Here is a 103816-nt window from a genome sequence, read left to right as displayed (position 1 = left end):
GTCTAGGGGCAGGCTGCGACGGGCGGCCGCGGCGGAGCGGACGCGCGCGTGGTCGGGCGGAGCTGTCGGGCAGTGCCCATCGAGCCCGTGTTCGCCTCCGGTGGCGATCCTCGACCATGCGGTGGACGGGGGCGCCGGCGGCTCCGAGCGGTGGACGGGTGCGTGTGCAGCGTGCCGGGGACGCAGCCGTCAGTGCGTGGGCACCCGCTCCGGACGGATGCGCTCGGGAACGGGGACGAGCGCGTGGGTGATCGCGCTCGAGAGGGTGAAGGCGCTGGAGTCGAGGTGCGAGGAGTGCCCGAGTCGTGTCGCTTCGGAGGCGCGCTGCTTCGCTCCGGAGGCGGGCCGGATGTCTCCCGAGAGGCTGATCTCGCCGAACGCGGCGATCCCGGGCCGCAGCGGCGTGTAGGCGTGGGCGGAGGCGATGGCGACCGCGATCGCCAGGTCCGCCGCCGGCTCCATGAGCTTCACGCCGCCGACGGTCGACACGTAGACGTCGCAGCGCCGCAGGGGGATGCCCGCCTGCCGCTCGAGGACCGCGAGGATCATCGCGACCCGGGACGCGTCGACTCCGTTCGTGACGCGGCGGGGGTGCTCGCCGTCGTTCGCGATCACGAGCGCCTGGATCTCGACGGGGAGCGCGCGGCGTCCCTCCATCGCGACCGTGACGCAGATGCCCGGGGTGGGGAAGCGGGTGCGGCTGAGGAACAGACCGCTCGGGTCGGGGATCTCGGCGATGCCCTCGGCGGTCATCTCGAAGCAGCCGACCTCGTCCGTCGGGCCGAAGCGGTTCTTGAGCGAGCGGACGAAGCGCAGCGCCGTCTGCCGGTCGCCCTCGAAGTGGCAGACCACGTCGACCAGGTGCTCGAGCAGGCGCGGCCCCGCGATGGAGCCGTCCTTCGTGACGTGTCCGACGAGCACGAGGGGGAGCGCCCGCTCCTTGCAGACGCGGATGAGGGTCGCGGCGACCTCACGGACCTGGCTGGGACCGCCGGGCAGGCCGTCGACGGTGTCGCTCGCGACCGTCTGCACCGAGTCGACGATGAGCAGGTCCGGTCGGACCTCGTCGATCTGGCCGAGCACGGTGGCGAGGTCGGTCTCGGCCGCGAGGAAGAGGCTGTCGTGCATCGCGCCGGTGCGCTCGGCCCGCATGCGCACCTGCGCGGCCGACTCCTCCGCGCTGACGTAGAGGACCCGCTGGCCCTCGGCCGCGGCGCGGCTCGCGACCTCGAGCAGGAGGGTCGACTTGCCCACGCCGGGCTCTCCCGAGAGCAGCACGACCGCACCGGAGACGATCCCGCCGCCGAGCACGCGGTCGAGCTCGCCCACGCCGGTGGGGCGGTGCGCCGCCGACGTGGTCTCGATCTCGGTGATGGGCCGCGCGATGCGGCCGGCGGCCGGAGCCACAGCGGCGACCGCGCGGACGAGGCCGGTTCGCTCGGTGCTCTCGATCACGGAGCCCCACTGCTGGCACTCGCCGCAGCGGCCGACCCACTTCGCGGTCGTCCATCCGCACTCCGAGCAGCGGTACGGGGCGGTGCGCGTCTTCGAGGAGGCCATGAGGTCCTTTCGGGGCGAGGAGGGGGACGAGCGCGACGCTACGGGGGACCCCCGACACCGCCGCTCGTTCGAACGTGTCTTCGACAGTACCGTCGACCACCGACGCCGCGAGCGGGGCGCGCCAGGCCGGGGGAGAGGTCTCGTGGAAGCCGTCTGTGGAGGAGCGTCGTCGCGGAGGAGCGGAGGCGGAGGATCGCGCCTCGGAAGACGACTCCCGAGCGCCGCTCCGTCGGCGTCGGACGTCTGCGGGAGACTGGGGGACATGCCCTCGACAGTGCACGTCCTCAAGTCCGGCCGCCCGCTCGGAGTCAGCTGGTCCGGCCCCGAGGGCGCCGAGCGGGTCGTCGTCCTGGCGCATCCCGCTCCCGGCTCCTCGGACTTCGACCCCGAACCGGAGGTGACCGCGCGCCACGGGGTGCGCCTGCTCTCGTTCGACCGCCCGGGCTACGGCGCCTCCTCCCTCCTGACCGACCTCGACCCCGCCGGAGCGGGCGTCGGCGCCAGCCCCGAGCAGGCCGCCGCCGACATCGCCGAGTACCTCGCGACCGTCGGCATCGCCTCCGTCAGCGCCGCCGGCTGGTCGGCGGGAGGCCGCGTGGCCCTCGCGCTCGCCGCGAACTACCCCGGCCTCGTGGAGCGAGTCGCCGTGATCGGCACGCCCGCTCCCGACGACGCCGTGCCGTGGGTCGGCGACGAGAACCGCGCCGAGCTCGCCCGCCTCGCCACCCTCCCGCTCGACGAGGCCGTCCGCTCGCTCACCCGCACCCTCGAGGGCGCCTTCGGCCCGACCCCCGCTCCGGACGCCCTGCTCGGGATGCTCGGCTCCGGCGACGCCGACACCGCGGTGGTCGAGACCCCCGGCGTCCGCGAGCGCCTCTCGCGCATGCTCGAGCGCGCCGTCGCCCAGGGCGCCCTCGGCATGGCCGCCGACCTCATCGGCTACGGCGTGCAGGAGTGGGGCTTCGCCGTCGAGTCCGCCGAGCCGCCCGCGCTCCTCCTCTACGGTGCCGAGGACGCGGTCGCCGGCCGCCGCCACGCCGAGTGGTACGCCGCACGGCTGCCGGACTCCCGCCTCGAGGTCGTGCCCGGCCGCGGCCACCTGCTCGCGATCCCGGAGTGGGACCGCGTGCTCGGCTTCCTCCTCCCCGCCTGACGGCCGCCCGTCCGCTCGATTGGCGCGACTTCCGGCCGTCGCGTACACTCGACCCCGGTACCGTGTCCGAGCGGCCGAAGGAGCATGTCTCGAAAACATGTGTGGGCTTGCGTCCACCGTGGGTTCAAATCCCACCGGTACCGCCACTGTGAGGCCCCCTACTTCTCCGTTATTCCGGGGAAGTGGGGGGCCTCAGTCGTTTGTGACGATGCCTGTAGGCAACGAGATGGCAACAACTGGTCCTGGCGCGTCAGGCTCGCTGCGCCGCACGGCGGCAGATAGAATTGGCCCAGTTGGGGAGGTGTTTCGATGGTCGTACTGGTGAAAGATGCCGCGCGGGAAGCCGCCGTTTCCACCGTTGCAGCTTTCTGGCGCGGAGGCGTGCCTGTCGACCCTTACGCGGTTGCGAAGAATCTTGGCATCCGCGTCTTCGAGCGGTCGCTTCCCGAGGGGACGTCTGGTTTCATCCGAAAGCTGGTTCACGAGGACGCAGAGGTGTACCTCGAAACAAGCCATTCGAAACTCAGGAAGCGCTTTACTCTCGCGCACGAGATTGGCCACTACATTGAGCGCACGGAGATTCAGGACAAGCCCGATGAAGACTTTGGGTTTGTGGAGAAGCGGGGTGGCCGAACCGACGTCCACGAGTTTTTCGCGAATGAGTTTGCGGCCAACCTGTTGATGCCAGAGGAAGCCATACGTTCTGCGTATAAGCGTGAGCGAAACGCCATCCTGCTTGCCGCCGAGTTTCAGGTTTCGGTGTCTGCGATGCGCCTTCGTCTCGACAAGCTGCGACTCCTCGAATAGTGCCGTCTAAGCAGGCGGACGCCGTTGGAGACGATGACCATCGTCACGGGTGGTCTGGCTTTCCTGGTCCCGAGGGGGACGAGGATGACTTTGACGAAGCGACGCTCGACCAGATCAAGAGCGCGCGGGATGTGTCATCGGCAAGCACCGCAGCGCCATTCAATTACATTGAGCAGCGGCAGCGGCAGAAGATCCGGCGCGCAAAGAACGAGAACCGCATGCGGGTCAAGTTCTTCCGCTGGTCGGCAACGCTGACAAGTTGCATGATCGGCGGTAACTTCCTGCTCTTTGGATACTACCTCTGGTCTGAGTCGACGTCGTCAACCGCGAATATCCCCGAGAGCGTGATGTTGGCCTGGATCGGGGCCACTGTGGTTGAAATCATCGGAGTCGTGACGATCATCGCAACTCACTTGTTCCCGGGGAAAAAGTGGGCGGCGGCGAGGGCGAAGTCTTCATCGAAGTAAGCGCTCGGGCGCGTGCTTCGTCCAAAGCAGTCGCCACGGCATTCAGATCGTCGTCAAACAGGTCCGCATAAGTGTCGAGCGTCATCGCTGCCGATGCGTGACCGAGCATCCGCTGCACCGCCTTCACGTTCGCACCCGCTGAGATTGCGAGCGATGCGGCGGTGTGTCGACAATCGTGAATCGTGATGGTGGGGAAGTGCTCGTCGACGGCGCGCGCTTTCCGAATCGCTGCGACCCACCAGCCGCGGCGACCATCCGGGGTCCGGACGTACTCGCTGCCGTCGCCGAAAAGGATGGCGCTGGGAGCGCGATGCTCGGTGAGCTCGCGCAGCGCCTCGTCGAGGAACGGCGGGAACGGCACCGATCGTGCCTCGTGCGTCTTCGGCGTGCCGACAATGATCTTGCCGCCGACGTTCACGGCGTTCTCCGTAACGTTGAGTCGACGGCGTTGCAGGTCGACCGACCCGACCCGCAGCCCGGTCGCTTCACCCCACCGGAGACCCGTGTACGCGAGGAGCTGCACGAGCGTCTGGTGATTTCGTGCGCCGAGTGCGAGGAGCTGTACCTGCCGGTGAGTGAGGTAGATGCGCGCCTTGCCGGTCTTCCTCGGCAGCGCCACACCTCGGGCGGGGTTCGACGGAATCCGCCTGTCCTTCACGGCGACGTCGAGGACGGCCGCGAGCACGCCGTAGGCCCTGAGCACCGTTGTCGCCGAGCGGTTAACTGAGAGCTTCGTTACCCACGTCTGCACCTCACTGTGCCGAATGCCCGCAAGCGCGCGCTTTCCCCAAGTGGGCTCGACCTGCAACCAGAACGGCGTCTACTACAGCTACGACCCGAGCCGCATGGCAAAGGAGATCGCACGCAAGCAGGTCGCAGCCGCCGCGCTCTACAGCGACTAGCGCCACCCGGCCTCCGAAGTCTGGCCCGAAATGTTCGCGTCGGGTTCGAACTTCGGGGGCGTCTCGCTCCCCACCAGAACGGTAATGGCAGGGTCGCTGCACCTTGCTAGTTTCTCCGCAACCCGCTAGTAGTCTTCGTCAACGGCTTCAAAGCGTCGCAGAAGAAAATCGCGAAACTTTGGGGCCGTATATCGGTACTCACCTTTTCTTGGTCGGTACAAGATGTTCGACTTCACTAGACGACCAAGGAGGACATTGATGTTTTCATTAGATTTCTTGGATTCCTTATTTAGCTCCTTCACCACGAGGGGCGGATAAGTGCACTTAGCCGAGTCCATAAGAAGATCTTGCTCTGCGGGCGTTAGCGATTCAATGCGCGGTTCGTAAAAATCAAGATCGAGACGCTGGGTGATCCGATCTTCGATCAATCGAAGTGTTTCTAGGCTGATGACACTCACACCCGCTGCGACGGTGGCGTCCCAGAGCTCGGCTCCCCAGAGTTGGATAAAGTATGGATACCCATCGACATCGAACACGACCTGGTTCGTCACGTCTGGTGTTGCGGAAACAGACGTATTTTCCAGAGGTTGCAGGAATGCAGCCTTAGCATCCTCGGTCTTGAGTGAGGAGATCTTGAATCCACGGAACATTCGCTCGGTGTAGGTGCGTGCTGATAACAGATTCACCGCCAAAGTTGGCAGTCCGCAAAGAACCAAATTCAATGGCACGCCCTGCTTCTGCAGCGTGGAGACTGATGCGATCAGGCTCGAAAGCGGGTGGTCCCCCGCTGGTGACCGATCGTCCACGAGTACCTGTGCTTCGTCGAATAAGACGACCAGCCCAAGTCGGTCTTGCTTGGTGGCATTAGTAGCTGCTTCCAAGAGGATAGTTGCAATGCTCTTGGTCGTAGAATCTAAGTCCCCTGCAAGTGACCATTTGAAACCTTCGTACTCAACCGTTGCTGCGCGCCGGGCCACCCCGGCAATCGCACCAGCCGCATTACGCACTCGTCCGGCGACAGACAGATCTTGCTCGAGGGCGGCAGCCTTGCCTTCGAGTAACTGACGGAAGTTGTCGTCGCTGCAGTGCCGCGGCTCTAGCTCCACGTTGATCGTCGCCCAGCCCCCCGCCTCGGCCTCCTCCTGAAAACGTTGTAGCAGAACAGTTTTCCCAACGCCGCGCAGTCCCGTGATTCGGCAGTTTCCGGGTATTTCCGGTGATGACGCGAGTGTCTTGATGAAGCCGTCAATGTCGGGCTGTCGCCCAGCGAGAAAAGTTGGGCGAAGTCCTACTCCTGGGCGGTAGGGGTTCCGAGGCGCTTCGGTCATTCGCCAATCATATGACCTAACAGACCAACTGTTAGGTCTTAAGGCGCGCGCTCCACTCGCGATCACGTCGGTGGCAAGCCCTGCTCTGCACGCGTGTCGCACCACCACTGGACCCCGATGAGCATGGTCTCCCGCTCGATCATCCCTGGCGAGTGGAGGAGAGCGGACCGTGTCTGAGCGGCTGGCACGGCGACGTGGCATGGGGGCTGTGCGACACGAGCGGTAACGTCAATCTCGCAGGCATGCTCAGGGCGAGAGCCTGGCGGGGAGGAAGCGTCATGACGAACAAGGGTGAACTGTGGGGCGACGCGCGCGTTGGTTTTCCGGATTGGAGCGGCACAGCGCAACTTGATCAGCGCCGGACGGGGGAACGCGCACGCCTGGAGGACGTCATCGGTCTTGATCACGAGGAGTGGATGATTCTCGGGATCGAACTCGGCGGCGGCGAGGTCGAGCACGGACGTCACGACCTGCATGTCGTTGCCGTCCGGCGAAGTGACCTCCCGGCCACCAAGGTCGACTTCGACTACAACGAGGAGATCCCGGTCACCGATTTCCTGGTGCACAACGTCGACCCCTACGGAATTCTGCGCGCCATCACGCATTCCTTCGAACTCCGGTTTCGTCACCGCGGCTGGGGCGAGCACCCTCTCCGTGTTGTCTCGCTGAGCGACGTTCCGAAGCAGGACGACTGACGGACCGGACGTGTCCGGTCCCGAGGGGCCGGCGGCTACGTCTTTGCCGCCGTCTCGATCGCGGGGACTTCTGCTCGGATATCTTTTGCAAGATCAGGAATCAGTTCGGATAGCGAACGAATTAGGTGAGGCGAGTAGGGGCGATACGGCAGGGTGAGTTCCTTCCCTCCGACCGAGACCCGCACACTGATCGACCGCGGCCAGTCGTCACCCTCCTTCTCGTTGTTGGTGACGCTGTCGACGACCAGGGATGTGATGGCGGTCCTGTTGAACACGGAGCTCACGGCCGATGGGTTCTGCCGGGAAGCGTTGACATCGACCACGACCACTACGGCGTCGGTGATGGCGACGACCTGCCCGATCGGATTGTCGTAGGGGTCGACCGAATGATCGAGGTACAGGATCGGTGACGCTCCCGCAATGAGTGCGATCTGGCTCGCGGATTGACGCACCCAGTAGGGGATTCCGTTCCAGGTGATGTGAACGGTGTTCGAGTCCACGTCGGTGAGCTGCTGCTCGATCTGGTCAACTACAGCTTTCGATGCGGCTGTCATCTCAACTTCCTTGTCGTCGATGGCGTCACCGTCGCGCGGTGATGGCCAGGAGCCTAGCCCGGCACGAACCGCGCAGGGCAACCCGCTCCAACTCGCGCCGCCCGGCCCGTGTCTAGCCGGAGGAATCGTCTCGTTGTTCCCGCCGACCTGACAATTGCGCAATGAGCGACGTGTCGGTCCTGCAGTACTGGGACCCGGAGAGTGGACACCAACGCCTCCTCGCTACTCCTGCCGGAGCGGTCAGGGGGGCGTTTCGTTGTGGAGCAACGACTACAGGCGCCGGAACCCGCGGCGGAGGAACTTCTCCCACCGGCTCCGCTCTGCGTCCGCAACGGCACGATCCTCGTGCGGGCCCTCGTCGAAGATGTCGTCCCACATGAAGCTCGGTTTGGTGCGATCAACCACTCGGTACACGGTCATCCCGTCGACTACTTCTTCCAGCACCTGCACATCAATCTGAGCGTCCATCTTCGGAGGCTACCCACCCACTCCGCGCTCTGTCAGTTGTTGGCAGCAGGATTTCCGCATGTCGCACCACTGGACGCCGCTCTCGATGGTCTCCCGCTCCGTCCGACCCCGCGAGTGGCGCATGGGTGACAAGCGCGAGGATCTCGGCTGGATCAGACTCGTGCAGTACCAGGGCCGTCCGACTTACGTCTGCGTCACGCGCAGCGAGTGGGTCGTCGGCGGCGGGGACACGCTCCGTGAGGCGGCTGAAGCGTTCCTCGCGTGGTCTCGTGCGCGCTGACCCTACTGGCCTCCAGATCGACCTTCGCCGAGGTCGATGTGGCTGGTCGCTCTGTCGCTGAGCAGCCCCAGACCGATCACGAACAGGATGCCGGCGCCGTACCCGTCGACGGGGTGCAGCGTGACGATCGACCGCACCAGGAACACGACGGCGATTGAGACGACGAGGTCGCCGGCCGCGAGGGTCAGCGCCTCCATGTGCCCGGTTCGCTTGCTCACCCGACGATGGTAGTTCGACCATCGCTCCCTGTCGGCGAGCCCCTCAGCGCGTAGCAAGCTGTCCACTTTCCGGCGGTAAGTCTGCTCGGCCGGTCCGCAGCAAGCTGTCGACTTAGGTCCCCTAAGTCCGGATCGTCCGTGCGGAGCAAGCTATAGACATACCCGGGGTAAGTCGGCTTGGTCCCCTCCGACGTCCGTCGTCGGGTTCGGTTGCACCTGGGCTGAGCGATCGTAGGGCGGCGCCGTCGGCGGAGATGCGCTGACGGTCATTGAGGTGGTTCGATTGCGTCATGCTTCCGCAGCAGCGCGCAGGACAACGTTGGGCGTACCGCGAGGCCGCAGGTAGGCCTCTCGCCGAGGTCGAAGTCCTCGCCACTGGCGTCGATCCTCAAAAACCGCGAGTCAAGATCGCGTTCCAAGATGACGCCCACGAGGGGCGCGTCGAATGGGTGCCCGCGGGACGCCTCAAGGTCCGGTGGAGTGATCGGGAGAGGTTCCTCGAAGAGGAGCGCCGGTGGGATGACGTGCAGGCAGACGGTCGCCCAATCTACGAAGAGCGCGAAGCGGCGTGGACCGTCTTCTTCACCATCTGCCCCGACCTGATGGACCTCTACTACAACGGTGCGATGGGAATCGGCGTGATCACCGACGTCGACAGGCTCGCAGCCATAGCCGGCATCGGCGCCGACGAGATCAGGGCCAGCGAGGGCAGCTTCGTCGAAGGTGGGCGCACGCACATCCGATGGTTCCTGACCCGCGACATCGCCCGCCGGCTCGCGCACCGACACCCGACAGCAGTACTCGATCTCGTGCAGCGCGACAACCGGGGCGACGAAGCGAAGTACCTCAAGTGGGCGGAGGACGCTGAGGCGTACTGGCAGCCACTGGAGGAGACAGTCCAGATCTATCGGGACCGCGTTGCTGACCTGAAGAAGGACCGCGAGATCCTGAAGCTCTGGACGGGCGAGAGTGAGAACTACGAGCACCAGGCCCGTGCGCAGCTCGAAGCAGACTTCCTCCACTTGGCCCAGCTCGCACAGCAGGCCGCCACCTCGCTCCGTTACCAGCGCACCAAGAAGGCAGCGAGGCTCGCAGGCGACATCGAACGCGCGATCCGGCGCGAACGGCAACGCTGATCAGTGGCAACAGAGTGGCAACGACTGAGCAAAGCCAAGAGCATCGATCAAGGCCCTAGAAATCGTAGATCGCTGTCATCGTGCGGGATTACGGCCGTCTCCCCGTGCTGGCACGGAGCGCATTCGAGTTCAAATCCCACCGGTACCGCCAACGAGAAGGCCCCCGCTTCCACGGAAGCAGGGGGCCTTCGTCGTTCCCGGCGTCGTGCGGCGGTCGCGACGTGCGGGTCAGCCGGCGTGGAGCAGCCAGGAGCGGCCGGCGCGCAGGGCCCGGTAGAGGCGCCTGACCGCGTGGTCGGCCTCGGCCGAGCCGACGTCCGAGAAGGAGCCCGCCCCGCCCCAGAGCCCGAGCGCGTCGGCGGCCGCCGCCCGGACCTCTCGGCGGGTCGTCGCTCCGGCGAACATCTCGTCGAGCCGGTCCGCGACGCGGGCCCGCGCGCCGTCCTGCTGCGACCGCGCGACGTCGCGCACCTCGGCGACGGCCGCCGTGATCTCGGCGAGCACAGCGGGGATCGTGCGGTCCATCCTCCTGAGCCTAGGAGCGCGAGCGCGAGCGCTGCGAGGCGGCGTGGGTCAGGAGCGTCGCCACGACTCCGACGAGCACGCCCAGCGCGGTCTCGAGCGCCCGGTCGCGCAGCAGCACGAGCTCGTCGACGGGGTGCGCGAGCTCGACCATGAGGATCGCGAGCGGAGTGACGAAGGCGAGGGTCAGGCCGTAGTTGCGGCCGACGACGAGCTCGGCGGTCATCTGGAGGAGCACCACCACCACGATCACGGCGAGCGGGGAGAGCGGCAGGGCCAGGAGCGCGGCCGCGATCAGCACTCCGACGATCGTGCCGAGCATCCGGTGGCCCGCGCGCACGAGCCGGGCGCCCGCGTCCGCTCCCGAGACGGCTGCGACGGCGGAGACCATCGCCCAGTAGGGGTGGCCCAGGCCCGTCGCGGTCGGGATGGTGCCTGCCACCAGGACGACGGCCCCGAAGCGGAGCAGGGCGGCGCGCGTCGCCGGACGGGCCGCCGCCGCGCGGAACGAGGTGCGCCACGGCGTCGGGGCGAGGCGGCGTGCGCGGGGGAGCGCGAGACCGCTCAGGCCGACGACGAGCGAGAAGGCGGCGGAGCCCGCGGCGAGAGCGACGGCGAGCGGGATCCGCGAGGGCTCGGACGGGACGGACGCGCACGCCGTGACGGCGAACACCGGGAACAGCGGGCCGGGCGGGTGCCAGTGCAGGGCGTCGCTGAGGTAGGCCGCCGCGACGGTCACGGCGACCACGACGGGGATGATCAGCCAGTCGCGGTGAGGAGAGAGGGAGACGACGGTGCCGAGGGTCACGGTGGTGACGAGGAACGCGGCTGCCGACAGCTGCATCAGCAGGCGCGGCCGGTGCGTGTGCTGGCGACCGTAGAGGGCCGTGAAGGCGCCGAAGGTCGCGTAGAGGGCGAGATCGGTGCGGCCGAGCGCCCAGAGGACGAGCAGCGGGACGGCGATCGAGACGCCGGCGCGCAGGGCGACGCGATGGGCGCCGGCGTGCGGGCCGAAGGCGAGGAGCTCGCGGGGGTGGGGCAGAACGGGGGTGGCGGCCATCGGGTCCTCTGATCGGGGTCCGAGCGGCGGCGGCCGGAGAAGTGTTTCACGGGTGAAGCAGATATACTTTACGTGTGAATCAGTCTGAAAGCCAGCCGGGCGACGCGGTCGACGAGATCAGGGCGGGCTGGGCGGTGCTGCGGCCCGAGCTCGACACCTCCGCCGTCGACGTCGTCGGGCGGCTGATCCGCGCCTCCGCGCTGATCGTCCGGGCGACGGAGGAGCTGCTCGCCGCCCACGGGCTGACCCGCGGCGAGTTCGACGTGCTCTCCACGCTGCGTCGCGCCGGCGCTCCGCAGTCGCCGACGACCCTCCGGACGATCGCCCTCGCCTCCGCTCCCGCGATCACCAAGCGCGTGCACTCGCTGGAGCGTCGGGGCCTGGTGCGGCGCGCCGCGAACCCGGCGGACGGGCGCGGCTCGCTCATCACGCTGACTCGCGAGGGGGAGGAGCTGGTCGACCGGGCCTTCCCCGAGGTGCTCGACGCCGAGCGGGCGCTGCTCTCGGGGGTGCCCGCCGATCTGCGGGCGGAGGCGTCGCGCTCGCTCCGCGCGGTGCTCGCGAGCGTCGAGGCCGCCGCGAACCGGTGACCCGCGTGGTGACTGCGAGGCGGCGGGCGCTCGCTACCGTGGTCCCATGCGCCTGACCTCGAGCTTCACCGTGCCGACGCGGCCGCCGGTGCTGCAGCTGGTCAAGACGGCGGCGGCCACGGTCGTCACCTGGCTCCTCGCCGGCGTCGTCTTCCCGGGGACGCTGCCCGTCTTCGGCGCGATCGCCGCGCTCCTCGTCGTCGCGCCGAGCATCAACCAGTCGTTCTCCAAGGCCCTCGAGCGCTCGGTCGGCGTCGTCATCGGCGTGATCGTCGGATCAGTGATCGGCACGGTGCTCGGCGGCGAGAGCATCATCGTTCTCCTCGCGATCGTGGCCGCGATCGCCGTCGGGTGGGCCGTGCGCCTGACCCCCGCCTCCGCGGTGCAGATCCCGATCAGCGCGATGCTCGTGCTCTCGGTGGGCGCGGTCACGCCGAACTACGCGCTCGACCGCATCCTCGAGACCCTGCTGGGTGCGGCGGTGGGAGTCGTCATCAACGTGCTCATCGTCCCTCCGGTCGTGCTGGCGCCGGCCGAGCGGGCGATCGGAGACCTCACCGCCCAGCTCGCTGCGGCCCTCGACGATCTCGGAGACGCCCTCCAGACGGTTGTTCCGCGACGCCGGCTCGACGAGCTGCTCATCAACGCCCGGCTGCTGCAGACCATGCAGAGCAAGGCCGAGGAGGCGATCGCGACCGGCGAGGAGTCCCTCCGCCTCAACCCGCGCCGCTCCGCCCACCGCGACCGGCTGCTGGCCCTCGACTCCGTCGTCCCGCGGCTGGGGCGCATCGTGACCCGGGTCCGGGGCATGACGCGGACCGTGCACGACCTCTACGACGACGAGCTCATCGGGGAGCCGACGATCGCCGACATCGCCGTCCAGCTGCACCGGGCCGCCCACGATCTGCGGCTCCTCGTGCAGTCCTCGGTCGACGTTCCCGAGCCGGAGGCGATCACGGACGAGCTGCCCGCTCTCACCGCGCCGCTCTCGATCGCGACTCCGCACCCGCAGCACTGGATCCTGCTGGGGGCGCTCGCCGAGGACCTGCGGCGCATCCGCGAGGAGATCGTCGGCGCGGAGTCCTGACGGGCGGGCGCCGAGTGGGGTCGGCGGGAGGGCTGCTCTTGCTGCGCTCGGCGTCTCACGCCGCGCGACGTGCGGGTCGTGGTGGCCTGTGGTGGTCAGCCGTCCTGCTCGCCGTCCTCCCTCGATCCGCCGCCCTCGACGAGCTCGCCGTCGCCCGGGTCCGGAGCGACCTGGTGCAGTGCCTCCGGATCGCTCGCCTCGGCGTGGAGGGTCTTGCCCTCGGCGATGAGGGAGTCGTCGTCCACGAGGATCCCGGCCAGCTCGGTGATGCGTCCCCGGAGAGCGCCGATCGGGTCCTCGGTGGGCGCGTCCTCCTCGGAGTGGTCGACCTCCGAGTCGGGGTAGCGGCGGAGGGCGGCCTCGTCCCGGTCGGGCTGCGGCGCCCGCGCGTGCTCGACGCAGAGGCGGGCGACCTCCTCCGCGTGCGCGTGCATCACGGAGTGGGAGGCGTCGGGGATCTCCCAGGCCCGCGCGTGCGGCATCGACCGGGCGATCTCCTCCGCCCACTCGCGCGGAACGAGCCGGTCGAACTCGCCGCGGATGACGAGGGCGGACGCGCGGATCCGGGGGACGGTCTCCTCGATCCGGTAGTGCATCATCTCGGGCAGCACACGGGAGAACCAGCGCGGTCCGCAGAGGAGGTATGCGCCCGCGGCGAGGATCGCGACCTTGAGCGGCTCGCGGACGCTCGACTGGGCGAAGCGGAGCGCGGCGGTCGGGAGGCGGCGCTCGTGCCGGTTCATCACGGGTCCGAGCAGGACGATGGTGGTCAGCTCCGGACGGCGCGCGGCGAGCTCGGCCACCACCTGCGTCCCCATCGAGTGGCCGAGGACGACGGGATCGTCGAGGCCGAGCTCGTCGATGACGGCGCCGACCAGCTCGGCGTAGTCCCCGATGTCCATGCGCCGCGCGTCGATCGGGTGCGGCACGCCGCCGAAGCCCGGCAGGTCGAGAGCGTGCACCGGGCCGAACTCGTTGAGCGCGGGCGCGAGGCGCTCGAAGTACGTGGCCGCGACTCCGATCCCCGGCACGAGGACGAACGTGCGCTCGCCGTCGCGCCCCACTGTGCTCACCCGCGCCCAGACGTCGCGGTGGTGCACGCGCTGGACCGAGACGTCGGTGCTGCGGGTGCGGCGGTGCGGATCCCGCCCCCGGGAGCGCGTGGTCGCGAAGACGTCGCGGACTCCGCGCCGGAGGGTCGTGGCGAGGGTGGGGAGGAGGTCGCTCGGGCGGAGCACGGGGCCTCCTTCGATCGGGGGAGTCGGTCGCTGCGAGCCTAGGCGCTCGCCGGCGGGCTCAGATCAGCATGTCGTCCGACCTGTGGAGGATCAGACGGGCCGGCCCGGTGTGGAGGACGCCGTTGGTCAGGGGGGCGGTCCGGACGCCGCCGCGCCTCCGCATAGCCCGGAACGCCCCGGGGCGAGCACGACGTCCATCCAGGCGCAGGGGTTCGCTGGTCGTCCGCCCTGGAACTCGATCCGCTCCCCGCCCTGCTCGATCGCGAACGTGCGGCCGGCGAGCGCATCGACGTCGGCGCCGCGGACGATGATGTTGCGGCGGGTGTCGGCGGGGTCGAAGGGCCCTGCGCCGAGCTCGGCGGCGATGTGCTCGAGGGTCTCGACCGCGAAGAGCGTGATCGCCGCGGGGCGGTGCGCGCGCTGGGCGAAGAAGCGGTCGCCGACGATGCCGAGGCCTGCGCGGATCTCGATCCGCTCGGGCTGCTCGTTGCCCTCGGACGGCACCGGGCCATCGGCGGGGCGGCCCTCGTAGCGGTGCAGCGGAGAGACGACGAAGCCCACGAGCTCGATCGCGGCGGCCTCCATGAGCCCACGGTACGCCGTGAGGGGGAGCAGCGGCGTCCGCCCGTCGGAGGCTCTGCGAGGCGCTCCGGGACACCGCGACGGAGCCTGGGTTCTCGTGGCTGCGGCGGCGTCGCGAGACGGAGCCGTCTGCGCCGCCGCCGCCGATTCGCGGAGGGGGCTCCCGGCATGTATAGTCGTACCTCGTTGCGTGCGCCTCTGGCCCACGCGATGGACTGCGCCCGTAGCTCAACGGATAGAGCATCTGACTACGGATCAGAAGGTTGGGGGTTCGAATCCCTCCGGGCGCACTCTGGTTGAGACAGAGCAGAACGGCCCGCTTCGGCGGGCCGTTCTCGTTTTAACGGTCGCTCGTTCCGGTGGCTGTCGGCGTCGGCCTCCCGGAGAGCGCGGGGCGACGGAACGGCCGGTCCTCCGTCTCGCAGGACGCCTCTTCGCGCCGTCGACGGCGCCGACCGTCTTCCGCTCGCATCCGCGATCAGTCCGCGCCCGTGCTCGCGATCACTCCTCGCAGGCTCTGCGATCACCCGTCGCGAGCACGCCGCTCGGCTCTTCTCGCGCGCCGTTTCCTCCTCCACAGCGCCCATCTCGCGCCGTTCTCCACGGATGCAGCCGTACCGGCCGCGGTGACGTCGAACCGAGCAATACTCTCCTTCCGTGGGGCTGAACGGTCGCCGCCGACGCAGTGCGCTCGGTCGGCAGAGGAGAGGACATCGGATGAGTCGAACGGAACAGTCGGGGCGGGACGAGCGCGGACGACCCCGAGCGCGGACGGCGCGAGCGCTGGTCGGCACGACGGCGGGCTGCGTGCTCGTGAGCGGGCTGCTGGGCGGAGGCCTCGCGCCGCCGCCCGCCCTCGCCGCCGACGGTCCTCACACGACGATCGAGAACACCCTCCTGCAGGGAGGCGCGACGAACGCCGGCGTGACGACCGTCTCGGCCTGGGTCCAGAAGGGCGAGACGCTCCGGGTGGACCTCCACCCGCTCCGGGCGGGCTCGGGGACCGGCGAGGGCGAGACCGGCGGCGGTACCGCCCGGGTGACGGCTCCGGGCGGAGCCGTCCTCGACGAGCAGGACTTCGCGCCCGGAGCGGCGCCCTCGGTGTCCGCCGGCGGCTCGTTCGTGGCGGACGAGACCGGCGTCTTCCAGATCCGGGTGTCCGACGACGACGTGACGGCGCCGGTGAACCTCGTCTGGAGCATCGGCGTCCAGGACGCGCGGGGCGCGGCGGTCGCGGGCCGGGTGTGGTCCGACTCCTATGCGATCCAGTCCGGGGCGAAGGAGTCCTACTCCTCGCCCGAGGAGCGGCGCTCGTCCTTCACGCTCCACGCCGTCACGGAGACGGGCGCCCGCTACGAGCTCGGGCTGCGCGGCTACGACGGGGTCGCCTCGACGGTCCAGGCCACGAACAAGGGCAATGTGAAGGTCGGGTCGTCCGATCCGTCCTACCTCTCGGTCCCCATGCCGCAGTCGAGCGAGGCGGGCGGGATCGGGGCTCAGTACGTGCAGGCGTCCGGACGCTCCGGGATCGACGGCCTGCAGACCTACAAGCTCTTCCTGGACCCGCCGTCGTCCGACCTGCCGGAGTCGATCGCTCCGGCTTACCGCGCGCCGACGATCGAGGGCCTCGCCTTCCGGCGGTCGTCCGCGGGCTCCGACGCGGGCACGCTCACGGGCGTCCTGGGGACGCAGCCGGGCACCGTCGTCGTGGACGTCGATACGGACGGGGACGGCTCCTACGACGGCGAGCGCGACGTGCACCTCACCCGGATCGCGGGGACGACCGGTCCCTTCTCGGTCGACTGGGACGGACGGGACGCGAAGGGCGGGACGGTCGACGTGACCGACCCCGACGTCACCTTCCGCGCCTCCATCGGCCGCACGAACGAGTTCCACTTCACGCGGGTCGACGCCGAGACGTCCGCCGGCGGCGTGTCCGTCGTGAGGTCGACCGGCGGCGGCGACGACCCGTCGATGGTCCACTGGGACGACTCGCTCCTCGCCGGATCGAACTCGGAGCGGTACTCCGGCACCTCCGCGGTGACGTCCGGCGACGGCGGCACCGACTCGTCCGGCGGGGTGCACCGCTGGGAGGGCGACGACTCCGGGCGGGGCCGCGTCCCCAACGCCAACGACTCGGTGCACGGCTCCTACGGCGACCTGCGGGCGATCGACGACTGGGCCTACGGCTCGGACGGTGCGGTCGCGGTCGCACGCCTCGATCCGCTCGCGCCGCACGTGACCATCGCGAAGACCTCGTCGGTCGACTCCGCCACTCCGCTGCTCCGCGGCGCCCGCGTGCCCTACCGGGTGACGCTGACCTCGGACGGGACCGGGGACTACTCCGACGCCGCCGTCATCGACTACCTCGACAAGGGCGTGCTCGACGACGCCGAGCTCGACGCCGACTCCCTCCGCGCCTCGCAGGGCACGGCCACGATCGACGCGGAGACGGGCCGCATCTCCTGGGCGGCCGGCAGCCTGCCGGTCGGGGCGACGGCCGAGCTGACCTTCGACGTGATCGTGACCGGCGAGGGGGACCGTGCGCTGACGAACACGGCCTGCCTCGCCGATGCGCCCTTCGCTCCCGCCTCGTCCGGCACGGGGACCGACGCGAACCCCTGCGCCACCGTCCCGCACGACATCGGCGAGGGGTCGCTCCTGATCCGGAAGACCGCGTCCCAGGCGAGCGCCGAGCACGGCGGCACGGCGGGCTTCGACATCGTCGTGGCGAACACCGGAACGGTCGACGCGACGGACGTGACCGTGACCGACGTCCCGACGCTCGACCACCTGCTCGAGGCGACCATCGAGAACGGCGCCGGAGGAACGCAGCCGGTGACGGAGCCCGTCACGGGTCTCGACATCCCCGCCGGCGGTCAGGTGTCGCTGCACGTCAGTGGCCGGGTCGCCGACGGGTACGACGCCGCGACCCTCCCCAACCGCGTCTCGATCACCCACCAGCCCGAGGGCTTCGACCCGCCGACGGTCGAGAACGCCTGCGCTGACGATGCGACGTCGTCCTGCGCCGAGATCCCGGTGCCGCCCGTCGAGGGCAGGCTCTCCATCGAGAAGACGGCGATCGGGAATCAGGTCGACCACGGCGGGCGTGCCGGGTTCCGGATCGTGGTCGCCAACGAGGGGGCTCGGCCGGCGGACGGGGTGACCCTCACCGACATCCCCGAGCTCGCGCACCTGAGCGACGTCACGATCTCCCGGGACGGCGGCCCGGCGTCGTCCGACCTGACTGTCGAGAACCTGTCTCTGGCAGCGGGAGCGTCGACGACCTTCACCGTGACCGGACGGGTCGCCGACGGCGTGGACGCGTGGACCATCCCCAACCGGGCACGCCTGACCGAGGTCCCGGAGGGCTTCGATCCGACGACCGTCCTGCACCCGTGCGCGGACGACGGTGGAGCCAGCTGCGCCCAGGTGGCGGTGCCTCCGGTCGGACTCGTGCCGACGGTGCTCGCCTCGACGGGAGCGGCGGCCGGGCCCCTCGCGGCCGGATCCGGCGCTCTGCTCCTGGCCGGCGGCGCCCTGACGGCGCTGCGCCGTCGCTCGACCCGCACCTCGTGAACCGGAGCCCGGGCCGCTGCAGCGCGGCCCGGGCTCCCGGACCCTCTCCTCGAAAGGCACTACTGCATGACCGAGCACGGCCTCCCGTACCGCATCACCGAGCGCTTCCCTCTCCCCGATGGACGCGTCGGCGTCAGCACCTGGTGGTCCGCCGATCCGGAGCAGCTGGAGCAGCAGCTCCGCACGCGCTCCGGACATCCGCATCCCGAGAGGGAGCCGGTCCGGAGACTGCACCTCGCGACCGCGACGATCGTGCTGATCGAGGAGCGGACCGCGGGAGGCTTCCGCCCGCTCGACCCCCACCTCCGGGCCCGCACCGATCCGCGCTGGCGCCGGGCTCTCCTGCGGTCGCGCAGGTCGGCCCGGCTCCGACGCGTCATCGGTCCGCGGGACCTGCCGAGGACGGATCCGCCGTCGAGCGTCCACCGATCGGTCAACTGAGACCCATCGGTCGGAGCGCGAGTTGTGGCACTTTCCGAGCGCCCTGCTTGGGACCTAGTGTCGCATTGTGACTGCTCCCGCCGCTTGGTACCCGGATCCGACAGATCCCACCCTTCTTCGATACTGGGATGGTTCCGCTTGGACTGACCACACGCATCCGCTAGCAGCAGTGCAGCAAGAGACTCGGGAGTCGCAGAGTTCGGCGTCGCAGCCCTTGTCCCGTCGCGAGCGGCGGGCCGCGGAATCCCAAGAGCAGGCGGAGCGGGAACAGATTCGCGGAGGCGTTGACCGACAGGAGGAGCAGCGCGGCGAATCCTCCGAGGTGACGAGAGAAGGAGCCGCGCCGGTCCGACCTCCTTCCGGCGGGGATACGAGCGAGGCCCGCTCCGGCGGAGACGTGCCTTTCTTCGGGGCTCGGAAGATCGCCAGAGAACTTCAGGCGCGAGTGGCGGAACTCGAAGCATCGATGGACCGCTACGGTCTGCTGGAGCTCGCGGCACTCGACACGGAGAAGAGACGGCGACGAGAGGAGATCGCAGCGGATCAGCGTGCACACGAGGTCGAAGCGGCGCAGGTCGCCGCCGCGGCGCACCGTCGAGAATCGGAACTCGAAGCTGCGCTGACCGCTCTACAGGCCGAAATCGCCGCGCGGAGGACGGAGTTGGCGGATCTGGATCGCGAGATCATCGGGGTCCGTCACTCGATCGAGGTGCAGGAGCTCGGCCTCTACGACTACGAACACCCCGCCGAGTCGTCCGCCGACCTCGCCACTCGATTGGAAGCGCTGCGCTCCGAGATCAAGAGCGCCGTTCGAGAGAAGCGGGCTGCCCACGCGGCGAGCAATTTCACCTTCAACAACTCGCAGGCGCAGGGGCGCAAGTTCGTCGGTGACATGACCAAGATCCTGCTGCGGGCGTACAACGCGGAGGCGGAGAACTGCGTGAAGTCGGTTCGAGCCGGGAATCTTGCAACGGCTCAAGCCCGCCTGAGCAAGGCTTCGGAGATGATCGAGCGTCAGGGCTCGATGGTGTCGCTCACGATCGATCCGCAATACCACCACATGAGGCTCACTGAGATCCAGCTCGCCAACGACTATCTCCAAGCACTTCAGCGGGAGAAGGAACTGGAGCGGGCGCGACGCGAGGAGCTCCGCGAGCAACGCAAAGCGGAGCAGGAGCTGGCCCGTGAACACGAGCGTCTCGATAAGGAACGCGCGCATTACATCGCGACGCTTTCCGCCCTCGAAGCGAACGGAGACGTAGACGGGGCAGCCAGGCTGCGCGCCCGGATCGAGGACGTGGACAGGGCGCTACACGACGTCGACTACCGCGCGGCCAACATTCGAGCAGGGTACGTGTACGTCATCTCCAACGTCGGCGCATTCGGCGACGAGGTCGTCAAGATCGGTATGACGCGTCGACTCGAGCCGATGGACAGAGTGAACGAACTGGGCGACGCCTCCGTTCCCTTCCGCTTCGACGTACACGCGCTGTTCTTCGCAGACGACGCCGTCGGCATCGAGGCGATGCTGCATCAGACGTTCGCGGACCGACGCGTGAACCGGATCAACCTCCGCCGGGAATTCTTCTACGTCAAGCCGGAGGAGGTACTGGCGCAACTGAAGATGCATTCCGTCGAGATCGTCGAATTCCGGACCGATGTCGCTTCGGAGGAGTATCGGGCGAGCGTCGCGCTTGCCGCGCCTGCTCGCTGACGCGCGCTCCGCTTATCAGGCGGCAGCGGTGAGGTCGAGGTCCGCATCGTCCGCCGAGCGGTCTCCACGAGCGTCGTCCTCGGCCGGGGATGCCGAGGCCGCGATGCGCGAGCGCTCGAGCCCGGCGAGGAGCACGGCGAAGGCCTCCTCGAGCTCGGCGGTGTCGCGGAGCAGGACGCGCTCACCGCTCGTCGGATCGAGGCGGACCGTCCGATAGGCCGGGCGGGGGAGGTCGGAGACCAGGGTGATGATGCCGAGGACGACGCCGCTGCGGCGGGCGCGCGCGGTCCAGCGGTTGGCGTGGGTGCGGAGAAGGATCATGACCGGGGCCGTCCTCGGTGACGTGGTGCAGGAGCGGGGGGAGGGGGGTGTCGCTGGCGGTGCGGGGATCCTCTCGAAGCTTGCTGCACGAAGGGCCACCGCTTCCTGTGCTTGACAGCAGAGCCGAGCAGCGGTCACCGGCGCCGGGCGGCCGCCGCGGCGTGCAGGGCCCGCAGGAACTCGGGGACGACCGGGTTCCCGGTGTCGCGGGCGAGCACACCGATCTCACGGCTCGCGCCCGGATCGTCGATCGGGATCTCGCGGACGTCGTCGTCGACCGAGGACGGGCTCGGCGGCAGGATCGTGAGTCCGAGGCCGGCTGCCGCGAGTCCTCGGGCGGCGCGGTAGTCGCCGACCTCGAACGCCGGCACGGGGTCGCGGCCGTCCACGGCGAGCAGGCGCCGGGCCGACTCGTGGAGGCCGTAGCCGGGCGCCAGCATGATCAGGTCGAGGCCGCGGAGGTCCTCGACCGTGACCGAGCGCCGCGAGGCCAGCGGATGACGGGAGTCCACGACCGCGAGGAGAGGCTCCGAGTAGAGGGTCGTCGTGGTGGTGCCGGGGAGATCGGGCGGATCCGCGACGATCGCCAGCTCGGACTCGCCCTCCGCCACGGCCCGCAGGCAGAGCGCTCGGGAGCCGTGCCGGAGCCCGAAGCCGACCTGCGGCCAGCGGCGGCGGAACCGGCGGATCACATCCGGCACGAAGCTCTCCCCGAGGAGCGTCTGGAAGGCGAGGTCGATCCGGCCGTGCTCCACGTCGCCCGCCTGCCGCACCTCCGCGAGGCCGGCGCGGATCACCGACATGCCGTCCTGAGCGGCCTCGGCGAGCCGGGTCCCCGCCTCCGTCAGCACCACCCCGCGGCCCTCCCGGCGGACCAGGGGAGTGCCGACCAGGGCGGACAGCCGGGCGAGCGACCGGCTCGCGGTCGGCTGCGGGATCCCGAGCTCGGCGGCCGCCGCCGTCACGCTCCCGGTCTGGGCGACCGCGACGAGCAGGGGCAGGAGGCGGAGGGTCGCGGGCCAATCGTCGGACACGCCACCACCCTAGATCCGGACATGACCAGAACGCATGAACAGTACGAGAAAGGACATTAGTCATGCACCCGGAGGCGGTCTACCGTCGGAATCATGAGCACCGCCGCACGCACCCGACCGATGCGCGCAGCGGCGCCCTTCTCGCAGCGGCGGCTGACCATCGCCCTCCTCGCCGCCGGGGTCGCGACCTTCGCCGAGCTCTACGCCGTGCAGAGCGTCCTCCCGCAGCTCGCGCGGGAATGGGCCCTCGCCCCGTCCGACGCCGCGCTCACCGTCTCGGCCGCGACCCTCGGACTGGCGCTCTCGGTGCTGCCGTGGGCCTCGGTGGCCGAGCGCATCGGACGGCTCGAATCCATGCGGATCGCGGTCCTCACGTCCGTGGTCCTGGCGCTGCTCGCCTGCATCGCCCCGACCTTCGAGCTCCTCCTCGTCCTGCGCTTCCTCGGGGGAGCGGCACTGGGTGCCGTCCCGGCCCTCGCCGTCGCGGCGATCCACGACCGGGTCGGAGGCGCCGGAGCGACGGCCGCCGCGACGGCGTACGTCTCCGGGACCACGATCGGCGGTGCCGCCGGACGCCTGCTCGCCGGACCGCTCGCGGCGGCGCTCGGATGGCGCGGCGCACTGCTCGTCGTGACGGCCGTCTGCGCGGCGGCGGCGATCGTCTTCGCCGTGCTCGCGCCCCGGGGCGGCGGCGCGCGCGAGGCGGCTCCCGGCGGCTGGCGAGGGAAGACGGCGCAGGTGCTCCGCGATCCGATGCTCGTCGCGATCGCGCTGCAGACCTTCCTCGCGGTCGGCGTGTTCGTCGCGGTCTACAACTACCTGGCGTTCCGGCTCGAGGCGCCCCCGTTCGCACTCGCGCCCGCGCTCGTCTCCCTCCTCTTCGCCGCCTACCTCGCGGGAACCGTCTCCTCCCGGCTCGCGGGGAGATGGGGGCCGCGGATCGGCCCCCGCCTCGTCATGCGGATCGGCGTCGCCCTGATGATCGTCGGACTGCTGGTGATGCTCGCCGAGAACGTCGCCGTGGTGATCGCGGGACTCCTCGTCTTCACGGCCGGCTTCTTCGCCCTGCACGCGACCGGCGCCGCCTGGACGGGAGCGCGGGCGGTTCCGGCACTCCGAGGGCACGCCGGTGCGGTCTACACGATCGCCTTCTACGCGGGCTCGGCCGCCGGCGGCTGGCTCCTCGGCCTGGCCGTCGGAGCCGGTGGCTGGCCGGCGCTGACGGCGGTGACGATCGGCCTGCTGCTGGTCGGAGCGGGGATCGTCAGCCTCCCGTCGCGCACCACCGCGGCCGGGCGCTGAACCCCCGCCTCCGCCGACCGCACCCCGAGCTCCGCCCGGCACCTCCCCGCAGCGGGCGAGGTGCGACATGATGGCCCGACTGCACGAAGCGGGGGACGGCATGGCGCGGAGCACCGGAGCGGACGGCTCCCCACGCGAGAGCGGCGGGACGGACGAGGGCGGCACCGACCCGCGCTACCACGCGGGCTTCCAGCGCGGCTACGACGGACGCGAGGCCGAGCGGCGCGGCAGCGGCGAGGAGCGCCTCCGCTCCCCGTTCCTGTCGGGCGGCGCCGCGGGCACCGGGCGCTCGGCCGGCCGGAGAGGCGGCGGGTCCGCTCCCGAGCACGAGGACGTGCGATCGGTCGGCGGCCCGACGGGCTCCCGAGCCTCCGGCCGACGGACGGCTCGGGAGCGTGAGAGATCGGCGGTGCGGGCCGTCCCGACACCCGCGGAGCCGACCGCGCCCCGACCCGCGGAGCCGACGGTCCCACTCCCGACCGAGCCGACCGTCCCGCTTCCCGCCGAACCCGACTCCGCTCCTGGCGACGCGGCACCCGACTCCGGTGACCGTCACGACGCGACCGGCGCCGACCCCCGCCCCGCTGTCTCCACTCGCCGCATCGCCGGAGCCGTGGCGGTCGTCGGCGCCGTGAGCGTCCTCGTCGGACTCCTCGCCCTCTGGAACAGCTCCCACAGCTGGTACGACTACTCGCCGTCGCAGAGCGCCTTCGGGCCCGAGCAGTACCTCCGCGTGCTCAGCGACAACGCGATCGGACCGTTCCTCACCGTCGGCCTGATCGCGCTCGGCCTGGCGGTCGTGGTCCCGCTGCTGAGGGCTCCCCGGTGATGACGCGGGTCCGCCTGCTCTGGGCCGCCGCGATCGCGGTCACCGTCGTCCTCTGGGCCGCAGTGCTCGCGCTCCCGGTCGTGGTCCTCCTGCTGCCGAACCAGTACCAGGGCGACTCGATCACGGTCCCGCCGGAGCTCTACGTGCGGCAGGCGCTCGCGATGGTCGCGCCGCCGCTGCAGACCGCCGCCCTGGTGATGCTGGGGGCGCTGATCGTCGTCGCGGTGGCTCGGCGCGCGCCCGCGAAGGCCCGTGCAACGAAGGCGGCGAGCGGCTGGGACGACGCCGTCCTCCTCGACCCGGACGGCCGCGAGCAGCGCGGAACAGGCCCGGCAGGCCGCTGAGCATCCGCTGCTCGATCGGAATCCGCCTCCCGGGAGCACCCGCTGCTCCCCGGTCGGAAGCCGCTCCTCCGGGCGCACACGCCCCTCACGCGGGCAGCAGCTGGAACCGCTCCCGCGCCGCTCCGCCGGCGACGAGGTCCGCGAGCAGCTCGCCCAGGACCGGTCCGAACGTGAAGCCGTGCCCCGAGAACCCGGTCGCAGCAGGACGACGGTCTCGAAGCGGAGTCCCGGCCAGCGCCGCTGCGCCTCGTCCGCCTCGATCCGCACCACGGGGATCCCGTCGCGCAGGAGGACAGCCTCGACGGCGGCAAGGACGGCGGGGTCGCCGTGGTCGATCGCGCCGACCGGGTGCAGCAGGCGGCGGCCGGTCTCGGCCTCCAGCCGTGCCCAGGCGCGCTCGGCCCGTCCGGTGAGGGCGCGGTAGTCGTCCTCGAGGTAGCTGCGGCGGAAGATGCGCGTCGCACCGTGGGACGAGCCGCGGTCATGACCCCGCTCGAACTGCTCGACGAGCACCACGCGATCGCCGCGCTCGGTGAGGGCGCGGGCTGTCGCCGCTCCGCCAGGCCGGCCCCGACGACGACGACCTCACGGGTCACGGGGTCTCCCGGGAGGCCCGGCGCACGCCGAGCAGGACCACCAGGCGGAGGAACCCGACGAGTCCCATACAGATCAGCGCGGCGATCAGCATCAGCACGGCGACACCGGCCACCCAGGTCGTGTCGCCGGTCACCGACTGCGCCGCGAACTCGGTGCAGAACAGCGCCAGCCCGGCGTAGCTCAGGATGAGGACGGTGATCGTCCCGGGACGGCGGAGGCGCTGCGCAGGCGTCCGCCAGAGGGCCGGCGGCTCGAGCCAGCGGCGCAGCAGCCGGATCACGAGGGTGCCGACCAGGCCGAGGAAGCCGGCCGCGATCAGGATGATGCCCGCGCCGCCCAGCCCCGACGCCTCGACGCCGGCCAGCTCGAGGGCGATCCCGATCGCGACGCCGACGGCTCCGGCGCCCCCCGCGATCATCGCCGCCCACACTCCGAAGCCGCCGCGGAGGACGCTCTCGCGCTCGGCTCGGCTCGGGTCGGCGTCCCTCGAGCGCTGCTGGCGCGGCCGGATCGGCGCGGGGGGAGCCGACGCCGGCGCTGCTGCCGGAGCGGCCGCGGCCTCGGACACGCCCCAGATCGGAGCGGCGTCCGGCGTCTGCGACTCGATCACGTTCTCCCGCACCGGCACGTAGCGCAGCGGCGCGTCGATCCGCACCTGCGGCCGCCCGCGCACGACGATCGTCGCCCCCAGGTCGGCCCCGCGCTCCAGCGCGACGGGTCCGAGGAGGAGCCCGACCGCCGGATCGATCCGCCACGCGTCCGACCGGGGAGCCGACCCGTACCACTCCGCCGACACGGCCCCGCCGAGATCGACCGAGATCGGCCGCCCGTCGCTGTAGCTCGTCACCGGCACGAGCGAGCGGCCGGAGTTGCGCACCCGCGCGCCCACCCGCCACCAGTCGTCCCCGGCGTGCGTCAGCCGCACCTCGACGTCGACCAGCGACGCCGGCACCGCCCGCCGCCGTCCGATGACCACCGCGACGACCGCGAGCCCGGCGATGACCAGCCCGCCGAGCAGGCCGACCACTCCGATGAAGATCTCCATGGGAGCAGTCAAGCAGGCGCGGGTCGACGGTGTGGGCGCGACGAGGTGGCCTCCGCGACGCTCGATCCCGGCCGTCGACGCCGTCGCTCCGCGCGGCCGCCACCCCTGTTCCCGACCCTCCGCCCGACCGTCGAGCCCGGAGCGGGTCACTCCGCATACTGAGGAGGCGCGTCGCGTCGACCGCATCGCGGGTCTCGTGGCAGGAGGGGTCGATCATGCGCCACTGGCCTACGTCCCCCGTGCGCCGGCGCCCTCGTCGACGGGCCGGTGCGATCCTCGCTCTGCTGGGGGCTGCGGCGCTCGCCGTCGCAGCCGTCGCACTGTCGGATACGGCGGGAGGAGGCGGACCGGAGGCGGTGTCCTCCTCGGCCGGTGCTTCTGCGGCGTCGAGCAGTCCCGCTGCTCCCGCGCCGAGCAGCCCCTCGGCGGACGTCGAGCCGTCCGCTCCGGAAACGGAGCCGTCAGCTCCACAAACGGAGCCGTCCACTCCGTCCCTCGCGACGCTGGCCGCTCTCCCCACGGTCGAGGACCCCGCCGCCGTCCCCTACGACCGCGACCTCTTCGGGCAGGCGTGGTCGGACGTCGACCGCAACGGCTGCGACACCCGCAACGACGTCCTCGGCCGCGACCTGCTCGCCCCTGTGTTCAAGCCCGGCACCCGCGACTGCAAGGTCCTCACCGGCACCCTGATCGACCCCTACGACGGCACCTCGGTCGCCTTCGTCTCCGGGACCGACACCTCCCGCCTCGTGCAGATCGACCACGTCGTCGCCCTCGGCTGGGCCTGGCACCACGGCGCCTGGTCGTGGACGGACGACCAGCGCCTCGCCTTCGCGAACGACCCCGCGAACCTCGTCGCCGCCTCCGAGCAGACCAACCGCGCGAAGAGCGACGCCGGCCCAGGGGAGTGGCTGCCACCGGCCGCGGAGCTGCGCTGCGGGTACGTGGAGCAGTTCGTTGCCGTGCTCAGCGCGTACGGGCTGGCGGTCGGGGCGCAGGACCGGGAGGCGTCGGAGGCGGTGCTGGCGGGGTGCGGGGAGTGAGGGGGAGAACCTCTTTCCTCTGATGGAGGGTCGTCCCGACGCCGCAACAGCGGCAGACGCGACCGCAGTAGCGTCTTTCAACTACGACAATAGTGAGTAATGGTCTCTTCCGTGACCTCTTTTCTGGGACCCATGCGGCACAAAGTTCAGCACTTCCGCAAAATGAGTAACTCTGTCGCTAACACGAGTGCATCTCGACAGAACGTGCTCCGAGCATTTCTAGTCTCGCGAGATGCCTCCCGTTACTCCCGCCACACTCTCACTTGAACTAGGCGTTTCTCAGCGTCGAATCCGAAGCCTCCTCCGCTCCTCCTACGGAACTCTTCCCGCTGAGGAATCCCGGTGGGATCTGACCGAAGAGCAGGCGGAGGCTGTCCGCTCCCGTCTGCTTCGACGAGACACCACCGAGCGTCGGTTCACCTTGGAAGTGGGTGACCAGGTCCTCCGACGTGATATTCACCGCGCATATGGAGGGCAGCAGCAGCAGGGAATCGTGACGCCGCGAGCGCTCCGTGAAATCTTTATCTTCACCGATCCGGCGAAGGGAGCTCGATACGGCTACGACCGGTTCGAGGGACTTCGCGAGGACGGGTCCTACTCCTACACGGGAGAAGGGCAGGTCGGTGACCAGGTTTTTCTTCGCGGCAACAGGGCTCTCCGGGACGCGGCACAGGATGGGCGGGTGCTTCGACTCTTCACGGTGCAGGGAACGAGCGTGACCTACATCGGTGCCTTCACGACAGGGACTCCGACCTACCGGTGGGAGATCATCCCGGACACCGAAGGGACGCAGCGACGCGGCATCATCTTCACTCTCCTGCCGCTTGCGGCGGACATCACTCGGCTGCCGACCTACGGTGGCACGCAGGAGTCCGCTGCCTCGCTCGGCGACTGGACGCCTCCCGAGCACTCCGACATCGTCATCGCGGGTGCGGATGTCAGCCCTCTCGATGACCGGGTCGTCTCCCGAATCGAGTTCGAGCTGCAGTCCGACTTTGGGCTCTGGCTGACCGAGAACGGCACGCCGCCCAGTCGTCTGACGCTCCCGGTCGGCAGCTCACGGGTCGAGCCGGACCTCTATGTCCGATCGAGCGGCTGGATTGTCGAAGCCAAGAAGTCGACCGCCCGGTCCTTCGTCCGCATGGCCATCGGGCAGGTGCTCGACTATGCCCATCTTGCGCAGCGCGAGGGCTACGCGGCAGTCCCCGTCATCCTGCTTCCCGGTCGCCCGGAAGAGGACATGCTGGATCTCATCCGCAGCCTCTCGATCATCACAGCGTTCAGGTCTGACGAGGGCTTCGACCTCATCGATCCCTAGAGGAAAGAAGCCGAACGGCCGGCAGATCGGGGTGGGCCCACTCCAGTCCGGGAAGTTCGCTCGGAAGGAGCCAGAGGAGTTGGTCGTGGTCGGTGCTCTCCGTGGGGCGTGGGCCACGAACCACGGCTCGGAAGCAGTGCAACCGAATGGTGAGAGCGCCGACCTCCGTTTCGTCTGACGTCAGCTTGGGGCCGACCTCGATCTCCACGCTCAGCTCCTCGCGGATCTCCCTCGCGAGGGCGACTTCAGCCGTTTCGCCAGGTTCTCTCTTGCCGCCGGGAAATTCCCAGAACCCGCCAGCCGCCTTGTCCGCCCGCCGACGGCAGGCAAGAATACGGCCGCGATCGCTGATGACCGCCGCAACGACGTCGAGAGTGTCCACGTGTCCATCATGCCGACACCGGTGCAACGACCGCCCTATACGCGATGGCCGTGCGCACCCCCTCTTTGACGCCCCACCCACCCCCGTGTTAGCGTCGCTCTCGGACATGTGACTGGTCGTGCAGGCAGGATCCGACGAAACGCGTAATGAGCGTCGTCGGGTCCTTTTTTTGTGCCCGGACGCCTCCTGACGCTCCGCCGGAGCACCGATGACGGTGCCGGAGGGGGCGGGGACGGCGACGGACGGCCGGGCAGCACAGCGCAGGGAAGCGCGCGTCCCCACACACCCGGAGGAGTACCGATGAGTACCCAGGAGAGCGCGAAGGCGATCCTCGAGCACGTCGGCGGCGCCGCCAACGTGGCGAAGCTGCAGCACTGCTCGACCCGTCTGCGGTTCGCGCTGGCGGACGACGCGAAGGCCGACGTCGAGGCGCTGAAGGCGGTGCCCGGCGTGATCGGCGTCGTCACCGGCCCGCAGACGCAGGTCATCGTCGGCAGCGGCGTCAGCGAGATGTATGCAGCGGTCGAGAAGCTGCGCGGCGGCACCACCACGTCCACGGCGCGGGCGAAGCAGCCGCGGTCCCTCAAGCGCCTCGGCGCGACGATCATGGACTTCGTGGTCAGCGTGTTCACGCCGATCATCCCGGCCATCGCGGGCGCCGGCATCTTCAAGTCGTTCCTCGTCCTCGCCTCGGCGCTGGGCTGGCTCGACCCGGCCTCCGACAACTTCAAGCTGCTGTCCGCCATCCCGGACGCGGTGTTCGGCTTCCTGCCGCTGCTCGTCGCCTACACGAGCGCGAAGAAGCTGGACGTGAACCGGCCGCTGGCGCTCGGGCTCGTCGGCGTCCTGGTCTTCCCGGCGTTCACGACGCTGCTCAACCAGGAGGGCGGCGTCGCGCTCTTCGGCATCCCGGTGCCGGTCATCGCCTACAACGCGCAGGTGTTCCCGGCCATCCTGGCCGTGCTGCTGCTCTCGGTCGTCGAGCGCTTCTTCACGAAGCACTCGTGGGGTCCGATCCGCACGTTCTACGTGCCGCTGATGTGCCTGGTGATCGTCGCCCCGGCCACGATCTTCCTGCTCGGCCCCCTCGGCTACTGGCTCGGCTCGATGCTCACCGGCGCGATGATCGGCCTCTACGGGGCGCTCGGCTGGGTGGCCGTCGCGCTGCTGGCCGGCGTGCTCCCGCTGATCATCTCGGTCGGCATGCACAAGGCGTTCATCCCGCCGACCATCGCGACGATGGCCAGCGCGGGCAAGGACACCTTCTACCTCGCCTCCTCGCTCGCCCACAACGCGGCGGAGGCGGGCTCCAGCCTCGCGATCGCCCTGCGCACCAAGAGCGCGACCCTCCGCGCCACCGCCTTCTCGGGCGGCCTCTCGGCCCTCTTCGGGATCACCGAGCCGGCGCTCTACGGCGTCACGCTGCAGAACAAGCGCGCCCTCGTCTCCGTCATCACGGGCAGCGTCGTCGGAGGCGCCTACATCGGCGCCACGCAGGTCGCCGCGTTCGCACTGGTCAGCCCCGGCGTCGCGAGCATCTCGATGTTCATCGACGGGCTGAACCCCTGGAACCTGCTCAACGCCGTGATCGGCCTGCTGATCTCTGTCGCCGTCTCGTTCGTCGTCTCCTTCGTCATCTGGCGCGACGACGCCTCCGCCAGCGTCCAGGCGCTCGGCGACGTGGCGGCCGACGCCGGGAGCCCGCTCGCGCTGCAGGCGCCGCTCACCGGCTCCGTCATCCCCCTCTCGGAGGTGCCGGACCCCGTGTTCTCGGCCGGCGTGCTCGGCGAGGGGCTGGCGATCCGCCCCACCGACGGAGCCGTCCGGGCGCCGTTCGCGGGCGAGGTCATCGCGCTGCTGTCCTCCCGCCACGCCGTGGGGCTGCGCCGCGCGGACGGCGTCGAGGTGCTCATCCACGTCGGCATCGACACGGTGCAGCTGGACGGCGCGCCGTTCGAGGCGCACGTCGCGGTCGGCGACCGGGTCGAGGCCGGGCAGCTCCTCCTCACCGCCGACCTGGCCGCGATCACCGCGGCCGGCTACGACACCACGACCCCGGTGCTCGTGACCAACTCCGCCGAGTACACCGTGCTCGTCGAGGCCGCCGAGCGGATCACCGCCGGCGACCGGATCATGACCGTGACGCAGAGAGAGAAGGAGCTCGCCGATGGCGCTTCCTGACGGATTCCGATGGGGCGGCGCCCTCGCCGCCAACCAGGTCGAGGGCGCGTGGCGCGAGGGCGGGCGCGGCCCGGCGGTCAGCGACGTCGCCTCCTACAAGCCGAAGGCGGACCCGAAGGAGTACGCGATCCACCACCGCAACACGGTGGAGAGCATCACGGCGGCGATGTCCGACGACGACACCGAGTACTACCCCAAGCGCCGCGGCATCGACTTCTACCACCGCTACCCCGGCGACCTCGCGCTGTTCGCCGAGATGGGCTTCACCACCCTCCGCGTCTCGATCGCCTGGACCCGCCTCTACCCGACGGGGGAGGAAGCGGAGCCGCTCGAGGAGGGCATCGCCTACTACCTCGCCCTCTTCACCGAGATGCGGCGCCTCGGGATCGAGCCGCTGGTCACGCTCTCGCACTACGACCCGCCGCTCGCGCTCGCGCTGAAGCACAACGGCTGGGTCGACCGCCGCACGATCGGGCTGTTCGAGCGCTTCGCCCGCACCTGCTTCGAGCGCTTCGGCCACCTCGTCGACATGTGGCTGACCTTCAACGAGATCGACGGCATCATCCGCCACCCGTTCACCTCGGGCGGGATCATCGAGGAGACCGTCGAGGGCAGCGTGGAGCAGGCCTGCTACACGGCCCTGCACCACCAGTTCGTCGCCTCCGCCTCGGTCACGAGGACGCTGAAGGAGCTGTGGCCCGAGTCGCGGATGGGCTGCATGCTCACGATGCTGACCACCTACCCCAACACCTGCCACCCCGACGACGTCGCGGCGACGCAGGCGAAGGAGCGGATGCTCTACCTCTGCACCGACGTCCAGGCGGGCGGCGCCTACCCGCGCCTGGCGCTGCGGGCGCTCGAGAGCCGCGGGGTCGAGATCCCGTTCGAGGCGGGCGACGTCGAGCTGCTGCGCGAGCACCCGGTCGACGTCATCTCGTTCAGCTACTACATGTCGATGACGGAGTCCGTCCGCCCCGACGCCGAGCGCACCCCCGGCAACACGGTCCTCGGCGTCAAGAACCCGTTCCTCGAGTCGAGCGAGTGGGGCTGGCAGATCGACCCCGTCGGGCTGCGGATCTCGCTGATCGACCTCTACGACCGCTACGGCAAGCCGCTGTTCATCGTCGAGAACGGGCTCGGGATGCGCGACGAGCTGACCGAGGACGGCCGGGTCCACGACCCGTACCGGATCGACTACTTCCGCGCGCACTTCGAGCAGATGATCCAGGCGGTGGACGAGGGCGTGGAGCTGCTCGGCTACGTGAGCTGGGCACCGATCGACCTGATCAGCGCCTCCAGCTCGCAGATCTCGAAGCGCTACGGGTTCGTCTACGTCGACATGGACGATCTCGGCCACGGCAGCACCGAGCGCTACCGGAAGGACTCGTTCTTCTGGTACCAGAAGGTCATCGCCTCCAACGGCGCGGATCTGGGATGATCCTCCTCTGCCCGGAGGCGCCGTCCGGCTCTCCGGGCAGAGGCCCCGCCACCCCCACCCCAGCCCTGACGCGGCCGTCGACGGAGACACGCATGCAGACCATCAAGAAGGTGCTCAACTCGAGCGTCGTCCTCGTCGTCGACGAGCGCGGCGTCGAGCGCGTGCTCCTGGGCAGGGGGATCGGCTTCGGAGCGAAGGCCGGCGAGGCGATCGAGCCCTCGAGCGTCGACCAGGTGTTCGTGGCGCTGGACGACTCGGATCAGCGCAACCTCGTCGAGCTCCTGGCGCAGATCCCGCCGGAGTTCGTCGAGCTCACCCGCGCGGTCGTCGCCGACGCGGAGGAGCAGGGGCTGAAGCTCGACCCGCACGTGTACCTCGCGCTCACCGACCACCTGCACTTCGCGGTGGAGCGGCAGCGGCGCGGGCTCTCGGTCGCCAACCGGCTGGCCTGGGAGATGCGGACGGTCTACCCCGTGCAGTACGCGGTGGGGGAGCGGGCGGTCGAGCGGATGCGCGAGCGCCTGGACGTGGAGCTGCCCGCCGACGAGGCCGCGAACGTCGCGTTCCACCTCGCCAACGCGGAGCTCGGCAAGGTCGGGATCGACTCGCTCCGGATCGTGCAGCTCATCCGCTCGGTGACCGCGATCATCCAGCACTCCAGCGGAGCCGCGCTCGACCGCGACGACCTCCGCTCCGCCCGCTTCGTGGCGCACCTGCAGTACTTCGCCGAGCGCTTCTTCTCGGGCGGCCTGCTCGAGAGCGAGGACGACTTCCTCTTCACCAGCCTCAGCGCCCGTTACCCGCGCGCGATCGCCTCCGCCGAGCGGGTCCGCTCCTTCGTGGCGGCCGAGTACCAGGCCGCCCTGCCCAACGAGGAGGTCGCCTTCCTGGCCCTCCACATCGCGCGCGCCGCTCCGGAGTAGCGCGCTGACCCCGGAGAACCGCATGCACCGCACCACCCCCGCCCGCCCGACGACGCCCGCGAGCGAGCGCCCGTGAGCGGCACGATCCACCTCGTCCGCCACGCCGAGACCCTCTTCAACGTCGCCGGCCAGCTGCAGGGCTGGTGCGACTCGCCCCTGACCGAGCGCGGCGAGCGCCAGGCGGCGGCCCTCGGCGAGCGGATGCGCGAGGTGCCGCTCGTCGCGGCGTTCACGAGCGACCTCACCCGCACCCGCACCACGGCGGCGGCGGCGCTCGCCGGGCACCCGTCGCTCGAGGCCGAGCCGATGGTCGAGCTCCGCGAGTGGCACTTCGGCGCCTTCGAGGGGCAGCCGAACGCCTCGCTCTGGGAGCCGGTGTTCGCCGATCACGGCTACTCCTACGTGCCCTCCTCCGCCGACTGGCCGCGGATGACCGACGCCGGTCTCGACTCGGTGCTCGACGCGATCCACCGCCACGACCCCTCCGGCCGGGCCGACAGCGGTGCCACCGTGCGCGCCCGCGTGGAGGCCGCGATCGCGCGGTTCGCGCCGGCGGCGGAGCACGGGGACGTGCTGGTCGTGACGCACGGAGCGGTGCTCGGGAGCATCCTCCGCGCGCTCGACCCCGCGCACCGGCCGCAGCGGGGCTACCCGAACTGCGCGGTCGTGTCGGTGACGGACGGCGTCATCGGCGAGGTCGACGGGAGCTGCGCGACGGCCTGACCCCGCCCCGGGCCCGGCCGTCACTTCAGCGGGTCGTTGCCCCAGTTCATCAGGGAGTAGCGCCACTTCGTCTCGGTGACATCGCCCGAGGGACGCTGCTTCGCGTGCCGGTGCACGTAGCCGACGACCTTCGTCATGTGGGCGTAGTCGTCGTCGCTCAGGTCGGCCTGCTTCGTGCCGAGCAGCTCAACGATGCGGCGCCCGCTCTCGTGGCCGACGGACTCGCCGCCGCCCTCCGGCTTCTGGCCGACCTCCTTCGACTCGTCGGTGCCGAGCCACTCCTCGAGCTCCTTCGCGGTCATGTTCACGGCGTCGTGGAACTCGTCGCGGGTCGTCCGCTTCTCGTCGTCGGTGGGCATCGCGGGGCTCCTCGGGTCGGTCGGTCCGGGTCGGTCGGTGACCTCCAGCGGAGCCTGTCGGAGGGGGAGAGGTCAAGCCCCGTGCGCGGTTCCGGGGCGCGCGTAGCGTCGGAGGAGTCCGCACCAGCCGACCACCGCCGGCGTCCGCCGCCAGCAGAGAAGAGGCCCACATGCCCTCCCGCAACACCCTCGTCCGCAGTCTCCACGACCTCGGAGCCGCCGCCTGGTTCGGCGGCTCGCTCATGGGCGCCGTCGGTCTGAACGGCGCCGCGTCCACCTCGTCCGACCCGGCGGAGCGCCTCCGCCTCTCCTCGAACGGCTGGGCCCGCTGGACCCCTGTGCAGCTCGCCGCGATCGCCGCCCACGGCGTCGGCGGCATCGGACTCGTCCTCGCCAACAAGACCCGCCTGGCCAACCAGCAGGAGAGCCGCACGAACACCGTCGTCAAGACCGTCGTGACCGGGCTCGCCGGTGCCGCCTCGGTGATCGCCGCGGTCGCCGGAGCGACGCAGGCCAAGCACGCCGACGAGGGCGCCCCCGGCGTGACCGAGGCGTCGGAGCACAACTCGCAGGAGCTGACCACGGCCCTCCGCGTGCAGAAGGTCACCCAGTGGGCCATCCCCGTGCTGACCGCCGTCATCATCGTCCTCGGCGCCCAGCAGGGCGAGCAGCAGCGCCCCGTGAAGGGCCTCTTCGAGACCACGGCGCGGATGTTCCGCAAGTAGTCCCCGCGCTCGCGCGCAGACCGTCGGCCGAGAGTGCCCGCCGTCCCCCGAGGGTGGAGGGCGGCTGCTCTCGGCCGACGTTCTGCGTGCGGGGTCCGGCTAGCGGCAGTGTCCGCGGCTGCTGCGGGGTCGCCGTGGGGATCGCCGAGGCGGACGCGCCTGTGCTGATCTGCTCGGCGACCACCCCGCCGTGAAGGGTGATGCGGCAGCTGATCCCGCCCTGGTCATCGGAGTATCAAGGCGCCGATCCCGCAGATCAGGGAAGCGGGGGCGGGGCCGACGCCGGTCCTCCTCGGACGGGGGCGGCGCAGTCGTCGAACGTTTGAGGGCCCGACCGAGGCCGAGGAGTGGCGTGGAATCGCCCGGACGCACGGAGGCGGACCGATTGACCCCGCTATCTCTACATAGGTAGCGTCATCCGTGTGCAGCCACTCCCTCGCCTCACGTCCGCCACGGCGGACGTCCTCCGGACCCTCCTCGATGCCGACGGCCCGACCTGGGGCATGGTCGTGATCAAGGCCACCGGGCGACCGGCGGGCAGCGTCTACCCGATCCTGGAGCGGCTCGAGGGAGCGGGATGGGTGGTCTCGGAGTGGGAGGCCGCGAGCGAGCGGAGCGGCCCGCGTCGCCGGCTCTACGAGCTGACCGCGGAAGGCGCCCCGGCAGCCCGGGCCGCCGTCGAGCGGATGCGGTCGATCGCGCGGACGGCGCCGCGAGCGGCGGAGGCGACCGCGTGAGCGCGCTCCTGCGGCTCCTGTCGCTGCTGCTGCCCCCGCTCGCCCGCGAGCGCTACCTCGAGGAGTGGCGGGCCGACCTGGCCGGGGCCGCCGAGCTGGGACTGCCCCGGCGCGGCGTCGTCCTCGGAGCGCTCGCCCTGCTGGTGAGCGTCGACCGCGACCTGCCCGCGCACACCGGCGAGGCGCGGGGCACGCTCCCGCGCCGCCTCGCCCGCCGAGGACTCGCGCTCTTCGCCGCGGCGGCGCTGATGCTGAGCGGCATCGCGCTGACCGGCGGCGGGATCGTCCCCGAGCCGGGTGCCGCCTCCGACACCGCCCTCGCCGCCGTCGGCGCCGTGCAGACCGCGGTGCTCGTCGCCGCCGTCGCGGTCGCGGTCCTCGGCGCGGTCCACCTCCTCGGCGCTGCGGCGTCGGCCCGCACGGTGCTCGCGCGGATCTCCCTGGTCGCCGCCGTCGTCGGCCCGGTGCTCACCGCGGCCGGCCTCCTCCTCCCCGGACCCCTCGCCCTCGTCGGCCTGCCCGTCTCTCTCGCCGGACTCGTCTGCGGGGCGATCGTCCTCGGCGGCTCGCGGACCATCGCCCTCGCACCGCGGACGGCGACCCGCGCTCAGCGCCTCCCCGTCGCCCTCGCGGGCCTCGCGCTCGTGGCGGGCGTCACGGTGGTGGGCGCGGTGGATCTGCTGGTCTGGAATCCGCAGGCGAAGGTCCCCGGCATGGCCCTGGCGGAGATCTACGCGACCATGTCCGAGCGCGACGGCTTCGAGTTCGGCTCCCACGCGATCTGGGTCACCGGGTGGGCCGCGTTCTGGACGGCCGCCGCGATCGTCGTGGCGGTCGGCGCCCTGGTCGGCCGGAGGTCGCCGCTCACTCCGCGGCGGATCGCGGTGCTCATGCTCGCCCTGGTCGCCGGCGCCGTCGTCTTCCGCTTCTTCGCAGGGTTCGGCTTCGGGATGTCGGTCGCCGACACCTTCGTCACCTCCGGCGGCGACGGCTCCCTGGTCTCGGCGATCCTGCCGCCGCTCGGACAGCTCGCGCTCGCCGGCGCCGCGATCGCGGTGGGCTGGGCGCCCCGGGTCGCCCGACCGGCGGCGGCCTCCGCGGCCTGATCGTGCTCGTACCGGCGGAGACTTTCGCCCGGGGGGCCCGGGATCCGCGAGAACGGGACTGCCTGCCGACGTACTTCCCTTCGTGGTGAACACGAACGGCCCGTTCCGGCGCGGCCGATCGCCCGCCGACCTACTCCAACCGGCGCAGGAAGCGGGCCGGCTGGTCGAGGAAGCCGCGCCAGGTCCGCACCAGGTCGAGGTCGTCGTAGCGGCAGGGGCGCAGGCCCGTCTCGTCGAGCTCGTAGAGGTCGGCTCCGGGGAGGGCGGCGAGGATCGGCGAGTGCGTGGAGAGGACGACCTGCGAGCCGCCTGCCACCAGGTCGCGCAGCTGCCCGATCAGGGCGAGGCAGCCCGACACCGAGAGGGCCGACTCCGGCTCGTCGAGGAGCCACAGCCCGCTGATCCGGGAGCGGTTCGCCACGATGTCGAGGAACGACTCGCCGTGGCTCCGCTCGTGGTACCCGCCGTCGATCCCCACCTCCTCCAGGTAGCTGAAGAAGCCGTGCATCGTCTCGGCGCGGAGGAAGAAGCCGCGCTTGGACGCCCCGGCCCCGCGGACCAGCTGGAGGTGCTCGGCCAGGTCCGACTCCGAGGCGCGGGAGGAGTGCATCGCACCCGTGGATCCGCCCTCCGCGTTCAGCCCGTAGGCGAGGGCGACCGCCTCGAGCAGCGTCGACTTGCCCGAGCCGTTCTCGCCGGTGATCACCGTCACCTGGCCGAGATCCCAGCCCTCGGCCAGCACCTGCCGCACGGGCGCGAGCGTCGCGGGCCAGCGCGCGAGGTCGGCGGGGTGCTCGGGTCGGGCCTGCACGCGGCGCACCGGGAGGGTCGAGAACACCCGGTCAGTCAAGCAGGTCGACGCTCCAGCCGGCCTCGGCCAGCGCGCGGGCCGTGTCGGCGCGGGGGGAGTAGGGGAGGTCGTCGGCGCCGACCACGCGGTAGTCGGTGTCGCCGGGGCCGACCCAGAGGACGGAGTCGGACGGGCCGGCCCGGTGCAGCGCGGCGCGGACGGCGTCGGCCGGCTCCGCGATCTCGAGCACCTCGCAGCGCTCGACGCGGCGCGCGCCGTCGACCAGGGCGCGGCGGATCCGCGCGGGGTCCTCGAAGCGCGGGTGGTGGTCGGTGACGATCACCAGGTCGGCGCGCTCGGCGGCGGCCCGGCCCATCGGCGCGCGCTTGCTCGGGTCGCGGTCGCCGTCGGCGCCGAGGAGGACGAGCACGCGGCCGGGCGTCACCTCGCGGAGGGCGTCGACGGTGCGCGCGACCGAGTCGGGGGTGTGCGAGAAGTCGAGGAAGACCCGCGGCCCGTCGGCGCCGGACACGAGCAGCGTCCGCCCGGGCACGGTGACGTCGATCCCGGAGCCGACCGCCGCGGCCACCCGGTCGCGCGCGTGGCCCGCCTCGATCAGCATCACCAGCGCGAGGGCCGCGTTCGAGGCCATGTGGCGGCCGAGGAGCGGGACGGAGGTGGTCGTCGACCAGCCGTCGCGGGCGGTGAGCCGGAAGCGGGTGCGGTCGACCGCGGTCTCGAGCACGTCGATCCGCCAGTCGGCTCCGTCCCCGGCGGAGAGCGTCACGACCGGGACGGAGGCCTCGCGGGCGACCCGGCGCCCCGCCTCGGTGTCGACGACCACGACGCCGCGGCGGCTCCGCTCGGGCGTGAACAGGCGCTGCTTGGCGCGGAGGTACTCGTCCAGGTCGCCGAAGTCGTCGAGGTGGTCGTGGCTGAGGTTGGTGAACCCGGCGACGTCGAGCACGATCCCCTCCATCCGGGAGCGCACGAGCGCCTGAGCGCTGACCTCGATCGCCGCCGCCTCGACGCCGTCCTCCGCCATCCGGGCGAGGAGCGCGTGCAGCTCGGAGGCCTCGGGCGTGGTGAGGCGGCTGGCGACGACGTGGTCGGCGCTGCGGCGCTCGGCGGTGGAGCTCAGCCCCGAGACGACGCCCAGCTGCCGGAGCACCGCGTCGAGGAGGTGCACGGTGCTGGTCTTGCCGTTGGTGCCGGTCACGCCGAGGAGCACCGGTCCGCTCCTCGTGCCGTACACCCGCGCCGCGACCGGGCCGAGGGCGGTGCGGGGGTCGTCGCTGAGGAGGACGGGCAGTCCGGAGGCGCGCGCCTCGTCGAGCCCGCCCGCGTCGGTGAGCACGGCGACCGCTCCCGCTGCCGCCGCGTCGGCCGCGAACCGGGCCCCGTGGCTCCTCCTCCCGGGGAGCGCGGCGAAGAGGGCCCCGGGGCCCGCCTCGGTGTGCGCGACGGTCACCGCGGTGATGCGGACGTCGGAGCCGTCGCCGTGGAGACGGAGTCGATCGCTCGCGAGGTCGGCGAGCGCGACACCGGCGGCGTGGAGCGGTTCGAGGAGCCGGAACACCGGCATGCGGGCCTCCTGCGGGGCGGGCGGGGCGGTGTCGCCGAGGGCCCGCGGGCGCCGCCGGGCGACCGGAGGGGGAGGGCCGGGAGGCCCATGCCTCAGCCTGCGCGCCGCTCCCCCCGATCGGGGAGGCCCTTGCCACCGCCCGGCCGGGCCGCTACCCGCCTCCGCCTACTGCCGCGAGAACGCCTCCTGGTACAGCGCCGCGAGCTCGGGGGAGCTCTCGCCGCTGAGGCCGCAGGTCAGGATCGTGTCGCCGTCGGCCGCGACCAGGTAGTCGACCCCGGTCTCGAAGACGATGGGGGCGCCGTCCACCACCGTCTCCCTGCCCTGGGTGACCGTGACGCCGTCGCCGACCTCGCCCGCGTAGCGCTCGAGCACGTGCAGGGTGACGGTGCTCCCGTCGATCGAGCGGACCTCGGCCCGGAACGCGAGCTGCGCGGGGGCCAGCGCGGCGGCCGTCACCGGCGAGCACGCGGCCAGCGGCCCGCCCGTGCTCGGCAGGATCAGCGTCGAGGTGCTGCCCCCGCCCACGCCGAGCGCGAAGGGCAGCAGGAGGGAGGCGGCGGCCCCGGCGCTCAGCGCGCCGACTCCCACGATCAGCCAGGGGGAGCGGCGGCGGGAGTGCACCGTCCGCGTGCCCTCGCCCGTCGCGGCGGCGATCTGCTCGGCGAGCTCGTCGCGGTCGAGCGCGGGGAGGCTCCGCGCGGGGTCAACCGTGCGGAGGAGGCGGCGGACGTCCTCGTCGTCGGTTCCGGTCATCGGAGTCCCCCTTCGGGCGCGTGCGGGTCGGCGGAGTCGTAGAGCTCGGCGAAGCGGCGCCGCGCGCGATGGAGGCGGATCGAGACGGCGTTCGCCGTGACTCCGAGGACCGCGGCGATCCCACGGACGTCGAGCTCCTCCCACGCCCAGAGGCGCAGCAGCTCGGCGTCCTGCTCGCGCATCCGGGCGAGCACGAGGCGCACGGTCTCCTCCGCGCCCGACGCCTCGCCCTCGTCGATCTGCACCTGGGGCGGATCGACGACCGCGATCCGCTGGGCGAGCATGACCTGGCGGCGCTGCATCCGCCGGGCGTTCTGCAGCTGGAGCCGGGCGACGCCGATCGCCCACGGCACCGGGTCGTCCTCGGGCACGTCGGCGCTGCGGCGCCAGAGCACCGAGAGCGTCGCGGCGAGCACGTCGTCGGCGGTGGCGGAGTCGGTGCGCCGCCAGAGGTAGCGGCGGACGGGATCGGCGACCGCGGCGGCGACCGCGGCGAACCGGTCGGGACCCGCGAGGGGAGCTGGCATGTGCCTCATGCTCCCTCCTGTCCGGGATCGGCGCACATCTTTCACCGGCGCGCCGGGCGGGACTCCGCGCTCTCCCAGCAGCGCGGGAGCGCGGGTCGTGGCTCAACGCCGCGAGGCGCCGACGAACTCCAGCCAGCCGGCCACGAACGGCTCGATGTCGTCCACCTCGTCCAGCGCGAGAGCGTCCAGATCGACTCCGCGGCACTCCAGCGTGAGGACGTGCCCGCGCACCCACGCGGCCGCGCGCACGGCCCCGGCTCCCTCCCACACCTCGAAGGGCTCCGGAGCCCCGTCGACCGGGATCTCCGCGATCCGCGTGGGAGCGGGCAGCGCCTCCGGCTGCACGAACGAGACGGGCGCCTCCTCCCGGCAGCAGAGCAGCGCGACGTCGTGCCGCGGATCGCCGAGGGTCGTGCGGATCTCGACGGAGGGCCCCGGCCCGCCCGGGACCGCGTCGTCGGCGAGGAACGAGAGCCCCCGCGGGCCGCCCGTCAGCGTCCACTCCGCCAGCAGCCGCGGACCGCTCCAGCCCGAGACCGCCCAGAGCGGGAGGTCGCCGAACGACCCGCGGATCCGCGCGACCCGCTCGGCGAGGTGCGCGGAGAACTCCTCCTCGCCGAGCCGCCGCGCTCCATCCATGGCCCGATCGTAGGTCGGGTGCCGCGGCACGGCCAGACCCCTCGCTACTGTGAACGTCGACCCCCGCCTCCCTTCCCCGCCGAGGAGCCCCATGCCCATCTGGACCCTGCACGGAGACGGCCGCACCGTCGAGCCCGGCGCCGTCGTCGCCCCCGGCGAGCGGCTCGCCTGGCCGGCCACGATCGCCATCGGAATCCAGCACGTCGTCGCCATGTTCGGAGCGACGTTCCTCGTGCCCGTGCTCACCGGGTTCCCGGTCGCCACGACCCTGCTCTTCTCCGGAGTCGGGACGCTGCTGTTCCTCCTGATCACGCGCAACCGGCTCCCCAGCTACCTCGGCTCGAGCTTCGCCTTCATCGCGCCCGTCACGGCCGCGACCGCCGTCGGAGGGACGGGGTCGGCGCTCGCCGGAGTCGTCGCCGTGGGCATCCTCCTGGCCGCCGTCGGCGTCCTCGTGCAGGTCGTCGGCCTCGGCTGGATCGACAGGCTGATGCCGCCGGTCGTCGCCGGCGCGATCGTCGCCCTGATCGGGTTCAACCTGGCTCCGACCGCGTACCTCAGCTTCAAGCGGGCGCCGATCACCGGGACGATCACGCTCGCCGCGATCATCCTGTCGAGCGTGTTCCTCCGCGGCTTCCTCGGCCGCGTCTCGATCTTCCTCGGCGTGGTCATCGGCTACGTCGTCGCCCTGCTGCGGAACGAGATCGACTACTCCGCGGTCGGTGCGGCCGACTGGTTCGGGCTGCCGCCGTTCACCTTCCCCGACTTCGCCTCCGGATCCACCTGGTCGGGCATCGCGATGTTCCTGCCGGTCGTGCTCGTCCTCATCGCCGAGAACGTCGGACACGTCCGCGGCGTCGCGACGATGACCGACGCCTCCGCCAACGCCAGCACCGGCCGGGCCCTGATCGCGGACGGTGTGGCGACCACCCTCTCCGGCGCCTTCGGCGGCTCCGGCACCACGACCTACGGCGAGAACATCGGAGTGATGGCGGCCACCCGCGTGTACTCGACGGCCGCCTACTGGGTCGCCGGCGTCACCGCGATCCTGCTCAGCCTCTCGCCCAAGGTCGGCGCCGTCTTCAACTCGATCCCGGCCGGAGTCCTGGGCGGCGCCACCACCGCGCTCTACGGCCTGATCGGCGTGATCGGCATCAAGATCTGGATCGACAACCGCGTCGACTTCTCGCGCCCGGTCAACCAGTACACCGCCGCGGTCTCCCTCGTGATCGCGATCGCCGGCTTCTCGTTCTCCTCCGGCGGCTTCGAGCTCGGCGGCATCGTCCTCGGCGCCGGCGCCGCCCTCGTGATCTACCACCTGGGCAACGCCATCGCCCGCTGGCGCCGCACCGGCGCCGACGACGGCGGCCCCCTCCCCGCCATCGGCCAGCTCGGCGGGGACCCGCAGGACCGCTGACCGCGGCCTGCTCCGAGACACCGCTCCAGCGCCGAGGCACCGGCCACGACGCGGTGTCTCGGTGCTGAGGGCGGTGTCCGGGTGCGGCGAGTCGCTTCGACGGGCCGGCGTCCCTCGATCGCCCGGGTCGTAGGGTTCGAGGGTGCTCGAACCCCTCGTCCCCGTGCTCTCCTTCACCCGCTACGACATGAGCGCCGCAGGATCGGCGGCATCGCTGTTCCTCGACCGCACCACTCTCTGCGGGATCTACGTCCTGGAGTTCGAGAACGGCCAGCGGTACGTCGGTCAGACCACGAACATCGTGAGCCGGTACGCGACGCACAGACGCCACCACGGCGACGTCGTCGCCTTCCGCTTCGCTCCGTGTCGGCGTGACGACCTCGACCGCGCGGAAGTGGCCGAGATCCGGATGCAGGAGGCCGAGCACAGCCTGCGCAACCTCGCGCTCACCGGCTGGCCGGGAGGCGTCGACGACCTCGGTGTCACCCTGGAGGAGGGGCGGAGCGTCCTTCTGCCCTGGAACAGGGCCGACCGTCCGCGTGTGGGCGAGGAGGGCGAGGCGACGATGCCGGGCCGGTTCTGGGAGCTGGTCCGCCGCGAGGACTACCTCGACCTCTCCGCCGCCCTGGGCAGGTACATCGGCGAAACGGTCCCCGATCCGTTCGGAACACAGCAGATCCTGTGGACGGTGTCCGCTCTGCCGTCCACGAGGCGGACGAAGAAGCGGCGCCGCCTCCTCACTCTGAGTTGCGGAGTGCTGGAGACGGTCTTCGTTCAGGAGGACCTGGAGACCGGGGAGATCGTCATCGCTGTCAATGTCGATGCACCGACGTTCGCGGAGCGGCTGGGTCAGCAGGGAGTCAGTGAGCTCCCGCCCGCTTTCGGCATCGAGTACTCGACCAGCTACAAGAGCGCGGAGGTCAGCGCCTGGGAGTTCGAGTCGTGGGAGCAGTTCTGGGAGGCGCTCGACTTCGAGCCGTTCGTCGAGGCCGCATACAAGCTCAATACGACGCTGATGCGGCGAGGCGGCAGCCCCCTCCGCCGTCATCACAACCCGTTCTTCGCCAGCGACCTGCTGTTCTCCGCGGTCAGGTTCGATGCCGAGGGCGATCGACCGATGGAGGAGCCGGCCGGCTGAGCGGCGCTGCCGCTCCCGAGACGCCGCCGTGCCGTCCGGACGCCGCCCTCCCGCGGACGTCCCGGCGCGCGCACCGCAGCTACGCCTCCGCTTACCACGTTCGGGGCAGTCCGCAACCCGGTGCGCTCCCAGGCGGCTCCCGCCTAACGTCGAGCGTGACGACCGCAGCAGCGGAACGCCGCACACCGAGTGAGACAGCAAGGAGCACCACCGTGCCGCAGATCATCGAGACCGTCGACGTCAACGTCCCCGTGTCCGTCGCCTACAACCAGTGGACCCAGTTCGAGGAGTTCCCGCGCTTCCTCGACGAGGTCGAGTCGATCCAGCAGGTCACCGACACCCTCACCGTCTGGAAGGTGAAGGTCGGCCCCGTCGAGCGCGAGTTCGAGGCGAACATCACCGAGCAGCACCCCGACGAGCGCGTCGCGTGGAACAGCACCGGCGGCGAGACCGACCACGCGGGCGTCGTCACCTTCCACAAGCTCTCCGACACCGAGACCCGCGTCACCGTGCAGCTCGACTGGGAGCCCAAGGGCTTCCTCGAGACGCTCGGCTCGCTCGTCGGCGCCGGCAGCCACGCCGTGAAGAAGGACCTGAACAACTTCAAGGAGTACATCGAGAAGCAGGGCACCCCCGACGGTGCCTGGCGCGGCGACGTCGAGGCCTGAGCCGTGACCGACGCAGCCACCTCGTCCGAGGGCGAGAAGAAGGCGAACGGTCTCGGCGACGACGAGACCATCCCGCACTCCGAGGACGGGCTGGCGGTGGGGGTCTCCGGAGACTCGCACTTCAACCCCGAGGAGGACGCTCCCGAGGAGCCCTCCGAGAGCTGACGCTCTCCTCCGGGGAGCCCGACCGCTCTCCTCCGCGAGATGCCACTTGTGCACATGACACGCCGCGAGGCGTGCGCACAGGTGGCATCTCGCGGTTGAAGGCTCAGCGCCAGGCCCGGGTGTACTGCGGGGGCACCGGCAGGTCCGCGCCGAGCTCGTGCGCCATCCGCACCGGAGCGTTCGGGTCGCGCAGCAGCTCGCGGGCGAGCAGCACGACGTCGGCGTCGCCGTTCGCGACCACGCCCTCCGCCTGCTCCGCCGTGGTGATGAGTCCCACGGCGCCGACCAGCGCACCGGTCGCCTTCCGCAGGTCGCGCGCGAACGGCACCTGGTAGAGCGGCGCCACCGGGATGCTGGCGTGCACGAGTCCGCCGGTCGACACGTCGAAGAGGTCCACGCCCTCGGCGCGCGCCCACTCCGAGACGGTGATCGTCTCCTCCAGTGTCCAGCCGCCCTCGGCCCAGTCGGTCGCGGAGAAGCGGACGAGCAGCACGAGCTCCCCGATCTCGGCGCGGACCGCGCGGACGACCTCGAGCAGCAGGCGCGCCCGGTTCTCGAGCGAGCCGCCGTAGGAGTCCTCGCGGGTGTTCGAGAGCGGCGACAGGAACTGATGGAGCAGGTACCCGTGCGCGGCGTGCAGCTCGATCACGTCGAAGCCGGCGTCCGCGGCGCGGCGGGCGGAGGCGCGGAACGCCTCGACGAGGCCCGGCAGCTCCTCCGCGGCCAGCTCGCGCGGCTCCGCGTAGCCCTCGAACGCGACGGCCGAGGGAGCGACGGTCGGCCAGCCGCCGTCCTCCAGCGGCACGGATCCGCGTCCGCTCCACTCGCGGTAGGTCGACGCCTTCCGGCCCGCGTGGGCGAGCTGCACGCCCGCGAGCGCGCCCTGTCCGTGCACGAAATCGACGATCGGAGCCCAGGCGTCGCGCTGCTCGTCGTTCCACAGCCCCGTGTCCCAGGGGCTGATCCGCCCCTCGGGGACGACGGCGGTGGCCTCCGCGATGACGACGCCCGATCCGCCGCGCGCGAGCCCGCCGAGGTGCACGAGGTGCCACGAGGTGGGCACGCCGTCCTGCGCCTCCACCGAGTACTGGCACATCGGTGCCGCCCAGAGGCGGTTGCGCGCGGTCCTCGAGCGGAGCGTCAGCGGCTGGAACAAGGCGGTGTCGGTCATGTCTCTCCTGTCGTGCTTCTCCGCGGAACGCCGCTTCGGTAGGCGATACGCCGGTGAGGGCGCACGCCGGCGGAATCTCGCGGAGGGGGTCACGTGCTCCAACCGGGAGGAGAGCCCGGCTATGCCCGGATCAGCGCGGCCAGGTCGCCCCGGGCGCGTCCTGCCAGACGGTGCTCGGCGGAGCGAGCGACTCCAGCTCCTCGAACAGCGCGTCGGGGATCTCGAGCGTGTCGTCGGCCACGAAGGAGTCGTAGTGCTCGGCGGAGGTGGCGCCGACGACCGTCGTCGTCACGCGGGGGTCGCGCGTCGAGAACTGCAGCGCGGCGGCGGCGAGCGGCACGCCTGCCCGGTCGCAGGCCGCTCCCATCGCCGCGACGGCGTCGACGATCTCGCGCGGCGCCGGCCGGTAGGCGTAGGAGGCGACCGGCTCCGGCCAGCGTGCGAGGGCGCCTCCGCCGTAGACCGCCGCGTTGACCACGATCACGCCGCGGTCGACGGACGCGTCGATCAGCTCCTCGGAGGAGCGGTCGACGAGCGTGAAGCGGTTGTGGGTGATCACGGCGTCGAACAGGCCGGTGTCGACGTAGTGGCGCAGCATCGGCGCGGGTCCGCCCGAGATCCCGATCGAGAGGGCGACGCCCGCCTCCTTCATCGCGACGAGCGCGCGGACCGGGCCGTCCTCGGCGAAGGCCTCGTCGTACGAGATGCGCTCCGGGTCGTGCAGGTAGAGCAGGGGGAGGACGTCCATACCGAGGCGCTCGCGGCTCTCGTCGAGGCTGCGGCGCATCCGCTCGGCCGAGTAGCTGCCGGTGCTCGGGTCGCGGTCGAGCTTGGTGACCACGGTGATCCCCTCGGGGACGCCGCCGCGGGCCTGCAGGGCCTCGCCGATCAGGCGCTCGCTGTGGCCGCCGGCGTACTCGTTGGACGTGTCGACGACGGAGACGGCGCGGGTGGCGGCGTCGGAGTCGAGGACGCGCTCGAGGGCCGGCACCCGGTCGAGGTCGGCGACGCGCTCGGGGCGCCAGGAGGTGCCGAGGGTCAGCCGGGTGACGGTGGCGCCGGACGGGCCGAAGGGCCGGAGGCGGGAGGACTGCGGAGTCATCCGCTCAGCCTGGCAGCGCCGGGGTCCTCCCCGCATCCCGCGGAGGATGAACGGTCAGTGGACGAGAGTGCTCTGCCCGACGACGCCGAAGCCCAGGAGCGTCGTCGCGAGCGTCCCGGCGGAGAGGTGGGCGATCCGGAAGACGGTGTCGGAGCGGCGCGGCCGCCTCCGAGGTCGACGCGGTGTCGTGCTCGACGGGATCCCTCCGCGGGGCCTTCCTCGGGGCGCGATGACCGGCGGCGGACCGGCGCGAGGCCGCCGTGACGGCCGGACGCGGGCCGGTGGTGCGCCCTAGGCTCGGCGCGTGACCGTCGATACCGCCGCCGCCGACTCCTCCGCCCGCTCCGCCGCGCTCGACGCTCTCGCCACTCCGGCGCTGGTGCTCGACGAGGCGGTGCTCGACCGCGACATCGCCGCCGTCGCCGCGGCTGCCCGCGAGCGGGGCCTGGCGCTCCGCCCCCACGCGAAGACGCACAAGTCGCTCGAGATCGCCCGGCGCCAGCTCGCCGCGGGGGCCGTCGGCCTCACCGTCGCGACCGTTTCGGAGGCCGAGGTCTTCGCCGCGGGAGGGATCCGCGACCTCTTCATCGCCTACCCGCTCTGGGTCGACGCCGAGCGCGCCGGGCGGCTCCGCCACGTCCTCGCGAGCGCCCGTGTGCGGGTCGGCGTCGACTCGGCGGAGTCGGCCGAGCGCCTGGCCGCGGCCCTGCCCGAGCGCGAGGGGCTCGAGGTCGTCGTCGAGATCGACTCCGGCCACCACCGCAGCGGCGTGCTCCCCGCCGAAGCCGGCGCGATCGCCGCGGCCGCCGTCTCCGCCGGGCTCGACGTCGCCGGCGTCTTCACCTTCCCCGGCCACAGCTACGCGGCCGGCAACGGAGCGGCGGCCGCCCGCGACGAGGCGCGCGCGCTCGCCGAGTCGGTCGCGTCGCTCGCGGCGTCCGGAGTCGAGGCCCGCGTGGTCAGCGGAGGCTCGACCCCCTCGGCCGCGTTCGCCGACTCCTCGGTGCTCACGGAGCTGCGCCCCGGGGTCTCGGCCCTCGGCGACGCCCAGCAGTGGGAGATCGGCACGATGACGCCCGAGGACATCGCCGTCACCGTCCTCGCCACGATCGTGTCCCGCCGCGGCGACCACCTGATCGCCGACGCGGGCAGCAAGGTGCTCTCCTCCGATCGTGGCGCGGCCTCGAGCGGCTTCGGCCGCCTCCCGGGGCACCCGGAGGCGCGCATCCCGGTGCTCTCGGAGCACCATGCGACGATCACCGGTGTCGACCTGCCCGTGGGGACGCGGGTGCGGATCGCGCCGAACCACGTCTGCGTCGCGGTGAACCTGGCCGACGAGTACCGCGTCCTCCTCCGCGACGGCGGCGGCGCCGTCTGGCCCGTCGACGCCCGCGGGCGGAACAGCTAGGCGATCCGCGAGCGCGGGATCCGCAGGCCGAGCAGCGCGCTCGCCGCCAGCAGCACGAAGGCGGAGGCGAAGGCCGCGGTCGGCGATGCGGCGTCGGCGAGAGCGCCTGCGAGCAGCGGCCCGATCACGCCGCCCAGGTCGGACGCGGCCTGGAACACCGAGACCGGCTTGCCGCCGCGCTCGCCCGCGGCGTCACCGACCAGCGCACCCGGGGCCGTGCCCATGAAGGCGGCCGCCGCTCCGTAGACGCAGAGCAGCACGACGAGCAGCCACAGCTCCGAGACGAACGGCATCGCCAGCATCGCCACCGCCGCGACGGAGAACCCGCCGATGAGCGCCGGGCGCCGGCCGACCGTGTCGACGAAGCGGCCGGCGGGCGCGAGCGCGATCGTCTGCACCACCGCGGCGATCGCGAACGCGATGCCGGTCCAGGCGGGCTGCCCGCCGAGCCCCTCTACGACGAGCACGGGGACGAGCGTCGCGCGGACTCCCATCGCCGACCAGCCGAGGGCGAAGTTCGCCAGCACCGCGCTCTGGTACCGGCGGTCGCGGGCGACCTCGCGCAGGGGCTTCGTCCTCGCCGCGGCGGACGGTGCCGCGTCGCGCTCCGGCCGCTGCAGCAGGATCAGCCCGACGAGCCCCGCGATCGCGAGCGTGCCGGCGTAGAAGAAGAAGGGGGCGGTGAGCGAGATCGCCGTGAGCACGCCGCCCACCGCGGGGCCCGCCATGCCGCCGAGCAGGAAACCGCCCTGGTAGAAGCCGATCGAGCGGCCGCGCCGCTCCGGGCTCGCGGTGCGCAGGAGGAGCGTCATCGCCGCGACGGAGAACATCGCGGAGCCGATGCCGCCGACTCCGCGCAGCAGGAGGAGGTGCGGGTAGTCGGAGGCGAAGCCGACCAGCGCCGAGGAGAGCGCGACGATGCCGATGCCGACGGCGAGCACGACCCGCTCGCCGAACCGGTCGACGAGCGGCCCCACGAACGGATTCGCGACCAGCCGCATCAGCGCGAACGCCGAGACGACCGCGCCGACCGCCGTGTAGTCGACGCCGAAGCTGCGCACGTAGGTCGGCAGCACCGGCACGACGACGCCGAACCCCAGCATCACGAAGAAGGCGACGACCCCCAGCACGAGCACGTCCCGCGGCAGTCGCTCGCTGTCTCGGGAACGCCACGGGAATCGCACCTGTCGACGCTACCCCTTCTCGAGGGCCCGGCCCGCGCCTCGATGTGTCGAGTTCGCGCCGACCGTCCGACACCCTCTCCGCGATGGCTACGGTCCCAGGACCCGATGGATCTGCCGGCGAATGAGGAGACGTCGTGAAGAGTTCTCTGTGGTTCGGGTCCGGTCTCGCTGTCGTCGCGCTGGCGCTGACGTCGGTTCTCGGGGCGCAGGTGGCCTCGGCCGCTCCGATTCAGCCGAACAAGAACTGCGAGGACGAGTTTCAAGGGGGGTGCGTGAAGTGGTACACCGGCGTCTCGACCTGCGATCACATCGTCGAGACCAGTGCCCCGGAATATCGAAAGAAGGCCTGCGCGGTCTGGGTCACGACGGGGACGATGCACATCGAGCGATGAACGATGGTGGACCGCACGACCGCCTCATCGGCGGTACTCGTATCCGTGCTGCTCCTCGTGGGCTGCACCGAGCCGGGAGGCGATCAGGAGGCCGCTCCCTGCGTCCCGCTCGAGCGCGCGTGGAACGACTACGCGCCGGAACTCGATCCCGTTCTGCGTCCACCGTTTCGCGAAGCCCTCGAGGGCTTCGACGAGAGCTCCTCGAACTCGATCGCGTCCGACGCTGCTCGTCTCGCCACGAGCAATCTGCTCTCCGCGATCTCCGGGGATCGACGAGCGAGCGAGTACTTCTGGAACGCCATGGACCTGATCGGCCGTGAGTGCGCCGAGGCGGGAGTCCCGCTGTCGTTCGACCACCACGGCGAGCAGCCGACGACGGGGAGCAGCGCCGACCTTGGGCGCCCGCCCTGGGCTCTCGATCCGCCGCCTCAGCCGGAGAGCGGCACGATCGAGCCGACGATCCCGGAGTAGCTCACGTAGTAGAGGACGCCGTCGCGGTGGAGGACGCCGCGGCCGGGGTAGCTCTCGTCCGGTCCGTCGGGCCCGTCGAGGAAGCCCGGAGCCGCGGTGTCGTCGGCGGTGAACCCGTCGGCGAGGAGCACGGCGCTCCGGTCAGGCCACTCCGCGTCCGGGACCGCCAGCTGCCCGACCACGACCGACACGTCGCCCTGGCCGCTCCACCGGCAGAGCACCCCGTCCTCGGCGATCTCCTGCACGACGGGGTAGTCGACGTCGTAGACCGTCGCCTCGGGTGAGAGGGCGAGACCGTCCTCGGCGAGCGACCCCTCCTCGTCGGCGGTGAGCAGGTCCTCGCAGGGGAGCAGGGCGGTGGCCGGGGTCGCGGTGGGCAGCGGAGTCGTGCTGCCGGCGCTCGCGGTCGGCACGGCACCGCTCGGCGTCGGAGCGCTCGAGATCAGCGGTGGAGCGGTCGTCGGGGCCGTCCCCTCGTCGGCGCTTCCCGTGCAGCCGCTCAGCGCGAGCAGCCCCGCCCCGCAGGCGAGCAGCGCACCGGCGCCCCTCGCGGTCGTCGTCCGGATCATCGCGAGCCCCCTCGTCCGCGGCGGCCGCGTCGCCGCCCCCTCGATCCTCTCCTCCGCTCTCGCCGGCTGTCCACCGCCCCCGGCCGGCGCCGAGGCGACTACCGCTTCGGCCCCGCGCCGATCGCCCAGACCCGCGGCGGCACGGTGCCGTTGACCGCGTGATCGCCGACGATCCGCGCCTTGAACACCCACGGATTGTGGCTCGCGGCCGTGCGCGCATTGCGCCAGTGCCGGTCGAGGTTCTTGCGGGTGCTCACCCCGGAGGCGCCCAGCGCGTCGAAGAGGTCGGAGGTCGCCCGGGTGGCCAGTTGCGTCAGGACGATCTGGGCCTGCGCCGTCTCGAGCTCGGCGAGGTCGTTCTGCCGCTCGTCCTCGAGCGGGTCGCCGTCGAGGGCCGCGTCGTGCGCCCGCTGCAGCGCGACCGCCGCGCGCTCCACGATCGCCGCTCCCGCATAGGCGGCGGCCGAGACCTGTCCCACCACCTGCAGGATCTGCGGATCCGCCGCGAACGACTCGGCGTTCCCGTGCGAGAAGATCCGGGTCCGCGCCCGCACCTCGGCTGCGATCTCGCGCTCGGCCCCCGCGATCGAGCCCGCCAGCACGGCCAGCAGCACCGCCTGGTAGAACGCGGTCTGGTAGCGGAACCGGGTCTCGAAGTCGATCACGTCCTCGGCCGCGACCACCGCCTCCGTGAAGGTGCTCGTCCCCGAGCCTGTGGTGCGCTGGCCGAAGCCGTCCCAGTCGTCGGCGTGCTCGACGCCCGCCTGGCGAGCGTCGACGATCGCGATCACCTTCTGCCCGGTGTCGGTGCGCTGGGCGAAGGTGTCGATCCAGTCGGCGAAGACGCTGCCGGTGGAGTAGTACTTCGTGCCGGTCACCGTGAACCGCGTCGGGTCGCCCTCGACCGGAGCGACCTTCGTCTGCACGTCGCCGATCGCGACCGCGCCGACCTCGGTCCAGGCGTTGCCGCCGAGCTCGCCGTCGGCGAAGCGCCGGAGCCAGCGCTCGCGGGTCCCGTCGGTCGCGAGCAGCCGGTCCTCGACCAGGGCGAAGTGGCCGCGGAGCGCCTGGGGCAGGTTGGAGTCGGCGGCGGCCAGCTCCGTCAGCAGGCGGAACAGCTGGGGGAGGCTCGCGCCGGCCCCGCCGGACTCCAGCGGCACGCGCACCGCGCCGAACCCGGCGTCCGCCAGCGCTCGGATCTGCGCGACCGGCAGCTCGCCTGCGCTCTCCCGCGCCGCCGCTCCCGCCGCGATCTCGGCGAACAGCGGCCGGAACCGCCCCGCCAGCTCCTCGTAGTCCACCTCGGGCACGGCCCGCAGATCGGTCGCGGTCATCGTCGGCTCCTGTTCCGTTGCGCCCACCCCGGGCGGCTCGTGCTCGACGGTAGGGGAGGAGCCCGGTCCGCGGTCCGCCCGTGACGCCCGGTGTCCCTCCGTGACCTCCGGTGTCCCTCCGTGACGCCCGGATCGGGGAATGCCTCGCCCCCGGGGCTGTTGGCCCAGGGGATGTCCTCCACCACTCCCGTCCCCCCGTCCGACCCCCGCACCGCCCTCGTCGTCGGTGCGACCGGCATCGGCGGCTCCGCCCTCGTCGACCTGCTCACCGAGCAGGGCTGGCCGGTGACCGCCCTCTCGCGCCGCCCGATCGACGCGCGCCCCGGCGTCACTCCGCTCGCCGCCGACCTGCGCTCCGCCGAGGACCTGGCCCGCGTGCTCGCCGACCAGCGCCCCACGCACGTCTTCTTCACCGCCTGGTCGCGCCAGGCGACGGAGGAGGAGAACATCGCGGTCAACGGCGGCATGGTCCGCGACCTCCTCGCCGCGCTCGCGCACGCTCCCGTCGAGCACGTCGCGCTGGTGACCGGCCTCAAGCACTACCTGGGCCCGTTCGAGGCGTACGGGCAGGGCGCGATGCCCGACACCCCGTTCCACGAGGAGGAGGAGCGCCTCGACGCCCCGAACTTCTACTACGCGCAGGAGGACGAGCTCTTCGCCGCGGCCGGGCGCGCCGGGTTCACCTGGTCGGTGCACCGCTCGCACACGGTCATCGGGCACGCCGTCGGCAACGCGATGAACATGGGGCTGACCCTCGCGGTCGCGGCGTCGATCCACCGTGCCGAGGGCACCCCGTTCGTGTTCCCCGGCTCGCTCACGCAGTGGAACGGACTCACCGACATGACCGACGCGACGATCCTCGCCGAGCAGATGCTCTGGGCGTCGACGTCGGAGGCGGGCCGCGACCAGGCCTTCAACGTGGTCAACGGCGACGTCTTCCGCTGGCGCTGGATGTGGACCCGGATCGCGGAGCACTTCGGCGTCGAGCCGGTCGGCCCGGGGGAGGAGCCGCAGCCGCTCGAGCAGCAGATGGCCGATGCCGAGCCCGTCTGGCGGCGCCTCGTCGACGAGCACGGGCTGATCGAGCCCGACCTCTCCCGCGTCGCCTCCTGGTGGCACACCGACGCCGACCTCGGCCGGAGCCTCGAGGTCGTCACCGACATCGGCAAGTCCCGCCTCGCCGGCTTCACGGCGTTCCACCGGACGGTCGACTCGTTCACGGCGCTCTTCGACCGCTACCGCGCGGAGCGCCTGATCCCCTAGCCCGTCGGCCCTCATCCGTCGCCGCTCCGTCGTCCGCCGGACACCCCGTCGACACCACTCGTCTCCCCGCCGTGCCTAGCGTCACGGCATGGCGGCGAGCGGATGATCGAGCGGGTGGACCCGTTCCTGGGCACGGAGGCGACCGCGCTCGCGGAGCCGACGGGGCTCGCAGCGACGTGGTGGTCGCCGAAGCCGCAGATCGGGAACACGCACCCCGGAGCCACCTACCCCCTCGGCATGGTGTCCGCGTGCTCCTACTCCGGCGCTTATCCGACGGGCTACGGCCGCTACGACCTCGCGCTCGAGGGGGTCCCGCCGACGCTCCACGACGGCCTCGAGGCGAGCGGATTCACCCACTTCCAGCAGTCGGGCACCGGCGCGATCCGCAAGTACTACAACTACCTGCGGGTCACGCCGATGCTCGAGCCGCTCGACGAGCTCGGGTGCAGCTGGGCCCTCGAGGACGAGGTGGCGGAGCCCGGCTACTACGCGGCGACCCTCTCCTCCGGCGTACGGGCCGAGCTCACCGTCGGGCCCGCCTCCGTGGTGCACCGCTACACCTTCCCCGAGCACCGCAGCGCCCGCGTGGTGGTCGACCTCTCCCTCGGGGGTCTGGCGATCCCGAGCGGAGCGACGGTGCCGCTGCGCGCGCAGCTGCACTCGATCTCGCCCGGCGTCGCGGCCGGCGAGGTCGTGATGGAGGGGGCGCCGCTCGCGGTGCACCTGGAGTGCGACGCCCTGCAGTGGCGGCAGATGCTCTGGTACGACCGCCGGCTGATGCCCGGCGGGACCCGGCTCGACTTCGACCACATCCGTCCCACCACGCTGCGCCCCTTCGGGCTGATGTGGGCGGGACCCAGCACGGCCGGGCAGACCGTCGAGCTCCGGATGGGCTTCTCGCTGCGGGGCACCGACCGTGCCCGCGAGAACCTGAATCGCGACGTCCCTCCTGCGGGCACCGGGTTCGACCAGCGCCGTGATCGCACCCGCAAGACGTGGCGGAAGCGCCTGCGCACGATCGCCGTCGACACCCCGTCCGCCGAGCGCGAGACGGTCTTCTCGACCGCGCTCTACCACTCGCTGATCAAGCCGTGCCTCGCCCCCTCCGAGAGCCCGTTCTGGCCGACGGACGGACCCTTCGTCTTCGACATCAGCACGATGTGGGACATCTACCGCACTCAGCTCCCGCTGCTCACGATGCTGCTGCCCGAGCGGGCGGTCGAGATCGCGGCTGCGCTCCTGACCATCTGCGAGGAGGAGGGCAACTTCCCGATCGGCTACCGGATGGCCAAGGGCAGCGACCGGTTCTCGCGCCAGGGCAGTGCCCTCGCGCACACCTTCCTCGCCGACCTCTGCCGACTGGGGCTGCCCGGCATCGACTGGGACGCCGCTCTCGTCCACATGAGCGAGGACCTCAAGCGGATGTACGGCGAGGAGTTCCTCGCCGCGGGGGAGGCTCACCCGATCAGCCACACGCTCGACCTGGCGCACGGCTACTGGTGCACGGCCGTCGTGGCCCGCCACGTCGGCGATCTCGAGCTCGCCGAGCAGCTCGAGGAGCGCGCCGCGCAGTGGGTGAACGCGTTCGACCTCCGCTCCGGCCTGCTCAAGGACTCGACGTACTACGAGGGCACCCGCCACAACTACTCCTTCCGCCTGCTGCACGACATGGCCGGGCGCATCGCCCTCAGCGGAGGGGACGAGGGCTTCGTCGCCCAGCTGGACGAGTTCTTCGGCTACGGAGCCGAGCCGGTCGTCCAGCCCGGGCTGCGCCCCGAGCGGAGCGAGATGCTCGCGGGAGCCGAGCTCGGACGCTTCGAGGGGCTCAACAACGAGCCCGACATGGACTCGCCGTGGGCGTACCACTACGCGGGACGGCCCGACCGGACCGCCGAGATCGTGCACGGCGTGCTGCACCAGCGGTTCGGAGCGGGCCGGGGCGGCCTGCCGGGGAACGACGACTCCGGCGGCCTCAGCTCCTGGTACGTGTGGGCGAGCCTCGGGCTGTTCCCCGTCGCCGGGCAGGGCCTGGTGCTGGTCAACGCGCCGAGCTTCGCGCGCGCGTCGGTGGCGATCGGAGGGGCCGACCTCGAGATCCGGACCACCGGCTTCGTCGAGCCCGAGGCGGGTGGGCCGGTCCAGTACGTGGAGTCGGCCGAGTTCGACGGCGCGCCCCTCCTGACGAGCGTCCTGACCGCGGCCGCCCTCCATCGCGGCGGCGAGCTGCTCCTGCACCTCGGTCCGGAGCCCTCCGACTGGGGGACCCTGCCCGAGCACCGGCCGCCCTCGTGGCCGGCGCGCCGGCACTGACCCCCGCTCGCCGTCACCCCCGCCACCACCGACCCCGCGCGTCCGGCCTCCGCCGCCGCACCCGACCGACGACCCCTGAAGGAGACCCATGGACCAGAGCACGCACGCGAACACCGTGCAGAACAGACTCGTCATCGTCGTCCGCGCCGATCCGGTGATCTGCGGGCACTCCGTCGAAGCGCGCAATCTCGCCGAGACCGCCCGGGAGCGCGGATTCGACGAGGTCCGGATCGTCACCTGGCCGATCGACCGGCTCGAGGCCGCGGGCCTCCCGCTCAAGCCGCTCGACGCCGTGCTGCCCTACAGCGACGGCATCGTCGTGGAGCGGCCGGGACCCGTGGGCGACTACAAGGTCCCGGACGGCCGCTGGCTGGCCGGGATGACCGGACGCCTGATCGAGCTGTTCACCGACGGCGTCCCGACCGTCTGCCTCTCGCTCTACCTGAGCCCGCACACGCTCGTCGTGGCCGACGCCCTCCGCGCCGCCTGGAGCACCGGACTCCCCGTCGAGGTGACCACGATCGCCGAGGCCGTCGGCTCCGACGTCACCAACGTGGTCCGCCGGGCGGTGGAGGAGGGCCGGCTGGGCGCTGCCGCGCACATCCTCTCCTCCTACCTCTCGCAGGATCACTGCGTCGCGGTGTCGGAGTACACGCGCGACCTGATCATCGAGGAGGCGGAGCGCGTCGACGCCGCGCACGGGACGCGCTTCGCTCCGCAGTGCCGGGAGCGCATCGCCGTGTCCTACCCGGCGATCGACGCGGACGCGTACCTCGACCTCGACCCCGGCGTCGTCGAGGAGGTCGTGCGGGCCCGCGGACTCCGGACCGACGGCTACGTCCTCTTCCTCTCGCGCCTGACCGAGGCGAAGGGCGTGGAGGATCTCATCACCGGCTACGAGCGCAGTGCCGTCCACGAGCGCCACGAGCTCGTCATCGCGGGTCGCGGTCCGCAGGAGGCGGAGCTGCGCCGGATCGCGGCGGCGTCGCCGCTGGCGCACCGCATCCGCTTCCTCGACGACGTCGGCGACGCGGAGAAGCCCTTCCTGATGGCGGGCTGCGCGGCGTTCGTGCTCCCGAGCAAGCCGCGGCCCGAGTTCGTCGAGACCTTCGGCATCGCGCTGGCCGAGAAGATGCTCGCCGGGGGCGGCCCGATCATCACCACGCTGACCGGCGGCATCGGCGAGGCGATCGGCGAGCACGCCTTCGTGACCCCGGTCGACAGCCCGGACACGATCGCCGCGCTCCTCGACCACGCCGTCCTCGAGCTCAGCGCCGACGATCGCGCACGCCGAGCGGCGGCCGCCCGGGAGTACGCCCTGCAGTTCGATCGGCGGGTCGTGTTCGACCGCCTCTTCGCCCGCCTGGCGCGTCCCGCCGTGGCGACGGCGTCGCTCTAACGGCGGGAGTCCGGAGAGGCCGTCGCTGCGGCGCCCCTCGCGATGAGCACGTCCGGCGAGAGCTGGTGGCGCACGAAGCGGAGGGTGAAGCTGCGGCGGTCTCCTCCGGAGACCCGCTCGGCGAGGACGCGGATGCCGAGGACGGCGACGACGCGCCACTGCTCGGTCTCGTGGGCGACGACGGCGCAGAAGAGGTCGCCCGGGCGCACCTCGTCGACGGTGGTGGTGAGGCTGTTCGTTCCGTGGGTCATCTGGCCGCTCCTGGTTCCGGCGGACCTCGCGGACGGCGCTTCGGGTGCGCCGCGCAGCCGTCCGCCGGTCGCTCGAGAGGGGGGCCCGAGCGGCCGGCGGCCGGTCATGCGTGCGACAGCAGGGACGAGCCCGCCGGAACGACCCCGTGCCGCACGAGCAGTGTAGGACTGCGACCCTGACCGTGGCGCGGAATGTCAACCACTTGCGAGCGCGCTCCCGGGGTTCTCACGCCCGGAGACGACGGAACCCGCCTCCCGGGCGGGAAGGCGGGTCGTGTCGGTGTGCGGCGGCGGAGCCTGATCGGGAGCGGCTCCGGCGCGGAGGGTCAGGCGGCGGGCTCGGCGCGGCGCAGCGGAACGGCGGCGTTGCTCGTCGGCTCGGGCACGATGCGGAGGCCGGCGCCGCTGTTGGCGCGCTCCATGAGGGCCTCGACCCACTCCGGGTTGATCGTGGGCTGGCGGCTGCCCTTGAACTCGAACTGGATCGGGATGGTCGGGTGCATCCACACGCCGCGGCGGCCGGTGCCGGCCTGGGGGCTCGCGTCGAGGGTGAGCAGGAAGCGCTCGTCGCGGCGGAACTTGTTGATGATGACGATCTGGAGGTGGGCGAGGGCGCGGTCCTCGACCTCGATGGCGGCGGGGGGAGTGCCGTACAGGATGTTGCCCATGGTGTGCTCCGATCTGACGTGCGAGTGGCTGACGTCCGTCACTCTATATCGCTAGAAAGACTTCCTACTAGTTGAGCTAGCTACTTACGTCGCGGAGTGCGTTTTCTGTCCATCGCCGCCGGACGCCTCGATTCTCCGACGGATCCGGGGCGCGGCAGAAGACCCCCGGAGTGAACTCCCGGGGACGAGCGGTCGCGGCCGTGGCGACGCCGGTCAGGCGCGGCGCTGCTCCAGCACGCCGTCGGCGTACTCGCCGATCGGCTCGCCCGCGAGCTCCTGGGCGGCGTCGACCGTCTCGGAGTCGGCCGGGCGCTCGACGATGTCGCGCATCGTCTGCAGGAAGCGGATGACGGTCCCGGCCTCGGAGGGGTTGAGCGTCTCGGCCGCCTCGAGCATGCGGCGGTGCATCTCGTCGAGCGTCTCGCGCACCTCGCGGTGGGAGGTGGGGGTGGCGACGATGCGGATGGCCCGGCGGTCGCTCGGGTGCGGCTCCCGGACCACGTGCCCGCTCTTGACCAGCCGGTCGATCAGCACGGTCGTGGAGGCGGAGGAGATGCCGAGGTAGGAGGCCAGGTCCTTCGGGCTGACGTGCACGCCCTTCTGCTGGCGGCGCATGAGGAACTGCACGGCCAGCAGGTCGTTCTCGCCCATGCCCATGGATCCGCGGGTCCGGCGGCGCATCGCGGCCTCCGCCGTGCGGAAGGCGCGCATCGCGGCGAGGACCTCCACCGCTCCGGGCTCGGTCGCCTCACCCGAGAACCAGAAGGCCCCGGGTCGCTTCAGCGTGACCTCATCCATGCCGAACAGTCTAGACAGTCTCGTAGCAAGAACATCTAGATAAGCCAACCTCCCCCGAGGTGCTTGCCCGAAAGGGCGGCGACCACTACGAAGGGACTACTAGTTAGACGAGCTAGTGACTCATTCGCGAAGGGAGCTGCCCGTGCTGGACGAACTCGACCGCCTGCAGCCGCTCCCCGCCGACGTCGTGGACCCGCTCGTCGGCTCCACCCTGGCCGGTCGCTACCTCGTGCTCGAGCGGGTGGGGGAGGGTGGCAGCGCCGTCGTCTACCGCGCCCGCGACCTCCGCCTCGCCCGCCAGGTCGCGGTCAAGGTCCACCGCGACGTCCCGGACACCCCCAACGAGCGGGCGCGTCGCGAGCGCGAGATCCGCTTCCTGATCGACTCGCGTCACGCCTCCGTGGTGGACGTCCTCGACCAGGGCGAGATCCCCGGCGAGGAGGGCGACCTCGCGTTCCTCGTCCTCGAGTACTTCGACCGCAGCGACCCGGCGGCCGACTGGTTCGGCTCCGGCGACCAGCGGCTCATCGCGGAGGTCGGGGCTCAGGTGGCCGATGCTCTCGCGCACCTGCACGCGCAGGGCGTCCTCCACCGCGACGTGAAGCCCGAGAACGTCCTCGTCCGCTCGCGCGCCACCGCATCCGGCTTCTCCGCGCACGAGGCCAAGCTCAGCGACTTCGGGATCGCCCGCTCGGTCGACGACGCCCGGCTCACCCGCTCCGACGTGCTGGTGGGCACCGCCGCGTACCTCAGCCCCGAGAGCCTCGGCTCCGGCCCGGTCGGACCGGCGTCCGACGTCTACTCGCTCGGGCTGGTCCTGCTCGAGGCCGTCTCGGGCCGCAGGGCCTACACCGGCACGACGCTCGAGATCTCGATCCAGCGCCTCCACCACGCGCCCGTCGTCCCGGAGACGGTCCCGGCGGAGTGGTGCGAGCTGCTGACCGCGATGACCGCTCTCGATCCGGCCGACCGCCCCTCCGCCGAGGAGGTGGCACGCCGGCTCTGGGCGCGCCTGGCCGGCGGCCCCGCCGCAGCCCCCTCCCGCAGCGGAGTCACGGGCACGGTCGCCCTCGTCGCCGCGGGCCTGGTCGGCGCGGTGACGGCCCTCTCGCTCACCGGCTGGCTGGGCTGAGCACCCCGAGCGGTCCCCGTCCGCTCAGGTTCCTCGCGAGCGTGCTCCCGTAGGCTCCGGGCGACCCTCGACCGACCCCGAGCCGCGTCGCCGCGGACCGAACGGAGCCGATCCCATGAGCCCCCGCCGCCTCTTCCGCCTGCTGTCGATCGTCGAGGCGGTGACCTGGACTCTCCTGATCGTGGGGATGCTGCTGAAGTACGCGGCCGGAGCCGGCGACTGGCCGGTGAGCGTCGCCGGGCCGATCCACGGGTTCGCGTTCCTCGCCTACGGAGCCGCGGCCCTGGTGCTCGCGGTGAACCAGCGGTGGTCGGCGGGCGCGACGGCGCTCGCGGTCGTCAGCGCGGTCGTGCCCTACGCGACGGTCCCGCTGGAGCGCGGCTTCGAGCGCCGCGGCCTGCTGGAGGGCCCGTGGCGGACGCACGCGACGGACGACCCGCGCGACCGGCGCGTGACGAGCCGGCTCCTCCGCTGGGCGCTCGCGCGGCCCGTGCTCGCCGGGGCGCTGGTCCTGGCTCTGGTCGCCGTGGTCTTCGCGGCGCTGCTCGTGGTCGGCCCGCCCGGGGGCGGCGAGGCCTGATCCCGCGCGCGGCGCGCCTCAGACGGGGCGCGTCTCCGCGTCGATGAGGATCTCGGCGGCGCGGCGTGCGTGCAGGGCGGCCTCCGGGGTTCCGGCGATGGCCGCGGTGGTCTGGGCGCCCTCGGCGAGGATCGCGAGCTGCGCGGCGAGCTCGGCGCCGCCTCCCGCCTCCTCGGCGAGGGTCGCGAGGAAGCGCTGGAACGTCTCCTTGTGGTCGCGCGCCATCTCGGCGACCATCGGGTTCGACGAGCCGAGCTCCCCGAAGGCGTTGATGAAGCCGCAGCCGCGGAACGAGTCCTCGGAGAACCAGTCGAAGAGGAAGTCGTAGATCGCGAGCAGCTTGCCGCGAGGTCCGTCCGCCGCGGCGACCCGGGTGGTCACGCCGAGGGTCCACTGCTCGTGCCGGCCGTGCAGGACGGCGACCACCACCGACTCCTTGCTCGGGAACTCCGAGTAGAGGCGCTTCAGCGAGACGCCCGAGGCCGTGCGGAGCTCGTCCATCCCGACGGACTGGATGCCGCGCTCGTAGTAGAGCCGGTCGGCGGCCGCGAGGATCGCCTCGCGGGGAGGGCGCTCGTCGAGGATCGGGGACATCCCTCCATGGTAGGCGGTACCAGAACGGGCGTTCTCGGTCGGCTGCCGCGCTCGCCGCAGGGGGTCCGGGGGTCGGACGCTGCTGCTAGCGTCGCGCTCGGGTGCGCAGGCGCCCGGGGACGGGAGGCGGACGCATGGTCGTCGCGATGCAGGCCGAGGGATTCGACGGGCCGGAGGCGCTGCGCGCCGTCGAGGTCGATCCGGGGGAGCCGACGCCCGGCAGGGTGCGGATCGCGGTGCGCGCCGCGGGCGTGAACCCGGCCGACGCGAAGCTCCTGCGCGGGATGTTCGGGCGCGGACGGGTGCCGGTCCGGCCGGGCAGCGAGGTCTCCGGAGTCGTGACCGCGGTCGGCGAGGGGGCCGAGGGGCCGCTCGGCCCGATCCGGGTGGGCGACGAGGTCGTGGCGTTCCGGGTCTCCGGCGGCTACTCCGCCGAGCTGGTCGCGCCCGCGAGCGCGGTCCTGCCCAAGCCCGCCGGGCTCGGCTGGGCGGCGGCCGCGGGCCTGCTGCTGGCCGGGACGACCGCCGAGCACCTCGTCGAGGCCACCCGCGTCTCCTCCGGGGTCACCGTCCTGGTGCACGGGGCGAGCGGAGCCGTCGGCTCGCTCGCTGTGCAGCTCGCGGTCGCCCGCGGAGCACGGGTGCTGGGCACCACGAGCGAGCGCGGCGAGGAGGTCGTCCGCCGCTTCGGCGCGGAGCCGGTCCGCTACGGCGCCGGGCTGGAGGAGCGCGTGCGCGTCCTGGCCCCCGGCGGCGTCGACGTCGCGCTGGACACGGCGGGCACCGACGAGGCGCTGGACGCCTCGGTGGCTCTGGTCGCCGACCGCTCGCGCATCGCCACCGTCGCCGGCTTCGAGCACGCCGCCCGCCTCGGCGGGATCCTGATGCTCGGCGGCGGACCGGGAGCCGATCCCGGCACCGCGCTCCGCGACGCCGCCCGGCCGGGCCTGCTCGACCGCGCCGGTCGCGGGGAGCTCGAGGTCGTGCTCGGGCCCTCCTTCCCGCTGACCGAGGCGGCCGCCGCGCTCGCCCTCGTCGAGTCGGGCCGCGCGCGCGGCAAGACGGTCCTGCTCCCCTGAACGAGACGTCCTCCCTCGACCTGCCGGCCCTCGGGCCCTTCGACTCCGCCGGCGCCGCGAGCCTCCTCCGCAACCACGCCCTCCCCGGAGTGGAGCGGGTTTCGGCCGACGGCCGGCGCCTGGAGCGCCTGCTCACCCTCGACGGAGCGCCGCGGCCGATTGTGCTCGAGGTGACGGAGACCGGGCTGCGGGTGGAGGCGGAGCCGGACGTGCTGACGCCGGCGGCCGCGGTCGTCCGTGCCTGGTTCGACCTCGACTCCGACGTCGTGGCGATCGGCGCCGAGCTCTCGCGGGACCCGCTGCTCGCCCGCTCCGTCGCGGCCCGACCGGGGCTGCGCGCGACGCAGTACCCGGAGGCGTTCGAGGCGGCGGTGATGGCGGTCCTCGGCCAGCAGGTGTCCGTCGCCGCGGCCCGGACCTTCGGCGGACGGACCGCCGCGGCCTTCGGCGCCCCGGGGGAGCGCGGTCTGCTGGCGTTCCCGGCACCCGCCGCCCTGCTCGCGCCGGAGTTCGAGGCGCTGCGCTCGGCGATCGGGATCACCAACGCCCGGGCGCGGACGGTCCGTGCCGTCGCCGAGGCCTTCGCCGCCGGACCCGTGCTCGACCGCGCGGGCGACCTGCCGGAGCAGCGGCGCGCGCTCCTCGCGATCCCGGGCATCGGGCCGTGGACGGCCGACTACCTCGCGCTCCGGTTCCTCGGCGATCCGGACGCCTTCCCCGCCGGCGACCTGGTGCTGCGGAAGGCGCTCGGCCGGGTGAGCACGGCGGAGGCGGAGGCGGCGTCGCAGGCGTGGCGGCCGCACCGGGCGCACGCGGCGTTCCACCTGTGGGCGAGCACCGGAGCGGTCTGAGCGGGCGGACGACCCGAGTCGAGAGCCGCGCCCGGACCGGCGGCCGGGACCGGCCGCCGACGGATCAGGTCAGGTACTCGACGTCGTCGTACAGGATCGGCGCGTCCTCGGCGTCCGGATCCTCGACCGGGACGTCCTCGTGCTCGAGGATGACCGCGACGCCCGGGGAGACCAGCACGCAGACCTCGCGCTCGCCGGCGACCGTGAAGCTCACCATGTCGCCGCGGTTGCGCACGGCCTCGACCAGGCGCTTCTCGAGCTCCTCGGTGTCGAGGGAGACGGCGAGGAGGAAGCGACGGCCGTCGATGCTGAGCGTGGTGCGCCGCATCGTCGCCTCGGGCTCGGGAGGCGTGCCGCGTCCACCGCGGCCGGGCGTGACCGCCTTGACCCGCAGCGACGAGGCGTGCATCCGGATGACGGCGTTCACGAGCCCGCCTCCGGGCGCGACTCGTGGTGGCGGCGGCCGCCGGAGCGGCGGTCCTCCTTCATCTCGGACTCGAACAGGTGGCGGCGTCCGCCGGCGAGCTCGTCGCGCGCGGCGCGCTCCTGCTCCCGGAACGCGGCGTAGTAGGTGTCGTCGTAGTCCTCGACGATCTGGAAGGTCCAGCGCCCCTCGATGACGTTGCGGCCGACGAGCTCGGCCTCGATCCGCTCGGCGGTCGCGGCGTGGCCGGCCTCGCGCAGCGCGTCGACGGCCTCGCCCAGAGCGAGGTCGGCCGCGCCGGTGAGCCGGTGGAAGCCGTAGAGCAGACCGCGGGCGTGCTCGACCGTCTCGAGCGCCTCCGAGAGCTTCCCGAGCGCCGCCACGGTGGCGTCGTCGAGACCCTCCGGGCGCAGGTGCGCGGAGTCGGGGTGGTCGTGTGAGCTGCTCATCCAGGTGAGCTTAGGCCGACCTAAATGCTCTGTGACCCCCTTGCGCCGCCGCCGGGAATGGTTCGTGCCCGGAGCGGCAGGGCGGTCAGGTGCACGTCGCGGAGCACTCCGTCGTCGGCGACGGCGGTCAGGAAGGTGCAGGCCGGCTGGCGCCTCCGATCCGTCGGGGAGCCCGGATTGAGCAGGCGGAGACCCGCCGGGGAGACGGTGTCCCAGGGGATGTGGCTGTGCCCGAAGACGAGCACGTCGGCACCCGGATGAGCGGCGTCGGCGCGGGTCTCGCGGCCGGTCGCCGCTCCGGTCTCGTGCACCACGCGGACGTCGAGGCCGGCGACGCGGGCGCGCGCGACCTCGGGCAGGCGGGCGCGCAGCGGCTCCGGATCGTTGTTGCCCCACACGGCCAGCAGGAGCGCCGCCCGCTCCTCCAGCGCGTCCAGCGTCGCCTCGTCGACCCAGTCGCCCGCGTGCACGACCAGGTCTGCCTCGTCGACCGCGCGCCACACCTCGTCCGGGAGGGCCTTCGCCCGCTTCGGGAGGTGCGTGTCGGCGAGCAGGAGGAGGCGGACCGGACCGTCGACCTCGGGTGGAGAGCCGTCGGGGCCGGGCTGGAGCAGGGGCATCAGCGGGCGGGGCCGGGCGTCGGCTCCACTCCGCCGTCGGCACCGGGCTCGTTCGCGGTCCCGGAGCTGCGGAGGCGGGCGTCGAGCGCCTCGAGGTCGGCGGCGAACCAGAGGTGGTCGCCGCGGTTCGACTCGACGACGAAGGCCTGCAGCGCGCTCGACTCCGCCACCGGCCCGCTGACGTCGCCGAGGATCACCAGCCGCTTGCCGTACGAGACGAACTTCTGCACGAACTCGCCGGCGATGCCGGAGCGCAGACGGAGGAACTCGGGGTCGAGCCGGCCGACGGGCACCACGATCGTCTCGACGTCGCCGCCGTAGGTCTCGCCGATCAGCGCGATCGCGTCGTCCGGGGTCGAGAGCGCGCCTCCGTCGTCGTCGACGAGCAGGAGGGGGACGCCCTGACGGGTCTCGGTTCTCATCGGGCCAGCCAATCACGTCGGCCGGGGAGAGGCGAGCAGTGCCGTTCGGGCCTCCGCTCGGATCGTCCATTCCTGGGCCGGCCGTGCTCGCGGGGACAGCCGATCGGGCGTCCGGACGGGCGGCCCGCACCGCCGCTACGAGCCCGGCAGCTCGACGCGGCGCTTGAAGCCCACGTGCGAGTCGACGAAGCCCAGGCGCAGGTAGAAGCGGTGGGCGTCGGTGCGGGCGGCGTCCGAGGTCAGCTGGACGAGCGGCGTGCGGAGCTCGATCGCAGCGACGTCCAGCACCCAGCGCATCAGGGCCGTGCCGATCCCGGCCGACCGCTCGGCGCTCGCCACCCGGACCGCTTCGACGAGCAGGCGGGAGCTGCCGCGGCGCGCCATCCCGGGGATCACGGTCAGCTGCAGCGTGCCGACCACGGCCCCGGCGCCGTCCACCGCGACCACGAGATCGTTGCCCGGGTCCTGCGCGATGCTCCGGAAGGCGGCCTCGTAGGCGGCCCCGTCCTCCTCGGCGGCGACGTCTCCGCGCCCGGCGCTGATCGGGTCGTCGGAGAGGAGCCGGACGAGCGCGGGGAGGTCGTGGAGCACCGCGCGGCGGAGGAGGAGGCTCCTCTCCCCGGGGCCGGCGTCGCGGGGGAGGGTCAGGTCGGCGATCATGCCCTCATCCTCCCTCTGCTCCACGGCGGGAGCGGTCGTCGGAGGCGGGCAGGACGCGGCTGAGAGCGGCAGGGGGATCCTGGTGCCCGGTCCGCACGTCCACGCGCCGCGTCCCGCAGCCGGCGCAGCGGACGTACACGACGACGCCCTCGCTGGTCCGGTGGGCCGACTCGGTCGTCCAGCCGTGCTCGTGCGGATCGACGGCGGGGGCGAGCGGCTCGGAGGGGTGCGGGGAGGGTGTGGAGGTGCGCATGGGAGCCACTGTGCTGTCATGGTCTTATGCAGCTCAACCCTTACGGCGAGTACGCGGTCCTGCTCGCCGCCTCCCTCGCGAACGACTGGCCGTCCGACCGCGAGGGCATCGAGGCGCGCACGCGCGAGTTCGGCATGACGATGGCCTTCGAGTCCGGCCCGGACGACCACGCCAGGACACGCGACGTGATCGACGAGTGGCTCGAGGTGGTCGACGCGCCGACTCCGAGCGACCGCGCGACGTCGCTGAACCGCCAGATGGCCGCGATCGCCGCGTATCCGCGCCTGACCGACCACGACGACGAGGGCTGGCACCTGCACTACCGCGACCAGGACCAGTCCCTGGCGCACGTCCTCCACGCCGTCATCGCGGTCGGCACGGCGCTGCACCTGACGACCCGGGGGATGAGCCGCCTCCTGCGGTGCGAGGCCGGTCGGGCGCCGGGCGACCACTGCAGGAACGTCGTCGTCGACGTGACGCGGAACGGCCGGCAGCGGTACTGCTCCGTCCGCTGCGCGAACCGGGCCGCGGTCCGGCGGCACCGCCTGCGGCACGCGGAGTGAGTCCGCGCCGCCCCGTCACTCCGCCGCGTCGCCGCCCGGCTTCATCCAGAACGGGGAGTAGTGGTAGCCGTCGAGGTCGTCGAACTGGCGCTGGTACATGAAGGGGTAGTCGTCGGTGTCGCCGATCCGGCCTCCCGCGGCGGCGGCCCGCTCGACGAGCTCGTCGACGGCCGCGCGGCTGTCGAGGTCGAACGAGACGGTCACCTTCGAGGGGGTGCCGGGGGCGCCGATCAGCTCCTCGGTGGCGCCGACGCTCTCGTACATGGCGCGGCTCGCCAGCATGACGGACGTGCCGGGACCGATCGCGAAGCAGGAGACGTCCTCGCGGGACATCTCGGTGTTCAGGGTCCAGCCGAGCGCGGTGTAGAAGGCGGTGGCACGCTCGACGTCGTCGACCGGGCAGGTGATGAAGAGGCTCATGCGCTCACCCTCGCCATCCGCGGGCGGGCCGTCAAGAGCTCCGCGAGGGAACTCCGGACGGCCCGCCGGGACTCAGCGGAACGACCGCAGCCGCAGGCTGTTCAGCACGACGAAGACGCTCGAGAACGCCATCGCGGCGCCGGCCACGAGCGGCCCCAGGAGTCCGGCCATCGCGAGCGGGATCGCGGCCACGTTGTAGGCGAAGGCCCAGAAGAGGTTGCCCCGGATGACCGCGAGGGTGCGGCGCCCGAGGCGCAGGGCGTCGGGCACCCGGCCGAGGTCGTCGCCGACGAGGGTGATGTCGCTCGCCTCGATCGCCGCGTCCGATCCGGCGCCCATCGCGATCCCCACGTCCGCGGCGGCCAGCGCGGCGGCGTCGTTCACACCGTCGCCGACGAAGGCGACGTGGCGGCCCTCCGCACGGAGGCGCTCGATCACCGCGAGCTTCTCCTCCGGCAGCACGTCGGCGACGACCTCGTCGATGCCGACGGCCGAGGCGACGGCCTGCGCCGCCCGCGGGTTGTCGCCGGTCAGCACCATCACCCGCAGGCCCCGCTCGCGCAGGGCGCGGACGGTGCGGGACGCCTCCGGCCTCGGCTCGTCGCGGAGGACCGCGAAGCCGCGCAGCGCCCCCTCCCAGCCGACGCCGACGACGGTGCCGCCCTCGGCGGTCGCTCGCTCGGCGCGCTCGGCGAGACCGCCCGGCGCGAAGCCCCACTGCTCCTCCAGCCAGCGCAGCCGGCCGGCGACGACCAGGCGGCCCTCGACCCGGGCGCGCACGCCGAACCCGGTGCTGGAGCGGAATCCGGTCGCCTCGGGGACGTCGAGGTGCGCGGCCCCGGCCACGATCGCCGCGGCGAGCGGATGCTCCGATCCGCGCTCGACGGCGGCGAGCAACCGCAGGCTCTCGTCGTCGCTGGACTCGACGACCTGGAAGGCGCCGGTGGTGAGCGTGCCGGTCTTGTCGAGCACGACCGTGTCGATCCGGCGCCCGGCCTCGAGCACCTCCGGCCCGCGGAGGAGGATCCCGAGCTGGGAGCCGCGGCCGGTGCCGACGAGGACGGCGGTCGGGGTGGCCAGGCCCAGCGCGCACGGGCACGCGACGACGAGGACGGCGACGGCGGGAGAGACGGCGGCGGCGAGGTCGGCGCCGGCGATCAGCCAGCCGGCGAGAGTTGCCAGGGCGAGAACCACCACGACCGGCACGAAGACGGAGGAGACGCGGTCGGCGAGCCGCTGGACGCGCGCCTTGCCGGCCTGCGCCTCCGAGACGAGGCGGCCCATCCGCGCGAGCGTGGTCTCGGAGCCGACGCGGTCGACGCGGACGGTGAGCAGGCCGTGCGCGTTGAGCACTCCGCCGGTCACGGTCGAGCCGGGGCCGACCTCGACCGGCACGCTCTCGCCGGTGAGCATGCTCGCGTCGATCGCGCTCGAGCCCTCGAGCACGGTGCCGTCGGCGGCGACGGTCTCGCCGGGGCGCACGCGGAGGAGGTCGCCGACGGCGAGCGAGGACGCGGGCACGCGCTCCTCCTGCCCGTCGGCGGCGATGCGCACGGCGTCCTTCGCGCCGAGGCGGAGGAGCGCCCGGAGCGCCGCACCGGCGTCGCGCTTCGACCGCGCCTCCAGGTAGCGGCCGGCCAGCACGAGGACGGGGACGGCGGCGGCGACCTCGAGGTAGATCTCGTCGTGGCCGGAGCGGCTGCCCAGCAGCTCGAACGGCATGCTCATGCCCGGCCGCCCGGCGTCGCCGAGGAACAGAGCCCAGACCGACCAGGCGAAGGAGGCGCTGACACCGAGGCTGATCAGGGTGTCCATGGTGGTGGAGCCGTGCCGCAGCGCCCGCCAGGCGTTGCGGTGGAAGGGCAGCGCGCCCCAGACCGCGACCGGCGAGGCGAGGGCGAGGCACAGCCACTGCCAGTTCGCGAACTGCAGCGGCGGGATCATCGAGAGCAGGACCACCGGCACGGCGAGCAGGGCGGAGACGCGGAGCCGGGTGCGCAGGGCGCGCCGCTCGCGGTCGTCGTCGCTCTGCTCCTCCTGCTCCTCCGCGGGAGCCGCCTCGCCGATGGAGGGGACCGACGCGCTGTAGCCCGCGGCCTCGACGGCGGCGATCGCGTCGGCCGGAGTCGTGCCGGGCGGGAGGGTCAGCGTCGCGCGCTCGAGGGCGAGGTTGACGGTCGCGTGGACGCCGGGGAGCGCGTCGAGGCGCTTCTCGACCCGCGCGACGCAGGAGGCGCAGGTCATCCCTCCGATGGCGAGCTCGAGCGGGGTGCCGGTGGTCTCGGCCACGTCAGCTCAGGGGAGCGAGGCGGTAGCCCGCGTCGGCGACGGCGGCGGCGATCTCCTCGCGGCCGAGCGGCCGGGAGGAGCCGACCGTGACGGTCGAGACCCCGTCGGGGGCGAGGGACACGTCGACAGCCGAGACCTCGGGGTAGGCGGCGAGCTCCTCGGTGACGCTGCGGACGCAATGCTCGCAGGTCATGCCCGCGACGCCGAAGCTCTGCACGGACGCGGCGGACAGGGAGCCCTGCGCCGCGTGGCCGGCGTCGGAGCGGCCGGCGCCGCCGTGGTCGCCGCACGCGCAGGCGCCGCCTCCGCCGCAGCCGCAGCCTCCCGTCGATCCGCTCGCGGTCAGGCCGAGGTCGATCCTGGTGCTCATGGGTCCTCCTGTGTCGTGCGTCCGGTCCGATCCGGTCGATCGGCCCGGTGGGCGTCCGGTCGGCACGCCGGTCGCGGCATACCCCCGGGGGGTACTCCATGGTAAGCCCGCCGAGCCCTCTCGGCAAGGCGGGAGGGCGGAGGAGGGATGATCTCAGGGGCGGCTCGGAGCCGCGCGAGGAGGGAGGGGCGCATGGATCCCGCATCGACGCCGCACTGGGGCGAGCCCCCGCCGCGCACGCCGCCGGCGGTCCCGCTGCCCCCGCGCACGCGGTTCGAGCCGACCGCGCTGCTCGCCGCGCCCCTGCCCGCCCCGGCCGCCGTCCGGGCCCGGGTCCGTCAGGCCGCCCCGGAGCGGCAGCGCCGGCTGGCGGCGCTCGCCGCCGTCACCGAGGGGTTCGCCGTCCTGCGCACTCCCGAGCTCGCCCGGGCGCTGCGCCGGATCGCGGCACCCGCCTCCGCCGCTCCGGCCGCCGCCGCCGCGGTGCTGGCCGTCGGCCGCGACGGACTCGAGCTCGCCGCCGAGCGCGCAGACGCCCTGCGCATCGCCGAGTGGGATCGGATCGTGTCGGTGGGCGTCGGCACCTCGCCCTCGGGTGCCCACCGGGTCCGCGCGCTGGTCCTGGCGGTCCTCGCCCCGCCGCCCGCCTCCGCCGTCCTGCGTGCGGCGAGGCGGCGCCCGCGCACCGTCCTCGTGCCCCTGGTCGTCGCCGCCCCGGCCGCCCTCGGCTGGCGCGTGGCCGACGACCGCACGTTCCTCCTCGCTCTCGACCGCCTCCAGCGCGCCCTCGAGGAGCGTGACCGGTGAAGGCGCGGCTCCGCTTCGCCCTCGCGGCCGTCGCCGTGCTCGGCCTGGGCCTGGCGCTGCGGTTCGTGCTCACGGGGCTGCTCGCCGACCTCGCCGGCGGAGTGGCCTACGTCGTGCTGGTGGCGCTGCTGATCGCGGTGCTCCTGCCGCGCATCCCGGGCGTGACGGCTGCCGGGATCGCGCTGGCCTGGTCGATCGCGATGGAGCAGCTGCAGGCGATCGGAGTCGCGGGGCGCCTGGTCGAGCTGTGGGCGCCGCTCCGCCTCGTCGTCGGCACCACCTTCTCCTGGCTCGACATCGCGGCCTACGTCCTCGGCGCGGTCGTCGCCGCGGCCGTCCACCTCGCCGTCGCCCCGCGCGAGCAGTCCGCCTGACGGGAGTCCGCGCCCGGCGTCTCCTGTTCGCCCGTCGGCCGGGCTGCCGCGGGGCGTCCCGGCGTCCGCCGAGGCGCCGGCCTCGCCCACCGGACCGCCGAGGTGTTCGTGCGCTCCCCGAGGCGCCGCCGTCCCCGCGGTGCCTCGCCGGCGGACGCGGTGTCTCGCCGCAGGAGCGACGCCGACCGCCGGAGCGGCGCGGTCCCTCCGCCCCCGCGCCCCTGATTAGGGTGAAGCCATGAGCGAGCCGGCACTCCCCGAGACGACGGCCCCGCGGGCCTCGGCCCCGCACGACCACCGCCGCGACCGGCGCATCCCCGAGCCGGTCGACCGGTTCGCCACCGGCGAGGAGTACCCCGAGTACCGCGTCGACCTGGAGCGGATCCGCTTCTCGCCCTACTTCGCCCGACTCTCCGCGGTGACCCAGGTCATCTCGCCCTCCGGCGTCGGCCAGGTCGTGCACAACCGGCTCACGCACTCGATCAAGGTCACCGCGGTCGCCCGCGCGATCGCGATGCAGCTGACCACCACCGATCCCGCCCAGCGCGAGCTGGTCGAGCGGCTCGGCGGCTGCGACCCGGTGGTCGTGCAGGCCGCGGCCAGCGCGCACGACCTCGGCCACCCTCCGTTCGGCCACCTCGGCGAGCAGGCGCTCGACCGCCTCGCGCGCGAGCGGCTGGGGCTCGCGGAGGGCTTCGAGGGCAACGCGCAGTCGTTCCGGATCCTCTCCGAGCTCGACGTCTGCGAGACGGTGGAGGTGGGGCTGAACCTCACCGCCGCCTCCCGAGCCGCCGTGCTGAAGTACCCGTGGGGGCGGACGGTCCACCGCCCCGGCATCGACTCCGCCGACCCGACCGAGCTGCCCCGCGGCTCGACCGCCAGCCGGTGGGAGACCGCTCCGCCGAAGTTCTCGGCGTACACCCTCGACCTCGACGACCTGCTCGACGCCCGCTCCGGCTTCGCCGCGATCGCCCCCTGGCAGCAGACCCTCGAGTGCTCGGTGATGGACGTCGCCGACGACATCGCCTACTCGCTGCACGACCTCGACGACTTCTACCGCGCGGGGGTGCTGCAGCAGGCGGCCGTCGCCGTGGAGTTCCGCGCGTTCCTCCGCGAGCAGAACGCGCTCGCCGCCCTCGACGCCGAGGAGCTGTGGGCGCGGGCCCCCGGGCATTCGCTCGAGATGCTCCGCCGGAGGCTCGTGGCCCGCGACCCGTGGATCGCGAGCGACGAGCACTTCCGCGCCTCCGTGGAGCGGGTGTCGACCGAGCTGGTCGAGGGGCTCCTCGCGCTCCCCTTCGACGGATCGACGCGCACCGAGCGCGCGATCGAGGCCTTCGTCTCCTCCTGGATCGGCCGTCTGCAGCGCTCCGTGGTGGTGCTCGCCGAGCCGAACGTGCGCTCGGGCCACCTCTCCCTCCTCCCCGACGCCTGGCACGACGTGGCCGTGCTGAAGTTCGTGCACACCCGCTTCGTGATCGATCGGCCGGACTTCGCCACCTACCAGCGCGGCCAATCGCAGGTGCTCGAGACGCTGGTGACCCACCTCGACGCCTGGCTCGAGGATCCGCGCGACGGCTCGCGGGCTCCGCAGAAGCTGCTCGACCTGATCGAGCTCGCGACCGACGGCTACTTCCGCCTGCGCGCCGACCACCCCGACTGGCTCCCGTCGGACGAGCGCGGCCGGCCGACCTCCGACCCGGCCGCGCTGCAGCGGCTCGGCCGGGGGCGCGGTGTGGTCGACTACGTCGCGACCCTGACCGACGAGCAGGCGATGGCGCTCGCCGCCCGCCTCCGCGGCGATCGCGAGCCGTGGGCGATGGGGACCTGACGCCCCGGCGGGTGGGTTGACACCGCGCGTCGCGTGTGGCCTCGGCGGCTCCTCGCCCGTCGTTCCGGGGGAGGAGCCCCCGCCCGGCCGCCGAGGACGCGTTCCGCGACCGCCCAGCGGGCGTCCAGGAAGCGCAGCCTGAACGACAGCGTAAAATCACGGAGGCACATGCCAGGATCGACAACTCGACAGGGAGTTCCGTTGGACGGAAACGCAACGACCACGCACCGCAACGTCGCATTGCTGTCCGTCGCGACCACGCTGGCTCCGCGCGTGACCACCTCGGCCGAGATCGAGGCGCGGCTCGCTCCGGCGCTCAAGCGCCTGCGGCTCCCCACCGGGCTCCTCCAGCGCGTCGCCGGAGTGCACGAGCGCCGCAACTGGGGCTCCGAGCAGGGCTTCGACGGAGCGGCGATCGACGCGGGCAAGCGCGCTCTCGCCGAGGCCGGCGTCCGCGCCGACCAGATCGGCCTGATCATCAACACGTCGGTGACCCGCAAGCACCTCGAGCCCTCGGTCGCCGTGCGCCTGCACCACGGGCTCGGCCTGCCCTCGTCGGCCATCAACTTCGACATCGCGAACGCGTGCCTCGGCTTCGTCAACGGCATGACCCTCGCCGCGCAGCTGATCGACTCCGGCCAGATCCGGTACGCGCTCATCATCGACGGCGAGGACGCCGACGAGATCCAGGTCAACACCATCGAGCGCCTGAGCCGCGAGGGCGTCAAGCGCAAGGACTTCATGAGCGAGTTCGCGAGCCTGACCCTCGGCTCCGGCGCCGCCGCGGCCGTCCTCGGCCCGGCCGACGAGCACCCCAAGGGCCACCGCATCCTCGGCGGCATCACCCGCGCGGCCACGCAGTTCAACGAGCTCTGCGTCGGCAGCGTCGACGGCATGTTCACGGACGCGAAGGCGCTGCTCAAGGGCGGCATGGAGCTCGTCCTCTCGGCGTGGAAGGAGGCCACCCGCGACTGGAACTGGAGCGGGATGGACCGCTACATCACGCACCAGGTGTCGGACGTGCACACCGACGCCCTGGTGAAGGCGGTCGGCATCGACCGCAGCCGCGTCCCCACGACCTACCCCACCCTCGGCAACGTCGGCCCGGCGTCGATCCCGATCACCCTGGCCCAGGAGGCCGAGACCCTGCAGCCGGGCAACCGGGTGCTGCTCATCGGAGTGGGCTCGGGCATCAACACCGCGATGCTCGAGATCGCCTGGTGAGCGCGCCCCACCCGGCCGAGCGGATCCGCGGAGCGCTCGGCTCCACGGCCGCGGCGCAGCTGCCCCCGGCCGGGCTCGACGGGCTCGATCCCGCGTGGTCGCGCCTCGTGGACGCTCCGGACGCCCAGGGCGTGCCGCGCCGCTGGCACCTGCTCGACACGGGCGAGGCCCTCGGCACGGAGCCCGTCGGCACCGTCCTCTGCGTGCACGGCAACCCCACCTGGTCCTACCTCTGGCGCCGCCTCGCGGCCGCCATGCTCGAGTCGGCCCGCAGCGGAGGTCCCGCCTGGCGGGTGGTCGCGGTCGACCAGCTCGAGATGGGCTTCTCCGAGCGGACCGGCGCCCTGCACACGCTCGCCGACCGCGTGCGCGAGCTCGCCAACCTCACCGACGTGCTCGGCCTCGACGACGTGGTCACCCTCGGCCACGACTGGGGCGGAGTCGTCTCGCTGGGCTGGGCGGTCGACCACCCGGAGCAGCTGCGCGCCACGATGCTCCTGAACACCGCGATCCACCAGAGCGCCGACGAGCCGATCCCGGCCCCGCTCCGGCTCGCGCTCGCCTCGGGTGTGCTCGGCGCCTCGACGGTCGGCACGCCGGCCTTCCTCGAGACGACCCTCGCGCTGGGCCACCCGGCGCTGCCCTCCGCGGTGAAGGAGGGGTACCGCGCGCCCTACCGGTCCGCGTCGCGCCGCGGCGGAGTGGGCGGCTTCGTCGCCGACATCCCGGTCGACTCCGCTCACCCGAGCGACCCGGAGCTGCAGCGCATCGCCGAGGGCGTCAGCGCCCTGACGACGCCGGCCCTGATGCTCTGGGGCCCGCTGGACCCGATCTTCTCCGACCGCTACCTCGACGACCTCGTCGACCGGCTCCCGCACGCGCAGGTCCACCGCTACGAGGGAGCGGGCCACCTGGTGGCCGAGGACGTCGACTACGCGTCCGCCGTCCTCACCTGGCTGGGCGACCTCTCCGACCGCGAGGAGCCGTTCGGCGGCGACCCCGCCCCCGACGTCCGACGCCCGACCGCGCCGGTCGAGCCGCTCTGGGCGCACCTCGACCGCAATGCGCAGGACGACTCGCTCGCCCTGGTCGAGATGGCGCCTCCCGGAGGCGGCGGGCCCCGCTCGGTCTCGTGGCGCCTGCTCTCGCAGCGGGTCCGCGAGCTCGCCGCCGGGCTCCGCGCCTCCGGCGTCTCCCCGGGCGACCGCGTCTCGCTCCTCGTGCCGCCCGGCGCCGACCTGACGGCGCTGCTCTACGCGTGCCTGCGCATCGGAGCCGTCGTGGTCGTCGCCGACGCGGGCCTGGGCCTGCGCGGTCTCACCCGCGCGGTCCGTGGCGCCTGGCCGGATCTGGTGGTCGGCGCCCTGCCCGGCCTCACCGTCGCGCGGGCCCTCCGCTGGCCCGGCGGCCGGATCTCGACGCAGACCCTGCCCCGCGCCTCCGCCTCGGCCCTCGGGGTCGACACCTCGCTCGCGCAGCTGATCGAGCTCGGCCGCGCCGAGCTGGCCGCCGACCCGGAGGCGCTGGACGAGGCGCCCGCCGCCGACGCCGTGGCCGCGATCCTGTTCACCTCCGGCTCGACCGGCCCCGCCAAGGGCGTCGTCTACACGCACCGCCAGCTCGCCGGCGTCCGCGACGCGCTCGCCCGCCAGTACGGGATCGGACCGGGCACCGGCCTCGTCGCGGGCTTCGCGCCGTTCGCCCTGCTCGGTCCTGCGCTGGGCACGCGCTCCGCCACTCCGGACATGGACGTCACCGCGCCCCGGACGCTCACCGCGGCCGCCGTCGCCGCGGCCGCCGCACGGGTCGACGCGACCGTGCTGTTCCTCTCGCCGGCCGCACTGGCCAACGTCGTGGCCACCGCCGGCGCGCTCGACGCCGACGACCACCGGGCCCTCGCCGGCGTGCGCACCTTCCTCTCGGCCGGCGCCCCCGTCTCGGCGGGACTGCTCGGCGAGGCGCAGGCGCTCATGCCGAACGCCTCCGCCCGCACTCCCTACGGCATGACCGAGGGGCTGCTGCTCACCGACGCGTCGCTGGAGGGCATCCGCGAGGCCGCCTCCGACGACGATCCGCGCGGAGGCGTCTGCGTGGGCGTGCCCGCCGCGGGCGTCCGGCTGCGGATCGCCCCGCTCGACGCCGGCGGCCGCGCCGCGGACGAGCCGGAGGAGATCACCGGCACGACCGGCGAGATCGTCGTCTCGGCAGGTCACGTCGAGGACCACTACGAGCGCCTCTGGCTCACCGACCGCGCCGCCCGCATCGGCGCCGTCCCGGGCGAGCGCTGGCACCGCACCGGGGACGTCGGGCGGATCGACTCCACCGGCCGTCTCTGGGTCGAGGGCCGCATGCCGCACGTCGTCGTCACTCCCGACGGCGTCGTCACGCCGGTCGGACCGGAGCAGCGGATCGAGGCGCGCGTCGCCTCGGTCGCCCGCGCCGCGATCGTCGGAGCCGGCCCGCGCGGAGTCGCGCAGCTGGTCGCCGTGGTCGAGCTGCGCTCGGGCGCGCGCCGCGTGGTGCTGGCCGAGGAGGCCCTCGCCGCCGAGGTGCGCGCGGCCGTCGGCCGGCCCGTCGCCGCGGTTCTCGTCGTCCCGGCGCTGCCCACCGACATCCGCCACAACTCCAAGATCGACCGGGCCGCGCTCTCGCGCTGGGCCGAGGGCGTGCTCGCCGGCGGCCGGATGGTGGCGCCGTGAGGGTCCTGGTCACCGGCGCGAGCGGCCTGCTCGGCGGTGCGGTGGCCGCGGGCCTCGTCGCCCAGGGGCACGTGGTCCGCACCTTCCAGCGCCGGCCCTCCGGGGTCGCGGGCGTCGAGGAGGCGCGGGGCTCGCTGACGGATCCGCGCGCGGTCGAGGAGGCCGTCGACGCGGCCGAGGGCGTCGTGCACCTCGCCGCGAAGGTCTCGCTCGCCGGCGATCCGGGCGACTTCGACCGCGTGAACGTCGACGGCACCCGGCGTCTGCTCGCCGCCGCCGCCCGCGCCGGCGTGAGCCGCTTCGTCCAGATCTCGTCGCCCTCCGTCGCCCACTCCGGCTCCTCGATCACCGGCGACGACGCCGAGCCCGCCGATCCGGACCGGGCCCGCGGCGACTACGCGCGCACCAAGGCCCGGGCCGAGCTGCTGGCTCTGGCGGCCGACGCCCCCGGCTTCGCGGTGGTCGCCGTGCGTCCGCACCTGGTCTGGGGTCCGGGCGACACCCAGCTCGTCGCCCGCATCGTCGAGCGGGCGCGCGCCGGCCGGCTGCCGCTCCTCGGGCACGGCCAGGCGCTGATCGACTCCACCTACATCGACAACGCCGCCTCGGCGATCGTCGCCGCTCTCGGGCGGGCGGAGGAGGTGCACGGCCGCTCCTACGTCGTCACCAACGGCGAGCCGCGCCCGGTCGCCGAGCTGCTCGCCGGGATCTGCCGCGCCTCGGGCGTCGAGCCGCCGCGCTGGTCCGTCCCCGCCTCCGTCGCCCGCGCTGCGGGCTCGCTCGTCGAGCGCGTGTGGGCCGTGCGGCCCGGCGCCGATGAGCCGCCGATGACCCGCTTCCTCGCCGAGCAGCTCTCGACCGCGCACTGGTTCGACCAGCGCCGCACGCGCGCCGATCTGCAGTGGAGCCCGTCGGTCACCCTCGACGAGGGTCTGGCGCGCCTGTCCGCCGCCCGCTGAGGCGCCGGCTCCGGAGACGACGGAACGGACGGGACCCCGTCGCCGAGGCGAGGGGGTCCCGTCCGTCCGGGGCTCCCGCGACGGATCGCGGCAGGGGAGTCGAGGTCAGTCGGCGAGGATGAGGTACAGCGCGCGACGGGTCTCGTCGAGCTTGGCGGAGGCGGCGGCGCGCTGCGCCTCGGTCGCTCCGCGGAACTGCTGCACGACGCCCATCAGCTTGCCGACGTTCTCCATGAAGGCGCGATCGGCGTCGCTCGCGCCGGGAGTGGCCTCCCAGGCCGCGTCGAGTTCGTCGGCGTGCTCGCGCACGTAGGTGCCGCCCGCGTCCGTGAGCTGGTACTCGGTGCCGCGGCCCTCGCCGACGGCCGTGATGAGGCCCTCGTCGACGAGCTGCTGGAGGGTGGGGTAGACGGAGCCGGGGCTGGGACGCCACGATCCGTTCGTCTTCTCGGCGATGGCCTTGATCAGGCCGTAGCCGTTCGAGGACTTCTCGGAGAGGAGGGAGAGGAGGGCCGCGCGGACGTCACCGCGTCGGGCGCGTCCTCCGCCGCGGCCGAAGGGGCCGCCGAAGCCGGGGCCGAAGCCGAAGCCGGGCCCGAAGCCGCGGCCGTGACCGCCGGGTCCGCGGCGCTGTCCGCGGCCGGGGTGCTCGTGGCGGGAGGAGTGGTCGCCGTCGCAGGAGTCGCGGCGGTCGTCGGAGAAGAAGGTCCTGGAGTTCATGGGTGTGCTGCTCTCTGTCGTGAGGGGATCCCTTTCGATCGGATCCGGTCGCCCGTCGGGAGCGGCTGCTTCCGATCTGTCGGCGATGCAGTAACGATATATCGGCGACGGATCGGATGTCAACACCTAAACTGCCCGTAGCCTGGGAGGTCCCCGTCGATCGAGAGGTCCCGCATGCCGCGTCCCGACTCCGAGCTCGAGGCGTACCTCGGCTCCTCCCTCCTCGCCGGGGACGTCCTCACCGGCCGCGCGAGCAACCTCGGCAACCTCCGCGGCCTCGCCGCCCGCGAGCCCGCGCACCTCTACGGGGTGGACGTGGCCGAGGACTGGACGCTCGAGAGCCTGCTCGCGCTGATGGGGGAGCGCGTGGGGATCAGCACCGACCCCTCCTTCGAGAGCGGGCAGGACCGGATCGACGCCCGCCTGACGGTCGCGGGGCTCGCCCGCTACCGCGAGCGGTTCGCCGCCGCTGTCCGCGAGGGGGCGCTCCTCCTGTTCGCCACCGCGCACCCCGCGACCCTGATGGACGTCTACCGCCGCTTCGCTGCTGCCGCTACGGAGCGGGGCGCCCGCGTGATCGACGTGAACGCGCTCCCGTTCGCCGCCCCCGACGGCATCCGCGTGCCTCTCGCGGACGAGCACCAGGCCCTGTGGTGCACCGGCGGGGTCACCTGCGTCTACCGCGGGGGAGGGCTGCAGCACACGCACTCGCCGGAGCCGATGGACGCGCTGCTCGACCGCCTCGACGAGCTCGGCATCCGCCCCGACCTGGTCGTCGCCGACCACGGCTTCGCGGGCGCGGCCGGCCGGCGGGGGCTGCCGGTCATCGCGATCGCCGACTGCAACGACCCGGCGGTGTTCGTCGCCGAGGCGCAGGGCTCGATCGAGGTGGTCGTCCCGATCGACGACGGGCTGGCCGTCCATCTCTACGAGCCGGTGATCGACTTCGTCCTCCGCGCCCTCTCGGAGCCCGCGCGCACCTGACGGCTCGTAGAATCGCCTTCGGCTCGTCGCGATCCCGGATCCGACGGGCCGACCGTTTTCGCGAGTCCCCGCACTCGCCCACCACTGCAGACGGAGCATCCGTGACCCAGCCCCACGACGGCCTCCTCCCGCGCTTCGCCGTCGGCGTCGACATCGGGGGGACGTCGATCAAGGCGTCCCTCGTCGACGTCACCACCGGCGAGCGGGCGGCTCGGCGCTTCGCGGTCGCGAACCCGCTGGGCAAGGAGCCCGAGGACTTCGCCGAGGCGATCGCCGGCATCGTCCGCGACGTCTCGCCGATCGCCGGCACGCCCGTGGGCGTCGGCTTCCCCGGGATCGTCCGCGGCGGCGTCGTCCGCCAGACCACCCACGTCTCGCAGCGCTGGGTCGGGCTCGACGCGCAGGCCCTCCTCTCGGAGGCGACCGGGGTCGACGTCGTCGTCGTCAACGACGCGGACGCGGCAGGGGTCGCCGAGCGCGAGTTCGGCGCGATGCGCGGACGCGAGGGCCTCCTCCTGCTGACCACCCTCGGCACCGGCATCGGGACGGCGCTCGTCCACGAGGGCGTGGTGATCCCCAACTCCGAGCTCGGTCACCTGCACATCGACGGTCCCGACTTCGAGCCGCAGGTCGGCTTCTCGGCCGTCCGCCGCGAGGGCATCACCCTCGAGGAGTGGGCGGGTCGCCTCAGCGTCTACTACCGGCACCTCGAGATGCTGCTCTCGCCGCAGCTGTTCGTGATCGGCGGCGCGGCGGCGCACGTCTTCGACGAGTTCGCCCGCTTCCTCGACATCGGCACCGAGATCGTCCCCGCCCGCTTCGGCAACGACGCCGGATTCACGGGCGCCGCGATGGTCGCGGTCTCGCCCGACCGCCTCGCGCCCTGGTACCGCTCCACCCACGGCGCCCGCCTCGACCCCGGGGCCCCCGCCATCGCCGATTGACACCCGTCCCTGCACCGAGGGAATCCCGACCCGTCGTGGCATTCCGAAGGCGCTGGGTTCATCGAGGGTCCGCGGTTCCCTCAGCGGGCCGTCAGGCCGCGGTAGACGGCGTCCAGCCGGGCGGCGGCGGCCGGCCAGGAGTGGGCGGCCGCCCAGTCGACGCCGCCGCGGCCGAGACGCGCCAGCTCACCGCGCGAGCCCAGCAGGGTCAGGATCGCCTCGGCCCACGCCGCGGGGGAGTCGGAGTCGAGCAGCACGCCGCTCCCGCCGTCGCGCACCGCGTCCACCAGGCCGGTCGTCCTGCGCGCGAGCACGGGAGTGCCGCTGCCGGCCGCCTCGAGCGCGATGAGCCCGAAGGTCTCGGCCGCCGAGGGCACGAGCGCCAGCCGCGCGCTCCGGAGCCGCTCCGCCACCCGGTCGCGGTCGGCTGCCCCCTCGATCAGCACGCGGTCTCTCAGCGGAGCCGCCGCGGCGCGCACCGCGTCGAGGTAGGACTCCCGGCCCGGTGCCGCCCCGCCCACCAGCCGCAGCACCGGCCGCTCCGCCGGCGCCATCGCCGCGAGCGCCTCGACCGCCAGCAGCTGGCCCTTGAGCGGCTGCACCCGGCCGACCAGGACGACTCCGGAGCGCTCGCCGCCGCCCGGGCGGAACCGCGCGTCGACTCCGGGCGGCACCACGACGACCCGGTCCGGATCCGCGCCGTACCCGCTGACGACGTCCTCCCGCTCCGAGGCGCCCGCCACCACGATCGCGTCGGCGGAGGCGAGCACGGAGCGCTCCGCGTCGATCCGCTGCTGCGGCTCCGCGACGTCGCCCGGGGCGAGCCGGGCGTTCTTCGCGAGCGAGCCCGAGTGCATCGAGTGCACGTGCGGCCTGCCGGTGAGCGCCCCCGCGAGGCCCGACACCCAGTAGTGCGAGTGCACGACGTCGGCCCCCTCCGCGGCGCGCGCGAACTCCGGCGCCGCGGCCGCCAGCGCGTACTTGTCGCCCGCCGGCACCGGCACGCCGACCACCCGCACACCCGGCGCGAGCATCCGGACGCCCTCGCCGCGGGTCAGCACCTCGATCTCCCAGCCGAGCGCCGCCAGCTCCGGGAGCACCGCCGCGAGGTACACGTTCATCCCGCCCGCGTCGCCCGTCGACGGCTGCTCGAGCGGGGAGGTGTGCGCCGAGACGACGGCCAGACGGGGCATCCCTCCATCGTAGGGACGGCCGTGCGTCCTCCACGGATCCCGGCCCGCGGCTCGCAGCGCCTCCGGAATCGGGTTGAATAGACGGATGCGCTCGTTCGAGCGCGGAGAGCGTGAGGTCCATGGCCCGCCAGAGTCCCCCCGGTGAGGTGCTGCCGTCGGCCGCACCCGGGCCGGTGACCGCCGGCCACGAGCCCTTCTCCGAGCAGGACATCCGCGCCCTCGTCGGAACCGCCGCCGTCGAGAAGGGCACCGCGTACGCGGACGAGGGCCGCGTGCGCGAGCTGCAGTGGTTCGGCGGCCGCACCCGCCTCTTCGGCCAGGTCCGCGGATCCGGGCGCTCGCCGTACGCCGTGAGCGTGCAGCTCCGCGACGAGGGCGAGCACTGGACCCTCCTCGGCGGCGCCTGCAGCTGCCCGGTCAAGCACGAGTGCAAGCACGTCGCGGCCGTCCTGATCGAGGCCCTGCGCCGCGAGCGCGAGGGCGGAGTGGCCGGTCCCTTCCCGGGCGAGGCCGCTGTCGACGCCGTCCCGGAGTGGCGCAGCGCGCTCGCCCCGCTCCTCGCCGGCGCGGAGCGCTCGCACACCGGCATCCCGCTCGGCCTGCAGTTCGAGCTGCTGCCCGGCGAGCCCGTGCGGCGCCCGCCCGGCCGCTACAACTCCTACCGGCCGCCGCCCGAGCCGCGCCCGCGCCTGGGCGTGCGCCCGGTGCGGATGGGCGACCGCGACCGCTGGGTCCGCACCGGCACCAGCTGGCGCGACCTCGGCTACCTGCACTACAGCCACGACTACGACGAGCGCCAGATCGACGTGATCCGCGAGATGCAGGGCCTGCTCTCCGGGCACAGCGCCTCCAGCTACTACTCGCCCGACACCTGGCTCTACCTCGACCAGTGCCGGAGCGAGGCGATCTGGGCGGCACTGCACGGCGCCGTCCGCGCGGGCATCGGCCTGGTGATGGGCGACCGCGACCAGACGCCGCTGAAGATCCTCGACACGACGGCCACCGCCTCCATCGACGTCACGCGCATCGCCGCCGGCCTCGAGCTGCGCTCGCTCGTCGCGATCGGCGACCACCCGGCGCCCGAGGAGTTCGGCTTCATCGGCGACCCGGCCGTCGGCCTCTACACCTGGGAGGGCGGCGACGAGATGCGCGCCCGCCCGGTCACGCTCATCCCGTTCGCCGCGCCGCTGCTGTCCTCCGCGCGCACGTTCCTCTGGAGCCGCGAGGCCATCCGCATCCCGGTGGCCGAGGAGTCGGCGTTCCTCACCGAGCACTACCAGCGGCTGCACCGGCTGTTCGACATCGTCTCCCGCGACGGCTCCTTCGAGGCGCCGGCGGTGCCCGAGCCGCGCCTCGGCCTCACCCTCGAGCACACCGACGGCGCGGGCCTGCGCGGCTCGTGGTGGTGGCGCTACGGAGTGGAGGGGGCGCGCGGCGGCGTGGACGCCGAGCGGCTCCCGCTGCGGGTCGGCGAGGACGCGGGCTACCGCGACCCCGAGGCCGAGCAGCGGATCCTCGACTCCCTCGTCGGAGCGGGTCTCGACCCGGAGTCGACGCCCGCCCTGGTGTCCCCGTCGAGCAGGCGCCTGCGCCCCACCTTCGACCTGCGCGGCATGCAGACCGTCGGCTTCCTCACCGGCGAGGTCGAGCGGCTCCGCGAGCTGGGCACCGTCGAGATCGAGGAGATCGGCGAGCGCGTCGAGTACCGCGAGGCGCAGACCGCGCCCGTGGTCGCCGTGCAGACCGTCGCCCAGCCCGACAGCCGCGACTGGTTCAACCTCGAGATCTCCGTCACCGTCAACGACGAGGCGGTCCCGCTGGCCGAGATCTTCCTCGCGCTCGCCCGCGGCGACGAGTACATGGTGCTGCCCAGCGGCGTCTACTTCGCCCTCGACGACGAGCGGTTCGGCCGCCTCCGCGAGCTGATCGCCGAGGCCCGCGAGCTCTCGGACGACCCCGGCGAGACCCTGCGGATCAGCCGGTTCCAGTCCTCCCTCTGGGACGAGCTGGTCGAGCTGGGCGTCGTGGAGGCCCAGGCCGCCGCGTGGCGCCGCTCCGTGGAGGGGCTCTCCGGCTTCACCGCGACCGGTGCGCTGGAGTCGCGGGTCCTGCCCGAGGGCTTCGCCGTGGAGCTGCGGCCCTACCAGCAGCTCGGCTACGACTGGCTCTCGTTCCTCTACGACAACCAGCTCGGCGGCGTGCTCGCCGACGACATGGGCCTGGGCAAGACCGTGCAGTCCCTCGCCCTGGTCACCCGGGTGATGCAGGAGCAGCGCGCCGCGGCCGCGGAGGCGGGCACCTCGCCGCGCCCGTTCCTCGTCGTCGCTCCCACCAGCGTGGTGCCCAACTGGGTCGGCGAGGCCAAGCGCTTCGCCCCGGACCTCCGCGTCGTCGGGATCGACGAGACGTCGAAGAAGAAGCGGAAGGCGCTCTCCAGCGTCATCGGCGAGGCCGAGCTGGTCGTCACCTCCTACGCCCTGTTCCGGCTCGACTACGAGTCGTACTCGGGCATCCAGTGGTCGGGGCTCCTCCTCGACGAGGCGCAGTTCGTCAAGAACCGCCAGTCGGCGACGCACCAGCTCGCGCGCCGGCTCGACGTGCCCTTCAAGCTCGCCATCACGGGAACGCCGATGGAGAACAACGTGATGGAGCTCTGGTCGCTGCTGTCGATCGTCGCTCCGGGCCTGTTCCCCTCGCCCGCCGGGTTCGTCGAGTTCTACCAGAAGCCGATCGAGCGCGAGGCCGACAGCGAGAAGCTCTCGCAGCTGCGGCGGCGCATCCGCCCGCTGATGCTGCGGCGCACCAAGGAGCTCGTCGCCAAGGAGCTGCCGCCCAAGCAGGAGCAGACCCTCGAGGTCGAGCTCGGCCCGAAGCAGCGGAAGGTCTACGACACGTACCTGGCGCGGGAGCGGCAGCGCGTGCTGGGCCTGATCGGCGACTTCGAGAAGAACCGCTTCGCGATCTTCCGCGCGCTGACCGTGCTGCGCCAGGTCGCGCTCGACGCGGCACTGGTCGACGAGGCGCACGAGAGCGTGCCCTCGACCAAGCTCGACCTGCTCGACGAGCTGCTGGGCGACGCCCTCGGCGAGGGGCACCGCGTGCTGGTGTTCAGCCAGTTCACGCGGTTCCTCGGCCGGGTCCGCGGCCGGCTGGACGCGGCGGGCATCGAGTACGCCTACCTCGACGGAGCGACGAAGAAGCGCGACGAGGTCATCGAGCGGTTCCGCTCGGGCGCGGCGGGCGTGTTCCTGATCTCGCTCAAGGCCGGCGGCTTCGGGCTCAACCTCACCGAGGCCGACTACTGCATCCTGCTCGACCCGTGGTGGAACCCCGCCACCGAGTCGCAGGCGGTCGACCGTGCGCACCGCATCGGCCAGACCCGCTCGGTCATGGTCTACCGCCTGGTCGCGAAGGACACGATCGAGGAGAAGGTGATGGCCCTCAAGGAGGCGAAGGCCGCGCTCTTCGCCGCGGTCATGTCGGACGACGGCGCGGCGGCCACCGGCGGGATCACCGCCGAGGACGTGCGCGAGCTGCTGGGCTGAGCGCCGCCGCTACTCGCGCACCTGCTCCAGCAGGGTCGTGACGGCGGCGCGGGTGTCGGCGGCGAGCCGTCCGAGGCGGTGCGCGGCACGGATCGACACCGGCCGGTACGGGTGCACGAGCCGCCGGGCCGCCGTGCAGGGCAGCGCGAACGCCGCGACGACGCCCGCGTCGATCCCGTCGAGTCCGCCGTCGTCCCGGCCGAAGACGAGCTCCCGGCCCTCGCGCGCGAGAGCCTCCGGCAGGTCGGCCTCGCCGATCGGGAGGCGCAGCACGGCGAGCAGGCCGGCCGCCTGCACCCTGCGCGGCAGCGGGCGTCCGAGGCGTCCCGCCGCGTGCACCGTGAAGAAGTCGGCCTGCCGCTCGAGGATGCCCGTGACCGTCTCGGCGAGGCGCTCCATCTCGGGGTGCAGCGAGAGCCGGGCGAGCCGGCGGTAGCCGTGCACCGCGACCCGGGCGTCCACCGCGAGGGCCAGCGCGACGGGGCCGGCGAGGGAGGCCGCGGCGCGGTCGAGGAGCGGGCGCGACCTCACAGTCGGCTCCGGCGGGCGGACGTCGATGCCGCGGATCTGCGGCGAGGCCGCGAGCACGTCGCCCAAGGCGTCGGCGATCCGGTGCCGCTCGGCGGCCCAGACGGACGCGAACGCGCGGACCTGCTCGTCGGGGTGGGCGCGCGCGAGGGGGAGCACCCGGGCCACGGTGGCGTGCTCGATCGCCCGCAGGTACGCGGTGGCGACGATGGCCTCGCGGTCCAGCGGCACCTCCTCGAACTCGCGCACTGAGAAGTGCTCGCGCAGGGCGCCGTGCGCGCTGCGGTGGTGGTCCTCGAGGTCGAACGGTTCCGCGATGCCCACGTCGTGCTCCTCCGCTAGTCCGGTCCCTCCATCCTGGGCCCCCGGTGCGAGAGGCGGAAGAGCACGCGCCCATCCCTGGGACACTGGGAGCCGGTCGTCAGGCGGCCGGGGGAGCGGGGCGGGATGAGCGGGGCCCGGACCTCGGCGATCGGCGCCGTCCTCCTCGCCGCCGTCTGCTTCGGCACGACGGGGACCGCCCAGGCCCTCGGAGCGGCGGGCGTGGATCCGCTCCTCCTCGGGGCGGCGCGCATCGTCCTCGGCGGCGCCCTGCTGGCCGCTCTCCTCGGCGTGGAGGCTCTGCGCCGGCGGAGCCGCTCCCGCCCGACCCGCGCCGTCGTGCTGCTCGTCGTGCTCGGAGCGGTCGGCGTCGCCGCGTACCAGCCCGCCTTCTTCACCGGCACCGCGCAGAACGGAGTCGCGGTCGGCACGATCGTCGCCCTCGGCTCCGCTCCCGCCTTCACCGGCCTGCTGGAGTGGCTCGTCCTGCGGACGACGCCGAGCCCGCGCTGGTTCGCCTCGACCGCGCTCGCCGCGGTCGGCGTGGTGCTCCTCGGCGGCGGCGGATCCGGCGGCGTGACGCTCCCCGGCCTCGCCGCGTCGGCCGGCGCCGGCGCCTCCTACGCGCTCTACGCCGTCTGCGGCAAGCTGCTGCTCGAGCGCGGGCTCAGCCCCGTCGCCGCCATGGGAGCCCAGTTCGGGGCCGCGGCGCTGCTGGCGCTCCCGTTCCTGCTGCTGGGCGATCCGTCGCGGCTCTCCAGCTCGATCCCGGCCGTGCTCTGGCTCGGAGTGGTGACGGTCGCCGTGGCCTACACCTTCTTCGCGCGCGGCCTGCGAGTGCTTCCCGCGGCGACCGTCTCGACGCTCACCCTCCTGGAGCCGGCGACCGCGACTCTCCTCGGAGTGGCGGTGCTGGGGGAGCGGCTCACCGCGGGAGCCGTCCTGGGCATCGCGGTGCTGGTGGCGGCGGTGCTGCTGCTGGCGGTGCGGGGGCGCGGCCGGCGGTCGAGACGGGCCGAGTGAGGATCCGCGACGATCCGGAGGCGGCCGTCACGCGGTGGAGAGGTCCGCGGCCGTCGAGTCCGCAGCCCAGCTCGCCAGCAGAGTCAGGCCGTCCTGGGAGCGGGAGCCGGCAGCGGCAGTGAAGACCAGCAGCTGGAGTCCCGGCTCCGAGGCGAGGTCCATGGCCTCGAAGTGGAGGTCGAGATCGCCGACGAGCGGGTGGCGGATGCTCTTCGCGCCGGTGCTGTGCTCGCGGACGTCGTGGGAGGACCACAGGCGGCGGAAGAGATCGCTGCCCGTCGAGAGCTCGTCGACCAGGTCGCCGAGGACCCGGTCGAAGGGGCTCCGCCCCGCCTCCCTGCGCAGGACGGCGACCATCTGCCCCGCACCGTTCTCCCAGTCGCGGTAGAAGGTCCGGGCACGCGGGTCGAGGAAGGTGAACCGAGCCGCATTCGCAGGGCCCGCCCGGCCGACGAGCATCTCCGAGAAGAGCGCTCGCCCCAGACGGTTGGTCCCGATGCAGTCGAGTCGCCCGTTCTGCACGTAGACCGGCACCGTCGACATCGCGTCGATCATCCGCTGGACGTCGGGACGGAGGGTCCGCGCGCGCGGCGCGGGGCGGCTTCCGCGGGTCGGGCGCCCTGGCGCGGCGCCGCGGACCAGGTCGAGCAGATGGGCGTGCTCCGCCTCGTCCAGGCGCAGCGCCCGGCTGATCCCCTCCAGGACGGCCTCGGAGACGCCGGCCGCGGTACCGCGCTCGAGTCTGCGGTAGTACTCCGGGCTCATCCCCGCGAGCAGGGCGACCTCCTCCCGGCGCAGTCCCGGGACTCGTCGACGACCGCCGAAGTCGGGCAGCCCGGCCTGCTCAGGCGTCAGGCGGGCGCGCCTGGTCGTCAGGAACTCCCTGAGGTCGTCGTGGCTGTCCATGTCTCGACGCTAAGGCCTGCGGCTGCTCGGAGCGGGGTACTGCCGGTGACCCCGTCGGCAGGGCCTCCCGCTCCTTCGAGCGACGAGCCGAGACTGGGGCGTCCCGATACGACAGAAGGAGCAGGGCATGAAGAACGCACGTCTCGGAGGCCTGACCGTCTCGAGGATCGGCCTCGGCGCCATGACCATGGCCGGCACTTACACGACCGGGGGAGCTCTCGACGACGACGAGTCGATCCGGACGATCCACCGGGCGCTCGATCGCGGAGTGACGCATCTCGACACCGCGGAGATCTACGGTCCCTTCCACAGCGAGGAGCTCGTCGGCCGGGCCGTCCGCGGCCGCCGCGACGAGGTGCGGATCGCGACCAAGTTCGGCCTCGTCTCGCACTCCGGGGGAGGACCGGGCGTCGTCGACAGCAGTGCGCGCAACATCCGGGCCGCTGTCGAGGGCTCCCTCCGCCGGCTCGGCACCGACCGCATCGACCTCTACTACCAGCACCGGGTCGACCGCGGGACGCCGATCGAGGAGACCGCCGGAGCTGTCGCCGAGCTGATCTCCGAAGGCAAGGTCCTCCACTTCGGGCTCTCCGAGGCCTCGCCTGCGACGATCCGGCGCGCCCACGCCGTCCAGCCGGTGTCGGCGCTCCAGACCGAGTACTCGCTCTGGACGCGCGACGTCGAGGCGGAGATCCTGCCGCTCCTCCGCGAGCTCGGGATCGGATTCGTGCCCTATTCGCCTCTCGGTCACGGGCTGCTCACCGGTCAGCTGCGCTCGGTCGACGACATCCCCGAGGGGGACTGGCGGAAGTCGAATCCCCGCTTCATCGGCGACAACTTCCGCCGCAACCTCGCGCTCGCCGACGAGGTCCGCGCCATCGGTGCGGAGATCGGAGCGACTCCGGCGCAGACCGCGCTCGCGTGGATCCTGACCCGCGGAGACGACATCGCCCCGATCCCGGGGACCCGCCGCGTCGCGCGGGTGGAGGAGAACACCGCGGCCGACGCTGTCGAGCTCGGTCCCGAGCTGATCGAGCGCCTCGAGAGGCTCGAGCCGGCCGCGGGGGATCGGCACGACGAGGCGAACACGGCGACCATCGATCGGTGACCGCACCCGCTGCGGACCGGTGCGCCTCGGTGCGGACAGGTGCGACAGAGGCGCCGCCGCGCTCCGCGGAGTAGCGTCGACTCCCACCGACCCGACGACGAGGCGGAGCGCATGACCAACCCGTGGCTGGCCCGCCCTGGCAGCGGTCGGCGGCGCGCGCTGGTCGAGGAGTCGTGGGAGCGCGCACGGCGGCGGCGCCTCGATCCGGACCGGCTGACGGCACCGCTCTCGTTCTCGGGCGACGACCTCCGCGAGTACCGCACCGGGCATCCGCTCGCCTCGGTCCTCCCGGTGATCCGCCGCCTGCTGGTGCGTGACGCCGACGAGGACAGCGGCGTGCTCGTCGCGGTGGGCGACGCGCTCGGGCGGCTGCTCTGGATCGACGGGGACCAGCACCTCAAGAGCCTCGCCGAGGGGATGTCGTTCGTCGAGGGCGCCGCGTGGGCCGAGCCCGACGTCGGGACGTCCGCGCCGGGGACGGCCCTCGTGCTCGATCACGGCGTGCAGATCCACGGCGCCGAGCACTTCGCCTCGCTCGTGCACCCGTGGAGCTGCACCGCCGTCCCCGTGCACGACCCCGAGACGCACGAGATCCTCGGAGTGATCGACATCACCGGTGGCGCCGACGTCGTCGCCCCGCAGACCCTCCCGCTGATGGAGGCGACCGCCGCCGCCGTCGAGAGCGAGCTGATGGTGCAGCGGCTCCTCCGCCCGCGGCGGCCCGCTGCACGGAGTACGGCGGCGGCCCGGGCGCCGAGTCTGCGGGTCCTCGGGCGCGAGACGGGCCTGGTGACGGCCGCCGGAGCGACGCTCGAACTCAGCAGCCGGCACGCCGAGATCCTGACCCTGCTCGCCTGGTATCGGGCCGGGCTCTCGGCCGAGCAGCTCGCCCTCCTGCTCCACGGCCGGGACGACGCGGTGGTCACCGTCCGCGCCGAGATGGTGCGGCTGCGCCGCGCGCTCGAGCCGACCCTCCCGCGCCTGGTGCCCCTCTCGCGCCCCTACCGCCTGGCGAGCCCGGTCGACCTCGACGCCCGCCAGGTGCTCGGTCTGCTCGACCGCGGCTCCCACCGCCTCGCCCTGGACGCGTACCGGGGCGCGCCGCTGCCCTCGTCCGAGGCGCCGGGGATCCGGGCGATCGCCGGCGAGCTGCGCCTGCGGGTGCGGGCGAGCGTCCTCGCCGATGCGGCGCCCGCGACCCTCCTCGCCTGGGCGGAGGGCCCCGACGGCCGCGACGACGCGGAGGTGTGGCGGGAGCTCCTGCGCGTCCTCCCGCCCCGCTCGCCGCGGCGTGCCGGTGTCGCCGCGCACCTCGAGACGATCGAGGCGGAGCAGCGCTGAGCCGTCCCGGTCGCTCCTGGGACTCCCGCCGGAGCGTCCAGCCGCGGAGCCGTCTCGCTAGCCTCGGCGCATGAGCACCCTCGCACCACCTCCCCGGGCCCTCGCGAGCGGAGTCGCGGGGGGCCTGCTCCTGATGGCGGTCTTCACGATGTGGTGGGCGAGCGACACCACGGTCGGCTGGCCGGCACCGGCGGCGACGACCGCCGTGACCGTCTGCGCGCTCGCGGCCGTGGTCTTCGCCGTGCAGGCCGTCCGCCTCCTCGTCGCCCGGCGGAGGATGGCGGTGGAGCTCACCGACGCCGACCACGTGGCGAAGCCGAACGGGCTGCTGTTCGGAGCGGTCTTCGCCGCGGAGGGCGTGCTGATCGGTGTCGCGGTGGGCGTCCTCACCGGCACCGGGCTCGAGCGGTTCCTCGTGCCGGCCATCGCCGTGATCGTGGGCCTGCACTTCTACCCGATGGCGAGGATCTTCGGCCGGACCCTCGACCTCTGGCTCGCCACCTGGACGACGCTGGTCGGAGCGATCGGAGTCGTCGTGGTCCTCGTCGACGGCTCCGCCTGGCCGCAGGTGTGGTCCTGGGTCGGCGCGGGGGCCGCAGCGGCCACGGTGACCTACGGCGTCTACATGAGCCGGATCGCCCAGCGCCTGCTCGCGAGCGTCTGAGGTCCGGGCCGCGGGGCCCTCCTCCTCGGGCGGCCGCGTCTCCGCCCGGCCGGTCCGGTCTCCGTCCTCGCCGCTCGCGCCGGTGCGTCGACCCGTGCAACGTCGTGCAACCCCCCGCGACGTAGCGTCAGGACCGGGCGCCCACCCCGCGCCCACGACAACGACGTCGATGGAGGTCCACATGACGCTGTACGCCGACCAGGTCGCCGAGCAGGCACCGCAGGAGCCGGGTTCCACGGTCTACGCGAATCCAGGCACGGAGGGATCCGTCGCCTCCTTCCGCTCGCGCTACGACCACTACATCGGAGGCGAGTACGTCGCCCCCGCGAGCGGCCAGTACTTCGAGAACATCACCCCGATCACCGGGAAGCCCTTCTGCGAGATCGCCCGCGGCACCGCCGCCGACGTCGACCGCGCCGTCGAGGCGGGCTGGAAGGCGTTCGCGAGTTGGGGGAAGACCAGCCCCGCCGAGCGCTCGAACATGCTCCTGAAGATCGCCGACCGCATGGAGGCGAACCTCGAGCTGCTCGCCGTCGCCGAGACATGGGAGAACGGCAAGCCCGTGCGCGAGACCCTCGCCGCCGACATCCCCCTCGCCATCGACCACTTCCGCTACTTCGCCGGAGCGATCCGCGCGCAGGAGGGAGGCGTCTCCGAGATCGACCACGACACGATCGCGTACCACTTCCACGAGCCGCTGGGCGTGGTCGGGCAGATCATCCCCTGGAACTTCCCGATCCTGATGGCCGTGTGGAAGCTCGCGCCGGCGCTCGCCGCGGGCAACTGCGTGGTGCTGAAGCCGGCCGAGCAGACGCCGGCGTCCATCCACGTGCTGCTCGACCTGATCGGCGACCTCATCCCCGCCGGCGTGCTCAACGTCGTCAACGGATTCGGGTTCGAAGCGGGCGCACCGCTCGCCTCCCACCCGCGCATCCGCAAGATCGCCTTCACCGGCGAGACGACCACCGGCCGCCTGATCATGCAGTACGCCAGCGAGAACCTCATCCCGGTGACGCTGGAGCTGGGCGGCAAGAGCCCCAACGTGTTCTTCGCCGACGTCGCCGCGGAACGCGACTCCTTCTACGACAAGGCGCTCGAGGGCTTCTCGTTCTTCGCCCTCAACCAGGGCGAGGTCTGCACCTGCCCGTCGCGGGCGCTCGTGCAGCGCTCGATCTACGACGACTTCGTCGGTGACGGCCTCGAGCGGGTCAAGCGGATCAAACAGGGCAACCCGCTCGACACCGCCACGATGATCGGCGCCCAGGCCTCGAACGACCAGCTCGAGAAGATCCTCTCCTACATGGACATCGGCAAGCAGGAGGGAGCGAAGCTGCTCATCGGCGGCGACCGCGCCGACCTCGGCGGCGAGCTCAGCGGCGGGTACTACGTCAACCCGACCGTGTTCGAGGGCCGCAACTCGATGCGCATCTTCCAGGAGGAGATCTTCGGACCCGTCCTCGCCCTCACCTCCTTCGACGACTTCGACGACGCGATCGGCATCGCCAACGACACCCTCTACGGCCTCGGCGCCGGAGTGTGGAGCCGCAACGGCGCCCAGCTCTACCGCGCAGGCCGGGCCATCGAAGCCGGCCGCGTCTGGTCGAACACCTACCACCAGTACCCTGCGCACGCGGCGTTCGGCGGCTACAAGCAGTCGGGCATCGGACGCGAGAACCACAAGGTGATGCTCGACCACTACCAGCAGACGAAGAACCTCCTCGTCTCCTACGCGGAAGGACCGATGGGCTTCTTCTGAGCTGGTTCGCACGGGCTCCTCGTTCCTCGTCGCCCGTGCCGCAGTCGGCTCGCCGACGTGGCCGGGTGGGGAGGAGCGGGGAGCGTCCGCACCGAGACGGATCCGCTGGCACGCGGATCCGCCGTTCGGTGCTGGTGTGCACGGGCTCCTCGTTCCTCGTCGCCCGTGCCGCGGTCGGCTCGCCGACGTGGCCGGGTGGGGAGGAGCGGGGAGCGTCCGCACCGAGACGGATCCGCTGGCACGCGGATCCGCCGTTCGGTGCTCGGCCCTGCGGGCGAGGCACCTGGCGACGCGCGGAAGGACGGTGCTCGGCCCTGCGGGCGAGGCACCTGACGGCGCGCGGAAGGACGGTGCTCGGCCCTTCGGGCGAGGCACCTGACGACGCGCGGAAGGACGGTGCTCGGCCCTGCGGGCGAGGCACCTCGCGACGCGCGGGAGAACGGTGCTCGGCCCTTCGGGCGAGGCATCGGACGAGGGGGCGCCCCCTCATGTCGATCGAGTAGTCCGCGCAGCGGCGTATCGAGACGCCGCCCGGAGGAGCGTCCGCCGTCAGCGGTCGGGCGCACACAGACATTCCGCACCACGAGCGAAGGAGCACCACCCATGACCTCCACGAGGGTCGACGTCACTGCGGAGGCGGCCGGCATGCTCCGCCGGATGACGGCGCTGCACGGGCCGCTCATGTTCCACCAGTCGGGCGGATGCTGCGACGGCAGCTCCCCGATGTGCTTCCCCGCCGGGATGTTCCGCACCGGCGCCTCGGACGTGCTCGTCGAATCGCTCCGGCTCGACGGCCTGGACCCGATCGACTTCTGGATGTCCCGCTCCCAGTTCGAGTACTGGAAGCACACCCACCTCACCGTCGACCTCGTCGACGGGCGGGGCAGCGGATTCAGCGTCGAAGCACCCGAGGGCAAGCGCTTCATGATCCGCAGCCGACTGCTCACCGACGACGAGCTCGTCGAGTTCGGGCTCCTCCCCGCCGGAGCCGTCGGGCCCTGAGCCGGCTTCCCTGACCCGTTCCCCCTGACCCGTTCCCGTCGCAGATCCTCGCCGACCGGCGACATCCCGGTCCAGCGGTGTCAGCCGCCCGGAGCAGGAGCGGGCGGCGCCTTCCCCGTGCTCAGCTGCACGCCCACCACCGATCCCTTGTCCACGCGGGTGCCCGCGGCCGGACCGGTGCCGGCCACGGTGTTCATCGGCTGCGTCGAGTCGACCTGCGACGTCGCTCCGGGAGTGAGCCCTGCTGCGGTCAGCGCCTGTGCGGCGGAGTCGCTGGTCCGGCCCGACAGGTCCGGCACGGTGACCTGCGGCGCCGCGATGAGCGACTGGTCGGCCTGCGGGAAGTCGGAGCCGCCGTAGCGGGAGTCGATCGCCGTCATCAACGGCTTCCAGATCCGGTGGCGTGCCGAGGGCGCCCAGCCGCTGTCGAAGTCGATCGAGTCGAGGTTCACCCTCGAGCCGTCCGCGCGTGCCGAGATGCTGCCGACCCAGACCGCGAGGGAGGTCTCGGTCGAGGCCCCGATGGCCCAGGTGTCGGCGGAGTTGTCGGTGGTGCCCGTCTTGGTGATGTGCTGGATGCCGTTCTTCGGATCGTCCTCGACGCCCGTGCCCTCGGCGGTCACCTTGAGCATCGTGTACTGCATCGCCGAGGCGACCCTCGACGACACCGCCCGGCTGCAGGTCGTCTCCACCGGCTCTATCTCGCGGCCGTCCGCTCCGACGATCGCCGTGATCGCGACGGGGGTGCAGGTCGTGCCGTTCGCGGCGATGCCGGAGTAGGCGGTCGCCATGGTGAGCGGTGCGATCTCGTTGGTGCCGAGGACCGCTCCCGGCGACTGCACGAGCGCGGTCCCGTCCGCGCGGTGCACTCCGAAGGCCTCGGCCTGCTTGCGGATCTCGCACTGGTCGAGCAGGTGCGACATCCCGGTGAAGCCCGTGTTCAGCGAGTAGATCGTCGAGTACAGCGCCGTCTGGGTGTCGGTGTAGCCGCCGTCGCCGGCGTTCTTGGGGTTGTAGGAGTCGTAGTCCCAGGTGCCCTCGCAGCTGTCGGCGAAGCCGGTCCAGTTCTTCTGCTTCGAGTCGAACTGCTCGAGCAGGGTGTGCCCGCGGTCGAGCCATTCGGCGAGCGTGAACACCTTGTAGGCGGAGCCGGTCTGGAAGCCGTTGCCGCCGCCCGCGGACGCGTCGACGTTGAGGTTGATCGCCGAGAACTCCGGCCCGCTCGCGATCACGTCCGGGTCCTGGCTGTAGCGCTTGTTCTGCACCATCGTGAGGATGCGCCCGGTGCCGTTCTGGACGGCGACCGCCGTCGCCCCGACGTCGAAGCGCGGATCGGAGGAGGGGACCTGCTCGTCCATCAGCTCCTGCGCGGTCCTCTGCAGGTCGAGATCGATCGTCGTGTAGACCTTGATGCCGCCCTGCTTGATCGCCGCGTAGCGCTCGTCGTCGGTCGCTCCGAGCGCCGGGTCGTCGCGGAGGACGTGGGTCACGTAGTCGCAGAAGTAGGCCGCGCTGCCGGCCGTCTGGCAGCCGGTGGACGGTGGGGTGATGTCGGGGGTGATCGCCTCGGCGGCCGCGGCGTCGTGCGCGGCCTGGTCGATGCTCCCCGTCTCGAGCATCCGGTCGAGGATGTAGTCGCGCCGCTCCCGGGTCTGCGCGTAGCCGTTCGCCTCGCCGTTGGCCGTGTCGTCCGGTCGGTCGAAGCGGAACTTCTCGGGGTTGTTCACGATCGCCAGGAGCGAGGCGGACTTCGCGAGGGAGAGGTCGGCCGCCGGGATGCCGTAGTAGTACTCCGCCGCGGCCTCGATGCCGTAGACGGTGCCTCCGAACAGCGCGATGTTGAGGTAGCCGAGGAGGATGTCGTCCTTCGAGGACACCTTCTCGAGCCCGATCGCGAGCCGCATCTCCTTGAGCTTGCGCTCGGCCGTGGTCGCCGTCGCCTCCGCGTACGCGCGGTCGCGGTCCGCCTCGTCCGGGATCGATTCGGCCTTCTGCACCAGCACGTTCTTCACGTACTGCTGCGTGATCGACGAGCCGCCCTGGGTGTCGCCGTCGAGGAAGTAGGTGCTGGCGATGGCGCGGAGGGTGCCCTGCAGGTCGATCCCGCCGTGGTCGTAGAAGCGCGGGTCCTCGCTCGCGACGAGCGCGTCCTTCACGGAGTCGGCGATCCGGTCGGCCGGCACCTCGATCCGGTTCTGGTCGTAGAAGGAGGCCAGCAGCGTCGGATCGTCCGGGTCGCCCGCGTAGACGTCGCTCTTCTGCATCAGGCGCCCGACCTCGAGGTAGCTCGGGAGGGACTGGAACGCCGAGATGGTGCCGGAGGTCGCCGCGCCGGTGAGCGCGGCGGCGGGGGCGACCACGAGCGAGGCGAGCAGACCCGCCAGGACGCTGACGATCACGAATCCGAACAGCGCGCCGAGAGCCCCGTGGACGGTTCGACGGGGCTGGAAGACGGGGACGTTCGGTCGCTTCAGGATGGATCCTCTCGCTGCACCAGCACCCTAGGCGAGGCCTGCGACATCCCCGACGAGGCGCGCCACGGCCGCGCCGGACGCCCGTCCGCCCGGAGTCGGCGCGACGGCGCCCGCGCAGGCTCGGCGCCACGACAGCAGAGGGGGCCGACCCCCGGAGGGATCGGCCCCTTCACGGGACGGGCGACGTCTCTACTCGATCAGGTCGCCGTTCAGGTCCGAGATGTCGTTCGGATTGGCCGGAGCCTTGCCCGTGCTCACCTGGAGGGGGATCACCCCGCCGGCGACCGCCGTCTCCTCCGCGCTCGGCGTCGTCGACACGACGGAGCCCTCCGGGATCGTCGCGGAGTCGACCGACTCGTGCATCCCGACGACGAAACCGGCGGCGGTGAGGATCGCCGTGGCGCTCTCGACCGTCTCGCCCGTGACGTCGGGGACCTCGGAGTTCGCCGCCGATCGCGGCGAGTACGCGAGCATCGAGGCCGGCGGTGCCGTGAAGTCGTCGCCGCCGTACTTCTCGTCGAGCGCCGTCATGATCGGCTTCCAGATGGCGTGCCGGGCGTTGGAGGCGCGGATGGTGCCCTTCTCGCCCGTCAGGCTGATGAAGCGCAGGTTCTGCTTGGTGTTGTCGGCGAAGCCGTTGATGCTGCCGACCCAGACCGCCAGGGAGGCGGCCTTGCTGGCGCCCGCCGTCCATACGTCGGCGGCCTCGTCGGTGGTGCCCGTCTTGCCGATGTGCTCGATCCCGTCGAAGGGGTTCGAGGCGTAGGCCGTTCCGGAGGTCATCACCCGCTGCATCGCGTACTGCATCCCTCGGGCGACCTCGGGCGACACGGAGGGCGTGCACGCCGATGCCGGGGCGGCGACGGCGTTGCCCTCGCTGTCGGTGATCCGGTCGATGACGATCGCCGAGCAGGTCGTGCCGTCGTTCGCGATCCCCGCGTAGGCGTTGGCCACCGTCAGCGGCGCGATCTCGTTCGTCCCGAGGACCGAGGCCGGCCCGTTGGCGAGCTCGCGGCCGTCGGCGCGGTGCATCCCGAACGACTCGGCGGTGGTGCGGATGTCGCAGAGGTCGAGCTGCTGCGCCATTCCCATGAAGCCGGTGTTGATCGAGTTCGTGGTCGCGCCGAGCGCGCTCATCGAGCTCGCGTCCTCCGACGGGTCGTCGTTGCGAGGCGAGAACTTGCCGTAGTAGCCGCCGTCGCCCTCGACGTTGCACTTCTGGGGGTAGGAGCTGAAGCCGGAGGTGGGGGAGGCGAACGACTCGTTGACGGTGTGCCCCGCCTTCAGCCACTGCGCCAGCGTGAACACCTTGTAGGTCGATCCGGTCTGCACGCCGGAGCCGCCGCCCATGCTGAGGTCGACGTTGAGGTTGATCGCGCTGTAGCCGGGGTTCGCGGCGAGGAACTGCTCGTCCTGGCTGTACTGCGTGTTCTGCACCATGGAGAGCACGCGGCCCGTCTTCGCCTCGACGGAGGCGGCCGTCGCGCCGACCTGGAAGCGCGGGTCGACGGAGGGGATGTAGGCGTTGAGCGCCGCCTGCGAGACCTGCTGGATGTCGAGGTCGAGGGTCGTCACGACGTCGAAGCCGCCCTGGCGGATGCGCTGATAGCGCTCGTCGTCGGTCGCCCCGAAGACGGAGTCGTTGCGGAGGACGTTCAGCACGTAGTCGCAGAAGTACGCGGCGTTGCCGGCGGTGGTGCAGCCGGTCGAGGGCTCCGTGATGTTCGGGGTGATCGGCTCGGCGACGGCGGCGTCGTGCGCGGCCTGGTCGATCCGGCCGTGCTTGAGCTCCTCCGACAGGATGTAGTCGCGGCGCTCCTTGGTGGCGGCGTAGCCGTTGGCGGCGCCGTTCGCCTCGTCGCCCGGGTTGTCGAAGCGGAACTTCGCCGGGTTGTTCACGATCGCCAGCAGCGCGGCCGCCTGCGAGGTCGAGAGCTGGCTCGCGGGGATGCCGTAGTAGTAGTTCGCCGCGGCCTCGATGCCGTAGACGGTGCCCCCGAAGAGGGCGATGTTGAGGTAGCCGAGCAGGATGTCGTCCTTCGACGCCTCCTTCTCGAGGCCGATCGCGAGGCGCATCTCCTTGAGCTTGCGCTCGGGGGTCGGGTCCGTCGCCTCCTGGTAGGCCTTGTCGCGCGCGGCCTCGTCGGTGATCGACTCCGCCTTCTGCACCAGGACGTTCTTGACGTACTGCTGCGTGATCGACGACCCGCCCTGCAGGTCGTCGCCCGTCAGCGTGACGGCGATGGCCCGGAGCGTGCCCTGGAGGTCGATGCCGCCGTGCTCGTAGAAGCGCGGGTCCTCGCCGGCGACGGCGGCGTCCTTCGCGGACTGCGCGACGTCGTCCCAGCCGACCTCCACGCGGTTCTGGTCGTAGACGGAGGCGAGGAGGGTCGTCCCGTCGCTCGCGTAGACGTTGGTGCGCTGCATCAGCTGGCCCACGTCGAGGTAGCCCGGCAGGTTCTGGAACATGCCGATCGTGTTGCTCGTCGCCAGGCCCGTCAGCGCGAGAGCCGGCGTGACGCCGACGGTGATCAGGACGCCCGCCACGGCGCTCATCCCGATGAACCCCATGACCGCCCGCAGCGACATCCCGAGCGGCCGGACGGAGCGGCGGGATGCAGTGGGAAGTGCCATGGAGCGGTCGTCCTTTCGACGCGGCGCGGGGCCGCGGAGATGTGAGGGAGGGTGGCGAGAAGCCTCGCGAGCAGTCGCGCGATCCCCCGAGTTCATGGTACGTGACGGGTGCGCCCGCGGGGCGTCCTCCTCCCGGTGGAGATGAGGAGCTGGCGGGTGATGCGCAGGAGCGGGCGCGTCCGGAGTGCTGACCTCGGGTCGATGCATCCGTATCGTGGGGGGAGCGCCGCTCCGAGGGGCGCTGCAGCACCCGTTCCACCCACCGCTCCGGGGCCCCGGGCGGCCGGCCCCGGCAGAAAGCGCACACCATGGCACGCATCCTCGACGACGTGACCCAGCTCGTCGGCAGGACCCCTCTCGTCCGCATCAACCGGCTGGAGGGCGCCGACCAGGCGACGGTCCTCGCCAAGCTCGAGTTCTACAACCCTGCGAACAGCGTGAAGGACCGCATCGGCGTCGCCATCATCGACGCGGCCGAGGCCTCCGGCGAGCTGCACCCCGGCGGGACGATCGTCGAGGGCACGAGCGGCAACACCGGCATCGCGCTCGCGATGGTGGGCGCCGCCCGCGGCTACAAGGTCGTCCTCACGATGCCCGAGACGATGTCCGTCGAGCGCCGGGTCCTCCTCCGCGCCTACGGAGCCGAGATCGTGCTCACCCCCGGCAGCGAGGGCATGCGCGGAGCGGTCGAGCGCGCCCGCGCGATCGTCGACGAGACCCCCGGCGCGATCCTCGCCCGCCAGTTCGAGAACGCCGCCAACCCCGAGGTGCACCGCCGCACCACCGCGGAGGAGGTCTGGGAGGACACCGACGGGGCGGTCGACGTCTTCGTGGCCGGCATCGGCACCGGCGGCACCATCACCGGAGTCGGCCAGGTGCTCAAGGAGCGCAAGCCCGGTGTGCAGATCATCGGAGTGGAGCCGATCGACTCCCCGCTCCTCACCCAGGGCACCGCCGGGCCGCACAAGATCCAGGGCATCGGCGCCAACTTCGTCCCCGCGATCCTCGACCGCGAGGTCTACGACGAGATCATCGACGTGACGCTCGACGACTCCGTGCGGGTGGCCCGCGAGATGGCCGCGCAGGAGGGGATCCTCGGCGGCATCTCCTCCGGCTCGATCATGTGGGCCGCGCTCGAGGTCGCGAAGCGCCCCGAGAACGCGGGGAAGACCATCGTCGCCATCGTCTGCGACTTCGGCGAGCGGTACATCTCGACCGTCCTGTACGAGGACCTCCGCAGCTGAGCCCCTCGAGACGAGCCGGGACGCCCCGCTCCGGACGCGACGGTCGGCCGGAGCGCCGCGTCCCGTCCGGACCGGAGCGTCCCGGGCTCCTCGCCCTGCTCCGCGAGGACGTCCGCACCGCCCGGGAGCGCGACCCCGCCGCCCGGAGCGCGGTGGAGGTCGTCCTCTCCTACCCGGGAGTGCACGCGGTCTGGGTGCACCGCGTCGCGCACGCCTGGTGGCGGCGGGGCCTCCGCCTGCCCGCCCGGCTGCTCAGCCAGGCGGCGCGCGCGGCGACCGGGGTGGAGATCCACCCCGGTGCGACCATCGGCCGGCGTCTGTTCATCGACCACGGCATGGGCGTCGTCATCGGCGAGACCGCGCGGATCGGCGACGACTGCATGCTCTACCACTCCGTCACGCTGGGCGGGAGGTCGGCCCGGCGCGAGCGTCGGCACCCCACGCTCGGCGACCGGGTGGTCGTCGGCGCCGGCGCGGTCGTCCTGGGCCCGCTCGTGCTCGGATCCGACGTCAGCGTGGGCGCGAACGCCGTCGTGGTGAAGGACGCGCCCGACGGGGCGGTGCTCGTCGGCATCCCGGCCCGCGATCTGCGCGATCAGGGCGGGGAGGAGGACCCGCTCGCCGGGTCCGGCCGCTCCACCGGACCGGCGGGACGCGTCTAGCCGGCGACGCTCAGTCGTCGCCCCGCGGCGAGATGTCGCGCGGGGCGCTCTTGATCTGCGCGAAGGCGTCCAGCGCGTGCGCCCGCGTCTCCTTGAGGTCGACGAGGGGCGCCGGGTAGCCGTCCGCGCCTCCGGTCAGCGTGTCCTCGAGCGTCCACGGCTCGTGCACGGCGGCGCCCTCGACTCCGCCGAGCTCCGGCACGTTGTGGCGGATGTACTCGCCGGCCGGGTCGAACTTCCTCGACTGCGTGACCGGGTTGAACACCCGGAAGAACGGCGACGCATCGGCTCCCGAGCCCGCGACCCACTGCCAGTTCGCGGCGTTGCTCGCCGGGTCCGCGTCGACCAGGGTGTCCCAGAACCACTCCTCGCCCACCCGCCAGTCGACCAGCAGGTTCTTGATCAGGAACGACGCGGTCACCATCCGGACCCGGTTGTGCATGTAGCCGGTGCTCCAGAGCTCGCGCATGCCGGCGTCCACCAGGGGGTAGCCGGTGCGCCCCTGGTGCCAGGCGTCGATCGCCTCCTGGCCGGGGCGTCCCCACGGGAAGGAGTCGAACCGGGTGTCGAAGTTCGCGGTCGCCAGATCCGGCCAGTGGAACAGCAGGTGGTAGCAGAACTCGCGCCAGAGCACCTCGGAGAGGAACCGGTCGCTGCCGTCGCCGCGGTGCAGGCCCTTCGCGTGCGCCTCCTCCAGGGCGTGCCACACCTGGAAGGGGCTGATCTCGCCCCACCTCAGGTGCGGGGAGAGGTTCGAGGTGGCGTCCTCCGCCGGCCGGTCGCGGCCGTCGGCGTAGTCGTCGAGCTGCTCCGCGAGGAACGCGCGCAGCCGGTCGGCCGCCGCCTTCTCGCCGGGGACCCAGCGCTCGCGCAGCCCTCCCGCCCAGTCGGGACGCGTGGGCAGCAGCTCCCAGTCGTCGAGGGCGTCGGAGGTGATGTCTCCCGTGACGCCGTCGAGCGAGCGGGGGCGGGGGAGCGGCGCGCGCGGCGTCGGCTTGGCGCGGCAGGCGCGGGCGAAGGGCGTGTAGACGGAGTAGGGGCCGCCGGCGCCGGTCTGCACGGTCCACGGCTCGAACATCAGCGAGCCCTGGTGGCTCTCGGCCTCGAGGCCGCCGTTGCGGAGCGATTCCTTCACCGCCGCGTCGACGGTGCGCTCGGCCCTCCCGTAGCGGCGGTTCCAGTGCACGGCTCCGGCGCCGATCTCCTCGGCGAGCTGGAGGACGACGGCCTCGGCCGGCCCGCGGCGCAGGATCAGCGGGGCGCCGTGCTCGCGCAGGTCGGCGGCGAGGGCTGCGAGGCTGCCGTGCAGCCACCAGCGGGAGGCGCCCCCGAGCGGACGGATGCCCGCCGATTCCTCGTCGAGCACGTAGCAGACCGCGACGGGGCCGCCACGGTCGATCGCGGCGCGCAGAGCGGGGTTGTCGGCCAGGCGCAGGTCGTCGCGGAGCCAGACGAGGGTGGGGGAGGTGTCACTCATGGTGACCACCATGATCCGCGAGTCCCGCGCCGCGGCGAAGACCTGGCCGGTCGCTGCGGCCCGTGCTAGCGGGGACGGATCAGGCGGAGGCGATGCCGTCGCGGAGCTTGTCGCAGAGCGCGGTCAGCTGCTTCAGCTCGTCCTCGTCGAGGACGCCGCCGACCTGCTCCGAGATGGTCCTCATGTGGGTGAGCGCGACGCGGCGGAAGAGCGCGTAGCCCTCGTCGGTGATCGCGATGATCGTGCCGCGGGCGTCCGCCGGATCCTCGCTCTTCTCGACGCAGCCGCGGGCGGCGAGCCGGTCGATCAGCCTGCTGACGCTGGGCTGCGTCAGGAGGACGTGCCGGTTCAGGTCGCGCAGCCGTGCGCGCCGACCGGGCTGCCGGGTGAGGTTGAAGAGCACGTCGTACTCGTTCATCGAGATCTCCCGCGAGGGGAACTCGGTGCTCAGGGTGCGCATCACCTGGACCTGGGCGCGGAAGAGCGACTCCCAGGCGGCGACGGCCTCTCTCGACCCCACTGGTCCTCCTTCACGGCACTCAGGAAGCGGTTCCCTGACATCCAGACGCCGTACAGCCTACGCCGGGGTGCTGGGAGGAGGGGAGTCGGAGGAAGGGGGCCGGGGGAACGACAGAAGGCCGGCCGCTGAGGCGAGCGGCCGGCCTTCATTCCCTTGCACCAAGAGTGTCCTGCAATCACTTCTCGCGCTTCCCGCCACAGCAAACGGTCGACGCACTTGAACTATATAACGACCCGGTAACGACGCAACCCTCTCTTTCCTGAATCCTCCCTGAGCCGCCCCGCTCCGCCCGTCGCCGCGCCCGCCCGCGCTCCGACGACTCTCTCCTGACCCCGGACGCCCCGTCTGCTGCTCTCCGACGTCCGCACCGAACCGCAGCCCATCCCTGACCGTCGACGGACACGACGAGCACCCCCTGCCCTCGTCCCCCGCCGACGCGGCCCGGCCCCGTCGTCCTGCCCCGCGAGGCGCGACCCGCCCCGCCACGGCTTCGACCACGCAGCGGGCCGTCGAGCAGCCCTCCACGTCTGAGGAGCGGTCGCGCACATCCGTCGAGGTCGAGAGGACGTTCCGCCCTCGAGGCGAACGCGGGAAACGCGTGTCAGCGTTTCCCGCTAGCCGGTCGCGACCCGCTCTCCGAATCGCGACCACCGGTGAAGCCGACCGCGGTGAGGAGAGCGCAAGCGCTCTCCTCACGGTTCAGAACAGATCCGGCGACGGCGTCGACGCGTAGCGGATGGCGACGTCGGCGTGGCGGTCGAAGCGGTAGCCGACTCCGCGGACGGTGCGCACGATCTCCTCGTAGCGGCCGAGCTTGGCGCGGAGGCGGCGGACGTGGACGTCGATGGTGCGCTCGTTCGGTGCGTCGTCGTCCGCGGCGCCCCAGAGCGAGGCGATGAGCTCGGCGCGCTCGATGGTGCGGCCCTCGCGGAGCACGAGGTACTGGAGGAGCTCGAACTCCTTGTAGGTGAGGGGGGTGGTCTCCTCGTCGAGGATGACGCGCTTGCGGGAGATGTCGATGACGACGCCGCCGGGTGCACGGTCGGGATCGGGCTCGGCGTCGGAGCGGCGCTTGGCGACGGCGGCCGGGTCCTGCAGCGCGAGGCGGACCACGTCCACGTCGCGGCCGCCGGCGCCCTGCGGGGCGAGGGCGACGGAGGCGTACGTCTCGGCGTCGGGGGCGAGCTGCGCCGTGACGCGCTTGAGCTCCTCGACCAGGCGGCCGAGGTCGACTCCGGCGGCGCGGGCCTTGGCCTCGTCGATGCCGACGTAGAGGGCGAAGCCGCGGGCCTCGGTCCCCTGGGGGACGGCGCGGAGGCGGGGCGCTGCGGGCGCGGCGTCGGCGACCGGCTGGAGGCGGGGCGCCTCGGTGGGGGT

General features: G+C 72.5%; 102 protein-coding genes, 2 tRNA genes and 2 pseudogenes. 58 read left to right on the top strand and 48 right to left on the bottom strand.

Annotated elements, in window-relative coordinates:
- Positions 1-189: 189 nt before the first annotated feature.
- Positions 190-1560, bottom strand: coding sequence for a DNA repair protein RadA (gene radA / locus C5C10_RS07055; RefSeq protein ID WP_104224086.1), 1371 nt, complete (start codon positions 1558-1560; stop codon positions 190-192).
- Between the two features lie 262 nt (positions 1561-1822).
- Here radA and C5C10_RS07050 point away from each other — a divergent pair, with 262 nt between their 5' ends.
- The 4 genes from C5C10_RS07050 to C5C10_RS17555 all read left to right on the top strand — a co-directional run bounded on the left by C5C10_RS07050 (position 1823) and on the right by C5C10_RS17555 (position 3987).
- Entirely contained in the window at positions 1823-2713 is an 891-nt protein-coding gene (locus C5C10_RS07050) for an alpha/beta fold hydrolase (protein WP_181073411.1), read from the top strand.
- 56 nt (positions 2714-2769) lie between these two features.
- Positions 2770-2859: transfer RNA gene (locus C5C10_RS07045), tRNA-Ser, on the top strand.
- A 163-nt stretch (positions 2860-3022) separates the two neighbouring features.
- Complete coding sequence (locus tag C5C10_RS07040; protein ID WP_104328902.1) at positions 3023-3520, top strand: ImmA/IrrE family metallo-endopeptidase; 498 nt, start codon at positions 3023-3025, stop codon at positions 3518-3520.
- A complete protein-coding gene (locus tag C5C10_RS17555) occupies positions 3520-3987 on the top strand; it encodes a hypothetical protein (protein ID WP_146082118.1) in 468 nt (155 codons plus the stop codon). Before C5C10_RS07040 ends, C5C10_RS17555 begins: the two co-directional genes overlap by 1 nt.
- Here C5C10_RS17555 and C5C10_RS07035 read toward each other — a convergent pair.
- Positions 3920-4690: a site-specific integrase gene (locus tag C5C10_RS07035; RefSeq protein ID WP_258060468.1), complete on the bottom strand. Its 771-nt coding sequence runs from the start codon at positions 4688-4690 to the stop codon at positions 3920-3922. The genes C5C10_RS17555 and C5C10_RS07035 overlap by 68 nt on opposite strands.
- Before the next feature lie 324 nt (positions 4691-5014).
- Complete coding sequence (locus C5C10_RS17550) at positions 5015-6217, bottom strand: AAA family ATPase (RefSeq protein ID WP_181073410.1); 1203 nt, start codon at positions 6215-6217, stop codon at positions 5015-5017.
- Between the two features lie 278 nt (positions 6218-6495).
- Here C5C10_RS17550 and C5C10_RS07030 point away from each other — a divergent pair, with 278 nt between their 5' ends.
- Positions 6496-6912, top strand: a complete 417-nt coding sequence (locus tag C5C10_RS07030; protein ID WP_104328900.1) for a hypothetical protein — start codon at positions 6496-6498, stop codon at positions 6910-6912.
- Positions 6913-6947: 35 nt separating this feature from the next.
- Here C5C10_RS07030 and C5C10_RS07025 read toward each other — a convergent pair whose 3' ends face one another.
- Together C5C10_RS07025 and C5C10_RS07020 are read right to left on the bottom strand one after the other, a co-directional pair.
- Positions 6948-7466: a hypothetical protein gene (locus tag C5C10_RS07025; protein ID WP_104328899.1), complete on the bottom strand. Its 519-nt coding sequence runs from the start codon at positions 7464-7466 to the stop codon at positions 6948-6950.
- Between the two features lie 270 nt (positions 7467-7736).
- A complete protein-coding gene (locus C5C10_RS07020) occupies positions 7737-7934 on the bottom strand; it encodes a hypothetical protein (protein ID WP_104328898.1) in 198 nt (65 codons plus the stop codon).
- A 58-nt stretch (positions 7935-7992) separates the two neighbouring features.
- On the opposite strand from C5C10_RS07020, the gene C5C10_RS07015 reads away from it, so the two are divergent.
- Entirely contained in the window at positions 7993-8214 is a 222-nt protein-coding gene (locus C5C10_RS07015) for a hypothetical protein (protein WP_104328897.1), read from the top strand.
- Between the two features lie 2 nt (positions 8215-8216).
- Here the strand turns inward: C5C10_RS07015 and C5C10_RS07010 are convergent, their stop codons facing one another.
- Entirely contained in the window at positions 8217-8432 is a 216-nt protein-coding gene (locus tag C5C10_RS07010) for a hypothetical protein (protein ID WP_146082116.1), read from the bottom strand.
- Positions 8433-8722: 290 nt separating this feature from the next.
- Between C5C10_RS07010 and C5C10_RS07005 the strand changes: the two genes are divergently transcribed.
- A complete protein-coding gene (locus C5C10_RS07005) occupies positions 8723-9568 on the top strand; it encodes a hypothetical protein (protein ID WP_146082115.1) in 846 nt (281 codons plus the stop codon).
- A 228-nt stretch (positions 9569-9796) separates the two neighbouring features.
- On the opposite strand, the gene C5C10_RS07000 is transcribed toward C5C10_RS07005, so the two are convergent.
- The gene (locus tag C5C10_RS07000; protein ID WP_104266666.1) at positions 9797-10093 is read right to left on the bottom strand and encodes a hypothetical protein; all 297 of its coding nucleotides are present in this window, start codon (positions 10091-10093) and stop codon (positions 9797-9799) included.
- A 10-nt stretch (positions 10094-10103) separates the two neighbouring features.
- Positions 10104-11150, bottom strand: a complete 1047-nt coding sequence (locus C5C10_RS06995; protein ID WP_104233499.1) for an FUSC family protein — start codon at positions 11148-11150, stop codon at positions 10104-10106.
- A 74-nt stretch (positions 11151-11224) separates the two neighbouring features.
- Between C5C10_RS06995 and C5C10_RS06990 the strand changes: the two genes are divergently transcribed.
- Together C5C10_RS06990 and C5C10_RS06985 are read left to right on the top strand one after the other, a co-directional pair.
- Complete coding sequence (locus C5C10_RS06990; protein WP_104328894.1) at positions 11225-11740, top strand: MarR family winged helix-turn-helix transcriptional regulator; 516 nt, start codon at positions 11225-11227, stop codon at positions 11738-11740.
- 46 nt (positions 11741-11786) lie between these two features.
- Complete coding sequence (locus C5C10_RS06985; protein ID WP_104328893.1) at positions 11787-12827, top strand: aromatic acid exporter family protein; 1041 nt, start codon at positions 11787-11789, stop codon at positions 12825-12827.
- A gap of 95 nt (positions 12828-12922) precedes the next feature.
- Here C5C10_RS06985 and C5C10_RS06980 read toward each other — a convergent pair whose 3' ends face one another.
- A complete protein-coding gene (locus C5C10_RS06980; RefSeq protein ID WP_104239287.1) occupies positions 12923-14065 on the bottom strand; it encodes an alpha/beta fold hydrolase in 1143 nt (380 codons plus the stop codon).
- 126 nt (positions 14066-14191) lie between these two features.
- On the bottom strand, positions 14192-14650 hold the full coding sequence (locus C5C10_RS06975; RefSeq protein WP_258060466.1) for an MOSC domain-containing protein: 459 nt from the start codon (positions 14648-14650) through the stop codon (positions 14192-14194).
- Between the two features lie 214 nt (positions 14651-14864).
- On the opposite strand from C5C10_RS06975, the gene C5C10_RS06970 reads away from it, so the two are divergent.
- From C5C10_RS06970 to C5C10_RS06955, 5 genes and pseudogenes are all read left to right on the top strand, one after another.
- Positions 14865-14937: transfer RNA gene (locus C5C10_RS06970), tRNA-Arg, on the top strand.
- 427 nt (positions 14938-15364) lie between these two features.
- Complete coding sequence (locus tag C5C10_RS06965; protein WP_146082114.1) at positions 15365-18226, top strand: DUF11 domain-containing protein; 2862 nt, start codon at positions 15365-15367, stop codon at positions 18224-18226.
- Positions 18227-18292: 66 nt separating this feature from the next.
- Positions 18293-18667: a hypothetical protein gene (locus tag C5C10_RS06960; RefSeq protein ID WP_104224077.1), complete on the top strand. Its 375-nt coding sequence runs from the start codon at positions 18293-18295 to the stop codon at positions 18665-18667.
- A 67-nt stretch (positions 18668-18734) separates the two neighbouring features.
- A pseudogene (locus tag C5C10_RS18440) lies at positions 18735-18830 on the top strand (DUF2510 domain-containing protein); the annotation flags it as partial.
- 6 nt (positions 18831-18836) lie between these two features.
- Positions 18837-20381: a DUF4041 domain-containing protein gene (locus C5C10_RS06955; protein WP_374953342.1), complete on the top strand. Its 1545-nt coding sequence runs from the start codon at positions 18837-18839 to the stop codon at positions 20379-20381.
- A gap of 15 nt (positions 20382-20396) precedes the next feature.
- Here the strand turns inward: C5C10_RS06955 and C5C10_RS06950 are convergent, their stop codons facing one another.
- The gene (locus C5C10_RS06950) at positions 20397-20702 is read right to left on the bottom strand and encodes a hypothetical protein (protein ID WP_104328890.1); all 306 of its coding nucleotides are present in this window, start codon (positions 20700-20702) and stop codon (positions 20397-20399) included.
- 134 nt (positions 20703-20836) lie between these two features.
- Positions 20837-21736, bottom strand: coding sequence for a LysR family transcriptional regulator (locus C5C10_RS06945; RefSeq protein WP_104328889.1), 900 nt, complete (start codon positions 21734-21736; stop codon positions 20837-20839).
- A 93-nt stretch (positions 21737-21829) separates the two neighbouring features.
- Here C5C10_RS06945 and C5C10_RS06940 point away from each other — a divergent pair, with 93 nt between their 5' ends.
- From C5C10_RS06940 to C5C10_RS18195, 3 genes are all read left to right on the top strand, one after another.
- On the top strand, positions 21830-23038 hold the full coding sequence (locus C5C10_RS06940; protein WP_104327752.1) for an MFS transporter: 1209 nt from the start codon (positions 21830-21832) through the stop codon (positions 23036-23038).
- A gap of 67 nt (positions 23039-23105) precedes the next feature.
- A complete protein-coding gene (locus tag C5C10_RS18200) occupies positions 23106-23867 on the top strand; it encodes a hypothetical protein (protein ID WP_181073409.1) in 762 nt (253 codons plus the stop codon).
- Positions 23864-24211 (top strand): hypothetical protein, encoded by a 348-nt coding sequence (locus C5C10_RS18195; RefSeq protein ID WP_181073408.1) that lies wholly within the window; start codon positions 23864-23866, stop codon positions 24209-24211. Before C5C10_RS18200 ends, C5C10_RS18195 begins: the two co-directional genes overlap by 4 nt.
- A gap of 228 nt (positions 24212-24439) precedes the next feature.
- Here C5C10_RS18195 and C5C10_RS18435 read toward each other — a convergent pair.
- Together C5C10_RS18435 and C5C10_RS06930 are read right to left on the bottom strand one after the other, a co-directional pair.
- A pseudogene (locus C5C10_RS18435) lies at positions 24440-24757 on the bottom strand (FAD-dependent oxidoreductase); the annotation flags it as partial.
- 46 nt (positions 24758-24803) lie between these two features.
- A complete protein-coding gene (locus C5C10_RS06930; RefSeq protein ID WP_104328887.1) occupies positions 24804-25853 on the bottom strand; it encodes a hypothetical protein in 1050 nt (349 codons plus the stop codon).
- Positions 25854-26068: 215 nt separating this feature from the next.
- On the opposite strand from C5C10_RS06930, the gene C5C10_RS06925 reads away from it, so the two are divergent.
- On the top strand, positions 26069-26896 hold the full coding sequence (locus C5C10_RS06925) for an HNH endonuclease family protein (protein ID WP_104328886.1): 828 nt from the start codon (positions 26069-26071) through the stop codon (positions 26894-26896).
- 427 nt (positions 26897-27323) lie between these two features.
- On the top strand, positions 27324-28214 hold the full coding sequence (locus C5C10_RS06920; protein ID WP_258060464.1) for a hypothetical protein: 891 nt from the start codon (positions 27324-27326) through the stop codon (positions 28212-28214).
- On the opposite strand, the gene C5C10_RS06915 is transcribed toward C5C10_RS06920, so the two are convergent.
- Entirely contained in the window at positions 28201-28596 is a 396-nt protein-coding gene (locus tag C5C10_RS06915) for a (deoxy)nucleoside triphosphate pyrophosphohydrolase (RefSeq protein WP_258060463.1), read from the bottom strand. The two genes, C5C10_RS06920 and C5C10_RS06915, sit on opposite strands and share 14 nt — an antisense overlap.
- A 300-nt stretch (positions 28597-28896) precedes the next feature.
- Here C5C10_RS06915 and C5C10_RS06910 point away from each other — a divergent pair, with 300 nt between their 5' ends.
- The 4 genes from C5C10_RS06910 (at position 28897) to C5C10_RS06895 (ending at position 33861) form a co-directional block, all read left to right on the top strand.
- The gene (locus tag C5C10_RS06910) at positions 28897-30777 is read left to right on the top strand and encodes a beta-glucoside-specific PTS transporter subunit IIABC (protein WP_104328883.1); all 1881 of its coding nucleotides are present in this window, start codon (positions 28897-28899) and stop codon (positions 30775-30777) included.
- Positions 30764-32215: a glycoside hydrolase family 1 protein gene (locus tag C5C10_RS06905; protein WP_104328882.1), complete on the top strand. Its 1452-nt coding sequence runs from the start codon at positions 30764-30766 to the stop codon at positions 32213-32215. The genes C5C10_RS06910 and C5C10_RS06905 overlap by 14 nt, the downstream gene beginning before the upstream one ends.
- A 92-nt stretch (positions 32216-32307) precedes the next feature.
- Positions 32308-33138 carry a PRD domain-containing protein gene (locus C5C10_RS06900; protein ID WP_104225973.1) on the top strand — a complete coding sequence of 277 codons (831 nt, stop codon included), beginning with the start codon at positions 32308-32310 and terminating at the stop codon, positions 33136-33138.
- A gap of 72 nt (positions 33139-33210) precedes the next feature.
- Positions 33211-33861: a histidine phosphatase family protein gene (locus tag C5C10_RS06895; protein ID WP_104246978.1), complete on the top strand. Its 651-nt coding sequence runs from the start codon at positions 33211-33213 to the stop codon at positions 33859-33861.
- A gap of 20 nt (positions 33862-33881) precedes the next feature.
- Here C5C10_RS06895 and C5C10_RS06890 read toward each other — a convergent pair whose 3' ends face one another.
- Positions 33882-34220, bottom strand: a complete 339-nt coding sequence (locus tag C5C10_RS06890) for a DUF3140 domain-containing protein (protein WP_104282476.1) — start codon at positions 34218-34220, stop codon at positions 33882-33884.
- 170 nt (positions 34221-34390) lie between these two features.
- Here C5C10_RS06890 and C5C10_RS06885 point away from each other — a divergent pair, with 170 nt between their 5' ends.
- The 3 genes from C5C10_RS06885 to C5C10_RS06875 all read left to right on the top strand — a co-directional run bounded on the left by C5C10_RS06885 (position 34391) and on the right by C5C10_RS06875 (position 36788).
- A complete protein-coding gene (locus C5C10_RS06885; RefSeq protein ID WP_104225963.1) occupies positions 34391-34945 on the top strand; it encodes a hypothetical protein in 555 nt (184 codons plus the stop codon).
- Positions 34946-35367: 422 nt separating this feature from the next.
- Entirely contained in the window at positions 35368-35682 is a 315-nt protein-coding gene (locus C5C10_RS06880) for a PadR family transcriptional regulator (protein WP_104328881.1), read from the top strand.
- Complete coding sequence (locus tag C5C10_RS06875; protein ID WP_104328880.1) at positions 35679-36788, top strand: hypothetical protein; 1110 nt, start codon at positions 35679-35681, stop codon at positions 36786-36788. The genes C5C10_RS06880 and C5C10_RS06875 overlap by 4 nt, the downstream gene beginning before the upstream one ends.
- A 130-nt stretch (positions 36789-36918) precedes the next feature.
- Here C5C10_RS06875 and C5C10_RS06870 read toward each other — a convergent pair whose 3' ends face one another.
- The 5 genes from C5C10_RS06870 to C5C10_RS06850 form a co-directional block, all read right to left on the bottom strand.
- Positions 36919-37626, bottom strand: coding sequence for an AAA family ATPase (locus C5C10_RS06870; RefSeq protein WP_104268547.1), 708 nt, complete (start codon positions 37624-37626; stop codon positions 36919-36921).
- Positions 37627-37630: 4 nt separating this feature from the next.
- Positions 37631-39163 carry a Mur ligase family protein gene (locus C5C10_RS06865; RefSeq protein WP_104328879.1) on the bottom strand — a complete coding sequence of 511 codons (1533 nt, stop codon included), beginning with the start codon at positions 39161-39163 and terminating at the stop codon, positions 37631-37633.
- A gap of 165 nt (positions 39164-39328) precedes the next feature.
- Complete coding sequence (locus C5C10_RS06860; protein ID WP_104328878.1) at positions 39329-39919, bottom strand: hypothetical protein; 591 nt, start codon at positions 39917-39919, stop codon at positions 39329-39331.
- Positions 39916-40446, bottom strand: coding sequence for an RNA polymerase sigma factor (locus tag C5C10_RS06855; RefSeq protein ID WP_181067978.1), 531 nt, complete (start codon positions 40444-40446; stop codon positions 39916-39918). Before C5C10_RS06855 ends, C5C10_RS06860 begins: the two co-directional genes overlap by 4 nt.
- Before the next feature lie 102 nt (positions 40447-40548).
- Positions 40549-41085, bottom strand: a complete 537-nt coding sequence (locus tag C5C10_RS06850) for a hypothetical protein (RefSeq protein ID WP_104246989.1) — start codon at positions 41083-41085, stop codon at positions 40549-40551.
- A 91-nt stretch (positions 41086-41176) separates the two neighbouring features.
- On the opposite strand from C5C10_RS06850, the gene C5C10_RS06845 reads away from it, so the two are divergent.
- The 4 genes from C5C10_RS06845 (at position 41177) to C5C10_RS17770 (ending at position 44473) form a co-directional block, all read left to right on the top strand.
- Positions 41177-42502: a uracil-xanthine permease family protein gene (locus tag C5C10_RS06845; RefSeq protein WP_104328877.1), complete on the top strand. Its 1326-nt coding sequence runs from the start codon at positions 41177-41179 to the stop codon at positions 42500-42502.
- 142 nt (positions 42503-42644) lie between these two features.
- Positions 42645-43640 (top strand): GIY-YIG nuclease family protein, encoded by a 996-nt coding sequence (locus C5C10_RS06840; protein WP_104328876.1) that lies wholly within the window; start codon positions 42645-42647, stop codon positions 43638-43640.
- Between the two features lie 212 nt (positions 43641-43852).
- A complete protein-coding gene (locus tag C5C10_RS06835) occupies positions 43853-44308 on the top strand; it encodes an SRPBCC family protein (RefSeq protein WP_104224157.1) in 456 nt (151 codons plus the stop codon).
- 3 nt (positions 44309-44311) lie between these two features.
- The gene (locus C5C10_RS17770) at positions 44312-44473 is read left to right on the top strand and encodes a hypothetical protein (RefSeq protein ID WP_167299017.1); all 162 of its coding nucleotides are present in this window, start codon (positions 44312-44314) and stop codon (positions 44471-44473) included.
- Positions 44474-44576: 103 nt separating this feature from the next.
- On the opposite strand, the gene C5C10_RS06830 is transcribed toward C5C10_RS17770, so the two are convergent.
- Positions 44577-45644 (bottom strand): NADH:flavin oxidoreductase/NADH oxidase, encoded by a 1068-nt coding sequence (locus C5C10_RS06830; RefSeq protein ID WP_104254884.1) that lies wholly within the window; start codon positions 45642-45644, stop codon positions 44577-44579.
- Positions 45645-45774: 130 nt separating this feature from the next.
- Entirely contained in the window at positions 45775-46746 is a 972-nt protein-coding gene (locus tag C5C10_RS06825) for an aldo/keto reductase (protein WP_181073407.1), read from the bottom strand.
- Positions 46747-47050: 304 nt separating this feature from the next.
- Here C5C10_RS06825 and C5C10_RS06820 point away from each other — a divergent pair, with 304 nt between their 5' ends.
- Entirely contained in the window at positions 47051-48154 is a 1104-nt protein-coding gene (locus tag C5C10_RS06820) for an alanine racemase (RefSeq protein WP_104328874.1), read from the top strand.
- Here C5C10_RS06820 and C5C10_RS06815 read toward each other — a convergent pair.
- Positions 48151-49338: an MFS transporter gene (locus C5C10_RS06815; RefSeq protein ID WP_244229579.1), complete on the bottom strand. Its 1188-nt coding sequence runs from the start codon at positions 49336-49338 to the stop codon at positions 48151-48153. The genes C5C10_RS06820 and C5C10_RS06815 overlap by 4 nt on opposite strands.
- Positions 49339-49472: 134 nt before the next feature.
- Here C5C10_RS06815 and C5C10_RS06810 point away from each other — a divergent pair, with 134 nt between their 5' ends.
- Positions 49473-49730, top strand: coding sequence for a hypothetical protein (locus tag C5C10_RS06810; protein ID WP_104328873.1), 258 nt, complete (start codon positions 49473-49475; stop codon positions 49728-49730).
- 3 nt (positions 49731-49733) lie between these two features.
- A complete protein-coding gene (locus C5C10_RS06805) occupies positions 49734-50201 on the top strand; it encodes a hypothetical protein (RefSeq protein ID WP_104328872.1) in 468 nt (155 codons plus the stop codon).
- Here C5C10_RS06805 and C5C10_RS06800 read toward each other — a convergent pair.
- Positions 50159-50770 (bottom strand): hypothetical protein, encoded by a 612-nt coding sequence (locus C5C10_RS06800; protein WP_104328871.1) that lies wholly within the window; start codon positions 50768-50770, stop codon positions 50159-50161. The two genes, C5C10_RS06805 and C5C10_RS06800, sit on opposite strands and share 43 nt — an antisense overlap.
- Before the next feature lie 98 nt (positions 50771-50868).
- Positions 50869-52104, bottom strand: coding sequence for an acyl-CoA dehydrogenase family protein (locus C5C10_RS06795; RefSeq protein WP_104328870.1), 1236 nt, complete (start codon positions 52102-52104; stop codon positions 50869-50871).
- Between the two features lie 171 nt (positions 52105-52275).
- On the opposite strand from C5C10_RS06795, the gene C5C10_RS06790 reads away from it, so the two are divergent.
- The 3 genes from C5C10_RS06790 (at position 52276) to C5C10_RS06780 (ending at position 57076) form a co-directional block, all read left to right on the top strand.
- On the top strand, positions 52276-53367 hold the full coding sequence (locus tag C5C10_RS06790) for an SDR family oxidoreductase (RefSeq protein WP_104328869.1): 1092 nt from the start codon (positions 52276-52278) through the stop codon (positions 53365-53367).
- A 114-nt stretch (positions 53368-53481) separates the two neighbouring features.
- Complete coding sequence (locus C5C10_RS06785; RefSeq protein WP_258060462.1) at positions 53482-55677, top strand: glycoside hydrolase domain-containing protein; 2196 nt, start codon at positions 53482-53484, stop codon at positions 55675-55677.
- Positions 55678-55765: 88 nt separating this feature from the next.
- Positions 55766-57076, top strand: coding sequence for a glycosyltransferase (locus C5C10_RS06780; RefSeq protein WP_104328867.1), 1311 nt, complete (start codon positions 55766-55768; stop codon positions 57074-57076).
- Here the strand turns inward: C5C10_RS06780 and C5C10_RS06775 are convergent.
- From C5C10_RS06775 to C5C10_RS06765, 3 genes are all read right to left on the bottom strand, one after another.
- Positions 57073-57327, bottom strand: coding sequence for a hypothetical protein (locus C5C10_RS06775; protein WP_104246999.1), 255 nt, complete (start codon positions 57325-57327; stop codon positions 57073-57075). The two genes, C5C10_RS06780 and C5C10_RS06775, sit on opposite strands and share 4 nt — an antisense overlap.
- Before the next feature lie 326 nt (positions 57328-57653).
- Positions 57654-57995 carry an ATP-dependent DNA ligase gene (locus C5C10_RS06770; RefSeq protein ID WP_104224199.1) on the bottom strand — a complete coding sequence of 114 codons (342 nt, stop codon included), beginning with the start codon at positions 57993-57995 and terminating at the stop codon, positions 57654-57656.
- Between the two features lie 213 nt (positions 57996-58208).
- Positions 58209-58793, bottom strand: coding sequence for a MarR family winged helix-turn-helix transcriptional regulator (locus C5C10_RS06765; RefSeq protein WP_104224167.1), 585 nt, complete (start codon positions 58791-58793; stop codon positions 58209-58211).
- A gap of 142 nt (positions 58794-58935) precedes the next feature.
- On the opposite strand from C5C10_RS06765, the gene C5C10_RS06760 reads away from it, so the two are divergent.
- Together C5C10_RS06760 and C5C10_RS06755 are read left to right on the top strand one after the other, a co-directional pair.
- Positions 58936-59925, top strand: a complete 990-nt coding sequence (locus C5C10_RS06760) for a serine/threonine-protein kinase (protein WP_181073406.1) — start codon at positions 58936-58938, stop codon at positions 59923-59925.
- A 115-nt stretch (positions 59926-60040) separates the two neighbouring features.
- Positions 60041-60505 (top strand): DUF3817 domain-containing protein, encoded by a 465-nt coding sequence (locus tag C5C10_RS06755; RefSeq protein ID WP_104225947.1) that lies wholly within the window; start codon positions 60041-60043, stop codon positions 60503-60505.
- A gap of 18 nt (positions 60506-60523) precedes the next feature.
- Here C5C10_RS06755 and C5C10_RS06750 read toward each other — a convergent pair whose 3' ends face one another.
- Positions 60524-61099, bottom strand: a complete 576-nt coding sequence (locus C5C10_RS06750) for a TetR/AcrR family transcriptional regulator (protein WP_104328865.1) — start codon at positions 61097-61099, stop codon at positions 60524-60526.
- A gap of 134 nt (positions 61100-61233) precedes the next feature.
- On the opposite strand from C5C10_RS06750, the gene C5C10_RS06745 reads away from it, so the two are divergent.
- The gene (locus C5C10_RS06745; RefSeq protein ID WP_258060461.1) at positions 61234-62178 is read left to right on the top strand and encodes an NADP-dependent oxidoreductase; all 945 of its coding nucleotides are present in this window, start codon (positions 61234-61236) and stop codon (positions 62176-62178) included.
- Positions 62175-63029 (top strand): AlkA N-terminal domain-containing protein, encoded by an 855-nt coding sequence (locus tag C5C10_RS06740; protein ID WP_308471209.1) that lies wholly within the window; start codon positions 62175-62177, stop codon positions 63027-63029. Before C5C10_RS06745 ends, C5C10_RS06740 begins: the two co-directional genes overlap by 4 nt.
- A 64-nt stretch (positions 63030-63093) precedes the next feature.
- Here C5C10_RS06740 and C5C10_RS06735 read toward each other — a convergent pair whose 3' ends face one another.
- The 6 genes from C5C10_RS06735 to C5C10_RS06710 form a co-directional block, all read right to left on the bottom strand.
- Positions 63094-63456 carry a hypothetical protein gene (locus C5C10_RS06735; RefSeq protein ID WP_104224172.1) on the bottom strand — a complete coding sequence of 121 codons (363 nt, stop codon included), beginning with the start codon at positions 63454-63456 and terminating at the stop codon, positions 63094-63096.
- Positions 63453-63902, bottom strand: a complete 450-nt coding sequence (locus tag C5C10_RS06730; protein WP_104224173.1) for a hypothetical protein — start codon at positions 63900-63902, stop codon at positions 63453-63455. Before C5C10_RS06730 ends, C5C10_RS06735 begins: the two co-directional genes overlap by 4 nt.
- Positions 63903-63922: 20 nt before the next feature.
- Entirely contained in the window at positions 63923-64522 is a 600-nt protein-coding gene (locus C5C10_RS06725; RefSeq protein ID WP_104287709.1) for a metallophosphoesterase, read from the bottom strand.
- Positions 64522-64944, bottom strand: a complete 423-nt coding sequence (locus C5C10_RS06720; protein WP_104224175.1) for a DUF4180 domain-containing protein — start codon at positions 64942-64944, stop codon at positions 64522-64524. Before C5C10_RS06720 ends, C5C10_RS06725 begins: the two co-directional genes overlap by 1 nt.
- 135 nt (positions 64945-65079) lie before the next feature.
- A complete protein-coding gene (locus tag C5C10_RS06715; protein WP_104257134.1) occupies positions 65080-65604 on the bottom strand; it encodes a GNAT family N-acetyltransferase in 525 nt (174 codons plus the stop codon).
- Positions 65605-65608: 4 nt separating this feature from the next.
- Positions 65609-65857 carry a hypothetical protein gene (locus C5C10_RS06710; RefSeq protein ID WP_104224177.1) on the bottom strand — a complete coding sequence of 83 codons (249 nt, stop codon included), beginning with the start codon at positions 65855-65857 and terminating at the stop codon, positions 65609-65611.
- A 26-nt stretch (positions 65858-65883) separates the two neighbouring features.
- On the opposite strand from C5C10_RS06710, the gene C5C10_RS06705 reads away from it, so the two are divergent.
- Positions 65884-66420, top strand: a complete 537-nt coding sequence (locus C5C10_RS06705; protein WP_104328864.1) for a CGNR zinc finger domain-containing protein — start codon at positions 65884-65886, stop codon at positions 66418-66420.
- Between the two features lie 15 nt (positions 66421-66435).
- Here the strand turns inward: C5C10_RS06705 and C5C10_RS06700 are convergent, their stop codons facing one another.
- From C5C10_RS06700 to C5C10_RS18190, 3 genes are all read right to left on the bottom strand, one after another.
- On the bottom strand, positions 66436-66840 hold the full coding sequence (locus tag C5C10_RS06700; protein WP_104328863.1) for a VOC family protein: 405 nt from the start codon (positions 66838-66840) through the stop codon (positions 66436-66438).
- Positions 66841-66912: 72 nt separating this feature from the next.
- Complete coding sequence (locus C5C10_RS06695; RefSeq protein ID WP_258060460.1) at positions 66913-69129, bottom strand: cation-translocating P-type ATPase; 2217 nt, start codon at positions 69127-69129, stop codon at positions 66913-66915.
- Position 69130: 1 nt separating this feature from the next.
- Positions 69131-69499: a heavy-metal-associated domain-containing protein gene (locus C5C10_RS18190; RefSeq protein WP_104257137.1), complete on the bottom strand. Its 369-nt coding sequence runs from the start codon at positions 69497-69499 to the stop codon at positions 69131-69133.
- Positions 69500-69691: 192 nt separating this feature from the next.
- Here C5C10_RS18190 and C5C10_RS06685 point away from each other — a divergent pair, with 192 nt between their 5' ends.
- The 6 genes from C5C10_RS06685 (at position 69692) to C5C10_RS06660 (ending at position 77393) form a co-directional block, all read left to right on the top strand.
- Entirely contained in the window at positions 69692-70306 is a 615-nt protein-coding gene (locus C5C10_RS06685; protein ID WP_104262386.1) for a hypothetical protein, read from the top strand.
- Positions 70303-70680 carry a DUF2809 domain-containing protein gene (locus C5C10_RS06680; RefSeq protein ID WP_104328862.1) on the top strand — a complete coding sequence of 126 codons (378 nt, stop codon included), beginning with the start codon at positions 70303-70305 and terminating at the stop codon, positions 70678-70680. The genes C5C10_RS06685 and C5C10_RS06680 overlap by 4 nt, the downstream gene beginning before the upstream one ends.
- Before the next feature lie 238 nt (positions 70681-70918).
- The gene (locus C5C10_RS06675; protein WP_104224182.1) at positions 70919-72511 is read left to right on the top strand and encodes a deoxyguanosinetriphosphate triphosphohydrolase family protein; all 1593 of its coding nucleotides are present in this window, start codon (positions 70919-70921) and stop codon (positions 72509-72511) included.
- Positions 72512-72679: 168 nt separating this feature from the next.
- A complete protein-coding gene (locus C5C10_RS06670) occupies positions 72680-73735 on the top strand; it encodes a 3-oxoacyl-ACP synthase III (protein WP_104224183.1) in 1056 nt (351 codons plus the stop codon).
- Positions 73732-76434, top strand: coding sequence for an alpha/beta fold hydrolase (locus C5C10_RS06665; RefSeq protein ID WP_258060459.1), 2703 nt, complete (start codon positions 73732-73734; stop codon positions 76432-76434). The genes C5C10_RS06670 and C5C10_RS06665 overlap by 4 nt, the downstream gene beginning before the upstream one ends.
- Positions 76431-77393: an NAD(P)-dependent oxidoreductase gene (locus C5C10_RS06660; RefSeq protein WP_104328861.1), complete on the top strand. Its 963-nt coding sequence runs from the start codon at positions 76431-76433 to the stop codon at positions 77391-77393. Before C5C10_RS06665 ends, C5C10_RS06660 begins: the two co-directional genes overlap by 4 nt.
- A 105-nt stretch (positions 77394-77498) precedes the next feature.
- Here C5C10_RS06660 and C5C10_RS06655 read toward each other — a convergent pair whose 3' ends face one another.
- Entirely contained in the window at positions 77499-78113 is a 615-nt protein-coding gene (locus C5C10_RS06655; protein ID WP_104247012.1) for a PadR family transcriptional regulator, read from the bottom strand.
- 174 nt (positions 78114-78287) lie between these two features.
- Between C5C10_RS06655 and C5C10_RS06650 the strand changes: the two genes are divergently transcribed.
- Together C5C10_RS06650 and C5C10_RS06645 are read left to right on the top strand one after the other, a co-directional pair.
- Entirely contained in the window at positions 78288-79097 is an 810-nt protein-coding gene (locus C5C10_RS06650) for a phosphatase (protein ID WP_104328860.1), read from the top strand.
- Between the two features lie 101 nt (positions 79098-79198).
- Positions 79199-80041 carry an ROK family protein gene (locus C5C10_RS06645; protein ID WP_258060458.1) on the top strand — a complete coding sequence of 281 codons (843 nt, stop codon included), beginning with the start codon at positions 79199-79201 and terminating at the stop codon, positions 80039-80041.
- Positions 80042-80121: 80 nt separating this feature from the next.
- On the opposite strand, the gene C5C10_RS06640 is transcribed toward C5C10_RS06645, so the two are convergent.
- Positions 80122-81234: a glycosyltransferase gene (locus C5C10_RS06640; RefSeq protein WP_104328859.1), complete on the bottom strand. Its 1113-nt coding sequence runs from the start codon at positions 81232-81234 to the stop codon at positions 80122-80124.
- Between the two features lie 119 nt (positions 81235-81353).
- On the opposite strand from C5C10_RS06640, the gene C5C10_RS06635 reads away from it, so the two are divergent.
- The gene (locus C5C10_RS06635; RefSeq protein WP_104328858.1) at positions 81354-84779 is read left to right on the top strand and encodes a DEAD/DEAH box helicase; all 3426 of its coding nucleotides are present in this window, start codon (positions 81354-81356) and stop codon (positions 84777-84779) included.
- 9 nt (positions 84780-84788) lie between these two features.
- On the opposite strand, the gene C5C10_RS06630 is transcribed toward C5C10_RS06635, so the two are convergent.
- Positions 84789-85631, bottom strand: coding sequence for a hypothetical protein (locus tag C5C10_RS06630; protein ID WP_104249760.1), 843 nt, complete (start codon positions 85629-85631; stop codon positions 84789-84791).
- 123 nt (positions 85632-85754) lie between these two features.
- Here C5C10_RS06630 and C5C10_RS06625 point away from each other — a divergent pair, with 123 nt between their 5' ends.
- Positions 85755-86651 carry a DMT family transporter gene (locus C5C10_RS06625; protein WP_104328857.1) on the top strand — a complete coding sequence of 299 codons (897 nt, stop codon included), beginning with the start codon at positions 85755-85757 and terminating at the stop codon, positions 86649-86651.
- A gap of 27 nt (positions 86652-86678) precedes the next feature.
- Here C5C10_RS06625 and C5C10_RS06620 read toward each other — a convergent pair whose 3' ends face one another.
- Complete coding sequence (locus C5C10_RS06620) at positions 86679-87557, bottom strand: helix-turn-helix transcriptional regulator (protein WP_104328856.1); 879 nt, start codon at positions 87555-87557, stop codon at positions 86679-86681.
- Positions 87558-87684: 127 nt separating this feature from the next.
- Between C5C10_RS06620 and C5C10_RS06615 the strand changes: the two genes are divergently transcribed.
- The 5 genes from C5C10_RS06615 to C5C10_RS06595 all read left to right on the top strand — a co-directional run bounded on the left by C5C10_RS06615 (position 87685) and on the right by C5C10_RS06595 (position 93428).
- On the top strand, positions 87685-88665 hold the full coding sequence (locus C5C10_RS06615; RefSeq protein ID WP_104328855.1) for an aldo/keto reductase: 981 nt from the start codon (positions 87685-87687) through the stop codon (positions 88663-88665).
- A 111-nt stretch (positions 88666-88776) separates the two neighbouring features.
- A complete protein-coding gene (locus C5C10_RS06610; protein ID WP_104328854.1) occupies positions 88777-90006 on the top strand; it encodes a GAF domain-containing protein in 1230 nt (409 codons plus the stop codon).
- A gap of 70 nt (positions 90007-90076) precedes the next feature.
- Positions 90077-90670 carry a hypothetical protein gene (locus tag C5C10_RS06605; protein WP_104328853.1) on the top strand — a complete coding sequence of 198 codons (594 nt, stop codon included), beginning with the start codon at positions 90077-90079 and terminating at the stop codon, positions 90668-90670.
- A gap of 181 nt (positions 90671-90851) precedes the next feature.
- Positions 90852-92426 (top strand): aldehyde dehydrogenase family protein, encoded by a 1575-nt coding sequence (locus C5C10_RS06600; protein WP_104233506.1) that lies wholly within the window; start codon positions 90852-90854, stop codon positions 92424-92426.
- 603 nt (positions 92427-93029) lie between these two features.
- Positions 93030-93428, top strand: coding sequence for a DUF779 domain-containing protein (locus C5C10_RS06595; protein ID WP_104247017.1), 399 nt, complete (start codon positions 93030-93032; stop codon positions 93426-93428).
- A gap of 80 nt (positions 93429-93508) precedes the next feature.
- Here the strand turns inward: C5C10_RS06595 and C5C10_RS06590 are convergent, their stop codons facing one another.
- Together C5C10_RS06590 and C5C10_RS06585 are read right to left on the bottom strand one after the other, a co-directional pair.
- Positions 93509-95827 (bottom strand): transglycosylase domain-containing protein, encoded by a 2319-nt coding sequence (locus tag C5C10_RS06590; RefSeq protein WP_104328852.1) that lies wholly within the window; start codon positions 95825-95827, stop codon positions 93509-93511.
- 264 nt (positions 95828-96091) lie between these two features.
- Positions 96092-98536 carry a penicillin-binding protein gene (locus C5C10_RS06585; protein ID WP_159939720.1) on the bottom strand — a complete coding sequence of 815 codons (2445 nt, stop codon included), beginning with the start codon at positions 98534-98536 and terminating at the stop codon, positions 96092-96094.
- A gap of 308 nt (positions 98537-98844) precedes the next feature.
- Between C5C10_RS06585 and cysK the strand changes: the two genes are divergently transcribed.
- Positions 98845-99780, top strand: coding sequence for a cysteine synthase A (cysK, locus tag C5C10_RS06580; protein ID WP_104328851.1), 936 nt, complete (start codon positions 98845-98847; stop codon positions 99778-99780).
- A 95-nt stretch (positions 99781-99875) separates the two neighbouring features.
- Positions 99876-100442, top strand: coding sequence for a serine O-acetyltransferase EpsC (gene epsC / locus C5C10_RS06575; protein WP_104224204.1), 567 nt, complete (start codon positions 99876-99878; stop codon positions 100440-100442).
- 10 nt (positions 100443-100452) lie between these two features.
- Here epsC and C5C10_RS06570 read toward each other — a convergent pair whose 3' ends face one another.
- The 3 genes from C5C10_RS06570 to C5C10_RS06560 form a co-directional block, all read right to left on the bottom strand.
- The gene (locus tag C5C10_RS06570; protein ID WP_104328904.1) at positions 100453-101919 is read right to left on the bottom strand and encodes a deoxyribodipyrimidine photo-lyase; all 1467 of its coding nucleotides are present in this window, start codon (positions 101917-101919) and stop codon (positions 100453-100455) included.
- 79 nt (positions 101920-101998) lie between these two features.
- Entirely contained in the window at positions 101999-102379 is a 381-nt protein-coding gene (locus C5C10_RS06565; RefSeq protein WP_104226067.1) for a MarR family winged helix-turn-helix transcriptional regulator, read from the bottom strand.
- A 759-nt stretch (positions 102380-103138) separates the two neighbouring features.
- Positions 103139-103816 (bottom strand): winged helix-turn-helix domain-containing protein (locus C5C10_RS06560; protein WP_104328850.1); only part of this gene is annotated, 678 nt, incomplete at its 5' end.

The sequence above is a fragment of the Rathayibacter sp. AY1A3 genome, from assembly GCF_002930975.1.
GTDB lineage: Bacteria > Actinomycetota > Actinomycetes > Actinomycetales > Microbacteriaceae > Rathayibacter.
Note: the sequence above shows the minus strand (reverse complement) of the source record. Positions and strands in the feature narration are given on the sequence as shown.

Excerpts from the sequence above, each read along its gene's own strand:
- radA (WP_104224086.1), bottom strand. The coding sequence starts at position 1,560 with ATGGCCTCCTCGAAGACGCGCACCGCCCCGTACCGCTGCTCGGAGTGC.
- C5C10_RS07050 (WP_181073411.1), top strand. The coding sequence starts at position 1,823 with ATGCCCTCGACAGTGCACGTCCTCAAGTCCGGCCGCCCGCTCGGAGTC.
- C5C10_RS07040 (WP_104328902.1), top strand. The coding sequence starts at position 3,023 with ATGGTCGTACTGGTGAAAGATGCCGCGCGGGAAGCCGCCGTTTCCACC.
- C5C10_RS17550 (WP_181073410.1), bottom strand. The coding sequence starts at position 6,217 with ATGACCGAAGCGCCTCGGAACCCCTACCGCCCAGGAGTAGGACTTCGC.
- C5C10_RS07030 (WP_104328900.1), top strand. The coding sequence starts at position 6,496 with ATGACGAACAAGGGTGAACTGTGGGGCGACGCGCGCGTTGGTTTTCCG.
- C5C10_RS07025 (WP_104328899.1), bottom strand. The coding sequence starts at position 7,466 with ATGACAGCCGCATCGAAAGCTGTAGTTGACCAGATCGAGCAGCAGCTC.
- C5C10_RS07020 (WP_104328898.1), bottom strand. The coding sequence starts at position 7,934 with ATGGACGCTCAGATTGATGTGCAGGTGCTGGAAGAAGTAGTCGACGGG.
- C5C10_RS07015 (WP_104328897.1), top strand. The coding sequence starts at position 7,993 with ATGTCGCACCACTGGACGCCGCTCTCGATGGTCTCCCGCTCCGTCCGA.
- C5C10_RS07005 (WP_146082115.1), top strand. The coding sequence starts at position 8,723 with ATGCTTCCGCAGCAGCGCGCAGGACAACGTTGGGCGTACCGCGAGGCC.
- C5C10_RS07000 (WP_104266666.1), bottom strand. The coding sequence starts at position 10,093 with ATGGACCGCACGATCCCCGCTGTGCTCGCCGAGATCACGGCGGCCGTC.
- C5C10_RS06995 (WP_104233499.1), bottom strand. The coding sequence starts at position 11,150 with ATGGCCGCCACCCCCGTTCTGCCCCACCCCCGCGAGCTCCTCGCCTTC.
- C5C10_RS06985 (WP_104328893.1), top strand. The coding sequence starts at position 11,787 with ATGCGCCTGACCTCGAGCTTCACCGTGCCGACGCGGCCGCCGGTGCTG.
- C5C10_RS06975 (WP_258060466.1), bottom strand. The coding sequence starts at position 14,650 with ATGGAGGCCGCCGCGATCGAGCTCGTGGGCTTCGTCGTCTCTCCGCTG.
- C5C10_RS06965 (WP_146082114.1), top strand. The coding sequence starts at position 15,365 with ATGAGTCGAACGGAACAGTCGGGGCGGGACGAGCGCGGACGACCCCGA.
- C5C10_RS06960 (WP_104224077.1), top strand. The coding sequence starts at position 18,293 with ATGACCGAGCACGGCCTCCCGTACCGCATCACCGAGCGCTTCCCTCTC.
- C5C10_RS06950 (WP_104328890.1), bottom strand. The coding sequence starts at position 20,702 with ATGATCCTTCTCCGCACCCACGCCAACCGCTGGACCGCGCGCGCCCGC.
- C5C10_RS06940 (WP_104327752.1), top strand. The coding sequence starts at position 21,830 with ATGAGCACCGCCGCACGCACCCGACCGATGCGCGCAGCGGCGCCCTTC.
- C5C10_RS18200 (WP_181073409.1), top strand. The coding sequence starts at position 23,106 with ATGATGGCCCGACTGCACGAAGCGGGGGACGGCATGGCGCGGAGCACC.
- C5C10_RS06930 (WP_104328887.1), bottom strand. The coding sequence starts at position 25,853 with ATGGAGATCTTCATCGGAGTGGTCGGCCTGCTCGGCGGGCTGGTCATC.
- C5C10_RS06925 (WP_104328886.1), top strand. The coding sequence starts at position 26,069 with ATGCGCCACTGGCCTACGTCCCCCGTGCGCCGGCGCCCTCGTCGACGG.
- C5C10_RS06910 (WP_104328883.1), top strand. The coding sequence starts at position 28,897 with ATGAGTACCCAGGAGAGCGCGAAGGCGATCCTCGAGCACGTCGGCGGC.
- C5C10_RS06905 (WP_104328882.1), top strand. The coding sequence starts at position 30,764 with ATGGCGCTTCCTGACGGATTCCGATGGGGCGGCGCCCTCGCCGCCAAC.
- C5C10_RS06900 (WP_104225973.1), top strand. The coding sequence starts at position 32,308 with ATGCAGACCATCAAGAAGGTGCTCAACTCGAGCGTCGTCCTCGTCGTC.
- C5C10_RS06890 (WP_104282476.1), bottom strand. The coding sequence starts at position 34,220 with ATGCCCACCGACGACGAGAAGCGGACGACCCGCGACGAGTTCCACGAC.
- C5C10_RS06885 (WP_104225963.1), top strand. The coding sequence starts at position 34,391 with ATGCCCTCCCGCAACACCCTCGTCCGCAGTCTCCACGACCTCGGAGCC.
- C5C10_RS06865 (WP_104328879.1), bottom strand. The coding sequence starts at position 39,163 with ATGCCGGTGTTCCGGCTCCTCGAACCGCTCCACGCCGCCGGTGTCGCG.
- C5C10_RS06860 (WP_104328878.1), bottom strand. The coding sequence starts at position 39,919 with ATGACCGGAACCGACGACGAGGACGTCCGCCGCCTCCTCCGCACGGTT.
- C5C10_RS06855 (WP_181067978.1), bottom strand. The coding sequence starts at position 40,446 with ATGCCAGCTCCCCTCGCGGGTCCCGACCGGTTCGCCGCGGTCGCCGCC.
- C5C10_RS06850 (WP_104246989.1), bottom strand. The coding sequence starts at position 41,085 with ATGGATGGAGCGCGGCGGCTCGGCGAGGAGGAGTTCTCCGCGCACCTC.
- C5C10_RS06845 (WP_104328877.1), top strand. The coding sequence starts at position 41,177 with ATGCCCATCTGGACCCTGCACGGAGACGGCCGCACCGTCGAGCCCGGC.
- C5C10_RS06830 (WP_104254884.1), bottom strand. The coding sequence starts at position 45,644 with ATGACCGACACCGCCTTGTTCCAGCCGCTGACGCTCCGCTCGAGGACC.
- C5C10_RS06825 (WP_181073407.1), bottom strand. The coding sequence starts at position 46,746 with ATGACTCCGCAGTCCTCCCGCCTCCGGCCCTTCGGCCCGTCCGGCGCC.
- C5C10_RS06805 (WP_104328872.1), top strand. The coding sequence starts at position 49,734 with ATGGTGGACCGCACGACCGCCTCATCGGCGGTACTCGTATCCGTGCTG.
- C5C10_RS06800 (WP_104328871.1), bottom strand. The coding sequence starts at position 50,770 with ATGATCCGGACGACGACCGCGAGGGGCGCCGGTGCGCTGCTCGCCTGC.
- C5C10_RS06795 (WP_104328870.1), bottom strand. The coding sequence starts at position 52,104 with ATGACCGCGACCGATCTGCGGGCCGTGCCCGAGGTGGACTACGAGGAG.
- C5C10_RS06790 (WP_104328869.1), top strand. The coding sequence starts at position 52,276 with ATGTCCTCCACCACTCCCGTCCCCCCGTCCGACCCCCGCACCGCCCTC.
- C5C10_RS06780 (WP_104328867.1), top strand. The coding sequence starts at position 55,766 with ATGGACCAGAGCACGCACGCGAACACCGTGCAGAACAGACTCGTCATC.
- C5C10_RS06775 (WP_104246999.1), bottom strand. The coding sequence starts at position 57,327 with ATGACCCACGGAACGAACAGCCTCACCACCACCGTCGACGAGGTGCGC.
- C5C10_RS06770 (WP_104224199.1), bottom strand. The coding sequence starts at position 57,995 with ATGGGCAACATCCTGTACGGCACTCCCCCCGCCGCCATCGAGGTCGAG.
- C5C10_RS06765 (WP_104224167.1), bottom strand. The coding sequence starts at position 58,793 with ATGGATGAGGTCACGCTGAAGCGACCCGGGGCCTTCTGGTTCTCGGGT.
- C5C10_RS06755 (WP_104225947.1), top strand. The coding sequence starts at position 60,041 with ATGAGCCCCCGCCGCCTCTTCCGCCTGCTGTCGATCGTCGAGGCGGTG.
- C5C10_RS06750 (WP_104328865.1), bottom strand. The coding sequence starts at position 61,099 with ATGTCCCCGATCCTCGACGAGCGCCCTCCCCGCGAGGCGATCCTCGCG.
- C5C10_RS06745 (WP_258060461.1), top strand. The coding sequence starts at position 61,234 with ATGGTCGTCGCGATGCAGGCCGAGGGATTCGACGGGCCGGAGGCGCTG.
- C5C10_RS06730 (WP_104224173.1), bottom strand. The coding sequence starts at position 63,902 with ATGAGCAGCTCACACGACCACCCCGACTCCGCGCACCTGCGCCCGGAG.
- C5C10_RS06725 (WP_104287709.1), bottom strand. The coding sequence starts at position 64,522 with ATGCCCCTGCTCCAGCCCGGCCCCGACGGCTCTCCACCCGAGGTCGAC.
- C5C10_RS06720 (WP_104224175.1), bottom strand. The coding sequence starts at position 64,944 with ATGAGAACCGAGACCCGTCAGGGCGTCCCCCTCCTGCTCGTCGACGAC.
- C5C10_RS06715 (WP_104257134.1), bottom strand. The coding sequence starts at position 65,604 with ATGATCGCCGACCTGACCCTCCCCCGCGACGCCGGCCCCGGGGAGAGG.
- C5C10_RS06710 (WP_104224177.1), bottom strand. The coding sequence starts at position 65,857 with ATGCGCACCTCCACACCCTCCCCGCACCCCTCCGAGCCGCTCGCCCCC.
- C5C10_RS06705 (WP_104328864.1), top strand. The coding sequence starts at position 65,884 with ATGCAGCTCAACCCTTACGGCGAGTACGCGGTCCTGCTCGCCGCCTCC.
- C5C10_RS06700 (WP_104328863.1), bottom strand. The coding sequence starts at position 66,840 with ATGAGCCTCTTCATCACCTGCCCGGTCGACGACGTCGAGCGTGCCACC.
- C5C10_RS18190 (WP_104257137.1), bottom strand. The coding sequence starts at position 69,499 with ATGAGCACCAGGATCGACCTCGGCCTGACCGCGAGCGGATCGACGGGA.
- C5C10_RS06685 (WP_104262386.1), top strand. The coding sequence starts at position 69,692 with ATGGATCCCGCATCGACGCCGCACTGGGGCGAGCCCCCGCCGCGCACG.
- C5C10_RS06675 (WP_104224182.1), top strand. The coding sequence starts at position 70,919 with ATGAGCGAGCCGGCACTCCCCGAGACGACGGCCCCGCGGGCCTCGGCC.
- C5C10_RS06670 (WP_104224183.1), top strand. The coding sequence starts at position 72,680 with ATGCCAGGATCGACAACTCGACAGGGAGTTCCGTTGGACGGAAACGCA.
- C5C10_RS06655 (WP_104247012.1), bottom strand. The coding sequence starts at position 78,113 with ATGAACTCCAGGACCTTCTTCTCCGACGACCGCCGCGACTCCTGCGAC.
- C5C10_RS06650 (WP_104328860.1), top strand. The coding sequence starts at position 78,288 with ATGCCGCGTCCCGACTCCGAGCTCGAGGCGTACCTCGGCTCCTCCCTC.
- C5C10_RS06640 (WP_104328859.1), bottom strand. The coding sequence starts at position 81,234 with ATGCCCCGTCTGGCCGTCGTCTCGGCGCACACCTCCCCGCTCGAGCAG.
- C5C10_RS06635 (WP_104328858.1), top strand. The coding sequence starts at position 81,354 with ATGGCCCGCCAGAGTCCCCCCGGTGAGGTGCTGCCGTCGGCCGCACCC.
- C5C10_RS06625 (WP_104328857.1), top strand. The coding sequence starts at position 85,755 with ATGAGCGGGGCCCGGACCTCGGCGATCGGCGCCGTCCTCCTCGCCGCC.
- C5C10_RS06620 (WP_104328856.1), bottom strand. The coding sequence starts at position 87,557 with ATGGACAGCCACGACGACCTCAGGGAGTTCCTGACGACCAGGCGCGCC.
- C5C10_RS06615 (WP_104328855.1), top strand. The coding sequence starts at position 87,685 with ATGAAGAACGCACGTCTCGGAGGCCTGACCGTCTCGAGGATCGGCCTC.
- C5C10_RS06610 (WP_104328854.1), top strand. The coding sequence starts at position 88,777 with ATGACCAACCCGTGGCTGGCCCGCCCTGGCAGCGGTCGGCGGCGCGCG.
- C5C10_RS06605 (WP_104328853.1), top strand. The coding sequence starts at position 90,077 with ATGAGCACCCTCGCACCACCTCCCCGGGCCCTCGCGAGCGGAGTCGCG.
- C5C10_RS06600 (WP_104233506.1), top strand. The coding sequence starts at position 90,852 with ATGACGCTGTACGCCGACCAGGTCGCCGAGCAGGCACCGCAGGAGCCG.
- C5C10_RS06595 (WP_104247017.1), top strand. The coding sequence starts at position 93,030 with ATGACCTCCACGAGGGTCGACGTCACTGCGGAGGCGGCCGGCATGCTC.
- C5C10_RS06585 (WP_159939720.1), bottom strand. The coding sequence starts at position 98,536 with ATGGCACTTCCCACTGCATCCCGCCGCTCCGTCCGGCCGCTCGGGATG.
- cysK (WP_104328851.1), top strand. The coding sequence starts at position 98,845 with ATGGCACGCATCCTCGACGACGTGACCCAGCTCGTCGGCAGGACCCCT.
- C5C10_RS06570 (WP_104328904.1), bottom strand. The coding sequence starts at position 101,919 with ATGAGTGACACCTCCCCCACCCTCGTCTGGCTCCGCGACGACCTGCGC.
- C5C10_RS06565 (WP_104226067.1), bottom strand. The coding sequence starts at position 102,379 with ATGCGCACCCTGAGCACCGAGTTCCCCTCGCGGGAGATCTCGATGAAC.